The following is a 114,691-nucleotide window of genomic DNA, read 5'->3' as shown; positions in this document are numbered from 1 at the left end:
CCTGTGGGGGGATTACCCGTTTAACGTTTTGGATGCCCGAACAGGATTGGGGGGTCAAAATAAGCAGCTCTTGATTCTCCGGCATTTGCCATTCCTCTGGTACAGCATGATGGGCGTAAATGGCAAAACCTGCTGGCGCCTTGAAATTCCCAAACTGGATCCGCGGAACCATCGTCAAGATCACTATTGAGGCCGCCCTTTGAATCTCGCTTTCAAAATCCAAATCTGGACGCAACTGATTGACTGTTTGTCCATTTTCATAGGGGGAGATTTGTAGTTGTGAAAATGGGGTCAACACTGCAAAAAAGGAATCTCTTGTTTCATTTTTCTGATATAGCAATTTACATGAAGGATCTGTATGCAATTTTGCAAGGGTAAATTGTACGAATTGATAATACTCAATCACCTCAAAATTCCAGCGACTACCTTGAAAAATATTAGGATCTTGCACTAATACTGCCTGATTAATCACCATACTGCTTGGTAAAAAATAATTCGTTCCGGTCCAACGATTTTGCCCAAGGGTTAAGGTCATCCATAAACTACTAATGACGAAGAAATAAAAAGCTACCCTCTTGTATTTTTCTAGCAAGGCATAAAGTGTGACAATACCAACGCTGCTAGCAGTTGCTATCCGAAATATTTCAGCCAAATGTAATGAACCAGAAATCAACAAAAGGGTGGCTAATGACAATTTAGCCAGAATGGCATTAGTGTTCTTAACACGAATCTGAAACAGCGAAACAATAAAGACTGCTAAATTAAGCCCCCAAATAATGCTGATGAAAATCCAACGTATCTCGCCGTGACGCCAACCATGAATGACGGCCTGAAATACGGCACTTAAGATAAAGCCATTGCCAATGTATTGGAAACTCTCTTGTGCATAGATCTTCGGCAAATCAATAGACAACAATACCCAGTAGGAAATTAAATGGTGTTGATATAAATAAGCAAAAAATATTCCTAATGGCAAAACCAAGCCGGCCAGCATGGAGCCATATAGAACCAAAGAATCTTGTCTTGCTTCCCTGCCCGTAACATTGAGATCATAAATAAAAGACAATAGAATCAAGAGCACTATAGCAGGAGCCAGGCCCTCTCTGGATAAAACGGCAAGACCAAAACTTATTCCACCGAGAAGAAATTTTAAGGGGCTAGAGTTTGGAACTATAAGCGCATAAAGGCCTAACACTAAAAATGGAAACGCAATGTAGTTAGACCACGGGTAAATTGCCAGTGGATGAAACAAAAATAAACCCGTAATTACATATAAGGGTGCCACCTTACTTGCCAAGACTTTAACGGAAATTAGATAAACGCCCCATATACCGACTGCATAAAAAATTGAAGTAAGCACAATTAAGGATAGTAAATTTTTTCCAATCCCAAATCCAACTGCTTGAACCAATGTAGTTAGAAAACCATACTGAATAAAGATATCTTTATAGGGGAGCTTTCCACCCCAAAAATCTTTTGCATTTGAAAGCATTAATCCCCAATGATGAGGATCTAGAGTGTAAGCACCCTGAGCAACCGATAAAGAAATGATTGCTATTAAGATGAGTGCAATGTATGACCGACGAAGAATTTCGTTTTGACCCAAAGCACAACCATTCCCTTTATGATACGCAGGATTTGATGGCGTCAATGACAACTCCTTGTTGCTCTGGTGTTAAGTCAGGATAAATCGGTAGGCATAAAATTTTATTGGCGACATCAGTTGATACCGTCAGGTTTTCCGGATTAGCTGATGGGAAATTTTTATACATCGGAAAACTACTGATTAATGGATAAAAATACCTACGAGTAAAAACACCATAGGTTTTCAATTTTTCATAAAGGGCATCTCGTGATAAGGGAAATTGAGGCGTCACTAAAACTGGGAAATAAGAATAATTACCCACAACATGATAGGGGGCATGAATGCACTCAATACCGCTTACTGCGCTTAAACTTTGTCGATAAGTATGATCAATATTTTTTCTGAGTTCTATAGCTTCATTTACGTATTTAAGCTGCAATAATCCAAAAGCAGCATTTACCTCGCTCATCTTGCCATTAATTCCAGCCTCAATCACCGTGATTTCATCTGTAAATCCAAAATTCTTCAGCTGGTCAATTCGAGTCTTGGTCTGAAGATCCGGAGAAATGATTGCACCGCCCTCAAAGGTATTAAAGACTTTAGTAGCATGAAAACTCAGCACAGATAGATCGCCGTAATTTAAGATGCTTTCACCAGACTCAAAGCGCACACCAAATGCATGGGCTGCATCATAGATCACCCTAAGTCCATACTTTTTTGCTAACCCCTCAATTGCAACAACATCACAAGGATAGCCATAACAATGCACGGGCATAATTGCCGTAGTGTTGGGAGTAATAGCGGCTTCAATCTTGGCGGGATCGAGATTAAGCGTGAGTGGATCCACATCAACAAATACTGGGGTAATGCCGTTCCACAACAATGAGTGTGCTGTTGCAACAAAAGAATATGGCGTTGTGATTACCTCCCCCTTAATTCCCAAGGCCTGCAGAGCGGTAATTAGAGCGATTGTGCCATTTGAAAATAAAGATAAGTGCCTTACACCAAGATATTCACAGAGCTTTGCCTCAAGTTCTTGGTGAAAAGCGGCCCCATTTGTCAGAACCCCACTTGCCCAAATTTTTTCCAGGTAAGGATAAAACTCATCCAAGGGGGGTAAATATGGCTTGGTAACGTATATGTTTTGCATCTTGATTATTGAACCTTAGGAATCAACTTTAAGAATCGCATTACATTTGGACGCCCTTCAGAACAGATCAGATACCGATTGTCGTCAGTGAAATCGTTTAACTGAGTAAATTGAGTTAAATCACGGACAGCAGGCTGAACGGCATCAATTAAAAAATATCTACTAGCCATTAATAGTAACTTAAAGTACTTTTCCTCGAATTCATCAACCCAGTTATGAATTTCAATCAAAATATAGGCATGTTGAAAAGTCCTCAGAAATTCTTCATTGAGAACCTCAAATTCACCGCCCTCTATATCTACTAGCACTACAGAATTATCGATAACATCTTGAGATAATTTTTTTGCCAACGTTTCGTCGGCCGCGCCAAAAACATGCACCCTTTCAGAGACAGCATTGAGATCAGCATTTTTTTTGATAGTTTTTTGACCTTTCTCACTAATTTCAAAACAGTAAGAATGTTTATAGAAACCGCTTTTCACCAGGCCAATTCCATAATATCCGTCAGCTGCACCTATATCAATGAAATTAGGCTTTTTAGTAAGGGGCTCAGAAACTAAAACGTCGAGCAATTCCCGCTCATACAAACCAAGAAGCATCGATGCTTTATCGGGAGCACCCCACCAAGCATCATCAGATAACCTCAAATCCTTCAGTGGTCCATAAGCCACTACACCACCCATCATTTCGAATACCTCCCTGGAAACCCTTAACCTTCTTTCATATACGGTCTCCTTTCTCCAGGCCTCTCTTTGCTCCATCGGGGTATTTTTTGATCGCTTTAGAGCGCCAAAGAAAAATTTCTCCTCTTGCTTCAAAAAGTTCGCCAGTTCCGGCGATATATTGCTTTGAGGCTTTATAAATTTATCAAACATTCAAAAATCCATTCTTAAGGGCGTTACATAGACTATTTAATAATCTTTATTTCATAAAAATTAAGCTATCACTCTAATGCAAGCTTAACCTCAAAGGGTCTGAACCCTTGATAATTTGTACAAATTTTCTGTCACTGTTTCCATTGTGCGTCTTGCTAAATGCTCAATGAAAAAAATTCCCGCCCTGTCCATGGGTGCCGCACGCAATAATTCACCTACTTTTTTTATCGGCACATAACTTACTTTTGCATCTTTGATATCGATTTCAGCCGCAGCAAAAATTACATCTGAATTACAACTTAAAGTATGGCGAGAAAAATTTTTATGACTTACTTTAGTTTCCACATCTGGTGAAAGGTTAATAAAAGCACTCACATAGAGAGATGCGTAGTTAATACCGGTTGATTTCTGAATGAGCAGGCTATATAAATCACCTGGACACCTACGGCAACTTTCAACCAAATATACCCGTTTACCATCCGAAATAAATTGGGTATGAAGCAAACCATCCGCCAGATTTAGATCTTTTGCAAAGATTTCAAGCCAGATACGCATTTGCTTTTTAACGCTAACACTAAGCTTAGTAGAGACATATGAGCTATTAACTTGATATGGATGAATAGTGCAGTATTCATTCACAAAAAAATCTGTTGTTATTTTTCCCGCCTTCAAAAAAGCGGAATGGCTATATAGCCGCCCCTCTACAAATTCCTCGAGCAAAAATTCGCCCCCTAGTGCCGAGAACTTCCCGCAATCAATAAATCGCTTTAACTCTACAAATTTATCAAATCTTAGAATCCCTCTGCCACTAAATGAGGCCATTGGCTTCAATAGTGCCGGAAATTTCATTTGTTTGAAATTTGCAATTTCAGTCTCATGATTTGGAATGGGATAACCTTTTTCTTTCCCCAACTTGCGATACTCGTTTTTTTGATTAATCACCTTGACTGCCCGCACATCATCATAGCCCGGCAATCCTAGTTTCTTTGCAACCCAAGCACAGGAAATATAGGAAATGTCTGTGCAACCAGGCACTAAATAATCAAAATTATTTTCTTTAAATTTTTTAAGTAATTTACTTTTATTGGAATAATCAAAAATATAAGATTCATCCGCCAGAGCATGACAAGGATCTGCATCCCTAGATCCACATACCGCTACACGAAGACCTTTTTCCTTTAATGCCTCCAAAAGTGGGATTGCACTAAAGCTGGCATCACATAAGAGTACAGATTTTTTAATTGTTTTCTTGATCATTTTTTCTGCAATCAATCTGACTTTTTAGTGGATTGAGATTTCTCTTGCCTGCTCAGCAGATTGGAATATTGCTTCAATTACTTTCAAGTTCTGCAAACCATCAAAAGCGGTTACTTGAGGCTTCTCAAGCCCCTTAATGACATGGATGAAATGATTTAACTGGCCCGCCAATGGATCTTGGCGTTCGTAATTTATCTGCGCTTCCAGGAGGGGCTTCCACCAGGATCTTTCCCCCTCTTTTTCAAAGTATTTAAGACGCATAGAAGGGATTGCCAAAGAACCATTAGTACCGCTAACCACATAACAATCTTCATCACGATAATTTGGGTAACTTAAATTTTCACCCGCGGTTAGCTCCCAACTTTTTGCAGAGGATGCCGTATCCGATAACGCAAAAGTGCCAAGGGCCCCACTTTCAAAGCGAAAATTAATGACCACGGTATCTTCCACAAGAAATTTACGTCTATTATTTGACGTCATTGCCTGAACGGATGAGATCTCTCCACAAAGGGCTCTCAAGTTTCCTATTTCATGGATTAAGTTGATTAATATTGGCCCCCCGCCAGGCTGCGTTCTCCAGGGTCCATCCAGAAAATATTGATCTGGCTTAAAGAATAAGGCGCTTCCCATAACAACCACAATCTGACCCAGTCGACCCTCCTGGATAATTTTTTGAGCAACTCGAATAATTGGGCTATATGCGCGATGGTGCCCCACAAGAACCGGACATTTATTTTTCTCAATTAGTTCCATCAAAGCCAATCCTTCGATATAAGAATCGGCAATTGGCTTTTCTATCAAAACTGGAACATTTCTAACAATACATTCACGAGCCTGCTCCACATGAAATATATTTGGTGAAGAAATGATAACCCCATCCAAAGTAAGTGATTCGAACATTGAATTTAGAGCATCAAAAAGTGGGACATTTAGCAGTCTACCAATTTCAACATTTTCATCAGTTTTAGGGGCAACGATACAAATAAGTTCGCACTCTGGATTTTGAAGGATAAGTTCAATGTGCTTTTTACCTATTAATCCAGGACCAACGACTGCCAATCTCAATTTATTCATGTCTCCCCTCTCTTAGTCTAGATGCCATGGGAGGAAGTAAAAATTGATCCCAGTCTATACCAGGCGATAACAAATTCACCATACAGTGAGTTGCAAGAGAGGGAATGGGGCTCAATAAAAGACGTTCTTTTTTCGCCAATTCATCAAAGACTTGATGATCCATTCGGTCAGAGCTCAATATTTCTAAGTCTTCATTAAACTTTTCAATAGACACTATAAATGAATAGCATGTACTTGGGATGCTGCGCCAATGCCTATCTCCAGCTACGTAAATTTTAGATTGCAGATTTACATGGGACTCATGAAAACCTTTTGTATAGGGATATTTATCCGGATGATCATATAAAGAAATATAGTCAACCGGAATATCACTGGACAGTAATTGATTCAAATGCCGAACCCAGCTATAGTCATGAAGATAATCATTTTCCAAGATATAAACATAATCGTTTAGAGAGTAATTCATAGTTCTAACTTTATTGAGGAGATGTAGGCCGGCCAATCTTTGTGATCCGCCCTTAAATATCTCCAAATTGAATTTAAAATTATTCCCGCCGAAATTACACGCGCCATCTCGGTAATACCTGCTTATAAAATTTTCCTCGTAAGACTCAGGTGTGCCATCAAATAAAACAGTTAAATCAACATCGAGCTCAAGATTTTTTTGATCGAGAGAACGCAATAAATTGATGAAACAAATTTCATGAGAAAACCAATCGGGTCTATTTTTTCCAACTCCAGAGTGGATGTGCTTATAAAAAATATGCAATTTTTTTCTGGGCCTTAAAAAATTCAGGATATTTTTCATAAGCATAAATTTAAATGTAGCCTGCTAACTGCGACCGTAGGTATCTTCGAATCGCACAATATCGTCTTCACCAAGATAACTCCCCGACTGAACTTCAATAATCTCTAGTGGAGTGTTGCCGGGGTTAGCTAAGCGATGTGTTTGTCCTTGCGGAATATACGTACTCTGGTTTTCAGTGAGTAGGATGACTTGATCGCCATTGGTAATTTGTGCAGTACCTTTGACCACAATCCAATGCTCGGCTCTGTGGTGGTGCATTTGCAATGAAAGACTGGCTCCTGGTTTGACCTGAATGCGCTTGACCTTAAAACGCTCTCCCTCATCTACACTGTCATACCAACCCCAAGGACGCGATACCTTGCGATGCAGATTCTTCTCTTCACGCTTTTGGGACTCTAATTGATTGACGATGTTTTTGACGTCTTGACTGTTTTTACGATCAGCTACAAGCACTGCATCAGCCGTCTCGACAATTATGAGGTTTTCAACACCAACGGCGCTCACTAGGCGGGTGCTGGCGTGGACTAAAGAGTTTTTGGAGTTGGTTACTAAGGTATCGCCACTAGTGACGTTGCCATCTGGATCTTGCTGACCCACTTGCCAGACAGCATCCCAAGCACCCAGGTCATTCCAGCCGGCATCGAGTTCGACCACTTTAACTACGTACTTACTTCCTGGGCATTTTTCTATCACGGCGTAATCGATGGATTCACCGGGAACCGTCTTGAAAATATCTTTGTCGGGTCGAATGAAGGTCGCCTGTCCTGACTGGTCTATTGTCTTAGCAACCCACGCTGTTTCTGTGGCGCTAAAAATATCGGGGCGGAATTCTTTCAAGGCGGCTAGCCAAGTACTGGCACGTAATACGAACATGCCGCCATTCCACAGGTAGTTACTATCCTTCAGATAAGCTTGGGCAGTTGCACTATCTGGCTTTTCGACAAACTGCTCGACAACATATTCTTGATTTGCACCCTGAATCGCGCCACATTTAATGTAACCATAACCAGTTTCAGGCGATGTTGGAGTAATCCCAAGAATGGCAATGGTTTGCTTCTTTTCATCAGCCTGAACCACTGCTACGCAATCTTGCAGGGCTTTGATAAATGCAGCCGTATTCTGAACGGTTTGATCTGCAGGAGTAATCACCAAAATCGGATCATCTTTGCCGGCATTTTGACTACCTTTCGCTTCAAATGCTGCCAAAGTGAGGGCTGGCGCCGTATTTCTGCCAATAGGCTCTAAGAGCAATGTGGCAGAAATATCTTTTAATTCACGTAACTGGTCTAAAGCTAAAAAACGATGCTCTTCATTCGTAACGATTAAAGTGGGGCCCAAATTAATATCAGGCCCTCCAATGGCATTTATCCGCTCAACGGCCTGTTGAAAAAGGCTACTTTGAGAGTCGTCGCCAGACAGAACCAAAAACTGTTTTGGAAACCCCGAACGCGATAAAGGCCAGAGTCGCGTACCCGAACCGCCGCACAAAATGACTGGAATGACTTGACTCATAGACTAAAGAGATCAGTCTTTAAATTCGAGGGAGTTGGGCTTGAAAGCATTTCTTCATTTTATAGGCTTTTCATTTGGCCAAAATTATTTAGAATAGGATTAAGGCACAAGCAGGGTAACAAATTGATGACCTGGCCGTGCCCCAAAAAAAAAGACATTAACAGGAGATCAACATGGCATTACCTACAATTAAATTACGCAATTCAGTGACAGAATGCGCTCAATCAATTCGCAAAGAGAACTTTGGGAAATTCCAAAACTACAGCATCAAAGACTGCATCGCCTCGATTGCAGCCTCAAAAGTGCAGTAATGGTGCAAATCTAGAGCTCCGCAGAAATTGGGGGCTCTATACAAAAAAAGGTCACCCTAGAAAGTGACCTTTGATTTACTACCCAAATGAGGGGTTTGGGTAAAACGTACTTAAGCCTTTTTAGCGTAAGCAGAGCACCAGCCAGCATTAGCAACTTGTTTGCCAGCAAACAAGGCGCAACCACCAGCAGCAGAACTAGCAGCACCTTGATAGAGTGCGCATGAACCACAATGTGAACCCGCAACAAACTTAGGATATTTTGCTTTATCCACTTTGGCTGCATCAGCCACATAACCTAAAGCAACCGCCTGGGGATCAGTAGCAGATACCATGGCTTGGGCTTGAACTTTGCTGTTCAAGGCCAATGTACAGGCACCAGCAGCAGACAAAATCATAAATTGGCGACGACTATTTTTCATATGAACTCCAAGAGATTGTAAGAATGATGTTGTGGAACTAAACGCATCATAGAGCAGATGAAATCAGGGTGCTAGAGCTACCCCAAGTAATTGATTTCATTAGATTAATAGTTGAGAACTGTTCTCAAGAATAAATCTATACCACCAGATTAATGCCAACCCTTTAAGTTCATACAAGCAATACGCTGTTTGACATGCACGCCCCCACCGGCCTCAGGGTAGTCTTTGGCGCAATCCAAGGCATCTTTTTGAAAAGTAGCTTGGTTATTTTTAGCCGGGTCCTCATTGACGGTGGGGTAACTTGCACAAGCCAATAGGCTTGCGCTGATGAGTGCCATACCAATGAGTTTGAATCCCTGTTTCATCAAATTTAGCGCTTATCTAAGAGAGATAAAAACTCTCTACGTAAATTAGAGTCCTTCAAAAACGCACCGCGCATCACGCTATTGACCATCTTGGAGTCACGATCTTTAACACCGCGCCACTGCATACAAAAGTGATCCGCATCCATCACGATCGCTACGCCAATTGGCTTAATTTTTTTCTCCAGCATGTCCGCTAACTCCACTACCGCCTCCTCCTGGATTTGCGGACGGCACATCACCCACTCTGTTAGGCGTGAATACTTTGACAGGCCTATCAGCGCCGACTCCTTACTTGGTAAAACCCCAATCCAAATGCGGCCCATGATGGGGCACAGGTGATGCGAACACGCACTGCGAACCGTAATCGGACCAATAATCATCAACTCATTTAAGCGGCTCACATTGGGGAACTTGGTCAAAACAGGCTGCTCAACATATCGGCCATTAAAGACTTCTTTGACAAACATCTTGGCCACACGGCGACTGGTGTTTTGAGTGTTGTGATCACTTTTTGTATCAATGACCAAGCTTTCTAAAACCGCTTGCATTTTTTGCGCCACTTCATCGACCAAACCATCTAATTCACCAGGCTGGATAAAAGCAGAAATGTTGTCATTAGCATTAAAGCGCGCTTTTTTTGCCTCAATGCGCCTACGAATCACTACCGATAAGGGTGTACCAGCATCGCTTGTTTTAGTGGTGACTTTCGGGGTCGCTTTGCTTGTGACTTTGGCTGTAACTTTGGCGCTGACTTTTTTTACAGATAACTTAGTAGGCGTCTTCTGAGAGGCCGTTTTGGTGGTGGGCATGTAGGCCTTTTGAATTAAATTTGAAAGAACAGTGCGATGACGCAAGCAATGCCAGCTGCCCAGACCAGCGATCTGGCAGTGGGCCAATTAGCCACATAACAAAGCAAATACGTCATGCGCGCAATCACAAAACCAATTGCCAGCAAATCAATGCGCTCCTGCGGTGCATGCGCTACCGAGGCAATGATCACAGCAGCAAAAAAGAGGGGTAGAGATTCAAAAAGATTGGCTTGGGCTGCATTGGCGCGCGCCCGAAAGCCAGTCTGCTTGGCAAGCCACTCCCGCGGAGCACCATTGTCATAGCCCTCAAAGCCTTTTTTAGCGATCCCTGCAGCCACATAGGGAAGTAGCCCCATAACGAGTACACATGCAAATGCGATGGTCATGCTTAACCCTCCTCTGATTGAATAGATTGCACTACTTTTTTTGCACCAATGCGCGACTCTTTACCAGCCAGCAAATTTGTAATATTGTTGCGATGGCGCCAAATCAGCAAAAGACATACGACTACCAGCGCGATACCCATTGGCTGAAAGCCAAACAAAAACACGAAATAGATCGGGCCAAATATCGCTGCCGCTAGCGCTGCTAAAGAAGAGTAGCGCATAAAAAGCGCCACGATCAACCAGGTGCTCAAAGTAGCTAAGCCCAAAATCCAGTTAATGCCAAAGAGAATTCCACAGGCTGTCGCAACGCCTTTGCCACCCTTAAAGCCATGAAAAAGCGGGAAGAGATGCCCTAAAAACACCGCAATGACTACGCTACATAAGATCCAAGAATTCAGGGTGGAGGTGAGGGAATCACTGCCCAAAATCATCCGCGCTAATACGACCGCAACAAACCCTTTGAGGGCATCACCCAAAAAAGTCAGGGCGGCTGCCAGCTTATTACCCGTACGCAGCACATTGGTAGCCCCGGGATTGCCCGAGCCATAGGTATGTGGATCAGGCAAGCACATGCACTTGCTAACCACCACTGCAAAGGAAACCGAACCAATCAAATAACCAATTGGAATGAGCAAGAGATCGAAATTGAAATTCATGAAGCTATCTTAATCATTTATTACCTGCATCGACTTATCTCCGAACAAGATATGCATTCACTTGCTTCTAGACCCAGTTTTCCAGCCTTAAACCAGGTACCCTTGAAAACTCTTTTTGATTATTAGTTACCAAGGGAAAATTTAAGGCAAGGGCTTGCGCTGCAATCATCGCATCCAATGATCCAATCGGATGCCCAGCCTTTTCAAGCTGGGCCCGCAACTTGGCGTAGGCCCAAATGCATGCCTCGTCAAAAGAAAATATAGTCAGTGGAGCCAGAAATAGCTCCAAGGCTTGTTTATTGGGCAAGGAATCTGTCTTTTCAATTCCAAAGGCCAGTTCTGCTGCCACGATACTTGAGATACCAACCTCTCCCGCAGCAAAATCCTTAAAGCGTTCTATCACTGCTGGCGGTTTTTGATTAATGATGTAAATACAAATATTCGCATCAAGCAAGATCAAGGAGCAATCCCCACTCTTTCTTGTTGCTCTGGCTGATCGCGGGTCAATTGCAACCCAGCCTCAAAACCAGCCAATGATGCCGATATTGCGGCAAACAAGCCATTTTTTGGCAAAAGCAAAACACCGCCGCCAAAATGCTGAACTGTTACTTCAGAGTCGGTAAATCGATATTCCTTAGGCAGTCTTACAGCCTGGCTTCTGCCCGTCTTAAAAACCTGTGCTGTATCCATGACTTAGTCCTTTAATATGATACATATCATTGATATATACTTTACAGAAAAGGGCAAAGCTTTACAAGTTAACTTCAGAAATATTTATCACCACCATTGGCTTTAGGTGCCACGTGGATGGTGCTGCTGATGAATCGACTTGAGGCGTTCTCTGGCCACATGGGTGTAAATCTGGGTAGTTGAGATGTCGGCATGCCCCAATAAGAGCTGTACTACCCGCAAATCAGCCCCATGATTGAGCAAATGGGTCGCAAAAGCATGGCGCAAGGTGTGTGGCGATAGTGCCACAGGAATATTAGCTACCGTGGCATAACGCTTAATCAGGGCCCAAAAAGCTTGCCGGGTCAATGCGCCACCAGTGTGACGCCCCACAAATACCGCATCGCTGGTTTTCCCCTCAAGCAAGGGTGTTCTAGCCTCGGCAAAATAACGCCGTAGCCACTGCCCTGCCTCGCCTCCAAAAGGCACCAAACGTTCTTTGCCACCTTTACCATTGACAATGCGCACTACGCCTTCATTAAGACCAATCGCCACGGTTTTTAAAGCAACGATTTCTGAAACACGCAAACCACTGGCATACATAAGCTCTAACATCGTGCGATCACGCAGACCCAAAGGGGTATTAATATCCGGTGCGTTCAATAAAGCGGTGACTTGATCCTCACTCAACGTTTTTGGAAAGCGCAGTGCTTGCTTGGCAGCGCGCAAACCAATACAGGGGTCACGTTTTACCAAGTTCATACGTAAGGCATGGCGATAAAAGCGCTTAAAGACAGTCAGGCGACGATTAGCGGTGGTTGCCTTATCAGAACGACGATGGGCAATATAGGCAGTGAGGTCTTTCTCGGTCACTGCATATAAATCAACCCCACTTTCTTTAAACAACCATTGGGCTAATAGCAATAAATCGCGGCGATAGGCTGACAAGCTATTTTGTGCTAGCCCATCTTCTAACCAACATGCATCACAAAAGCGCTCGATAGCCTCTTGGCTTGCTGGTGCTATTGCAGCTGATTTCTCAACCGCAATCATTTTCTTAGTCACGGAAATTATTAAAACCCAATGGCGCTTCTGTTATTTCTTTGCGCAATAAGGCCATGGTTTCTTGTAGATCATCGCGCTTGGCACCAGTCACTCGTACTGCATCCCCCTGAATACTCGCCTGCACTTTGACCTTACTGTCTTTAATCACGCGTACGACCTTTTTAGCCAATTCGGTTTCAATGCCCTTTTGGACCTTCATGGTCTGTTTGCGCTTATCGCCGCCAATGGTCTCGGTTTTTTCATCCTTGAGGTAGCGCACATCCACATTGCGCTTAGCCATCTTGCCGTAGAGCACATCACGTACTTGACCCAGTTTGAAATCATCGTCACCAAACAAAATGAGGGTTTCGTCTTTTTGCTCTACACGGCTATCAGAGCCTTTGAAGTCAAAACGATTGGTGATTTCTTTATTGGACTGCTCGATGGCATTTTTTAATTCAATCATGTCTGGTTCGCAAACCACGTCAAATGAGGGCATAGCTACTCCTTAATTAAATGCTTTATTAGTGAATGCTTTTCCAAGAATTACCCACTTTTTTTGAGCAAACTTGGAACACGAATAAGATTGTGGCATGAACTGTGCTCAAAATGCGCCCTTGCCAGCAAAATTGCTATCCCATTACGATCTGACGGATCGCAATACCTTTGGCCTTCAATGCCAGGCGCAGTTTGCCTATGAGGTCAGCGCGCCCGAGCAATTACCCGCACTCTTGAGCACTATTAAAGATGCCAATCTAGCCTGGAGAGTATTGGGCGGGGGAAGCAATGTCATCCTTCCTGCCAATTTGCCTGGGGCCACATTACTGATCAATATTCCCGGATGTGAAATCAGTAAAAGTGATGTTTCGTATACAGAGGTAATCGTTGGCGCAGGCATGGGCTGGCACGAATTTGTTAGCTGGACTTTAGATAATGATTTACCTGGCCTAGAAAACTTAGCTTTAATACCCGGAACGGTAGGCGCTGCACCGATTCAAAATATTGGTGCTTATGGTTTAGAAGTGGCGCAATTTATTGACTTTATAGAAGCTTATGATGTGCAGGCTAATGCCTTTGTCACCCTCTCAAAAGACGAGTGCCGCTTTGCTTATCGCGATAGCTACTTCAAGCAAAACCCGGGGCGATTTATTGTGACAAAGGTCGCCTTTAAGATTCCGCAGGCATGGAGCCCTAAGCTGGACTACGCTGAATTGGCTCAGGTGCTAGCGGACATTCAAGATCCTCGCCCACAAGATATTTTTCATACGGTCTGTCAAATTCGTACTAGAAAATTACCAGATCCCAAAGAGATTGGTAATGCAGGCAGTTTTTTCCAAAACCCGCTGGTGCCCCATACTCAATACGAGATGCTGAGTAAGGAATTTCCTGGCCTACCCTCTTACCCAGATCAATCTGGCAATAGAAAGCTAGCAGCTGGTTGGCTTATTGATCAGTGCGGCTTTAAGGGCCAGCGCGTAGGTGCTGTTGGTGTCTACCAGAATCAAGCCTTAGTGTTGGTCAATCATGGTGGCGCTACTGCGCAAGATATTCTCGATCTTGCAAAACATATTCAAGAAACGGTGCTGCAAAAGTTTGGGGTGCCATTGCAGATTGAACCCAATATCATCTGAATAAAGCGCCTATTACCTATTACTAATTACCAGATCGATGAGCAATCTCCTGCATCTGCGGCAATGATCCCCCCAATGCAATTAAGCGCTTAGATGCCTTCATTCGGATAAATGTTTTAATCGCTTCGCTAATGACATCGGAATCATCCATAGCAGGATCGGCAAACTCTAGAGCCTTTTCATACAAGGCATCTTCAATGGTTACTGTTATTTTCATAGGGTCTCCTTGTTCCAAAATAACGTACCGTTATTCGATATTGGCACTTTGGATTTATTGCCCTTGTAATACTTCCGAAAACTGCACCTGCACCTGACCCTCCGCTAACCGAATCTCAAAGCTGGTATCGGTATTGAGCTGCTTGGGATGACGCGCGGCTTGTTTTTGATTGTTCAGAATGACTGCATAACCACGTTCTAGGGTGCGCTGTGGGTTGAGCATTTCTAGTTGAGCAGCAAAGTGGCTTTGATTGCGTTTGAGGTTATCTACACGCACATTCCACGCCTGATTTAAACGTTGTTGCCAATTGGTAATTTGCTCGCGCATACGATCTGGATTGGGCAAAGCGTGATTTAAGCGCAGAGCCAGTTGATCCAAAGTTTGCGCTTCACGTTCGATTCTTTGTGTGGCACGTTGTAAAAGTGCTTGCTCGATTGCGGCTAACTCTTGCAAGAGTTGATCCTTACGGGGAGCGGCTAACTCGGCAGCGCCCGTTGGTGTAGGTGCACGCAAATCTGCAACAAAATCAGCAATCGTGACATCTGTTTCGTGGCCCACCCCACTGACTACTGGAATAGGTGACTGGGCAATGGCATAAGCCAATTGCTCATCATTAAAGGCCCACAAGTCTTCAATGCTACCGCCGCCACGCACCAGCAAAAGCAAATCGACAGCATGTTCTTTTTCTGCCGCCTTGAGCGCAGCCATGATTCCCGCAGGAGCATCTGGGCCTTGGACCAGGGTGGGATAGATCACAATGGGAATATGCGGCGCCCTTCTAGCCAAAGTGCTCAGGACATCCTTTAAAGCGGCTGCTTGTGGCGAGGTAATAATGCCAATGGAGCGCGGGTGACTTGGGATATCACGTTTACGCTCGGCATCAAACAAACCTTCATTCGCTAATTTGGCTTTGAGCCTTAAAAACGCTTCGTACAGTCCGCCCATCCCGGCGCGGCGTAAGGATTGCACTGTCAGCTGAATATCGCCCCTGGGCACATACAAACCCAAATTCGCACTCACCTCAACCAAATCACCGGATTGCGGCATAAAGCCAACTTGACTGTTACGCCCTCGGAACATCACGCAGCGGATCTGGCCTTCTTCGTCTTTCAAAGAGAAATACCAATGCCCACTGTCATAGGCTTTGAAGTTCGAAATCTCCCCGCTCACCCAAACGCTATCAAAACGCTCTTCTAAAGAGCTTGCAATGGCGCGGTTTAGATCGCCGACACTGAGGATTTGCTTAGATATTTCCGACATTTTTTCTTTTCATTCCTGTAATTATCAGGCTTTGCTGGCCATATCTATCCACAGAAGCTGATTGGCTCTAAAAGCATGGATTTGAAGTAAGTAGTTACTGACCCCGATCGTCTCATAAATCCAACACATTATTTTCAAGCCATTGTTTTATATCAACAAATATTCTAGATATTGGAGTCTCAATACACCCTTAAAACCCCAACTCCACCATCAATCAAGGACTTACCTCTCTTTGACTAAAAAGTTTTGCACAGAGTTATCCACAGGCAAGCAATCTGAAAGCGGGTAACTAATTGAGCTAAAGTACTGAGCTTATGTACTCCATTCTACTGTCTGCTGGCTGGCCTATTTGGCCCTTATTGATCATCTCCATCGTGGGGCTCGCCATCGTGATTGAGCGGGCCTGGTATCTACGCCAAATTCATATCCTGCCTAAAAATTGCCTGGAAACCGCTTTTAGCCTCACTGAACAGCTGGCCAAACAAAAAACACTGGCCCCAGCAGAAATTACCACCCTATCCCAATTGTCGCCTGCAAGTTCGCTATTTGCATGTGTCTTGCGTGAAAAGAGTGCTGGTCAAAGCGCTCAATCGGCCCTAGACGAACTGCAAGCAAGCGCTGGGGCTGTTTGGCTCAAATTGGATCGCTATCTCGGTGCATTAGCCACCATTGCTACAGTCGCTCCACTATTAGGCCTATTTGGCACAGTCATTGGCATGATTGATATCTTCGGTAGTAGTGGCGGCGCAGCAGGTAGCCCCCAACAGCTCGCACATGGAATCTCGGTAGCCCTTTACAACACTGCTTTTGGTTTACTCATTGCAGTGCCTGCATTGGCGGCTTGGCGTGGGCTAAGGGCGATGGCCAATCATCGTCAACGTGAGTGTGAAGAGTTCACACGGCAAATGTTTAAAAGACTCTATCCAGCTGCTTTGGAAAGACAATGAGTTGGTTAAGCCACCGCCGGCAAAATAGGTTTTCATTAGGAGCCGTTGAAGTTGCTCCTGAACCTGAGATCAATCTCATTCCATTTATTGATGTGCTCTTGGTGGTCTTGATCTTCTTGATGATCTCCACTACTTTTACACACTATCAAGAATTAGCCATTACCCTACCAACCGCAAATGGCAGCGACAGCCAAACAGAGATCAAGCAAATTCATATTGCTGTTAGCCGAGATGGTCGTTACGCCATCAATGGAAAAATGACTGATCGCCTGCAACTAAGCGAAGCGATCAATAGCATTACAAGCAAAGATGCCAATGGAAACATACAAGTTGAAATTGACGCTGATGCTAGAGCACCCCATCAAGCAGTGATGAGCGCCCTTGAAGCAGCGCGTGATGCCAATGTCACCAATATTGTTTTTAGTAGTCAAACTAAAAAATAATGGGCAAAAGTACAGTTCATGCTCTTTTCTAAAAAACCTATAACCGCGAAAATGCAAAAGGCTTTTTTTAAACATGCGCCACGCTTTTGGGAACGACGTGGACCCATCAGCCTCTTGCTATGGCCCCTTTCTTGGCTGTATGGCTTGGGTCTGCGTGCGCGCCAGCTCATAAGCGATCTTGAACTAGGGCAGAAAAAAGGCTTGCCGGTACCCATCATCATTGTGGGCAATATTCGGGTGGGTGGCACTGGTAAAACACCGATCGTGATTGCCTTAGCCACACAACTTGCACGGCTTGGTTGGAAACCAGGGATTATTAGTAGAGGCTATGGTGCCCAATCCTTATCCTCTCCAATGCAAGTGACCAGGGAGTCTGATCCTGCCATGGTTGGGGATGAACCGGTTCTGATTGCTAAAAAAACGGATGGGCAATTCCCAATGTGGGTTTTTCCAAAACGCAAGGCTGCTATTGAGGCACTACTCAAGCAATTTCCAGCGACCAACGTCATCATTAGTGATGATGGTTTGCAGCATGCCGGTCTTAAACGTTGGCCTGCACGCGAAGGTGGTCGTGATATTGAATTGGTAGTGCGCGATGCACGCGGTGAAGGTAATCGGTTTTTATTACCCGCAGGCCCATTACGCGAACCAAGCACGCGTGATCGTGATGCCACGCTCATGATTGGAATGTCAGCTAACAATGCATCCAGGCACAATCTCAACGATGAGTATTTTATGGGTCGTCGTGCCTTCAATTTAAGCGCCCGTTTGGGACAGCCTTACCAACTCATTCATTCTACTCACACGAATAGCTTGGCAGAAATAGCGCAGGCCTCATTGCAACATAATGTGCTTGCAGTAGCGGCTATTGGTAACCCACAGCGTTTTTTTGATGATCTCCAAAAAGAGGGGATTGCGCTCAAGGGAATTGCACTGGCTGACCATGCGACTTACACAGCCCCATTCTTTGAGAATCTGGCTGCTCAGTACATTCTGATTACCGAAAAGGATGCCGTAAAATGTGCGGGTATACAGGATGAGCGGATTTGGGTGGTGCCGCAGAATTTAGCGCTTCCCGAGGCATTCATTGAATGGGTCACATCCATTTTGCACAGACCAGACCCTCAGGGCTACACTTTATAAAACGGAAACAGCATGGACAAACGTTTACTTGAAATTTTGGTTTGCCCTTTGTGCAAGAGCCCATTGCATTTAGCTTCCTCAAAAGAGGAGCTCATTTGTAAAGCCGATCGCCTGGCATACCCCATCCGCAATGACATCCCCGTCATGCTAGTGGATGAAGCACGTAGCTTGACTGCTGATGAGTTGGTTTAAGCGCTCATTTTGATGAGTCAGTCCCCTCTGGAATTTCTCGTAGTTATACCGGCCCGCTTGGGTTCTACGCGCTTGCCGCGCAAACCTCTTGCTGACATTGGCGGTAAACCCATGGTGATTCGGGTGGCAGAGCGAGCAAAAGCATCGCTGGCCCAAAGCGTCATTGTGGCAACGGATTCACCTGAAATTGCCCAGGCATGTCAGGAACATCGAATTGAGTGCTTGCTCACTAGCGCCGATCACCCTACTGGTACCGATCGCATTGCCGAGGTAGCACGCCTACTCAAACTCCCTCCGCAAACTTTAGTCGTCAATGTGCAAGGTGATGAACCTCTCATTCCACCAGAGCTGATTAATCAAGTAGCCCAAACACTAGCCGATCATCCGGCATGCGCAATTTCTACAGTAGCCGTTCAAATCTGTGACCCAGCAGAAATTGACAATCCCAATGCGGTCAAAGTCGTACTCAATAAGGCGGATGAGGCGCTTTATTTCTCTAGAGCACCCATTCCCTTTGTGCGAGATCCCAATACACCAACAAGACACTTACGCCATTTGGGTATTTACGCCTATCGGGCTGAGTTTTTGCAGGCCTATACGCGCCTAGACCCGGCTCCTCCAGAGCAGGCTGAGGCCTTAGAACAGTTGCGCGCCCTGTGGAATGGCTATCGCATTGCTGTTCATACTGCCTCAGAAGCCCCGCCAGCAGGGGTGGATACCGCCGAAGACCTCGAGCGCGTTCGGCAAATCCTGGGTGATTTTCCGGCTTAAAGGGTCTCTGGCACTTCTCGGGGATAATCCTAAGACTTACGGGGTCAAGATCCCAAAAAAATACGAGACAATCTAAGGTCTTCAAAGGGGAAAACAATGCGGTTAATTCTGCTCGGTGCACCAGGTGCTGGCAAAGGAACACAAGCTCAGTTCATTTGTGAAAAATTTGGCATTCCACAAATCTCAACAGGCGATATGTTGCGTGCCGCAGTAAAAGCAGGCACTGAATTAGGTATTGCTGCCAAGAAAATTATGGATGCAGGCGGACTCGTTTCTGACGACATCATTATTGGCTTGGTAAAAGACCGTCTGACACAACCTGATTGCAGTAAGGGTTACTTGTTTGATGGCTTCCCACGCACCATTCCTCAAGCGCAGGCAATGAAAGATGCAGCCGTGCCCATCGACTATGTCCTAGAAATCGATGTACCGTTTGATGCAATCATTGATCGCATGAGTGGTCGTCGCGTTCATCCAGCCTCAGGTCGCACTTATCACATCAAATTCAATCCACCCAAAGTGGCAGGTCAAGATGATGTCACAGGCGAACCATTGATTCAGCGTGATGACGATAAAGAAGAAACGGTGCGCAAGCGTCTGCAGGTTTATAACGATCAAACCAGACCATTAGTGGAGTACTACTCTACTTGGGCCAACCAAAGTAGTGCAGCTGACACAGTAAAAGCGCCAGCGTATCGCAAGGTTAGCGGTACTGGGAAAGTGGAAGAGATCACAGCTTCGATCTATGCTGCTTTGAAGTAATCAGCATAAAGCCAAAAAAAGCCTGCGGTTGGTTTCGCAGGCTTTTTTATTGGTAGGGCAAGATTCGTAAACGTATTGCTTCATTTATGATTTAGCAAACAACTAGGGTTCCATATGAAATCAAATAAGCTCACCCAATTTATTCTTGGTGCCATGGTGCTCGGTATTATTTTTGGCTACCTCATCAATTGGTATGGCGTTCAATCCGGACTATCCAGCCAGTATGTTTCCTACATTTCGATATTGACAGATGTCTTTTTGCGTTTGATCAAAATGATCATCGCTCCTTTAGTTTTTTCCACCTTAGCTGTTGGTATTGCCCGCATGGGGGATGCCTCCACCATTGGACGCGTTGGCCTTAAAACCTTCTCTTGGTTCATCTCTATGTCAGTAGTTTCACTCTTGCTGGGACTCGTCATGGTGAACTTGCTCCATCCGGGCACAGGGTTAGACTTACCACTGCCCGAAATGACTGCCAGCTCAACGCTGAATAAAAATAGTCTTAATTTGGCAGATTTTGTAAAGCACATCTTTCCCACCAGCATCATCGATGCCATGGGTAAGAATGAAATTTTGCAGATTGTGGTGTTCGCCGTCTTTTTCGGGGTGGCCACTGCCAGCTTTGGCGAGCGTGCGCATGAGTTCTTACGCAATTTGGATATGCTCTCGCACATCATGCTCAAGATCACTACGGCAGTCATGAAATTTGCTCCCGTAGCGGTATTTGCTGCAGTTTCTGCTGCAATCGCTGAGAATGGCCTTGCAATATTGATGACCTATGGCAAATTCATGCTCAGTTTTTATGCCGCCATCCTGACCTTATGGATAGTGCTGATCTTAATCAGCTCAGTCGTCCTTAAGAAAAGAGTGTTTCATTTGGTATCCATGTTGCGCCAACCCATCTTACTGGCATTCACCACTGCTAGCTCTGAAGCAGCCTACCCTAAGACCTTAGAGCAAGTCGAGCGCTTTGGATGCTCGAACAAAATTGCTTCCTTTGTATTGCCGGTCGGCTACTCTTTTAATCTAGATGGCTCGATGATGTATTGCACCTTTGCCGCACTATTTATTGCCCAGGTGTATGGTATTGAGATGCCCCTTACCCAACAGCTTCTGATGCTCTTGGTCCTCATGATTACCTCTAAAGGTATTGCCGGAGTACCCCGCGCCTCACTAGTAGTGATCGCTGCCACACTCTCGCAGTTTCACTTACCTGAAGCAGGAGTGCTACTCATTTTAGGAGTAGATCACTTCTTGGATATGGCTCGTTCTGCTACCAACGTGCTGGGTAATGCTCTCGCTACTGCGGTGGTAAGCAAGTGGGAGGGTGAGCTAAAACAGTAGACTCTTCAAAATACAAATGCCAGCAGATGCTGGCATTTGTATTACGCGTTGGCGAATCAATACCCGGTAGGATTATTTTTTTGCCAATTCCACGTATCGCTACACATGCGATCAATACCTAATTTTGTCTCCCAGCCCAATAGTTTTTTTGCCAAACTAGCGTCCGCATAATATTCGGGCAAATCACCTGGGCGTCGCCCCACTATCTCATAAGGAATTTTCTTTCCAGAGGCTTTCTCAAAGGCGGCAACCATCTCCAAAACGCTGTAGGGCCTACCGGTTCCAAGATTGACTGTAATGAACGAATGACTATCACTTAAGGCATTGAGCGCCGCCAAATGTCCTGCAGCCAAATCATCAACATGAATATAGTCTCTCAAACCCGTTCCATCTGGCGTGGGATAGTCACCACCATAGATCAAGAGTTTTTCCCTCACCCCGACTGCAACTTGTGAAATAAACGGCATCAAATTATTGGGAACTCCAAAGGGATTCTCACCAATCTCGCCAGAAATATGTGCGCCAACTGGATTGAAATAGCGCAGCAAGGCAATGCGCAGTTGGGGATTTGCCTTCTTTAGGTCCCGCAATATATCCTCAACCATCAACTTCGTTCTCCCATACACATTGATGGGTGATAAGGGGGTAGTTTCACTGTAACAAACGGTATCTGGATTGCCGTAAACAGTAGCTGAAGAGGAAAAAATAAACGTATTTATTTTTGCCCGCATCATTTCCTCAAGCAAAACAATAGTGCCTGAAACATTGTTATCAAAATACTTAAGGGGTTCTTGTTCGGATTCTCCAACAGCCTTTAAGCCCGCAAAATGCATGACGGCATTCAATGAATACCGCTCAAACACCCTTCTCAAAAGCACTCTATCGCGAATGTCTCCTTCGATAAATTCAAGGTGTTTGCCCGTCAGCTTTTCAATTCGCGCGATAACCCCTTGATTACTATTCGATAAGTTATCTAAAACGACAACCTCAATCCCGGCATTCATGAGTTGCACCACCGTATGCGATCCGATGTAACCTGTGCCACCGGTAACAATGACTTTATTCATAAATCCCATCTGCGCAATAAATTATTTAATTAAGAAGAGTGTTACTTCAACTCTTTCAGGGCACTCTCAAAAGATTCAATGTCCGCAAAGCTGCGGTAGACAGAAGCAAAGCGGATATACGCCACCTTGTCTAAGCGCTTGAGTTCACGCATCACTAATTCACCGACGCGCTCACTGGGAATTTCTTTTTCACCTAGACTGAGGAGTTTCTCTTCAATCCGCCCAATGGATTCGTCCACTGAATCGGATGAAACCGGGCGCTTGCGTAATGCCAGCTTAATAGAGCTGGCTAATTTCTCGTGGCTGTATTCCACGCGACTGCCATTCTTTTTCACAATTGAAGGTAGTGCTAGCTCTGCGCGCTCATGGGTTGTAAAACGTTTGTCACAGGCAGCGCAACGGCGACGGCGGCGAATGGTATCGCCCTCATCCGATACCCGGGTATCCATCACCTGGGTATCGTCACCATGACAAAATGGGCAGCGCACGTGTGCTTAGCCGTAAACCGGGAAGCGTTTAGTCAGATCAGCAACTTGCGCGCGCACCTTAGCAATATTCTCAGGATCATTTGGATTGTCCAAAATGTCAGCAATGAAATGACCAACCTGTCTTGCCTCAGCTTCTTTGAAACCGCGAGTGGTCATCGCTGGTGAGCCCAAACGAATTCCGCTTGTCACCATCGGTTTTTCCGGATCGTTTGGAATACCGTTTTTGTTACAGGTAATGTGCGCTTCACCCAATACCCGTTCGGCCTCTTTACCTGTCATTTTCTTGGCACGTAAATCTACCAACATCACATGCGAGTCTGTGCCACCTGAAACAATCCGTAAACCACGCTCAATCAAGGTTTCTGCCAAGGCTTTAGCATTAGCTACTACCTGCTTTTGATAATCCTGAAAGCTAGGTTCTTGCGCCTCTTTGAAGGCAACCGCTTTAGCCGCAATCACATGCATTAAAGGGCCGCCTTGCAAGCCAGGGAATACCGCTGAATTAATTGCCTTCTCGTGCTCCGCTTTCATCAAAATGATGCCGCCACGAGGACCGCGCAAACTCTTATGTGTTGTAGAGGTCACAATGTCAGCATGTGGCACAGGATTTGGGTAGACACCAGCAGCAATCAAGCCGGCATAGTGCGCCATATCCACCATGAAAATCGCGCCCACCTCTTTGGCTAATTTGCCAATGCGCTCAAAATCAATTTTTTTTGAATACGCCGATGCGCCAGCAATAATTAATTTAGGCTTGTGCTCACGAGCCAAGCGCTCCATTTGCTCGTAATCAATTTCTTCATTCTTATCCAAGCCATAGGCAATGGGGTTAAACCACTTACCGCTCATGTTCAATGCCATACCGTGGGTTAGGTGACCACCTTCGGCCAAACTCATCCCCATAAAGGTGTCGCCTGGCTTTAAGAAAGCTAAAAATACCGCCTGGTTAGCAGAGGCACCGCAATGGGGCTGTACGTTTGCCGCTTCCGCACCAAACAGCGCTTTCACGCGATCAATCGCCAACTGTTCAGCCACGTCCACAAACTCACAACCACCGTAATAGCGCTTGCCTGGGTAACCTTCTGCGTACTTATTGGTTAGCTGTGAGCCTTGCGCTGTCATGACTGCTGGAGAGGTGTAGTTCTCAGAAGCAATCAGCTCAATATGATCTTCCTGACGGCGATTTTCGTTTTCGATGGCTGCCCATAACTCAGAGTCAGTTTTGGCGAGGGTGTTTTGACGGTCAAACATAGTAATAATCCTGAAGAAGTTGGATTGCTTAAGTAAAATCAACCTACATCATACAAAATCCACACATGAACCCTACTCAAGACCTCTCCTTTCTCTCCCTTGTCCTTAATGCAAGCCTGCTGGTTCAACTGGTAATGCTCTTATTACTGGGCATGTCGATTGCCTCGTGGACCATTATTTTCAAAAAAACAGCTGTTTTGCGGGGTGTGCGGCGCGATACCGAGCGCTTTGAGCGTGATTTTTGGTCTGGCGGCGACCTCAATACCCTTTTAGAAGCCTCGCAGCGCAATACCCGCAGCGATGCCGTCTTGGAGCATATTTTTGAAGCGGGGATGCAAGAGTTCTTAAAAGTACGTGAAATTGATGCCGCACGCCGCGCCATGAAAGCCACTTATCAGCGCGAAATGGATAGCCTGGAAGCCAATCTACCCTTCTTGGCGTCAGTTGGCTCAGTCTCCCCTTATATTGGCCTATTTGGAACCGTCTGGGGCATCATGCACGCTTTCCGTGGCTTGGCAAACGTACAAAACGCTACCCTGTCTGCTGTAGCACCTGGTATTGCTGAAGCTTTAGTAGCTACGGCAATTGGTTTGTTTGCAGCGATTCCAGCCGTGGTTGCCTATAACCGCGCTGCCACTGATGTTGATCGCTTAGCCATTCGCTTTGAAAGTTTTATTGAGGAATTCACCAACATCTTGCAACGCCAAGCTGTAGGTAAATAAGTATGGCCAGCTCCTCACTCAAAAGAAACTCTAAACGTCGGGTCATGTCCGACATTAATGTGGTGCCTTACATCGATGTGATGTTAGTGCTCTTGGTCATCTTTATGGTCACCGCCCCCATGGTTAACCCCGGAGTAGTCAATCTGCCTACCGTTGGTGGCGCGAAGGTACAAGCCCTACCACCTGTATTTTTAACCATTGATGCTGATGAAAATGTGATTGTGCGCAAAGATGGCCAACCCACCCAAACCTTAACTAAATTTGAACTCGGTGCATTTGCACGCAGTCAAGCTGAAAATTCCGCTGAGCAGCCCGTAGTTCTGGCAGCCGATAAATCCATCAAATATGAAGTGGTGATGGAAGTCATGTCCAAATTAAAAGAGAATGGCGTGAAACGGGTTGGCCTAGCGGTAAAGAGCCAATAAGCATCATTATTTCTTTCCCAATCCATTATTCATGAATAGCGTGCCCTTCTCGCCCAAGCCCTTTGAGCGCGGTCGCTTAACGAAGAGCGAAAGTACCAAGCGTGCTTTTACCTTTTCGCTCGTCATTCACTTAGGCTTGCTAGCCTTTTTAATGATTGGCATTCAGTGGAATAACAGCACTCCGGCTGGGGTCGAAGTGGAACTTTGGGATGCCCCTGTCCCAACGGTAGTTACTCCAGAACCAGAACTCAAGACAGAAGTAAAAGAAGAAGCTGCTGAAATTGCTGTCAAGAAAAAGCCGGTTGAAAAAGAGACTCCGAAAAAAGAGGTGGTGAAAGAGGCGCCAAAGCCAGTGCCGCCAGTCAAACCACCTCCTCCAAAAGAGGTAGAAAAACCGAAAAAGGTCGAACCACCTAAAAAAGCTGAGCCTCCCAAAAAAGCAGAAGCCCCCTCACCAGCGCAAACCAAAGCAGATGCTGCTGCTGAAAAAGTACGTGCCGACCAATTGGCCAAGCTACGCGCAGCTGCTGGGGCGGAAGGTGGCAGTGGAGGTACTAGTGGCAGTGGGGTTGGTGGCGGCGGCAATGCCCCACCTGGCTGGACCGATAAAGTAATTAAAAAGGTCAAACCCTTAATTGTGTTTAACCCTGAATCAATCAGTGGCAATCCAGCGGCAGTGATCAAAGTAGATTTGGCTCCGGATGGGGCTATCTTAAGCACCAGCATTCTGACCTCCAGTGGCAATGCGGGCTGGGATCGCGCAGTATTACTTGCCTTAACTCGCGCTGAAAGCTTGCCAAAAGATGACAATGGCAAAATTCCTCAACGACAAGTAAAGCTCACCTTTAAACCCAAGGACTAAAGCATGTTGCATTTGTTTAAGAAACCATTCTCCATCGCTCTTTGTGCTTTTTCCCTCTGTAGCATGGGCTTTATAGCGCCGGCCTTTGCCCAGATGAATATTGAAATTACTGGTGTTGGTCAATCGCTTTATCCGATTGCAGTCATGCGCTTTAAGGATGAGAACAAATTACCTACCAATGTCACCGAGATCATTCGTCAAGATTTAGCGCGCAGTGGCTACTTTAAAAATACCGAAAATGGTAATGCTGTCGAAAGCGATGAAGGCACTCCCAATTACAAGTCCTGGGCGGCGCGCGGCGCAGATGCCCTGGTCGTTGGCTCCGTTGTGCAAACTGGCAATGGTCAATTTGATATCCACTACAAGCTGTTTGACATTCGCAAATCCCAAAGTTTAGGCGGCCTTAATCTGTCATCCAGCGCCGATAATCTGCGTGCCGTTGCTCACAAAATTGCTGATGACATCATCTTCAAATTACTGGGTGAGCGCGGTGTATTTTCGACCCGTCTGTCCTATGTCATTAAAGAAGGCAAGCGTTATCGCTTAGTCATCTCAGATGCGGATGGTCAAAATATTCGCAATGCACTCAATAGTGCTGAGCCTATTATTTCTCCGTCTTGGTCACCCGATGGCAAGAAGGTGGCTTACGTTTCTTTTGAGGATCGCAAACCCGTAATCTACGTCCACGAGCTAGCAACCGGCCGCCGCATTTCCCTTTCCAACCAAAAGGGGAATAACAGTGCACCAGCATGGTCGCCTGATGGCAAAAAGCTCGCAGTATCCCTCTCAAAAGATGGCAATACTCAAATTTATGAAATTAATTCAGATGGTACTGGCCTGCGTCGTTTAACACGCGGCAGCACGATTGATACCGAACCACAGTACTCTCCCGATGGCCGCTCCATCTACTTTACGAGCGATCGCGGTGGCAATCCGCAAATTTATCGTATGAGTGCTGAAGGAGAACAGGTCGAGGGCGCCAAGCGCGTGACATACAAGCAAGGTTTTGTAACTTCGCCACGCATCTCCCCAGACGGCAAGTACCTAGCCTATATCGCCAATATTGGGGGCGCCTTCCGCCTGTATATCCTTAATCTCGCTACCGGTGATGCGCAAGCGCTAACGGATGGCAGCTCCGACGAATCCCCCTCCTTTGCAGCCAATGGTCGTTATGTCCTCTATTCCACCAAGGTCAATGGCAAACGCGTATTAGCGGCAGTCTCAGTGGACGGCAACTCGAAGCAAGTGCTCACCATTCCAGGATCGGATATACGTCAACCATCCTGGGGTCCATTTATGGACTAAGGCTGCAAACTTATTTCACAATGTGGTGAAAGCCCGATTTAGTGCCTAAAAATGGGGCTTTGAGTGAAAAATAAAGTCTCTTGGGAGCATAATATTAAGTATTCAGTTATTTAGTTACTTATTTTGTAAGAAAAAAGGGAAGATCATGACGATTTCTACTGCGCGCCGCGCCGCAACATTAGCAATTTTAGGGGCAAGCGCTCTACTCTTGGCCGCTTGCTCAAGCGTAGCATTAGACGATGTCAATGCTGATGGCTCTAAAGGTGGTTCTGGCAATTTTGCTTCACAGCCTTGGAATGATCCACAAAGCCCACTCTATCAACGCAGCGTGTATTTTGATTTCAATGAATACACTGTGCAGACCAAGTACCAAAAATTATTGTCTGCTCATGCTAGCTACTTAAAGGCTAATCCAAAACAAAAAATCATCATCCAGGGTAATACCGATGATCGTGGTACCGCCGAATACAACTTGGCTTTGGGTCAACGTCGTTCTGATGCCGTACGCAAATCTTTAAACCTGATGGGCGTATCGGATGACCAAATGGAAGCAGTCAGCTTTGGTAAGGAGAAACCAAAAGCTGAAGGTGATAACGAAGCAGCTTGGGCTGAAAACCGTCGTGCTGATATTGTGTACATCACCAACTAAATGAAAAAGTCTCAATACCTTTTTAAACAAACGCTCTCAGGAGCGTTTTGTTTAAGTGCTACCCTCATTTGCTTGACCCTTTCAAGCAACGCATGGGCTCTGTTCTCAGATGATGAAGCTCGTAAAGCCATTCTGGATCTGCGTAAATCTTTAGCGACTACTCAGCTGGAATTGCAGAATCAAATTGAGACGCTCAAGACTGAGAATGCGGAACTGCGCGGCAAGATTGAGAATTTAGAAAAACAAGGTGAAGATCTTGGTAGCAGTCAGAAAACGTACTACCAAGATTTAGATACCCGCCTGGGTAATTTTGAGCCGCGTACTGAAACCATTGAAGGTGTTACCGGCACCGTGCAGCCTGGCGAGAAAAAAGCGTATGACGATGCTTTAAAAGCGTTTCAGGCTGGTAACCTCAAAAAAGCGGAGGATGCCTTCTCTGCTTTTGCCAATAAGTACCCGCAAAGCCCCTATTTGCCACTGGTCCTCTACTGGAGTGGCAATAGCAAATATGCCAATAAAAACTATGCGGGTGCTATTGCTCAGTTGCAAGCACTCATCAAACGTTACCCAAATCACCCGCGCATTCCTGCGGCCATGCTGACCTTGGGTAGTTCACAGCTAGAGAGCGGGAATAAAGCAGCTGCTAAAAAAACATTGAATGAAATTATTGCCAAATATCCAGATAGCGACACCGCAAAGGACGCACATCAACTCTTGGCTACTATCAAGTAAGTCACCATTCATTTATGTCACAGTTGTCCGCTGCATTTGAAAACCTTGCCCCCAGAATACCCAATGCGCCTGCCGTCATTTTGTTTTCTGGTGGACTCGATTCAACCACTATCCTCGCTCTAGCAAAAGATTTAGGTTACGCCCCTTATGTTCTCTCAGTGGGGTATGGCCAACGTCACTCTTCTGAATTAGCAGCGGCTAAACACATTGCGAAAAAAATGGGTGTAGTGCGTCATGAGGTTGTCAATCTTGATCTCACCCGCTTTGGTGGCTCTGCCTTAACTGACTCATCGATTGATGTGCCCATTACACCCGGTAATGATCAAGAAATTCCGGTGACCTATGTACCTGCCCGCAACACCATTTTGCTGTCACTAGCCTTAGGCTGGGCAGAGTCTTTAGGTGGGCTAGATATTTTTTATGGCGCCAATGCAGTGGATTACTCAGGCTATCCTGACTGCCGACCTGAATACGTAGCTTCATTTGAAACAATGGCTAATCTGGCCACTAAAGCCGGTGTAGAAGCTTTAAATAATGAAAATCGTTTCCGCGTGCACGCGCCCATCATTAGCATGAGTAAAGCGCAGATCATCGCTTTAGGAAGCACCTTAGGCGTTGATTACTCGCAAACAGTATCGTGCTATCAAGCAAATGACTTGGGGGAAGCCTGCGGTGAATGTGAATCCTGTCGCTTAAGGCAAGCAGGCTTCTTGCAAGCCAAGCTCAGCGACCCCACTCGCTACCAAAAGAAATAAGTTTTTTTATTTTGCTTGTGTCTCAAGCATGCGAGCCACGTAACGGGCAATAAGGTCAATCTCCAAATTCACTTGATCGCCCTGCTTTAACTTACCTAAGGTAGTACTTTGCAAGGTGTGGGGTATGAGATTGATATCCACCATACAGGCAGTAGCAGTGTCTTCTGTTTTATTCACTGTGAGCGATACACCATTAACTACAATCGAACCCTTGTAGGCTAAAAAAGCAGCAAGTGTTTGCGGTGCCTCAATGCGCAGCAACCAGGAGCCGTAGGCATCTTGGGCCACGGCAGCAAAGTGCGCAACTGTACCAACACCATCCACATGACCGCTGACTAAATGGCCGCCCAAACGGTCATTCAAACGCAAAGCCTTTTCTAAATTGACACCGCCCAGGGCATCCAATCCAACTGTTTTTTGAAGCGACTCAGCAGAGATATCTAACGCGAAAGTATTGCCTTCGATTTGAGTCGCCGTCATACAAGCACCCTGAATCGCAATGCTGTCACCTAAAGCAACGTCACTCAAATAGCCATCGGGCACTTCCACCCGCAAATGCATGCCATCACCCTTCGCTTGGGCTGATGTAATTTTTCCAACTGCAGTGATGATTCCAGTAAACATATGAGGTCTATTTTGATGATTGAAGTAGTCGAATACGTAAGTCTGCGCCAAACAATTGTTGATCGATGATCTGCCAATTTTGGCGCTGCTCTAGGCTGGGCAAAGAGATATTAGCCATACCAATACCCTCTCCCATAAAGAAAGGGGCGTAATACAGCAGCAACTCATCAACACAACCCTCTCTGATTAAAGAGCCATTTAATTTAAAGCCTGCCTCCACATGAATCTCATTTAGCTCCCGCTTTTGTGCCAAATAGGCAAATAAGCTCGGAAGATCGACTTTGCCCTGAGGATTAGGCATGGCGATCACTTCAATGCCACGCGCCTCAAAAATGGCAGCGGTCGCTCGCTTTTCAGGTGTATTGAGTTCGGCACATACCAAAATGACTTTACTTAAATTGGTATCTTGAAATAGCTTGGCATCCAATGGTGTCTCTAATTTGGAATCAATAATGATTTTCCAGGGCTGACGCTCGGTTGCTACCTCTCTGACATTGAGACTGGGGTTATCTTCTTTAACGGTTCCAACACCAGTAACAATGGCACAAGCCTGAGCCCGCCAATGATGTCCATCTGCACGAGCCAAGGCGCCGGTAATCCATTGGCTATGGCCATTAGGTAAGGCCGTTTTACCATCCAAACTAGCAGCAATTTTCATACGCACCCAGGGCAACCCACGAGTCATTCTAGAAATAAATCCCTGATTTAGAAGCCGAGCATCCTTTTCCATGAGGCCACAACGCACCTCAATACCAGCCGCCTTCAAGCGCTCTAGACCTTTGCCCGCCACTAAAGGATTGGGGTCTGACATAGCCACTACCACCTTGGCAGGTTGAGCGGCAATGAAGGCATCTACACAGGGGGGAGTTCTCCCAGTATGGTTACAAGGCTCTAAAGTGACATAAATCGTAGAGCCCGCGACATCGAATCCCTGAGTCCGTGCATCAGCTAATGCACAAACTTCCGCATGAGGTCCACCGACCTTTTGCGTATGTCCACACCCAATGACCAAAGCGTCTTTCACAATCACACAACCCACACGGGGATTGGGGTTAGATAGGTAAAGGGATTTGTTAGCCTCGGCTAATGCCTGGCGCATCCATTGATGGTCAACAGCGGTATACATACGTCTATTAAAACCGATTGTGGGCAATCGCATCAAATTTACCCTGAAAGACTCATCTGCACCCCTTGTTATCAACCCGTGGATCGCAGATGCGCCAGCGTCCTCCACTTGAAAGAATTAAATGTCGCTCCAGTTCTGGCTTTAGCCGATGCCCCAATATCAAGCGATTGGCGACAAAACCGCCAGAGCCTGTTTTAGCAGCGCCAGCGCCATTAAAACGGATGCCCTTCTTTGAAGAATGAGGGTCACTAAATTGCTTGCCGCCATCCTTAAAGTAGATGGGATCAATAGCGCCCTGAGCCAGCCAATGCTTACTAATCTCTGACTTGTTACCAGCACTGATAACTGACCACCCACTATCCCAGTTATTACCCTCCTGTGGCGTCATCTGCACTGACTGACCTAAATACAGAGCCTGTTGACGGGCAAATTGGGCATGACCAATAAAGCGCCTGGCAATGGTTTCAATTTCACGCACTGCTAATTGACCTTGCAATAAAGGCATAGATGACATGGCAAGGATGGCAACAATGAATACAACTGCCATCAACTCCAAGAGGCTCGCGCCAGACTCCTTACTCAAGGCCTTGGCGCCAATTTAGTCTGCTTACGATTCCCGTTTTATCGTCCAAGAGAACCAATACTTCAATGATCGGCTTTTCCTTACTTGAGATGAGCCAGTAATTATTCCCCGCTGATTGGAGATAGCAAGCTTGCAGCTGTGCTGCACTAATAGACGAGAGATTGTTTTGACACTCCATAACCGCATTCTCCGCTGCTACAAAATGATCCTGAGTTTGCTTAAGCGTATGCACACTGATGATTTCCAGTGCCGTGAGGCGCTCTAAATAAGTAATGAGTGTTGACATCATCAAGACGAGTGAGGCTACCCAAGCAATAATCACAACAGGTTACGCGTAGCAAAAACCCGCTCCCATTCACGCTGCAAGAGGCGCCCATCGGTCATTGTGATCCGCACCCTAAATAAGCGTGCTAAGCCCTGTGGCTGGGCTAGTTCATCGATAGAGAGCTGCTGCACACCATTCATTAAGGTAGTTTTTTGAGGGCGCCCCTGGCGATCGAGTGATTTACAAATGAGCGATCCCCCATTGATACGCATTCCCTTTGGTGCAGTGGCTTGGTGCTCAACTGAAAAACCCTGCAGTGCCAAATTATTCTTAGTGCGCTCATTAGTAAGGGTATTGCCAATGCAATCGTAGTCAAGTCCATTAGATAACTCGTGCTTGATTTCAATTGAATCAGAGCGGTGATAACCCTCTCCCTTGGTCACCACAATCCACTGGATATTTTGAGATGATGAATGCATTCCACCCTTGTCATTTTTTCTATTTCGGTAGCCAGCCATCCGAATGGAGCGGCCGATTAACTCTAAAGCTCTTTCTGCCTCAAACGTGAGTGACTGCCTTTTTTCATATTCAATCTGTTTAGATATGAATTCACCGCTGGTTCGAATTAACGGACCGATTAAGATGAGGCTGAGAGACAGCCCTACTAAGCACTCGAGTAGACTCATGAATCACCCCCGTCTTTTGTGTTCTTGGATTGAAGACAGATCGCTCAAATTGATCTGCCTCTCTGTGAATGAGGGCTCTTTTCTCCTGAAGTTGACCCCAGCGTAAAGCTAAGGACTGGTAGCTATTGCCAATCGCCATCCAGCTAGTCATCACCAAAGCCATTGCCATCAGCACCTCAAGCAAAATAAATCCCCCCGATTGCAAATGCTTTATTCGATCTCTTGGGGGCATTTTCTGAGTCACCCCTTATTTTCAAGGGAAGCGGGAGCCCCTTAAACACCCCAGATGGAGGTGTTTTGTCAGAAAGGGGTGATATCACCAGTGAACCTAACTACAAAGCCCCGCTCAGCTTAAAATAGAGAGCTATGCCAAATACACTCGCCCCAACCGAAGAAATCGTTGCTGAGCTGCGCGCCGGCAGGATGGTGATCCTGGTCGACGAGGAAGATCGCGAAAATGAAGGTGATTTAGTTCTTGCAGCCGATCATGTCACTGCAGATGCGGTCAACTTCATGGCCAAGTTCGGTCGTGGCCTGATTTGCCTCACCCTCACCCGTGAGCGTTGCCAACAATTAAATCTACCGTTGATGGTGCGCGACAACGGCACCTCAATGGGTACCAACTTTACAGTTTCGATTGAAGCAGCCAGCGGTGTAACAACTGGCATTTCAGCAGCCGATCGTGCTCATACTATTAAAGCTGCTGTAGCACCTCACGCCAAACCAAACGATCTGGTGCAACCCGGCCATATCTTTCCATTGATGGCACAACCTGGTGGAGTATTAATTCGCTCTGGCCATACTGAGGCAGGTTGTGATCTGGCTGCCATGGCAGGTTGCTCTCCAACGGCAGTCATTTGTGAAATCATGAAGGATGACGGTAGTATGGCGCGCCTCCCCGACTTGCTCGAGTTCGCCCAAGAGCATCAATTAAAGATTGGCAGTATTGCCGACCTCATTCAATATCGCAGTCAACATGAAAGCATTGTCGTTCGCGAAGGTGAGCGTGAATTTGCTACCCCTTGGGGAACGTTCAAGGGGATTGTGTATCGCGATACCCCTAGCTCTTCAATTCACATCGCCTTGGTTCAAGGAACACCCTCTGAAGCCAAAGAAACATTAGTGCGGGTTCATGAGCCGGTAACAGTGCTTGATTTTTTTAGATGCTCAGATCAGCACACACTCATGGCCATTGGGAAGCGCCTTAGAGCAAATTGCAGCCTCTCCTGCAGGTGTAGCGGTATTACTCAATGCTTCAGGCATTGGCGCACCCCATGAGAATGATTGGCTAGCGCAGTTTCAAAAACTCAATCAATCTCAAGATGAGCCCTCTAACAAGCCACTGGCTCGTAAAACTGATTTTCGCAGTTACGGTATCGGCGCTCAAATCTTGAAAGACATTGGCGTTGGAAAAATGCGCTTACTCGCCAACCCCAGCCCTACTCCCAGCCTATCTGGTTACAAGCTCGAAGTAACAGGATATGCCCCTTTTTCTGCTTCTGCCCTTCATCAAGAAACGAATTTATGATCATGACAACAACCAATCTAAACGGTAGCGTCGGTGTTTTAGCGGTCGACTTTAATGGCCAAGATCTACGCATCGGTATTGTGCAAGCCCGCTTCAATGAAGACCACTGCCTTGCGCTGAGAAATGCCTGTATCGAAGAATTAATTGCCTTAGGTGTTTCTCAAGACGACATCAAGCTAGTCACCGTACCAGGCGCCCTAGAAATTCCATTTGCACTACAAAAAATGGTGGAAACTGGCGAATTCGATGGCTTAGTTGCTTTGGGGGCTGTGATTCGTGGCGACACCTATCACTTTGAATTGGTTTCCAATGAGTCAGCCTCAGGCATCACACGTATTTCACTAGATTCCGGCTTGCCTATTGCCAATGGCGTACTTACCTGCGATACCGATGAACAGGCGCAAGTGCGCGTTCAAGTGAAAGGTGCTGAATGCGCTAAAGCCGTTGTTGAGATGGCCAACCTGGCATTAGCCCTCACCCCTGATCTCGATATCGAAATCAACTCTCCAACTGAGTAATTTATTCATGTCTAAGAACAGTACCCATTCAATATCGCCTGATGGCAATAAAGAGAATAAGAGCGCCGCGCCCAAGCGCTCCCTGACTCCACGTCGCCGTGCACGTGAATATGCATTACAAGGCGTGTATCAAAGCCTGGTCATGCGCCGTGCCGGTAGCATTCCTAATGCTGCAGCCATTGCCAAGCAACTTGCAGAAGACCCCGGCTTTCGTCGCTGCCAACACGATTTATTTCAGGGTATTTTTGATGGCGTAGTAGAGCGTACCGATGAATTGGAAGCCCTCATCACGCCCGCATTAGATCGCCCCATCAATGAGCTTTCCCCAGTAGAGCATGCCGCCCTATTAATTGGTACCTACGAATTAGCGATTGATCTAGCGGTTCCTTATAAGGTAGCCATCAACGAGGCGGTTGAGCTGGCTAAGACATTTGGCGGGACAGATGGTCATAAATATGTCAATGGCGTTCTTGACCTCTTGGCTCAAAAACTACGTAGCACTGAAATCCAAGCCGGTTAAGGCCTACAACACTCATATGAGACCCAACCCTTCTGGCAGTTCAGAAGGGTTTTTTCTTATCCGCCCATCTCTCATTTGAGGAATAAAATCAAAAAAGTACTTTGTTTGATCCAAGACGCATACTGAGAAAAGCCATCATGCCAAAAATTGACATTCGCCATCACCTCAAAGACCCCTCTCTCTTCAAAGAAGATGCCTTTATTCATGGTCAATGGACAAAAGCAGCCACGGGTGAGCGATTTGCTGTCAATAACCCCGCCACAAATGAGCATATTGCAGATGTAGCCAATGTAGATATCGCTCAAGCAGAGCGAGCGATTGGCGCTGCAAATGCTGCGCTTCCAGAATGGTGCAGTAAGACCGGCAAAGAGCGCGCCAATATGATGCGTAAGTGGTTTGAGCTCATTACAGAACATGCATCAGACTTGGCAACCCTGATGACGCTTGAACAAGGAAAACCACTCGTTGAGGCAATAGGGGAAGTTAGCTATGGCGCCTCCTTTATTGAATGGTTTGCTGAAGAGGCCAAAAGAGTGGCTGGAGCAATTCCAAGCACCACCTGGAGTGATAAGCGCTTGATGGTACTCAAGCAGCCCATTGGAGTATGCGTTGCTATTACCCCTTGGAATTTTCCAATTGCAATGATCACGCGCAAAATTGCTCCAGCCATGGCGGCTGGTTGCACCATTGTGATTAAGCCTGCTGAATTAACGCCCCTTTCCGCTCTTGCATTAGCAGAACTGTCCATGCGCGCAGGCATCCCTGCTGGCGTCATCAATATTCTGACCGCAGATGAAAAGCAATCGATCGCTATTGGCAAGGTCTTGTGCGCATCACCCACAGTGCGCCACCTCTCCTTTACTGGATCAACTGAAGTGGGTCGAATTTTGATGACCCAATGTGCACCAACAGTCAAAAAGCTAGCCTTAGAGTTAGGTGGCCATGCCCCATTTATTGTTTTTGAAGATGCCGATATTGATGCAGCGGTTGCGGGAGCGGTTGCCTCTAAATTCCGTAACTCAGGACAAACTTGTGTTTGCGCAAATCGCTTCTATGTCCATCAAAAAATTCATGATGTATTTGTGGAAAAATTTGCGAAAGCGATTCAATCCATCAAAGTGGGTAATGGTTTAGATGCCGGAATCACACAAGGCCCATTGATTGAACCTGCTGCATTGACTAAAGTAGAACGCCATGTGGCAGATGCTATTTCTAAAGGGGCAACCCTGGTAGCTGGAGGCAAACGCTCGGTATTGGGCGGCACTTTCTACGAGCCAACCATCTTGGCTAATGTTGATAAAGACATGCTCATCACCCACGAAGAAACATTTGGGCCTGTAGCCCCCATCATTCCATTTGCCAGCGATGATGAAGTCATTGCTTTAGCCAACGATAGTCAGTATGGCTTAGCATCGTATTTCTATAGTCGCGATATCGGTCGTATTTGGAAGGCGGCCGAAGCCCTCGATTACGGTATTGTGGGCGTAAATACAGGAATCATTTCTAATGAGGTTGCGCCTTTTGGAGGCATCAAGCAATCCGGCCTAGGCCGCGAAGGCAGCATCTACGGTATGGACGAATACCTTGAAATGAAATACGTTTGCATCGGACTGTGAGACACTGGTGTGAGATTTATTTTTTTAGGTAAACCAAGTCCCACACGCCATGGCCCAGTTTTAGACCTCGATTTTCAAACTTGGTAATTGGCCGATAGGCTGGTCGCTCGACATAGCCAAGGTGCTGCGACTGGAGTTGCCCCATACTGGGTTTGAATTCATTGCTTACTACCCCTTCTACCGCTACATCATCAACCCCAAAAGTTTCTATCCGCACTTGTTCAGTAGCAGTATTTTGCAAACCATCCTGCGCATTTAAGACCAGCAGCATCTGCTCTGCATAGTTATGCCAATCGGTTGCTAAATGCAAATAAGCGCCGGGCTTTAATCTAGAAATTAATAATTGCACAAATGCCGCCTGAATCAAGCGACGCTTATGATGACGTTTTTTATGCCAAGGATCAGCAAAATAAATATGAATGCCATCCAAAGAGTTAGGGGCAATCATTTTCTCTAGAACCTCTACCGCATCATGACGGATGAGGCGTAAATTACTTAATGCATTCTCCCCAATCAGCTTCAGTAAAGCGCCCACTCCAGGGGGATGAACTTCAATTGCTAGAAAATCATCTTCATTGCGTAGGGCGGCAATTTTCGCTGTTGTTTCACCCATGCCAAAACCAATTTCTAATATCTTAGGTTTAGTAGACCCACCAAATGCTGCCTGTAAATCTAATATGGCATCTTGGAAAGGGATCAAGAATTGCGGTCCCAACTCCTCGATAGCTCGCTGCTGACCTGCAGTAGTTCTGCCCGCCCTTAAAACAAAGGAGCGAATTCGTTCTGTATTCATTGAATTCATTCGGGTTATTTATTTAACTCAGAGCCTGGAATAAACCAACCAGCTGAACGGTAGGCATAGACCACTTCACCCAAAATAATTGAGAGAGAAAGCATAAAGGACAATAAACCCAGTACAAATGTCCAAATCACATAGCTAGTTTGCAAAGATCGCACTGCACCTGCCTGGAAGAAAAAGAGCTCCAGAACGGTTAATGAAATAAAGATGCCGCTTAGTACATCAAAGAAAATAGAGGCTGTGCAAAGCCGTCCACGAATCTTCGCTTCATTTGCCTCGCGATGCATATGCTTGAGCATTTTTTCATCGGTGATGTGTCCATCAGAAATTCTTTTCAGAATCTCTCGCATCCGATCTACTGAGCGCGCTAATCGCGTTGAGATGGCATTGAGTAAAGTAGCCACTGCCGTCAATAGAAATACTGGCGCAAGCGCAAGCTGAATATTATTGGTAATAGCATCAATTGATACATCCATAGCGCTTCCTCGTACAAACTAAATTATTGTGTCCAACTAACTAAGCCACTGTAGGCGCTAATCAATATCAAAAGTCCAAAAACAATGCGATACCAAGCAAACGGAATGAAATTGTGATGAGCCACATAGTGCAATAACCAACGCACGCAGATAAAGGCAGAAATAAAAGCTGCGACAAAACCCACCAGAATTACCAAACTGTAATCTCCAGAAATGGGTACTGGAGATTTCCAAAGTTTTAACAGCTCATAAGCCGTAGCCCCTCCAATGACAGGAATAGCCAAGAAAAAAGAGAACTCTGTAGCGACAACGCGCGGGAGACCAAATAACATCCCACCAATAATGGTGGCGCCAGAGCGAGAGGTTCCCGGTATTAATGCAGCACATTGCGCTATCCCCACCTTCAAGGCATCCAAAGGAGTGAGATCATCAATAGACTGGATGTAAGCCTTATTGGCACCCGTACCAACCCTAGCCTGACGACGCTCAGCCCAAAAGATCACAAGGGCGCCAACAATGAATGCTGTGGCCACTGGTATTGGAGCAAACAGGACTGCTTTGATATGTTTGCTAAACAGATAGCCCAAGCCCATTGCAGGGGCAGCCGCAATCAATAAATTGAGTACAAAACGACGTGCGACTGGGCTGGTTTTAAACGAGCACGCCACCTTTAAAAGCTTTTCACGAAACTCCCAACAGACTGCCAAGATGGCGCCAAATTGAATAATGACCTCAAAGGCTTTACCCCTCTCGTCATTGAAATTCAGTAAATCGCCCACCAAGATGAGATGCCCCGTACTCGACACGGGCAAAAACTCTGTTAAACCTTCAACCACACCCAAAATAAGTGCTTTTAATAACAATATGATTTCCATAGTCTCAATTTTAAAGGTAGAAGCGGTTTCAATAAAAAATGATTAGGCTTGATGCAGCAGCTCCAGAGAAGCATCTATCACCTCACTAGCACTAGGAGACTTACCCATATCGCCAGTATTGCGAATTTGTTTTGACCAATACCCCTCGGTCTTCCATGTCGGTGAATCGCAGTAAATCTCTACTGTGGCCTTACCAAGTACTGCAGCAAGATGAGTCAGGCCAGTATCGACCCCCACCGTGAGAGCAGCACCCGCTATCAAGCCAAAAGCTTGCGCAATAGAAAAACGCTTAGGCACAAGTGCACCCGCGATCTGCAAAGCCAATTCCTCACTTACCTGCTTTTCGGCTGGATTACCCCATGGCAGAACGACTTGATAACCTTCTTTTGCCAATACATTACCTAACGCAACCCAACTCTCATTTGGCCAGCGCTTAGCATCTCTGGCTGTGGAATGAAAAAATAATACATATGGCTTTTGTATTCCTGCAAAGTGAGTATTCGCCAAATTAGCCACAAAGTTTTCTGGATAAAAATGTGGGGTAGTTGATCGATTCATTACAGGCCAATCAAAAGCTGCGCAAGTGAGCCACCGCGAACGATCCACCGCATGGCATTGCTTGGGGACCTGAACTGATTCAGTATAAAAAGCACGCGCCAGGGGCTCATATCCAGAAAATTTAGTGGCATTTGCCAAGCCAATCACCTGCGCATCCTTACTTTTATTTGCTAATGCACAGACTAGCGCTGACTTGAGTAAGCCCTGGGTTTCAATCAGTACATCATAGGTCTTTGCTTGCAACTCTTTTTTGAAAGCAAAGAACTGCTTCCAAGAATTGATTTTGAATATCGATTTTTTCCAGCGTCGCAAGCCCAATGGAATAATGCGATCAATGCCTCTAAAACCATCTTTCGAGAGCAAAGGCTCAAGAAGATGAACATAAGCTTCCTCTACGACCCAATCGATTTGCGCATTGGGCAAGCGAGCACGTAAGTCCCAAACTATTGGCAGATTGTGAAGCACATCCCCCAGAGAGGAGAGCTTGACTAGCAAAATTTTAGGGGCGTTAGCTGATGCGTTGCTCATACGAGCATTATCTTATTTTTTGCCAAGCGCTTTAAAACTTCGGGGCTGCATCCCAAAGAAGGCCCGCGGCATCCTTCGCGTTCATATTAGGAGCAACACCAGCGGCTAAGGGCCATTGGATACCTACCGTGGGATCATTCCAGGCCAAGCAAGCCTCGCTTTGCGGATGGTAGTAATCCGTTGTCTTATAGAGAAATTCTGCGTTTTCAGATAAAACCAAAAAACCATGCGCTAAACCGGCTGGTATCCATAATTGCTTGTGATTTTGGGCGCTGAGCTCCACCCCCACCCACTTTCCATAGGTAGGAGAGTCTTTACGAATATCAACCGCTACATCAAAAACACTGCCTGCAACTACTCTGACCAATTTGCCCTGAGTTTGCTCTAACTGATAGTGCAAACCACGCAAAGTCCATTGACGAGAAAAGGAATGATTATCTTGAACAAATTCCACCTTTAAGCCAGTGGCCTGGGCAAAATCATGTGCATTGAAAGATTCTGTAAACCAACCGCGTTCGTCACCAAATACCTTAGGCTCCACCACAAAGACATCATGGATTGCAGTTGGTATTAAAGCAAGCTTCGGATGCGAAAGATTAGCAGTCATTAAATAGTCTTTCTAGTCGATATCGCAATTGGCTGAGCCGATGTGTTGAGCTCATGCAAAATTTTGCTCAAATATTGGCCGTAGCTATTTTTACTTAATTGTGCCGCCACTTTTTGCACAAGATCGGCGCTGATCCAACCTTGACGGTAAGCAATTTCTTCAGGGCAAGCAACCATCAAACCCTGACGTTTTTGCAGGGTCGCAATAAAGCCTGCCGCATCCAAGAGTGAGTCATGCGTGCCGGTGTCGAGCCATGCAAAACCACGCCCCATGATTTCCACGCTCAATTCATTTTTTTCAAGATAAACACGATTGACATCGGTAATCTCCAACTCGCCACGGGCGCTCGGCTTGATGGCGGCAGCAATATCGCAAACCTGATTATCGTAAAAATATAAACCCGTCACAGCGTAACTACTTCTAGGCTTGGCGGGCTTCTCTTCAATCGAAAGGGCTTTGTAATCTTTGTCAAACTCCACCACGCCATAGCGTTCTGGATCATTTACATGATAAGCAAATACAGTAGCCCCAGAATGCCTGCTATTGGCACTATTGAGCTGCTCGACTAATTCATGGCCGTAGAAAATATTATCCCCAAGAACTAGAGCGCTTGGGTTATTGCCAACAAAGTGTTTGCCTAAGGTAAATGCTTGTGCCAAGCCATCCGGAGAAGGTTGTACACAATATTCAATATTGAGGCCCCATTGAGAGCCATCGCCCAGTAATTCAGAAAAGCGTGGTGTGTCATGCGGGGTAGAAATTAACAAAATATCGCGGATACCGGCAAGCATCAAAGTAGTTAAAGGGTAATAGACCATTGGCTTGTCATAGACAGGCATCAACTGTTTAGATACCGCTTGAGTCACCGGATAAAGACGCGTGCCAGAGCCGCCTGCCAAAATAATGCCCTTACGATTTACCGTCATTACAAACCTACCTTATGGTCGCCGCAATCAAAATTACGGAAATTAAATTAAATTTTTTGCCGCTAATTCGGCTACGTACTTCTGAACCAATAAGTCCCACCGAGGAAAGAGTGAGTTAATTGTTTGATCATTATAAGAGTCAGAACTATCACCCAAAGACATGACTAATGCATGCCTCAATTTAGCCGTCTCCATCCTGGAATTCATGGGTCTTGGTGCTGGCAAAGGATATTCCACCGCCAAGATAGGCTTGATTGCCCTCGGTTTAGCCTTTAACTCAACCCCTGCGTCAAGAGCAGATTGCACCGCCAAGCATGCCAAACCATGCCAGGAGGTTTCCCCAGAGGGGACGGCGTGATAGATCCCTGAAGGAAATTTTTTAAGTCCTAATTGACTGTTCAGAGCTAAATGCAAGCTCACCATAGCCAACCAATCAGCACTAGTTGGTACACCATACTGATCATGAATGATGCCTAATTCCGCCCGCTCTTTTGCTAAACGCAAAATAGTGCGAATGAAATTACCCCCATCACCATATACCCAGCTAGTACGAAAAATGGCATATTGGCCGCCAGTACCCGCAGCAAATGCCCTCACTACGGCCTCCTCACCAGAGGCTTTGCTTTTGCCGTAGACGCCCAGAGGATTACGCATATCACCTTCTAAATAGAAGCCATACTTCTCACCATCAAATACATAATCAGTTGAATAATGTAGAAAAGTAGCGTTATTGTTGGCAGCATAAAGCGCCATACGCTCAGGCGCTTTTGCATTAATCGCAAAGGCTAACTCCGACTCTGTTTCTGCTTTGTCTACTGCCGTATAGGCGGCCGCATTAATAATGAGATGGGGTTGAAATTGACTTAAGAGTTCATCAATACTGGCATCATCACTAAGATCACACTGCGCACGCCCCACATATTGAATCTGTGTGTTTGAGAGCAGATTGACATTAAGACTTGCAAAGTGTTTCTGAAACGCTTTACCGAGCTGCCCATCTTTTCCAAAAAGGAGTATTTTTATCATGGGAGATGATTTAACCAGAGAAGAAAATTTACTGGTATTGTTTAGATAACCAATCACGATAAGAGCCGCTGACAACACCTTCAATCCATTCGGGGTTATCTAGATACCACTGCACTGTTTTGCGAATACCGGTATCAAATGTTTCAGCAGGACGCCAACCTAATTCACGCTCAACCTTGCTAGCATCAATTGCATAGCGACGATCATGACCAGGGCGATCTTTCACAAAAGTAATTTGCTCAGCGTAAGACTTCCCATCGATCCTTGGCTTTAGCTCATTGAGTATGTTGCAAATCGTCTTCACCACATCCAGGTTGGCTTTTTCATTCCAGCCACCAATGTTGTAGGTTTCGCCAAGCCTACCATTTGCAAGTACTTCACGAATCGCCGAACAATGGTCACCCACATATAACCAATCACGGACTTGCTGACCATCACCATAGATTGGCAATGGCTTGCTGTTGAGCGCATTGAGAATCACCAAAGGGATCAGTTTTTCTGGGAAGTGGTAAGGCCCATAATTATTGGAACAATTTGTCGTGACAACAGGGAATCCATAAGTATGAAACCAAGCACGTACCAAATGATCGGATGCAGCCTTAGATGCTGAATAAGGACTATTGGGCTCGTAGGGATGAGATTCTGTAAAAGCTGGATCCTGAGCAGAGAGTGATCCATACACTTCATCAGTAGAAACATGGTGAAAGCGAAACTGGGCTTTTTTATCCACATCTAGGTTATTCCAGTATTCGCGAGCGCACTCAAGCAGATTAAATGTACCAACAATATTAGTTTGCACAAATTCAGCTGGCCCATGTATCGATCGATCCACATGACTTTCTGCAGCAAAGTTCACAATCGCTCTTGGTTTGTGCTCACTCAATAGGCGCTGTACAAGCTCTTTATCGCCAATATCGCCATGTACAAAGATATGTCGTGGATCGTCTTTTAATGACGCCAAAGTAGCTAAATTACCAGCGTAGGTTAATTTATCTAAATTAATAATACCTTCGTTATTTGGTTCTCTTAACCAATCTAAAACAAAATTTCCGCCAATAAAGCCCGCGCCGCCAGTAACCAAAATCATGCTTGCTCCGTAATTAACCAATACCCCAGATGATTAAGCTGATAAGACATTTTGGCACCTTTTATATATTATTTTTTTGATTATATGGGATACCCCAAAATATTGAATCCAAACTCGAAATAACAACCGGGAAATAGAGAGCGCCCAAAATGGCCCAAAAAAAATACAAATATATTTACATTGGGCACTTCTTTAAAGTGCTTTTTTTAAGAGCCATCAGGGCCGAATGGCAAAATCCAATCCTTATATTCTTCATAATTTTTGACAATACTAGATGGAAATTCGGAAGATATATCTTGAGCTTGATAAATAAAGCCGCGATCAAGAAGGTCGCCACCTGAATTTATTTTTTTTAGCATCTCACTAGGATTTTTAAATTTTTCAGTATTAAATTCTTGATGTGAGAAACTTTCTAATTTAGAAATCATGTCATTGACTGACCCCATCCATGTAAAGTGCCACCCCCCATTCATAATTTTCTGAGTAGCTAACTTATTAATATATGTTCTCAGGAATGATCTAAATATGCCTGTAGCTTTGTATTCGCGTAAATTTTCAGGGGTTTTAAAAAAATTACGTAATGCACGATACGTTGTAATCTTTGGTTTATTCCATTGAGATATGGACCCATCGATACCTACATGCAAATTATTCAAATAATAGGAATAGCATTTTTGAATTAAGCTTGCCCTTAAATATCTTTTGGGATTGAATAAGGCTATGGCTTGAGGATGAATGATTTCATCTACATCTGAAATCATTACCCAATCTGAATCCCTTGCATCAAGCAAGCCTTGCAGTAAATAATTTCTCTGATATTCCTCTCTACGCCAAGGATCATCGGTTTCAAATGGGTAATGATCTATTAAAAGATAGCGAATTTTAGATTCAAAATCCTTAAAATCCTCCATCTTAAAATTGATCGGCTTTGGATTGCCTGAAAAAGTATATTTAGATTCGCATATGACAAATAAGTCGACCTCTTCCCAAAGCGTTTCCAGGCGGAGTTTTAATAAGCGGCTTTCATTATAGAAAATAAAACAATCGTAAATCCTTGGTTTCACAAAATGGCCTTATTTAGTACAAATAAAATATTAGTAGGGTTAATTTTTTACAACTCCAGTTGCCCCACCATCCAATTTTCTATACCCGACTACCGCAGTAGAGAAAGCAATGAAAAAGAGCATTGATTCAAAGTATTGCTTCCAGCTCATCTCTGCAAAAATACAAAATACAAATAACGCTCCACATATTGAAACAGCAACCAAATTAAGTTGATCCTTATTTTTAAGTCCAAAGTATATCGTTAACAATAATGCAAAAATTAAGATGCTCAAGCCCGGAACCCCAAAGGCCAACCCGTAATCAACCCAACCGCTATGCGTTTGACCTATATGCTCATGGGCAATACCGGCTACATTCTGCATGCCATTAAATGACCGATTAATCGAACCATAACCCAAGGGATATTGCCCGATAAGACGCAAACCTGCGGTTGCCCACGCAACCCTAGAGTAAGTATTTATTGCGATAGGGTGGCCTAATGCGTTTAGAGGATAGGTTGGCACCCCCTCTGCTTTCATCCACTGCTTATTATTATCAATATCAACTGCCACTTGAATGTCATAGAGCAAATCCTGCCATCCAGGAGATGCATATCTTTTATGGACACTCCAGGAAGTAAATATAAAGAAAATAATTAGGGTAAGTATCGATATTCGAATGAATTGATTCTTCGAGTAGTCTTTCAATACACCAACCCCAAAGATGATGACTAAAGTTAGACATATCACGAGGATGATAATCATCCCATTTTTAGTGCTTGATACGATTGCCGACGCTAGCATCAGCGCTATCCCAAAAACCCAATAAACCATTCTTCTAACTACCTGCCGATTGCCATTCAATGTGAGAAGGTAGATTAAATTTCCACTTGCTACTGCCGTTGCCATGCCACCAAAATAGGCTGTTTCGATTTTAGTAAATAAGAATCGTACAAAATTATTAGGCAACACCAAGCTACCCTGTCGAAAGCAGTCGAATCCATAGGCCCCTAAATTGATTAGGGGCGTTGCAAATATGGATACATAGAAATATCTAGCGAGTTGAGCATATTTACGTAAAGACACTCCCAGTCCAACACCCATTACGCACCCTAAAAAAGTGCGCACCCATAGAGATTGAATTTCGGAGAGCTCAAGCTCTGTATTTAGAGAAAAGAAAGTCCAATGAATGCCAACCCAAATAAAAATGCTAAATAGAATATAAGTGGATAGATTTGATGCTCGAATTGGATAGAGACTTTGAATATTTTTTTTAATGATTAAGCCAGAAACAATAAATCCCAATATCAATAAACAATGTCTGAGGGCAATCGTCTCTGGGATGACCCAGACGACCAAAAGCATGCAAACACTAAATACGCACATGTTCGCTAAGTATTTTTCATTCAAATTCATCTTCATCTTCCGGATTTGAGAAGCCAAAATTTCAGTTTTACATAACGTTTGCGCATCTTCCAGCGAAAATGAACCTTACTTGCAATTTCTTTTGCAATCATAAATCGACCCTGCTTGATGAGATCCTCAATTAAGTCATAGCTATCTAGCTCACTTAAATACCCATCTGGAAGCAAAAAAATAAAGCTCCTCAACTCTTGATCGCTTAATACCTTGCCAAAATTAAAAAAGCCATGAAACCCAAAAGAATCATGCCATTCAGAACGCTCTACAGCAAATTGCTCAGCAATTGCAAATGGTGCAAATTTGATATTTTCACACTTCTCAAGAAAATTCTTATTGTCTGCACAGATGCAATAGTCTTCTGGATGCCTCTTGATAAATCCAGGGCGCTTGATTGCTTGGAGCAATTTAACAGAGCGCAATGAAAATCCACCATTTCCTACAGGTGTATTTGGATGATGCGGCCAAATAGGGCCAATATAGTCATACTTCAGAAACTCTTCACGCCAAAGATCGGCATGCACAACAAAGCTATCCCATTGAATAATTAATACATGTGAACCTACAACATATTGATTTATATCTGACAACAAAAAATTGGAATAATCTTTGGTTGTTTTTATTGGTGGAGCCTGAATATAGTCAATACCAGGCTTTCTATCATGCACAAGATCAATATTAGTTACCAAAGCCACCTTAGCAAAGTGAACTTGACTGGTGCAGCGATCAATGGCCCAATGAGCTAATGCAGGTGACCTGGTTTCAACGCATAACAATGTAATGTTAGACAGTTCAAGCATGGTTGCAGGCAGTATCTTTATTCAAAATTTATTTAAAGCAAACTTATCAGTAAAGATAGCTTAAATTGTATTTTTTTTATAATTCGTTTAACAGAGCGCCAAACTAAAGATAGGAGCGCTTTACTTGAGGGGCCAAAATCACCCCAACTCTCCCAATTTGATTGATAGACAACACCTAAATAATTGCGGGCAAGAATGTGTTCTTTATAGCCCAATACTTGGTCTGCCCAGAGCTGATGCTCATAATGATAGTGTTTAAATAATTGTTCCCGTGGATAAATCGCAATCGCCCTAAAGTTAATTAAAGCCTCGCCGTACCAAGTAAATTCTGAGCCGCATAACAAGATCGCATCTAATAGATTCATCCCATTAGGGCTTAAGTAGTTGAGATCTAGCGACTCCCAAACCTTTTTACTCCATAAAAAAGGAGCATATCCAAAGTCGTATACAACCCCTTTTCGCCCAAGCGCAGCCATGATAGGCATGCGGTCATTTAAAAAATGTTGACGAATTTTCTTGGGGCCGAATCGTTCAGTTGATTGAAGTATATCTCGCCCCTCATGAATAACTGAATAAGGAATATTCTCGATGAAGATAAAGTCACTTTCACCAAAGTCGCGAATAAAAATACAATCTGAATCTAAGACAAGGTAATTTTCTGAAAGACCGAGCCTCCAAAATTCTGATTTAATTACCTGCTGCCTTAACCCACCTCGAATCTCATAAAGCTTTTGTATATCTAGTTTAGGATTGGCTTTGAAGATATCGTTTTCATCAAAAATAGTAGCATCAAATTCCTGAAGATGCTCTCTAAATAATTCCACATCATCAGAAGGAACGGAGACATAAAAAGGAATTTTTTCTTTATTGTATTTTTGAATGCTCTCAGCAAGCTTAATAGTTCTATTAAGATCTTTGCGGAAGGTGCAGCTATAAAGAACAATGTTAAGCATAATTAGCAAGCCAGGTAGATAAGTATTATTGAAATTTTTCTTCTGAAGAATTTTTTTGTGTAACAAAACTAAGAATTTTTCTGACTGCCTGCTCCACTCCAATTGGCATCCATCTTGGCTCAATTAATTGCCGCCTTTGCCAGTCTAACCAAATGCTTTCTAACGCTAACCCGATCTCCCCAGGGTTGCCTTCAGAACTTAAATAACCCCCGCGATCCAAAATTAATTGGTTCAATTGAGGATTGCGATAGGTAATACCCCATATGGGACGACCCGTCCAAAGGTATTCATAGAACTTGGATGGAATGTATTCAGCGCACCACTCATCATTCCCATGCAAAAGAATCAATACATCCGCTTCCTGCATCTTCTCAACAACTCGCTCGCGCCCAGATTTTCCTGAAGCTAGATCCCTCTCTAAGCGCCCATGCGCCAACAATACATCCTCAAACCCATAAGTTTTGATTGCCTCTTCGGTCAATGAATCCAAAGGAGCACCATAAGCATGCACACGAATGCATTCACGAGCCTCTGGGTATTTATTAAATAAGGGTAACAAGGCGTTCAAAATGGTCGATAAAGATCGATCTTTAGCAAGGGAGCCAAAGTGACATAAGTTTAATTTGTCAGAGTATGCGTGAGCTTGATTAGCATTCAGGCCGCCAGGAGGTTCAGCTCCAGGCAGGACCATAAACCCATGTGCGTTATTGAGCGTATTGAGATTGTTGTTGCGGACTTTTGCGTAATGCAAAGCGCCATCCGTAAACCACCAGACATGGTCTGCATACTTACAAATCTGTTTTTCCAAATATTGACGAAATTGCGCATCTCTACTTTTTGGCTTTGTAAATCCCAGATCATTTGCATCTTTACGTATTACCAGCGGATCATGAATTTCCGCAATCCAAGGCAATCCCGTTTTAAGCTTGAGCCATAAACCCGCTAGATGAGCAGACCAGGCTCCCCCGGTTGAATAAATAAAATCAACTTTGCCAGCACGAATAAGTTGATATCCATACACAAAAGCGGGCATCGCCCATGACCATTGACTTGAATATCCCAAAATGAATTTCTCAAGTCCAATGAAAGGAGCTAACAGAATCGAGACAGATCTCGTTAAGAATTTATAAACTAAACCTCTGCCATATTGGTTTGCGATCCAATGTCGAAAATCAAAACGAAATGCAGCAGGTCCCCAAGCCAAAAACTGCTTATGTGGAAAACGTACATCCTTATTGCCGGTAATAGCACTAAACACCACTGGCTCAATACCAGCATCTAGCAAATAAGGGATCTTGTCAGTAATAGTTTGGCTTGCAGCGCGACCATCCATATTGAAGCCGTGTGACAAAATAAGCCACTTTTTTGGGATAGAGGTAGATTGCACTTTCTCTGTCACTAGAAAACTAGTTTCCAGCCACAATTGACATCACGGCCATACGGACTGCAATCCCAAAAGTAACTTGATTCAAGATCACTGACTGGGGCCCATCTGCCACTGCAGAATCTATTTCCACACCACGATTCATAGGGCCCGGATGCATCACGATGGCATCTGGTTTTGCTAAAGCCAAACGGGCTGGGGTCAGGCCATATTGACTAAAGAAAGCAGCGCCCTCTGGAACTTGCCCTGCCTCCATGCGTTCTTTCTGAATACGCAAAGTCATCACAACGTCGACACCCTTGAGTCCCTCTTCCATGCCATGAAATACTTTCACACCCATCATATCCAAATTGCTCGGCAGTAAACTCTCGGGCCCGATTGCGCGAATTTCTTCGCAACCGAGAGTAGTCAGAGCATGGATATTGGATTTAGCGACCCGGCTATGAACAATATCTCCGATGATGGCCACTTTCAAGCCACGAAAATCCCGCTTGAAATGACGCATCGTGTACATATCGAGCAAACCTTGAGTGGGATGCTGGTTGCTACCATCGCCTGCATTGACCACATGCACGTGTGGGGGTACATGGTTGGCAATTTCAATCGGCGCACGCGAAGTGCTATGACGAACCACAAAAATATCAGCCTGCATTGCCACTAAATTATCAATCGTATCTAAAAGACTTTCGCCCTTGGCAGTTGAAGAGGTGGAAATATCTAGATTGATCACGTCGGCAGATAGGCGTTTTGCAGCAATCTCAAATGTAGTGCGCGTCCGCGTGGAATTCTCGAAGAAAAGATTAAATACGCTTTTACCGCGTAATAGAGGAACCTTTTTTACCTCTCTTGAGGGATCAGTCACACTCACAAATTGTTGTGCCGTATCTAAAATATGCACGATCTGATCTTTGGGCAAGCCCTCCAGAGTCAGTAGATGCGTTAATTCACCGGCTGCGTTAAATTGATTGACCATCTTATCCGCCATACTCATGCTGTACGCTCCTCAAGTTGGAAACTGAACTTGCCAGCATCGTCTTTTTCTAAAACTAAAATTTGTCTATCAGGTAGTAGGATTTCTTCACCAGAAAAGTCAGTGCTGATTGGCAACTCGCGCTTGCTACGGTCGGCCAAAACCATTAACTCAACCGCAGCTGGCCTGCCAAAATCAAATAATTCATTTAATGCAGCGCGCACCGTTCTACCAGTAAGCAGCACATCATCAATCAGAATGACAGTAGCGCCATTCACCTCGAATGGCAGATGCGTAGACATGGTGCTTGCGGTACGCAAGGCAGTCATGCCTTTCTCAGCATAATCATCACGATGAAACGCAACATTAATGACGCCATAATGCGCCAGACCAAGATCACCGGCTAAACGCTCTGCAATCCAAGCGCCACCCATTGCCAAACCAACCAGCTCAAATGGCCCACTTTGGGCTCGCTGGCGCAGTTTTTCTAGCAATTTGGTATACAGCAATTCTGCATTCATCATCTATCCAATACTTTTATTCTGTTTAGCCGCCAACTCAGCAAAAAACTGCTCCAAAATAAGCGCAGCACTATGGCTATCTAGATTGTCCTGCATCTTGGCGTCACCCTCTAAAACTGCAGAGGTATAGCGCTCATCCACCCATTGCACAGGCAGATGAAAGCGGCCATGCAATTGATTACCAAAGCGTTTAGCCTTCTGCGTCATCTCATGTTCAGTGCCGTCAGGATGGACTGGAAGACCAACCACCAGCTGATCTGGCTGCCACTCCTTAAGCAGGTCCTCAATCTCCTGAAAGCGCATTTGCGCATTTGCATGGGAAATCGTTTTTAGTGGATGGCCAACCCGACTGATGGAATTTCCGATCGCAACACCAATTCTGCGAGTCCCGTAATCAAAGGCCATGACGCCTTGACCACTAGGCATGCCCAGCCTCTCCTGAGAGATGCGAAACATCAAAGCCTAGATAGTTCATAGTGCGGGAATAACGTTCACCTACAGGGGTATTAAAAATAATCTCCACCATTTGCGCTTGCGATAGTGGCACATTCATCCAGCCATTTAGGCTAATCTCTTCTTCCAATTGACCGGCACCCCAGCCTGAATAGCCCAAAGTCATCAAAAATGGACTTGGTCCAGTGCCGGCGGCAACTGCCTCCAGAACATCTTTAGAAGTCGTCATTGTCAGACCTTCAGGCACAATTAATGAAGATCGATAGCTAGGATTGTCCATGGGCGCATGGAGCACAAAACCACGCTCAACCTGAACAGGACCTCCAAAATAGACTGGTTGCTCTAAAAGTGGAGCAATTTCAAGCTTGAGATCAATCTTGTCAAAAAGAGTTGCCATATTGACCTCAGTGGGTCGATTCACAACCAAGCCCATCGCACCTCTTTCGGTGTGCTCAAAAAGATAGATCACAGTTCCCGCAAAATTAGGATCTTGCATGCCTGGCATGGCAATTAAGAATTGATTAGCCAGATGGTCGGCCGAAAAAGAAATAGCGGGATCTAAATCAGACCTGGGGTCCGAAGCTTCATGGGAGGCTTTTTTGGCCGTAGACATATAGGTAATATTTTACCGAATATCTAGAGTTTTCCGGTAACCCAATAGGCAGCCAAACCAATTAACTCGTGTAGCAGTCGATTCCACAACCTAGACCCCTCGGTAAGATCAAAAACTCCCCAATGAACCGAGGAAACAGAGGTTCCCGTTTGATAATCGACCGGCACAGGAATTACCGCCATCTCTTGTTTCTCAAAAAGCTGAATAGAGCGATACATATGGCTCGCAGAGGTAATCAAGAGCACAGGCTTGATTGCTTCATTTTCACCATGGATTTGCTTCAATATTTGTTTAATAAACAATACATTTTCATAGGTATTACGTGATTGATTTTCATAATAGCCAGGATGCCCTTCCAAGCCTTGCTCATGTACCAAAGCCCTAAAAGCATCTGCCTCAGAAATGCCTCTGGGTACGAGCTTGCCCGAAAAACCACTATAAATAAAAGGGGTGTTTGGGTGTGTGCGCATCAACTCCAAACCCTTAGTGACTCGCTCCGCAGAGCCCTCTAGAGATACCTCGCCACGCTCGGGACCTATGAGTCCGCCTTCGACTGCGCCACCCAAAATAACAATAGCTCCTATCTGCTCCCCTGCAATACTCGTTAAAGGTGATTTTGGAACAAGGTCTTCTAAAACACGGAGGGGGAGCTCAGAAGTAGGTAGGTAACCCACTACCAACAAATCAATCAGCCCGAGTAGTAAAAACCGTTTAACTAAATGGGTTTTTCTAAGAGCCAGGAAAAGAACAGATAACAATATAAATAAGAGAGCCCAATTGAGAGGCTCAATACCAAACTGCACCACTTTAGAAAGAATAAAAAAGATCGTATCCATTGTTAATAGGGATCTTAACCCGCCCATCAAGCAAGACCCCTCAAATAGCCCTAATATAGGGGCTATGCAAAAAGCACTTGTTTGGCTCCGTCGCGATTTACGCCTGTATGACCAGGCAGCCCTGCATCACGCCCTTAAAAATAGCGGCTCAGTTTGGCTGGCATTTATATTTGATCAGGAAATTCTTGAGCCTTTAATCGAAAAGGACAGCGTCAATGAACTCACGCCCGATCGGCGGGTTGATTTCATTTGGCAAGGACTGAAACAATTGGATGCTGAACTGCGACAGCAAGGTGGCGGGCTGATTGTGCAATTTGGTAAACCAGTTGATTGCATTCCTCAAATTGCGCAAGCACTGGGAGTACAAACCGTTTACACCAATCATGACTATGAACCGAGCGCCATTGCCAGAGATACGGCTGTATCTGTCTTACTAAAAAAGCACGGTATTGAATTTGAGACTTTTAAAGATCAAGTCATTTTTGAGAAGAAAGAAATTCTCACTAACTCGAATACGGTCTTTTCTATTTTCACGCCGTATAAAAATAATTGGCTCAAAACATTACAAGATAAAGATTTGGCCGCCTATGACTGCACCCCAAAAAAGGGCCAATTTGCAGCCATCCCAAAACCGCTAGATAAACCGCTCCCCTCACTAGAATCCATGGGCTTTTGTACCACTGGGATTGAAAGCCATCTCCCACCTAGCCCCGAGGGAGGCCAAGCTCTTCTAGAAGATTTTTTAACACGCATTGATCACTATCAAATTGGTAGAGACTTCCCCGCAGTGAAAGGAGTCAGCTATCTCTCAACTCATTTACGCTTTGGCATGCTCTCGATTAGAGGGTTGGTGCGAGAAGCGCACCGCCGGATGCTAGCCGGAAGCATGGGTGCGACGATTTGGCTCAGCGAACTCATTTGGCGTGATTTCTATTTCATGATTTTGTCTAATCATCCACGACTAGCGGATGGTGTGAGCTTTAAACCTGACTACGACAACATTGAATGGGAAAGCAGCTCTCACGCTAAAAAACTATTTACCGCATGGTGTGAGGGTAAAACAGGCTATCCACTGGTAGATGCCGCCATGCATCAACTCAATCAAAGTGGCTATATGCATAATCGTCTGCGGATGGTGGTAGCCAGTTTTCTAACAAAAGATTTGGGAATCGATTGGCGCTGGGGTGAAGCCTACTTTGCTAAGCATCTCAATGATTTTGAGCTATCTTCAAATAATGGTGGATGGCAGTGGGCCTCCTCTTCGGGTTGCGATGCACAGCCGTATTTCCGCATATTTAACCCCATTACCCAATCAGAGAAATTTGATCCAGAAGGTAAATTCATCAAACGTTATTTACCTCAGTTAAGCAAGCTTTCAAAAAAATCCATTCATGCGCCATGGCGCTCAGGGCATATTGAGCTTGAGGCAGCCGACTTACTACTGGGACGAGATTACCCTTTACCAGTTGTCGATCATGATGAGGCGCGCAAAAAGACCTTGGTTCGATATAGCGTTGTCAAAAAAGTTACCCCTGAATAAGTATTGAATTTTGTAGTGTTACGCAATTACCCTTTAAGATAAGACATGAGCAAGATTTATGCTGTTGGGGATGTGCAGGGATGCGCACCTTCCCTGAAGTCCTTAATTAAAAAAGTTCCCGCCAAATCAAATTTGATTTTCTTGGGGGACTTGGTTAATCGCGGCCCAGATTCATTGGGAGCGCTGCGCATACTTAAAAAGTTACAAGAAAGTGGTCGCGCTGAATGCATCTTAGGCAACCATGACCTTCATTTGCTAGCCATTGATGCGGGTCTACGCAAACCCAAGGGGCTCGATACTGTCGATGGCATTCTGAAAGCTCCTGATCGTGCAGAACTGATTGATTGGATCCGCAATAGGCCAATGGCCCTTAGCAACGGCAAAGTACTTGCTGTACATGCCGGCGTTCTCCCGCAATGGAGCCTAGAGCAAACACTTGAATACGCACATGAAGTAGAAAAAGTCTTGCGCAAAAAAACTTATAAAGACTTTCTGGCCAATATGTATGGCAATACCTCCAATAAATGGACAAATTCTCTTAAGGGCTATGAGCGCTTAAGAGTAATTACCAACACACTCACACGTTTACGTTTTTGCACACCATCCGGACAAATGGAGTTTGAGAGTGCCCAGGGATTAGAAAAGGGTCCTAAAGGTTACGTACCGTGGTTCAAGGCACCTAAACGCAAAACCGAGGAGACCCTAATTTATTTTGGCCACTGGTCAACACTAGGACTCCTAAGACAAAACAATGTGATTGGTCTGGACACCGGTTGCGTATGGGGCGGCAAATTGACTGCGATGGAAGTCCCGGATTCCAATCAAGACTCTAAAAAATTAGAGATTATTCAAGTGGCTGGCTATAAGCATCCACTACGCATGTAGGCCGCTTACATCCGTTTAAACGCTTTTTCTGCTGCAGTAATGATTGCTGCTACTACTTCGTTATCGTGGGCAATCGAAGTAAATCCAGCTTCATAGGCTGATGGTGCCAAGTAAACACCTTCATCCAACATTGCATGAAAGAATTTCTTAAAAGCATCGATATTGGTTTTAGTCACTTCCTCAAAAGAGGTGGGGACTTTGGATGCAAAATAAAAGCCAAACATGCCGCCTACGCTATCCACAGCAAACGGAATCTGTGCTTTATCAGCAGCTTGCTTTAAGCCAGCCATCAGTTTTTCGGTTTGCGCAGTAAGACATTCATAAAAGCCCGCACGAGAAATAATCTCTAAAGTCTTTAGCCCAGATGCAACGGCGACTGGATTGCCAGATAAAGTACCTGCCTGATAGACATTACCCAAAGGGGCAAGCTTGGACATAATCTCTTTTTTACCCCCGAAAGCAGCCATGGGCATACCGCCACCCATCACCTTCCCTAGGCAAGTTAAATCGGGAGTAATACCCTGCAATGACTGCGCACCCCCTAATGCCACTCGGAAACCCGTCATGACTTCGTCATAAATCAATACCGCACCATGCTTGGCAGTCAGACTGCGCATTGCACCCAAAAACTCACTCGCAGGCTGAATTAAATTCATATTACCGGCAATGGGCTCTAAGATGACTGCTGCAATGTGATCGCCCTGATTTTTAAATACTTCCTCGAGCGCTGCAACATCGTTATACGGCAATACGAGGGTATGCTTTACTAAATCATGTGGCACGCCACCAGAAGAGGGCGCATTTTGAGTTGAATCAGCAAAAGTTAATAAACCTGAACCCGCTTTTACTAATAAGCTGTCAGCATGCCCGTGATAACAGCCCTCAAATTTAATAATCAAATCACGACCGGTATGACCACGGGCTAAACGCAAGGCACTCATCGTTGCCTCAGTGCCGCTAGAAACCATGCGGACCTGCTCAACGCTGGGCATTAATTCACAAAGGCGCTCGGCCAACTCGATTTCACCTTCGGTAGGCGCGCCGTAACTAAAACTGGTTTCTGCTGCTCTTTGTACGGCCTCTACTACTTCAGGATGGGCATGACCAACAATCATGGGGCCCCAGGACATAATTAAATCTATATAGCGCTTATCCTCTGCATCCCAAAAGTAAGGGCCTTTTGCGCGGGTGACAAAACGCGGTGTTCCGCCAACTTGACGAAATGCACGCACTGGAGAATTCACGCCACCCGGAATGGTCTTTTGTGCTCGCTCAAATAAAACGTCGTTTTGTCCCACAATCTTTTCCTCAGTTTGATACTGATATCGATGACAAATTAAATCGCCATCATTTCAAAATCTTCTTTACGTGCACCGCATTCTGGACATGTCCAATTGATAGGTACGTCTTTCCAAAGGGTCCCGGGCGCGATTCCCTCTTCTGGTAAGCCAGCAGCTTCATCGTAGACCCAACCACAAATGAGACACATATAAGTTTTAAATTCCATGGTGCATTCCTAATAGCTTTGTTAACTAATTTGACTCTATTTGATTTTAAGACGCTTTGGTCTCAGAAGAGGCATTTACAAAATCTCGTTTTGCATGCATCTCGAATTTAAATAGACGGCACTCAAGAGGTCCATTAAATAAAGGAGTGCGTTTGGATTCCTTGATGCGTAATTGGCCAGGTAAAGCCATATCTGCAGTCAGTACAAATACATTCCAACCACCAAATGCATCCTTCAAATGCTGACCAAACTGTCTTAGAAATTCAACAAATTTAGGGTCTTGCTCCTCTTCTGCCTGAAGACGCTTCAACGATTCACGGCTTGAACGCTTCGCACTCTGGCGGCCCGTCTCTAAGTTATGTGCAAAACGATCCTCAGGCTCCTCCTGATCGTAGTCAGACTCTCTGCCGCTCTCGCGATCCTGACCGCGACCACCCTTAATCACCAAACGCTCACCATAGGGAGGGTTCAGCAACATGACACCACCCTGAGTATTTCCAGGTGGCTTGCTCGCTAGAGCATCAATCTGCCTTGTCACTGGTAAACCTGGTAATTGAGCGCGCTGCCAATTACCTTTAAACATCGCAACCAATCTCTCATTGATATCACCGCCACTAATACCCAAAGATTGGGCATCTGGGAATTGCTTACGCTTCTCAAGTACTTCTGCCAGCGATGCCTCTTTAAGGGCTGACCAGCGCTTTTGCTCAGCTGGTGTATTAAAGGGCTTGAGCCTTTGAAAACCAAAACCATGTGCGCTGGTCACCAGTGGTCGATAGGCCAGGCGACTTGGTTTGACATCATCACCATACATTCCTGCACGAATTGCTCCTGGCGGAATAGCCAAGGCCATTTGGGCTGCTTCAATTAAGAAAGTGCCGCTACCGCACATTGGATCAAACAAAGTTTGGGATGGCTTCCAACCGGTAATCGATAGAATGCCAGCGGCTAAATTTTCTTTTAAAGGAGCATCACCTTTTTCATCCCGCCAACCGCGCTTAAATAAGGCTTCACCAGAAGTATCTAAGTAGATCGTGACATGAGTTGCCGTTAAATGCGCCTGGACACGCACATCCGGAAATGCTGTATCAATGCTTGGTCTGTCACCAGTCACATCCCGCAAGCGATCCACAATGGCATCTTTAATCTTCAGCGTTGCAAAATTAAGACTTTTTAAGGGTGAGCGATGGGCAGTGACATCGACTCTCAAGGTTTGGTTAGAGTCAAACCACTCTTCCCAAGCTAAGCCACTGGCTAATTTGTATAAATCTTCTTCTTGTCTATATGGCGCTTGGGCCAATTCAAGTAAAACCCGACTGGCAATACGTGAATGGAGATTAAGAGCCATTGCCCCAGCGAGGGGCGCAGCCAAACCAACACCACCAGTAGGGCTTGTTGGAGTAGGCGCAATCACCCACATACCCAAGGCCTTCGAATCTGGACGAGCGGCAATCGTCGCTAATTCATTAGCAAGTGGAACTTCTAGTCCGCCGGGACAAACAACAAAAAATCTCATGAGACTAGCAATCTAAATAGGATGAAAGAGGATGGTGAGTCAAGCCCTTAAGGCTTGAGCACTACCAAAGCAACAATAATGATGAGCAACAGTACGGGCACTTCATTAAACCAGCGATACCAAACTCCAGTTTTTGTATTTTTCTGTTGACGAAATTTTTTCAACAAACTCCAGCAAGCATGGTGATAACCAATCACCAAAATGATAAAGGCTAGCTTAATGTGCATCCATATCTGTCCCGCGCCAATGCCAAAATAAAGCCAGAGACTAAAGCCAAGTAAAACCGCAGGCACAGCCAAGATAGTCATGAAACGAAACAGGCGATCGGCCATTCCTAAGAGGCGCTCATAAGCAAAGCTATTTTTTTCTTCGGCTAAATTTACAAAAATACGTGGCAGATAAAATAAGCCCGCAAACCAAGAGGCAATAAAGACAATATGAAATGTCTTGACCCACAAATATGCATTACCCATATTGATATCCTAAAAAATTAAGTGCGGATCTCGCCATGACCCATCACAACGTATTTGAGAGATGTCAGTCCATCCAAACCGACAGGGCCACGGGCGTGTAGCTTGTCATTTGAAATACCAATTTCTGCGCCAAGACCATATTCAAAACCATCTGCAAAACGGGTACTCGCGTTGACCATCACACTCGCACTATCCACCTCACGTAAAAAACGATGCGCTTGTGATTGATTGTTAGTGATAATGGCATCCGTGTGCTTGCTGCCATAACGTTCGATATGATTCATCGCCTCATCCATATCGGCTACCGTTTTAATGGACAAAATAGGCGCGAGGTATTCAGTCTGCCAATCCTCCTCCGTGGCATCAACCAAGCCCGAGAATCCAGCAGCCTCTAATGTCTTGCGTGTAGCAGTATCTACACGGAGCTCGACACCTTTATCTTGATAAATTTTGCACAGCAAAGGCAATACAGTTGGACCAATATTTTGATTAACCAATAAAGTTTCCATTGCATTGCAAGGTGCGTAGCGCTGCGTCTTGGCGTTATCGCATACTTTTACCGCCATTGCGACATCAGCATCCGCATCGATATAGGTATGACAAATTCCATCCAAATGCTTAATCATTGGCACGCGAGCTTCAGCCATCAAGCGGGCAATCAAACTCTTACCGCCACGAGGAACAATCACATCGATATATTGGGTCATTGTGATCATTTCACCAACGGCACTGCGATCTGTAGTACTGACGACCTGTACCGCATCCATTGGTAAATGAGCGGCAGCTAAACCTGCTTGAATGATTTTTGCAAGCAAGGTATTGGAATCAATGGCTTCAGAGCCACCACGCAAAATGACAGCATTTCCTGATTTCAAACAAAGAGAGGCTGCATCAATGGTGACATTTGGTCGAGACTCATAAATAATGCCAATCACACCCAAAGGGACACGCATTTGTCCTATCTCGATCCCCGAGGCCTGTTTTTGTAATGCAGAAATTTTGCCGATCGGATCATCTAATGAAACAATTTGCTCTAAACCCAAAGCCATCGTTTCGATGGTCTTAGGTGTCATCGTTAAGCGATCAACAAAAGCTGCGTCTTGGCCATTTTTCCTGGCGCGATCTACATCGATCTGATTAACGACTTGAATCTCGCTTGCTTGCTCACGTATTAATTTGGCGATATGTAATAACGCCTGATTCTTTTGTTCGCTAGATGCCCGCGCCATAGCGCGCGAAGCAGCGCGTGCTTTTTGCCCTATTTCCTGCATCATTTCTTTAATTGAAGCACTCATTTTCTGACTTTATATCTACTCTGTATTAAATGGAAATACTACTAACGCAATAAATTGCCCACCAAACGTAATCCGTCCCAGGGATCAGCCGGTAGTTCTGGCACATGAAGGCCCTTTACTTGTCGATCCAACCCAGCCGCTACCTGCATTGCTCTGCGCAATTTAAGTGGCTGAATCCTTTTTAAGGCTGCAGGATAAAGACGCTCCTTATTGCCCCACACCCGATTGGCGCGCATTAATTGCTGAACTGATTCGCCGGCATCACTTGCGACCTTCAGCTTAGATAGTAGTCGAAGCTCTTCAGTAACGCTCCACAGAATAAGAACAAGTGGCTCACCCTCACCCTTCAACCCATCCAGCATTCGATTTAAGCGCGGCAAGTCACCAGCTAACATCGCCTCAGTCAGCTCAAATACGTTATATCGAGCAACCTTCAGAATGGCAACGCGGATCTGTTCTTCAGTTAAAACCCCTTTAGGGTAAAGCAAGCCCAACTTCAAAATTTCTTGGTGAGCTGCAATTAAATTACCCTCTACTTGATCGGCAATGAATTCCAAAGCACGTCGACCCTCTGGCCCAGAACTTACTTCCTGACCTTGCGTCTTTAGTCGTCCAGCAATCCATTGCGACAATAAGCCACGATCAAGAGAATCAATCTGTATAGCCATGCCAGCATCATCTAGGGCAGTAAACCAAGCAGATGTTTTTGTCTTGCCATCCAATTTGGGCAAAATGATACAAACGATTGTTTCTGGCCCATCAGCACCAGTGGACAGAGACGCAATTTGGGCGGCAAAATGCTTTAAAGCATCTGCCCCATCCCGTCCTGGTTTCCCCGTAGGAATGCGTAGCTCAACCCAGCGCTTATCACCAAATAAAGACATGGTCTGCCCCGCGTTCAATAGCGTACTCCAATCAAAACCACGCTCTTGCAGCATCACTTCGCGCTCAGTAAATCCTAATTTTTTTGCTAGACCACGTAGTTGATCGATTGCCTCCATCATCAGTAGAGGCTCATCTCCAGAAAATATATAAAGCGACTTTAAAGCAGCTGCACAAGTGAGCGACTTCAGATGAATTTGCAGGGCATCGCTTTTAACCATGCGATTAAACAATCACTCTTAAAAACTTTTAGATTGCTGGGATTTAGAGGAAGCAGCTAAGCGACGCAAAATCTGGACGGCCAAATCTTTACGCATCAAAGTTAAGAATTGCTGCTGCTGAGCATCGGTAGCTAACACGGTAGAGTTTGAAAAGTCCATATCACGACTGATATAGATTTCTGTATCCGGAAGAATGTCTGCACCCGCAGTATCAATCGCCCTAAAGCCGACGCGAATTGTTAGGCGATAGGCGGAAATTTGTCCGCTGGAGTTGTAAGTCAAAATCTCGCGCCCATATACTTCGTTAGTAATCTCCAACAAAACATCTGCATCTTTTGGATTAATCGCTACTTTTGCATCAGTTCCAGTGAGAATCACTTGCTGTAAATCATTACGCATGGGCGGTGTTGGGGAACCCGTAATCGCAATCACCCTATAGGGTAGATCGACCATCCCGCGCAAACGATAGCCACAAGCAAGCAAGCCACTTACGGGCGTCAAAACAAGCATCCCAAGCATCATTCGGCGCACAGGCAAAAAGTGTGTGCCCAATGTTGACTGCTTTGACTTGAGTTGATTTGCGCTCATATTTTCAGTTAAAAACTTAGGCCACAATATTGATTAGACGTCCAGGCACCACAATCACTTTCTTGGGCGCATTTCCATTGAGTGCCTTGAGGGCTGGCTCACTTTGCAATGCTAGAGCCTCTACCTGCTCTTTGCTAGCATCGGCTGGCACCCGAATATCCCCACGTAATTTTCCGTTGATTTGCAGCATCAAGGTGATTTCTGTTTGGACCAATGCCGCCTCATCCACCAATGGCCATGGGGCGTCTAATAACAAACCATAGGTTTTCACATAACCCATTTCATTCCACAAAGTATGAGTTAAATGCGGTACGACTGGATACAAAACGCGCAACAAAATACCAATGCACTCACGTAATACGGAAGCGCTAATTTCTGCCTTCTCACCAAGCTTGATAGGCTCAAGGATATTGAGCATCTTCATCGCAGCAGAAACTACCGTGTTGTACTGACGACGTTGATAGTCAAAGTTAGCTTGCTTTAAGATCGAGTGAATCTCGCGACGCAACTCTTTCTCTGACTCATTGAAAGCGGTTGGCAAATCAGGATTGGCATTCTCAATTGCCTCTGCTTGACTGCTTGAATACATCCAAATACGACGCAAGAAACGAGAGGCGCCGTCTACACCAGCGCCAGACCATTCCAATTGTTGTTCTGGTGGCGCAGCAAACATCACAAAGAGTCGCGCTGTATCAGCGCCATGCTGATCAATCAGTGCCTGAGGATCAACCCCGTTATTTTTACTCTTCGACATCTTTTCGACGCCGCCGATAATGACTGGCGTACCTGCAAAATCCCCTTTTAATTTAGCGCCTCGTGGACGGCCTTTTTCATCCAGGTCTAATTCGACATCCAAAGGGTTCAACCAAGTTTTTTTACCGGAAGCCTCTTCTGTGTAATAGGTCTCATTGAGGACCATACCCTGAGTTAATAGGTTTTGAAATGGCTCATCAAAGGTGATGATGTCTAAGTCACGCATCACCTTGGTCCAGAAACGCGCATAGAGTAGATGCAAGATAGCATGCTCAATGCCACCAATGTATTGATCCATTGGCATCCAATATTCATTACGGGCATCTACCATTGTCTTTGCATTAGGACCGGTATAACGCATGAAATACCAAGAAGAATCAACAAAAGTATCCATTGTGTCGGTTTCACGACGAGCGGGCTTACTGCACTTTGGACATTTCACATTCAAGAAGTCGGCACGTTTATTTAATGGATTACCACTTCCATCAGGCACGCAATCTTCAGGTAACACTACTGGCAAATCAGCCTCCGGCACTGGCACTGCTCCACAATCATCACAGTGAATGATTGGGATAGGCGTACCCCAATAGCGTTGACGTGAAATACCCCAGTCACGCAAACGGTAAGTGGTTTTAAGCTCACCAATACCCATTTTCTCTAAATCACTGGCTACTGCGGCTACCGCCTCTTCATGAGACATGCTATCGTATTTCCCGCTATTCAAACAAACTACATTGTCTTTTTGAGCGTACCAAGCTTCCCAATGTGTTGCATTAAATAAAGATGACTCACCCTTCAAGGCGATCACTTGCTTAATGGGGAGTTGATACTTCAATGCAAAAGCAAAGTCACGCTCATCATGGGCAGGAACACCCATCACTGCGCCATCTCCATAGCTCATCAATACATAGTTACCAACCCAGACTGGGACGGATTCGTTCGTGAGGGGATGCGTTACATATAAGCCCGTGAACATACCCTCTTTTTCTTGAGTGGCTAGATCGGCTTCAATGACGCTACCTGTTTTGCATTTCTCTATGAAAGCAGCCAATTGGGGATTGCTTAAAGCCGCTTGTGCCGCCAATGGATGCTCTGCTGCTACCGCACAATAGGTAACACCCATAATCGTGTCTGCGCGTGTAGTAAATACATAAAGTAAACCGTCTTGAATAAAATGACCATGGCTATCTTGAACTTCATGCTTAAAAGCAAAACGTACGCCACGACTTTTTCCAATCCAATTTTGCTGCATGGTCTTCACGCGCTCAGGCCAACCTAAGTTATCTAAGCCAGAGAGCAATTGCTCAGCATATGCGGTGATATTGAAGTAGTAGCCAGGAATCTCACGCTTTTCGACTAAAGCGCCAGAGCGCCAACCACGCCCATCAATCACTTGCTCATTGGCCAATACGGTTTGATCTATTGGATCCCAATTAACAAGTTGAGTCTTGCGATAAGCAATTCCCTTTTCGAGCATTTTCAAAAAGAGCCATTGATTCCAACGATAGTAATCTGGACTGCAGGTAGCTACTTCACGCGACCAATCAATTGCCAACCCCATCGCAGCCATTTGCTTTTTCATGTAAGCGATGTTGTCGTAGGTCCACTTTGCAGGGGGAACTTGATTCTGTATGGCCGCATTTTCAGCTGGCATACCAAATGCATCCCAACCCATCGGCATCAGAACGTTATAACCCTGCATTCTGAGTTGACGTGCCATCACGTCATTGATGGTGTAGTTACGTACGTGACCCATATGCAACTTACCGGAAGGATAAGGCAACATTGAGCAGGCGTAATACTTTGGCTTTGGTTTGCCAGAAGCATCTAAAGCATCTTCCGATACCTTGTATACCCCAGCGTTAATCCAATCAGCTTGTGCTGCCGCTTCAATACTGCGGTAGTCATAGTCCTTACTCATTCAATACAACTCTTTTCTTCTTTTTTAATTGACTAATTATTGACGCAAGCCTAGAACATCTTGCATGTCATACAAGCCCGAGCTTTGTGTTTGAAGGAAACGTGCGGCTCGCAAAGCGCCCTCAGCATAAGACTGGCGACTAGACGACTTATGACTAATCTCGATCCGCTCACCCTCTCCAGCAAATAGCACTGTGTGATCGCCAACAATATCGCCACCGCGAATCGTAGCAAAACCAATTGAGCCTGCTCGACGCTCCCCAGTATGGCCTTCACGCGCATACACCGCCACATCAGCCAGCTTCTCACCTAATGCATCAGCAATCACTTCGCCCATCCTCAGCGCTGTACCAGACGGGGCATCCACCTTATGACGATGATGGGCCTCAATCACTTCGATGTCGTAACCTTGGTTCAACATCTTTGCGGCAATTTCTAATAACTTAAAAGTGGCGTTGACACCAATGCTCATATTTGGGGCAAAGATGATTGCTAAACTTTGGGAAGCAATCTTCAGACTATCAATTTGCTCGGCGGTTAAGCCAGTGGTGCCAATAATCATTTTGGTACCGGTTTTTTTAGCTACTTCCAAATGAGCCATCGTGCCCTCAGGGCGAGTGAAATCAATCAGATATTCGGCACCTTCCAATACTTGCGCGATATTGTCAGAAATAATGATGCCGGTAGTTTGACCCAAGAATGCACCCGCATCTTGCCCGAGATATTCTGATGCAGCATGCTCAAGCGCACCAACCAATTGGGCATCAGGCGTTTTTAAAACGGTCTCGATCAATATTTTTCCCATGCGCCCTGTTGCGCCGGCAATTGCAATCTTCATCATTTGATTCTTCGTTTCTTATTTAAGATATTGAGACTGATTGGCATCACTCAGTAATAAACAGATTTACTTTATTACTGAGGTGTAAGCGGATCGCTAGTAGAGGCAGGCGCTTCTGAGGCTGGCGCTGTTGAAGCGGAGGCTGCTGCCGATATATTATCTGTTGTACTAGGCACCAATTGTTCTGGTTGTTGCAATGGAGGCGTCTCAGGACCTTTTCCAGTGCCAGTAACTACTTGCCAGAATGAACGTTTGGTTTTTGCATAGCCATCAATTTCAGCTACCATTTCCACTTCAGTTGGCAATGCATCGCCATCGAACTTGACTACCTTGTCATCCTCAAAAAAGACGGTTACGCGTCTTTCTTTGCCAATCACTTGACGCGCGCGTTTATATTCAAAAATATAATCCCAACGATTTGCATGGAAATAATCCGCCAACAGAGGTGTGCCTAAAATCTGACGAACTTGCTCGCGACTCATGCCAACCTTTAATTTGGAGTACTGCTCACTGGAGATGAAGTTGCCTTGCACAATGTCTGGAACATAAGGCCTAAAAATTGAATTCATCCAGTTCCGCTGCACTTCATCCACACTGGTAGTGCAACCCCCGATCCCGAGACCCATCAACAAGGTGAGTGTCAAGAATCCAAGGCGCGCAGTTTGGCGCGAGTGCTTCGCACAAGGGGTCAAAAGTCGATTAAATAGTTGAAGGCAATTTTGCATGGCTGGCCGTATCATTAAGACCTTGATTTTAGCTCGCAAAGCCATGAATACGAACCAAAACCCTACTCCAGCCGATTTACGGGATATTGGCCTTAAAGCCACAGGCCCACGCATGAAAATTCTTGATTTTTTTCACCAGAACGGGGGCACACATTTCAGCGCAGAGGATGTCTTTAGAGCGCTAGCAAAAGATGATCAAGACATTGGTTTAGCCACGGTTTACCGGGTCTTGACTCAATTTGAGCAGGCTGGCCTACTCATTCGCAGTCATTTTGAATCCAGTAAAGGTGATAGCCGCGCAATTTATGAGCTCAATGAAGGTCAACACCATGATCATCTTGTATGCCTTGATTGTGGGCATGTTGAAGAGTTTGTTGACGAGGCAATTGAAAAAAGGCAGCAAGATATTGCCAAAAACCTTGGATTTACCCTGCAAGAGCACTCTTTAGCCCTTTATGGGCACTGTCAGAAGAAGAATTGCCCCAATAAATCGAAGACTTAATGAAAAAAGACCTCTAAATGAGGTCTTTTTCAGATAATTACTTAATTTTGACAACTTTTAAGTAATTTTAGATACTTTTAATTACTTTACAGCCATCAAGGCCTCGGCTGCATTGAGCATCTGCACTGAATAACCCCACTCGTTATCGTACCAAGCCAATACTTTGACTAATTTTCCGTCAGTTGATACACGGGTTTGTGAGGCATCGTAAATACTTGGGCGAGGGTCATGGTTAAAGTCAATTGAAACCAAAGGCAGGGTGTTAAAGCCCAAAATACCCTTGAGTTCGCCTTCGCTTGCAGTCTTCAAGATCGTGTTGACCTCATCCACACTGGTCGCACGGCTAGCGGCAAAGGTTAAATCAACGACCGAAACATTAATGACCGGTACGCGCATCGCAAAACCATCGAAACGCCCCGCTAGTTCAGGCAAAACCAAACCAACCGCTTTAGCTGCACCTGTTTTAGTAGGAATCATGCTGGTGACTGCAGAACGTGCGCGGCGCATATCCTTGTGATAAACGTCAGTCAACACTTGGTCATTGGTAAAAGCATGAATGGTTGTCATCAAACCAGACTCAATACCAATCTTTTCTAACAATGGTTTGACCAAGGGAGCCAAACAATTTGTTGTACAACTTGCGTTGGAAACAACAATATCGCTTGGCTTTAAGACATGTTGGTTTACGCCATACACAATCGTAGCGTCCACATCTTTTTCACCAGGCGCAGAAATCAGTACTTTTTTTGGCGCCTTGGTTAATGTGAACCATGGCTTTTTCTTTAGATGTGAATTTTCCAGAACACTCTAATACCAAATCCACACCCAATTCACCCCAAGGCGTCTCCAATGGATTACGGGTGGAGAACATTTTGATGCGATCGCCGTTCACCACCATATGATCACCATCTACTTTTACCTCAGCAGGGAAACGACCATGCGCAGAATCATATTGCGTTAAATGCGCATTGATATCAATGTCGCCCATCGCGTTGATCGCAACAATCTTGATGTCACGTCTTGGCTTGCCGTTCACCTGATCTTCATACAGGGCACGCAAAACCATGCGGCCAATACGTCCATATCCATTAATTGCTACACGAATTGTCATTCCATTCCCCTTACTAATATTCAAATTGGTTGTTTACTCATTAGCCTCAGCATGAGCAATGCATTGCTTCACTGTCTTAGTAATCTGATCCACGGTTAAACCAAAATACTCATAGAGCGCAGGCGCTGGGGCTGATTCACCAAAAGTATCAACGCCATGTACGGCGGCGCATCCATACTTCCACCAACCATCGGTCACACCCGCTTCAATCGCAATGCGCGGAATATTGGCTGGCAACACCTTTGCTTTATATGCAGTATCCTGCTGATCAAATACAGTGGTCGAAGGCATAGACACCACCCGAATACCAACACCTTCCTGCTCCAAACGTTCTGCAGTGTGCAGCGCTAAAGCAATTTCTGAACCAGTAGCAATCATCACCGCCTTGATCTTGAGCTTCTGTGGGTCACGCAATACATAAGCGCCGCGTGCAATATCTTTAATCTGCTGTGCATTACGAGAAACGAATGGGCAATTTTGGCGACTAAAGATCAATGCGCTTGGGCCATTCTTACGGGCCACCGCTGCCCCCCATGCCACCGCACTCTCTGTGGTGTCGCAAGGGCGCCAAACCATTAAGTTTGGAATTAAGCGCAAACTTGCGACATGCTCTACAGATTGGTGTGTTGGTCCGTCCTCACCCAAGCCAATCGAGTCATGCGTGAAAACAAAAATGCTACGCAACTTCATGAGAGCAGCCATACGAATGGCGTTGCGACTATAGTCGGAGAAAGTTAAGAAAGTTCCACCAAATGGAATGTAGCCACCGTGCAGGGCAATACCATTCATGATGGCGCTCATACCAAATTCGCGCACACCATAATTAATGTGGTTTCCCCATTGATCAGCACGCACTGGTTTACATGCAGACCAGTTCGTTAAATTCGATCCAGTTAAGTCTGCAGAACCGCCCATGAACTCAGGTAAAGCAGGTGCCAATGCTTCAATCGCATTTTGACTTGCTTTGCGAGTAGCAATTGTTTCTGCCTTTGCTTGGCAAGTTTTTAAATAGGCTTCTAAGGTAGGGGCGAAGTCTTTCGACAAGTCACCTTGCATACGACGTTGCAATTGAGAAGCCAGCTCTGGAAATTTAGTTTTATACGCTTGGAATTGTTTATTCCACTCATGCTCAGCTGCTTGACCACGCTTCTTAAAATCCCATGCTGCATATATATCATTTGGAATTTCAAATGGGGCGTAGGGCCAGTTCAGTGCTACACGAGTAGCAGCAATTTCAGCAGCGCCCAGTGGTGAGCCATGCACCTTATCACTACCAGCCATATTAGGCGAGCCTTGACCAATCGCAGTCTTACAGCAGATGAGTGTTGGCTTGTCGCTTTTCTTAGCCTGTGCAATCGCTGCAGCTACCGCTTGCGCATCATGGCCATCTACGGCGCGAATGACATTCCACCCATAAGCCTCGAATCGTTTTGGCGTATCTTCATTGAACCAAGAAACCACTTTGCCATCAATAGAAATACCGTTGTCATCCCAGAGTGCAATTAACTTATTTAACTTCAGCGTACCAGCCAATGAACAAACTTCATGACTGATACCCTCCATCAAGCAACCATCTCCTAGAAATACATAGGTATGGTGATCTACGATTTTGTGACCGGGACGATTAAATTCTTCAGCAAGTAATTTTTCTGCAAGCGCCATTCCAACCGCGTTTGAAATACCTTGACCCAATGGTCCTGTGGTTGTCTCTACGCCAGGCGTCATTCCATACTCTGGATGACCTGGGGTTTTGCTGTGCAATTGACGGAAATTTTTTAACTCGCTCATTGGCAAGTCATAGCCAGTCAGATGTAAAAGTGCATAGAGCAACATCGATCCATGTCCGTTTGATAAAACAAAACGATCACGGTTCATCCAATGTGGATCGGTTGGATTGTGCCGTAGGTGCTCATTCCATAGACCAACAGCAATATCAGCCATGCCCATTGGCATGCCAGGATGGCCAGAATTAGCCTGCTGCACTGCATCCATGGATAAGGCGCGAATAGCATTTGCCATTCGTATTTGAAGGTTCGACATTCTAAAAGTGGTCCCTGGGAAAATAAATTAGCTATATTTCAGTAATGCCTCAATTTTATCTTCCCAGCCCATGGCAATCCGAAAAGCCAACCGAGCTCACACCCGAGCTAGCCCATCATCTGCGTGTTCGACGCATTCCACCGGGTGAAAACTTCCCCATATTCGATGGAAAAGGGCAAATAGGCCAAGCTCACCTGCTTTCCTTAACTGGAAAGAGTGGTCTGGCGCAGATTAGTCAAATTCGCAGTGATACCCATCGGGAGTCTCCTTACGCGATTACTTTGGCACAAGGGTTGGCCGGAGGGGACAAAATGGACTGGACAGTCGAAAAAGCTGTAGAAACTGGCGCTCAAGTAATCGCCCCCTTGCAATGCGAGCGTTCAGTACTCAAATTAACCCGCTCAAGCGACCAGGAACGCGCCCAAAAACGTTTACTCCACTGGGTTGGGATTGTGCAAGCTGCATGCGAGCAATGCGACAGAACGGTATTTACCCAAGTTGAGCCCATTCAGAACTTGGCGGATTATCTTAAGGCGCCCCAAAAGCCATCCCTCAAGCTGCTTTTAAGTCCAGATGCCACTCAAAGCATGTATTCCGTACTCTTAGAAAATGGACCGCAAGATATTATTTTAATGATTGGCCCAGAAGGCGGTCACTCTCCAGAAGAAGAGGCTTTGGCAGAACGTGCTGGGTATCAAATTGTTTCCCTAGGCAGCCGAGTCCTAAGAACGGAAACGGCCGGAATCGTTGCGATCACGGCCGTACATAGCGTTTGGGATGCTCAAATACAGAAAGAACTACAAAAAGCTCTAAATAATTCTTAGAGCCTTCTATTTAGGCGAACGAGTAGAAGACGCGATAAGGTGTGCGACGTTCTGCCCAGAAATCGACAGCATCACGGAACACATCTAACAATGTCTCACGAGCCTCTTTGTCAAACTTCTGCGTGCAAGGCAAACCTTCCAACACCACTACAAAACCGGGTTGAGGGCCTGATTTATCGATAGTGGTTGTTAAGGCATCCAATAAAGGATCAAAATTTTTCGCTTGCTGCTTGGTGAAAGTATAGGCAATGGCAATAGCCTCCAACACCTCACCTTTGGTCAGTGCATGAGCGCAATTAGCGTAAATAAAGTGCTGACCAAGCTCCGTAGCCGCTTCCTGCAGATCAGGCGTACGGAAAGCACGAATAGATTGGACGATATTAGGCCGTACACTGCGCAACATAGCAGGCGGTCCGGCATCGCGAACGGCCAAAGCGGCACGCCAAGAAGCTGTCACTTTTTTCCCCGAAACTTGATTTGCTGCATAGGTTTGTAGACGAGATAAACCGCCCTGTGCATACACGTTGGCAGCAGATGATTCGGTTTCAAGACGATCATTACTATCCCAACTTTCAGCGCGGCTATGTTCGTCAAATCCTACCGTATTGTTGTTTTCTGAGCGATTATTCATGATGGGTGCTAGGTTACCCCTAACACGCCATCAAATCAAGCCCAAAAAGAGTGCATTTTATATAAACCTTTGATTTATATAAGAATAATAAATGTTTGTTATCACTAACTTACATTTAAAAAATTGCTTAAGACACCCCTCTTGCATTGCTAGCCGCCTCTACAACCGCCAAAGTAGTCACATTCACAATACGGCGAACCGTTGCTGCCGGAGTAAGAATGTGAATAGGCTTAGCAACACCAAGCAATAGTGGTCCAATTGCAATGCCATTGCCCGCCGCTGTTTTCAGCAAGTTGTATGAAATATTTGCAGCATCCATATTCGGCATCACCAATAAATTGGCATCGCCTTGCAGTGATGATGAAGTCACTGCACCGGCACGAATTGTTGCATCTAATGCGCTATCACCATGCATTTCGCCATCAATCTCGAGCGCAGGATCTGCTTTCTGAATTAAAGCCAATACTTCACGCATTTTGATTGCCGATGGCGCATTGCTTGATCCAAAGTTTGAATGCGACAAGAGCGCTACTTTTGGAACAATACCTAATTTCCGCATTTCACTAGCAGCCATCAAAGTAAGTTCGGCTAATTGCTCTGCAGTTGGATCGAGATTGATGTGAGTATCAACTAAGAACACTTGGCGCCCAGGAAGAATTAAGCCAGACATCGCACCGTAAACATTCGCACCAGGTTCATGGCCAATCACTTCGTCAATATATTTCAGATGGGTAGCAAGATTACCTATCGTTCCCGAAATCATGCCGTCTGCCATACCCTTTTTAACCAACAGGCTACCGATCAAACTATTACGACGACGCGTTTCTAATTTTGCATAGGCCTCTGAAACACCTTTGCGCTCAGTCAAGCTAAGGTAGGTTTGCCAGAAATCACGGAAACGTGCATCGCTTTCAGGATTCACAATCTCAAAGTCTTCACCAGCCTTCATGCGCAAGCCAAACTTGTCGATGCGGTACTCAATGACAGCAGGGCGACCAATCAGAATGGGTGTTGCAAGACGCTCATCAATAATGATTTGGACCGCACGTAAGACGCGCTCATCTTCACCTTCGGAGAACACAATACGCTTCTGATTAGCAGGTACATTTTTAGCAATGCTGAACAAGGGCTTCATCAAAGTACCTGAGTGGTACACAAACTGCTGGAGCTGATTGCGGTAAGCATCGAAGTCTTTAATCGGACGCTGCGCAACACCATCATCCATCGCCGCTTTTGCAACTGCTGGAGCAATCGCTGTAATTAAACGCGGATCAAATGGCTTTGGAATTAAATAATCAGGGCCAAAAGAAAGGTTTTCAATGCCATAGACTGAGGTAACCACCTCACTCTGCTCAGCTTGTGCCAGCTCAGCAACTGCTTTAACCGCGGCTACTTCCATGCCACGAGTGATAGTAGTTGCGCCCACATCTAAGGCACCGCGGAAGATAAATGGGAAGCATAAAACGTTGTTGACCTGATTGGGATAGTCAGTACGACCAGTGGCCATCACTGCATCAGGGCGAACTGCTTTTACTTCCTCAGGCAAAATTTCTGGTGTTGGATTTGCTAATGCATAAACCAAAGGCTTATCAGCCATTTTCTTCACCATATCTTGCTTCAGTACACCACCAGCAGATAAGCCCAAGAAAATGTCAGCCCCTTCAATTGCTTCAGACAGCGTTCTCAATTCTGTCTCTTGGCAGAATGGCTCCTTTTCAGGATCCATTAATTCTTTACGACCCTTGTAGGCAATACCAGCTAAGTCAGTCACCCAGATATTTTTACGTTGGATGCCTAAATCAACCAATAAATCTAAACAGGCCAAAGCTGCAGCGCCAGCACCTGAGGTAACCAGTTTCACGTCACCCACATTCTTACCGACTACTTTTAAGCCATTCAGAATCGCAGCTGCTACCACGATCGCTGTGCCATGTTGATCGTCATGGAAAACCGGGATTTTCATCCGTGCTTGCAATTTACGTTCAACTAGGAAGCAGTCAGGCGCCTTAATATCTTCTAGGTTAATGCCGCCAAAAGTAGGTTCAAGTGCAGCAATAATCTCAACCAACTTCTCGGGATCGGTTTCATTAACCTCAATATCGAATACGTCGATACCAGCAAACTTTTTAAATAGAACAGCCTTACCCTCCATCACCGGCTTACTTGCCAGCGGGCCAATATTTCCAAGGCCCAGTACGGCAGTACCGTTGGTGATCACGCCCACTAAATTTCCTCTAGCGGTATATCGAAACGCATTTGCCGGATCTTTAGCAATCTCTTCGCAAGCAGCAGCTACCCCAGGGGTATAAGCCAGCGCCAAATCGCGTTGATTGGTTAACTGCTTAGTGGGGGCAATCTCAATTTTTCCAGGAACTGGAAACTCATGATAGTGAAGGGCTGCCGCTCTTAAATCGGCAATTTCTTGTTCTTTGTTGCGTTCTTTGCTCATCGATTAACTCATTATTAAGTCATAGTGAAGTTTCTTATTCTAGTCCTCTCGCGTGGCGAAGGTCCAAGAGTCCTAAAATGGGGCATGTCTTCTCAACTTGGCGAATTCGAACTCATAGCCCGTTACTTCAAAATGGAGTCGGATGCAATGCTTGCCCAGGGCAAATCCGACGCTGGTTCACGAGTCCTGCTTGGGATTGGTGATGACTGCGCCATCCTAAAAGAAGCGGTGGGCGAAGAGCTGGCGATTACAAGCGATATGCTGGTTGAAGGCAGGCATTTTTTCAAGAATGTCGACCCTCGGTCCCTAGGATACAAAGCCTTAGCCGTAAACCTCTCAGACCTTGCTGCCATGGGCGCAAAGCCACTAGGTTTCACTTTAGCGTTAGCACTACCGCATGCTGATGGGCACTGGCTAGAGGCCTTTAGCCAAGGTCTATTTGAGATCGCCAATAAATACACATGCCCCCTCATTGGGGGTGACACAACCGCCGGACCTCTAACCATCTCGATCACTGCATTTGGCTCTATTCCCAAGGAAAAAGCCATTCGTAGATCAGGCGCAAAAGTACAGGATGACATCTGGGTTTCAGGAACGCTGGGTGATGCAAGATTGACTCTTGCTGCACTGCGTCATGAATTAACCATCTCTGCGCCCGACCTCCAATCAATTCAAATGCGCATGCACCAACCTGAACCGCGTATCACTCTTGGGCAAAGTCTCCAAGGCGTTGCGAGCGCCGCGCTTGATATTTCAGATGGCTTACTGGGGGATCTGATGCACATCCTTGAGCAGTCTCATGTTGATGCGGAAATATTACTTGGGAAATTACCTAAATCTGGGCTGCTATTGCAGCAAAGTGAAACTATCCAGAATCAGTTTGCTGCCTGTGGTGGAGATGACTATGAATTGTGTTTTACAGCCAAGCAAGAGCAGCGTGATCGCTTAAATCAAATCAGCCAAGAACTATCTCTTCCCCTGGCTCGAATTGGTACTATTAAAGCCATGCGCAATAGCAAGCCCTCCATTGATTTAATAGACTCTACTGGTCAACTGCTCGATAAAGATGCCACGGCCAGTCTGCTGCGATCTTTTGATCACTTTGCATGAATCTGCATATCAACACAACAACTAGTGCGACCCCGACACTAGGCTGGGTCTTCCAAAAGATCAACCGAATCCTGGCATTTGGCTTTGGCAGCGGACTAAGTCAAATCGCACCCGGTACAGCAGGCAGTCTTTGGGCTTGGGCAACATTTCTCATTGGGACTCTATTTTTAGAGCGCTGGCAATGCTGGTGGATTATTGGCATTGGGCTTGTTTTGGGCTGTCTGATTTGTGGCCAGGTGAGTGAAGAATTAGGCAAAAAAGATTTTGGTGGCATTGTTTGGGATGAAATAGTGAGCTTTTGGTTGATCTTGCTGCTTATCTCGCCCAGCTCTATTTACTGGCAGCTATTGGCATTTGCTCTCTTTCGATTTTTCGATGCGGTAAAGCCAGGCCCCATTGGATGGATTGATCGCTATTTCAAAACCCTCGAAGGGAATACCAGCGATACTCCCTCAAGCCATTTTGAAATCTGGTGGCGAGGCTTTGGTATCGTGGTCGATGATTTGGCTGCGGCCTTCTTCACCCTGATAGCCTTTGCTCTCGTTCAAGTTACCCTAAAACAATTCTCATAAATGAATCTAAGCCTGAGTCAAGCGGTTGCGAATGCCTTGATTGCGCGAGGCTGGACTTTGGCGCTTGCCGAATCCTGTACTGGCGGCCTCGTAAGTGCTGCACTTACTGAATTACCAGGCTCTAGCGCTTGGTTTGAGCGCGCTTATATCACCTATAGCAATCAAGCTAAAGTAGAGTGCTTGGGCGTACCAATCGAAATGATTGACTCCTTTGGCGCAGTCAGTGAACCGGTGGCAATCTCGATGGCACAGGGCGCAAGAAAGAATGCTGCGGTCAATGTCGCCATTTCTATTACAGGTATCGCTGGCCCCACTGGTGGCTCACCCGAAAAGCCAGTGGGAACGGTCTGCTTTGCTTGGGCGCTGGGTGATGATACAAAACACACCACCTACAAAACCATGCACTTTGAGGGTGACCGCTCGAGGGTACGCATGCAAGCTTGTGAATACGCCCTCACTGAGCTTATTCACTTACTTGCCAGCCATCCATAAGCAAGGATTATTTCATCCAACCTTTGTGATGGAAGTACCACAGCGGGATAATCGCCGAGATCAACATCAACACCAGCGCTAATGGATAGCCCCACTCTAAATCCAGCTCAGGAATATGTTTGTAATTCATACCCCAGATACTGGCCAATAAAGTTGGTGGCATCAAGGCAACCGATACCACCGAGAAGATCTTAATAATCTTACTTTGGTTCAGATTAATAAAACCTACCGTAGCATCCATCAAGAAGTTGATCTTATCGAACAAAAAAGCAGTATGGTTTTCAAGAGAATCAATGTCGCGCAAAATCTGGCGCGCCTCTTCCTGTTGCTCATCAGAGAGTAATTTACTGCGCATTAAAAAAGATAAGGCGCGGCGCGTATCCATCACATTACGACGAATACGACCATTCGTATCTTCTTCTTTAGCAATGGTTTCCAAAACCTCTTCCGCTTCCGAGTCATTAATGTCATCGGAAAGTACTTTTTTTCCTGCCAGCTCGAGGTTTTCATAAACCTCTTCCAAGGCATCTGCAGAATATTCAGCATCGGTTGAATACAGATCAAGCAACACATCTTTTGCATTACTCACAGAACCAGGACGCAAACGCGCGCGTAAACGCACCAAACGGAAAACGGGTAAATCTTCATCGTGAATGGAGAATAAGACTTGTTTGGTCAATACAAAAGCCACTCGAATATTTCGGGAGGTTTCCTCTTCATCCAATAAGAAATCGGTGCGAATATGCAAGTGACCGTCATCCGCTTCAAAATAGCGGGCTGATGCTTCTAAGTCGCCCAAATCATCCAATTCAGGCAATAAGACACCAAAAGCTTCTTTAATCCAGACAAGCTCTTCCTCTTCTGGATCAACCACGTCGATCCAAATCGGATTTGAATATTGCAACAATTCATTGCGATCTTCGACTTGCTCTTGAGAGAGTCGGCCATTTTGTAGGACGAACAAGTTGATCATGGTGGACTCCTAAGGAATGTGCGCTAGTTTATCCTATAGAGATAGTAGTTTCATTAAACTAAGCGCAAATCAAATGAACTCAAACCCAAAAACCTTTAACGAGCAACTCCAATCCACATGGGCTTCCCAAGGCAGTATGCTGTGTGTTGGGTTTGACCCAGACCCAAAGCGCTTGCCCCCATCGCTTCAGGGGAAATCTGAAGGTATTTTTGAGTTTTGCCGAGAGATCGCTGATGCCACGGCTGATTTAGTCTGCGCCTTTAAGCCCCAGTTTGCCTACTTTGCTTCCCAAGGCGCGGAATCCCAGCTAGAAAAACTCGTCAAGCACCTTAAAAATAAATATCCTCATATTCCAGTCATACTGGACTCAAAACGGGGAGATATCGGCAGTACTGCCGAACACTATGCGCTCGAAGCCTTCGATCGTTATGGGGCTGATGCAGTAACCGTTAACCCTTACATGGGTTTTGATTCAGTAGAGCCCTACCTCAAACACGCCGGTAAAGGTGTCATTGTGTTGTGCCGCACCTCCAATCCCGGTGGATCAGATCTCCAATTTTTAAATATTGCCCCCAGCGGCGAACCGCTTTACTTGCATGTAGCTCGCTTAGCGGCAGAAAAATGGAATAGCTCGGGTCAATTAAGCCTGGTGGTGGGTGCCACATTCCCAGATGAAATTGCCAAAGTACGAGCTATTGTGGGAGAAATGCCTCTTTTAATTCCTGGGATTGGTGCTCAAGGTGGCGATATTGATGCAACCGTCAAAGCCGGCAGCATCGCTCATCGTCCCGGGACAGGCATGATGATCAACTCATCTAGGGCGATTCTGTATGCCAGTTCAGGCGCAGACTTTGCAGCCACCGCTCGAGCGGTGGCTATCAGCACCAGAGATGCACTTCGGGCTGCAGTGAAAATTACCGACTAGCAGCTTTTTTGGGGACTGGCGCCAGGACAACCCGATCCATGTTCTCCAAAATAAAATCTTGCCGTGCAGGAAAATTGAAATTGGCCCGGCGACAATATTGCGTCTTATCAAAGCATTTTGGGGCCGGGAGGGCTGCTGCCAAAATCGCAGCCTGCTCTCTACTGAGATTTTCTGGGCTGACGCCAAAGTAATGTACAGAAGCTGCGCCAATACCAAAAACCCCTTCACCCCACTCGACTGAATTTAGGTAAATCTCAAAAATACGCTGCTTTGTAAGCATGAGCTCTAATAAGCCAGTAATGATTAATTCTTGCGTTTTGCGGAAATAGTTTTGCTCTGAGGATAGAAAAAGATTTTTTGCCAACTGCTGCGTGATAGTTGAACCACCTCTTAAAGCAATCTTAGACTGACTCCCATGTTGGTGAGCTTGCTCTTTATTTTTTTCCCTAGGCTTTTTGCATATCCTCAACACGCACACCCTTGTGCTGAAAAAAGATATCGTCTTCACTCACCAAAATAGCCCGCTTTACATTTGCTGAGATCCGGTTATATGGTGTCCAAGTTTTTTGGATGGGGCACGAAAGGTGCCAAGAACACAAGCGCCATTGCTCGGATCGTTGAAAAGCGGTGCTACTTGGATTGAGCGTACTCCATACGCCAATCTGAATCACAAAGTAGATTTGCATCGCTAGCAAACTACCCAATACACACTTCAGAAAATAACTGAGCCAGCGCATAGGTTTAACTGCGCAGTGCTGCCAGTACTGCACGTGGATCAATTGAATGGGCTAAGTTTGCTCCTCGCCAAATTAAGAAGGCGTCTGCAGCCTGCTCTACCAGCATACCCAAGCCATCACTGACACGGGCTCCATGCCCTATCGCCTGCTGCATAAAGGGGGTTATCTTCCCATAGACCATGTCATAGGCAAATGAACTTGGGACAAAAATAGTAGAGGCCGCACCTGCAGTCAATGGAGACTGATCAGCAAGCCCAGAAGCTGTGGCATTAATGACCAGGTTGAACGGCGCAGGCGTCTTGGTATGAGACTCAAGATCAGATAGCGTGCATGCGCTGAATATGACCTCTTTAGTCTTTGCCAACTGCGCAAACATATTTACCAACTCAAGCGCTTTTTGATCAGTCCGATTGGCAATCGTCAAGCTGGCTGGTAACTGCTCCAAAAGCGGCCCGATCACACCGCGGGTGGCACCACCAGCACCCAATACCAGCACTCTTGCGCCCTGCAGTGAAATACCTTGTGCTAATAGATCTCTTATTAAACCAGCGCCATCGGTGTTGTCTCCATAAAGCTTGCTATCTGACATCCAAAGGGTATTCACAGCTCCTGCTAGTTGTGCACGCGGGGTTAAGACATCAGCAAGTGCATACGCCTCTAACTTGAATGGCACAGTGACATTCATACCCTTACCACCTGCAGAGAAAAACGTACTCACCGCCTGCTCAAATGCATTGAGCTCAGGTTCTAATCTGCCGTAATGAATTGCTTGCTTTGCTTGTTCTGCAAAGCGATGGTGAATACTGGGTGACTTGCTATGAGCGATCGGATTGCCAGCCACAGCATATACATCTACCCCTGGATATTGGGCAGGATCGATATGAATTGAGGATGGGCTTGGTGGGTTCATACTAGTTAGAGGATAAGCTAATTTTTAGAATTTGATTGGTGGCGTAGCTCTAAGTGGTCAACACTATCGCGAGTAAATTCAAAGGTGGAAACCCAATCGAGCACATCAATCTGATTGCGCATTGCAAGCGGAAATGGTCCAAAGGGGGCAGAGGCCCGCACAATGGCAAGAGCTTGACGATCGAGCTCTGGATTACCTGAGCTACGTCCAATACTCACTCCATCTTGCCCTTTTGCATTACTAGTAATCCTTCCTTGAGAGTCAACACTGATCACAATCACCAAGCTGCCATATAAAGGTCGGCCATTAGCCTGTGGAAAAAAGGTGCTGCCATAGACTTCAATCTTTTGACGCATTGCATCGAAATATTGAGCAAAAGAAACCGCTTTTGTACTAGCTCCACTCAGGACCACGCGGCGCGGTTGGCGTCCATTCGCTTGCAAGCGTTTTGCAAGTTCTGCTTCTAGTGAATTCAGTTGGGTCTTAAGTTTCTGCTCTTCGCCACTCTTGCCGCCACTAGTACGTGCTCGTTGTGCATCAAGCTTTGCCAACATTTGTTTTTGCTGCTTCTCCAAAACCTCAATGCGGGCTTGGGCCCCCAAGCGAGCACGATGCAATGCCGTGGCATCTTGCTCATCAGCGCTACCACCACCCTGTAAATCGGCCTGCGCTAATTTATTTGCTTGTTTTGGAGCTTGTTGATGACTTGCATTTACAAGCACCACACTTAAAGGGGTATTGAGACGCCTGTTTTGAATTTCACCTATTCCCCAACGGAAGGATAGAAAAATCATGTGAATTAAAAGTGAAACGACTAAGGCGCAGTACAAGGGATGCTGCTGCCAGGCACTACGAAGGAAGTCTTTAAATGCAATCGCCTTCACTACTACATTGGAGTGCTCTAGCTTAGCTGGGATTGGCATCATCAGTTGAAGCTTCCACAGGTTCTGCGGTATCAGGAGTTTGTTCAGACACTTTTTCAATAGACTCAAGCTCCAATACGCGCACGCTAGCACTCAACTGCAAGAGATCAATGCTATCGATCACCACTTTCGCGCGCGTCATTCTTAGATGGGTTGCCAACTCAGGAATTGGTAAATGCAGGGGAATCGGCTCTACTCTAGACATACCCTCTTTAAGGTGGCGTACATAGACGGTTTTTGCATTAGGCTCTTGCTCAATCCAACGCAAACACCAGTATTTCTCCATACGATCTTGGTACTCTGCATAGGCCTGATAGCAAGATTCAAAATCCGCAGCAATAGCCATGAGCGCAGAATCCTTAGGGGCAAACGGCGCCACCATCTTGGCCGTTACGCCATGTTTAGCTAAAGCAATCAGCTGCCATTGATTTACTAAATCAGCATAGCGCCTTAAGGGAGAGGTACTCCAGGCATAGCAATCCAAACCCAAGCCTTCGTGCGGACCGGGCTGCGTCTGCATCCGAGTACGCAATGGACCCCAACCTTTTTGTGTACGAAACAATCCTGGTAGACCGTGTTCAGCCAATAAGCGCCCAGCAGCGCTATTGCAATAAATCATCCATTCAGAAACGATCGTATCCAAAATCGAGCCACGCTGACGGGGAGTAATTTCTACCCGCTCAATTCCAGCTACTTTTTTAATCTGGAAGTGAAAATCTCGAGCCAAGGCATTGGGATCAATCACACCCAATTGTTCTGCTCGCAAGCCATTCGCAAGACGTCTCTCTTGGCGCCCTGCATGCAATAACTTTGCTGCTCTCCACAAAATAGCAAGCTCATGACGATAGGGAAAATCCACACCTTCATCAGCTAAAGCCTCATCTGTAACTCGGTGCTCCAAATCTTCCAGGCGCAAATTGGCGGCAATGGGCACCATTTCAGCGCGCATGTGCAAAGAGTCGGAAATAAGCCCGCCTTCCCCATTAATCTCGACATAAAGCGATAGGGATGGCCGAGATGCGCCCGCATCCAGAGAAAATTGTTCTATCACAGCAGGAGGCAGCATGGTGATTTTGTCACCCGGAAAATAGACCGTTGACATCCTCTGACGTGCTAGCTGATCCAATACATCATCCCTTGCAATTACCAAACCTGGGGCAGCAATATGCACACCAATTTGATGATTTCCGTTTGGTAATAGGGTCACGGACAAGGCATCATCAATTTCTGTAGTTCCTGAATCATCGATTGAGAAAGCACTTACCTCCGCAATCGGGAGCTCTTGTATTGCTGCCGCGTAAGCGCCTTGATCAATAGTGATACCAGGGTTGTAATGGGCGCCCTTTGGAAAATATGACTTCAGGAACAAGCCCTGGTGATAGTCCAAAGGGGAAGCAATTGCCTTGCAACGAATCATTAATTGCGCCGGTGTTTCTCCGGTCTGCGTGCAAGCCGCACTCAAAGCCTTATAGGCTGAAGTATTTTTATCTGGAGCAAACAATAATTGGTGCGCCTGAGATTTCAAGTCTTCAGGAAAGATGCCCACAATCAACTCTTCTTGCCAAATCGTTTGTTGCTCTAATTCTTTTTTCTTACGCTCTAATGCAGCTAAACCTGCTTGCAATTGCTCTAGTGGCGCCCTTTGGAAACGACCTCTGCCTTTGCGGCGAAAGAAAACGGGAGCGCCTTGCAGTGCAATTGCCAAGGAAGCTTGCTGAGAAATACTCGCGCCAGCACCAAAATATTCTTGTGATACTTCAAGCAAACTAAATTCTTCTTCAGGAGCGCAGTCCCACAGAAACTGCAAATCGATTTCTGTGGATAAAGAGTGTGCTTCATCCATTACCAGTTGGGCTTCTGGTTTTTCAAATCGAAGCCACACTTCTTTGGCTTTCAGTTTGATCTTTTTGCCGGTCAGACTCGTGGCTTGCCATGATTGAGCATCGCCTTCACCAGAGGTAGATTGCACCGTGGCGATTTTGATATCGCCACCTTCTTCGTATAAGAGATGCATATTTAGAGGGAGATTCCGCCGCTGGCCTCAAGCGCTACGCCATTGACGTAGCTTGCTTCATCACTCGCTAAAAATAAATACACATTGGCCATTTCCTCAGGAGTACCCAAGCGTCCTAACCAACTTCGTTTTTCGATATCTTTTAGGATATTTTCTGGCATGGCTTTGACCATTTCAGTGGAAATAAATCCTGGGCAGACAGCATTGACCCGAATTCCCTTGGGGCCCAATTCACGTGCCCACGTTTTGGTAAAGCCAATGACACCAAATTTCGTTGCCGAGTAATTGGTTTGTCCAAAATTACCGTAGATACCCACCACACTGGAGGCATTCACAATCGCACCTTGACCCGCTTCAAGCATATGCGGCACAATCAATTGGGTGCAGTTAAAAACACCTTTGAGATTGACGTCAATGACTGCATCAAATTGCGCCTCAGTCATCTTCACTAGACGCGCATCTTGTGTAATGCCCGCGTTATTAATCAAGATATCAATCCGACCATAGCGTTGCATGATTTGATCTACCGCAGCTTGAATGCTGGCACGCTCAGTCACGTTCATCACATAGCCCTCAGAGCCAGGAATCTGTGCAGCAGCATTTTCAACTGCCACAGGATTTACGTCAGCAATGATTACTTTAGCGCCCTCCTGGGCAAAACGTTGTGCTGTAGCAAAACCGATGCCCTTGGCCGAGCCCGTAACAATCGCCACTTTATCTTCTAAACGTTTACCCATCTTTTTCTTTCTATATCGCGAGTCGACTTATAGTGCGCTCAATATTTTTTGGTGCACGCCACCAAATCCGCCATTACTCATCACCAAGATGTGATCGCCTGGCTTGGCCTCACTAACAACCGCATTGACCAAAGCATCTAAATTATCAAATGCTTTTGCCTTATCAGCCGCCACCGTATTTAAGGGAGAAAACACTTCCGTAAGATCCCAACCCAAGGACTCTTTTCCTGCATTTGCCCCATAGGCAAATACTTTGTCCGCCATACTTAAGCTATCAGGCAACTGGGCTTTCATCACACCGAGTTTCATCGTGTTCGAGCGTGGCTCCAGTACGGCCAAGATGCGCGCCTGCCCAACACGACGACGCAAGCCATCTACCGTAGTGGTAATCGCTGTAGGGTGATGCGCAAAATCATCATAGACAGTGATGTCATTTCGAATGCCAATCGTTTCTAGACGTCGCTTTACATTTTTAAATTGCGCTAATGCTTTAGCACTATCGACTGGTGAGATGCCAATATGATTGGCTGCAGCAATTGCAGCCAATGCGTTGAGTTGGTTATGGCGCCCCATTACCCCAGAGTCTGGAGCCCATGTCACTTGAGCAAGCTCTTTACCCAAATGCAACACACTAAAGCCGTCATGTGCTTGGGATACCAAAGACCATTCATTCTGAGCGGCTTGCCCAAACCGCTCCACAGGCGCCCATGCACCGCGAGCAATGACTCGCTCCAAGGCAGGCTCCTCACCGTTGACTACCAATAAACCATCACCAGGTACAGTTCGAACGAGATGATGAAATTGAGTTTCGATTGCCAAGAGGTCCGCAAAAATGTCGGCATGATCAAATTCCAAGTTATTCAAGAGCGCTGTTCGCGGGCGGTAATGAACAAATTTGCTGCGTTTATCAAAAAAGGCGGTGTCATATTCGTCTGCCTCGATAACAAAGTACTCACTCTCGCCCAAGCGCGCTGATACCGTGAAATTGAGAGGAACGCCCCCAATCAAATAACCAGGCTGATAACCATTAAATTCCAAAATCCAGGTCAGCATGGCCGAGGTGGTTGTTTTCCCATGCGTACCCGCAACTGCTAAGACGTGCCGTCCAAATAAAACTTGTTCACCTAACCACTGAGGGCCAGAGGTGTATGGCAAACCTTGGTTCAGAATAGCTTCCATCAATGGATTGCCGCGAGAAACCACATTCCCAATCACAAATAAATCAGGCATCGTCTCAAACTGCAATAATTGGTCAGGAGAAAACCCCTCGATGAGCTCGATGCCCTGAGACTCAAGCTGAGTGCTCATTGGCGGGTAGACGTTCGCATCGCAGCCGGTAACTCGATGACCGGCTTGTCGTGCGATTGCGGCAATGCCGCCCATGAATGTGCCGCAAATGCCCAAGATATGAATATGCATCATCGAATTTTAGCTAAGGACTCGCTATGAACCGCAGACAATGGATCACCATCATCGGAATTTGTTTTTTAGCCCTCATGGCAGGCGCATTTAGCTCGCATTGGTTTTCTCAAAACAGGGCTGTAAATGAAGAGGCCGTCAAAGCAGTATTTACTAATGAATGGCAGTCACCTGATGGAAAGGCGATCAATACCAGCGCATGGGAAGGAAAAGTGCTGGTTCTCAATTTTTGGGCCTCCTGGTGCCCCCCATGCGTTGAAGAAATGCCACAATTGGATCAGCTGCAAAGGCAATTTTCCGGGAAAAATGTCTTATTTGTAGGCATCGCCGTTGATTCACCCTCTAACGTACGTGATTTTCTTAAAAAGACACCAGTTTCTTATCCGATTGTGATGGGTGGAATGAATGCCAGCAGTATTTATAAGTCGCTTGGCAATACCCAGTCCGCCCTACCTTATACCGTTGTGGTCTCTCCGCAAGGCAAAGTGATCGACACTAAATTGGGTAAGATAGATGAAGATAGCCTTAAAAAGGCAATAAATTCGGCTTTTTAGCAACAATTAATTCAATTTAACCAATTTTCTTAAAACCCCTTCTAGATAACGAGGGGTAATATTTTTCAGCAAAATGCTTTAACTTCGCTCAAAAATATAAAAACTCCCCAGTTTTCAGGGAGTTTTTATGAGCTTGCGAGGTATACTTTATGCATTATTGAAGCACCTGCTTTGATTGAAAAGCGGCTTTGTAGCAAAAAGTGTAATTTCCTTATTAACACCTAACTGCATTTAAAAATATCGATCTATGTCGAAAAAAGCTTCAATTCTTGTAATTCAAGGACCAAATCTCAATCTACTCGGCACCCGTGAACCCGAGGTTTATGGCAAAACTACCTTGGCAGATATTCACGCAAAGCTAGGTGAAATCGCCAAAGCCCATTCTGTCGACCTAGATACTTATCAAAGCAATCATGAGGGCCAGTTAATCGACCGAGTACAAAAAGCCAAACAAGATGGGGTTGATTTCATCATCATCAATCCAGGTGCCTTTACTCATACCAGTGTGGCATTACGCGATGCCTTAGCAGGTGTAGCCATTCCTTTTACCGAAATTCATCTTTCAAATATTCATCAACGCGAAGAGTTCCGTAAGCACTCTTACTTATCTGATATTGCTACTGGGGTGATTTGCGGACTAGGCGCCATTGGCTACGAGCTGGCATTACAAGCTGCCATTGCCCGTTTGCAAAAATAAAGATTAATCAAGCATCAAAAGAGAGGAAGTATTTCCATGGATCTTAGAAAACTCAAAACCCTGATCGACCTCGTTGCTGAATCTGGTATTTCCGAATTGGAAGTCAACGAAGGTGAAGATCGCGTTCGCATTGTGAATGCTGGATCACCCGCCCCTACTGGGCAAGTTGTCTATGCCAACCCTGCACCCCAAGTCATGCAGGCTGCTCCAGTAGCAGCTATTCCAGTAGCAGCCGCTCCCATTGCAGAAACCCCAGCTGAAACTGGATTCGTTGCTCGCTCACCAATGGTTGGTACTTTCTACCGGGCACCAAACCCGGAATCGCCTGATTTTGTCAAAGTGGGTGACAGCGTCAAAGTAGGTCAAACGCTGTGCATCATTGAAGCAATGAAGTTGCTAAACGAAATTGAAGCAGAAAAAGAAGGTGTGATTAAGCAAATTCTGTGTGAAAACGGACAAGGCGTTGAATTCGACCAACCGCTTTTCATCATTGCGTAAAACTCCTTTAAGCAATCCTTCCTACTGTTACCTAACTCAGAGCCGATATGTTCTCTAAGATTCTGATCGCCAATCGGGGGGAAATTGCTCTCCGTATCCAACGCGCATGTCGCGAGTTGGGAATTAAGACTGTTGTTGTTTATTCAACTGCCGATAAAGAAGCTAAATACGTCAAGCTAGCTGATGAAGCAGTCTGTATTGGGCCAGCACCCTCTCCCCTAAGCTACCTGAATATGCCAGCCATTATTTCTGCGGCAGAGGTAACTGATGCAGAAGCCATTCATCCTGGCTATGGATTTCTTTCTGAGAATGCCGACTTTGCCGAACGCGTTGAAAAGTCTGGCTATGCTTTTATTGGTCCCAGAGCCGAATCGATTCGCCTGATGGGCGACAAGGTTTCAGCAAAACACGCCATGATAAAAGCGGGCGTGCCTTGTGTACCAGGATCCGAAGGTGCTTTACCTGAAAACCCTAAGGAAATTATTGCTACGGCAAAACGCGTTGGCTACCCAGTCATTATTAAGGCTGCTGGAGGTGGTGGCGGTCGCGGGATGCGCGTCGTTCATACAGAAGCCGCTCTTATTAATGCGGTCAACATGACCAAAGAAGAAGCTGGTCGTGCTTTTGGCAATCCAGAAGTCTATATGGAGAAATTTCTGGAGAAGCCACGCCATGTAGAGATTCAAATTTTGGCTGATACCCATGGCAATGCGATTTGGTTAGGAGAGCGTGATTGCTCAATGCAACGTCGACACCAAAAAGTAATCGAAGAAGCGCCTGCGCCTGGTATTGATCGCCGCTTAATTGCCAAAATTGGTGAACGTTGCGCAGAAGCATGCAGAAAAATTGGTTATCGTGGCGCTGGCACTTTTGAGTTTCTCTATGAAAACGGTGAATTTTTCTTTATTGAGATGAATACCCGAGTGCAAGTTGAGCACCCAGTCACTGAAATGATCACTGGCGTAGATATTGTGCAGGAGCAGATTCGTATTGCTGCGGGACTGAAGTTGTCCTATCGCCAAAAAGATATTGTCTTTCGCGGTCATGCGATTGAATGCCGCTTAAATGCCGAAGATCCATTTAAGTTCACGCCAAGCCCAGGACGCATCCAATCCTGGCATATGCCTGGTGGCCCTGGTATTCGTGTCGATTCCCATGCTTACAGTGGATATATGGTCCCATCGAACTACGATTCAATGATTGGTAAGTTGATTTCCTATGGCAATACACGCGAACAAGCAATCCGCCGGATGCAAATTGCACTCTCAGAAATGGTGATTGACGGCATAACAACTAACGTACCTCTGCATCGCGAACTCATGCTTGACCCTAATTTCATTGAAGGTGGCACCAATATTCATTATTTAGAGCACCGCCTTGAAGAGCAAGCTGCGAGCCGCGGCAAAGCATAAGCTTTTCTATTTAACCGAGATCCCTGCATGTCTTATCGTGAGTTAATCTTTACCGTAGTAGCCGAGACTGCAGAGCCCCTGGGTGATGCATTACTTGAATTGGGTGCGCTTTCAGTCACCGTCGAAGATGATGCTGCAGGTGGCTACGACGAAAACCCCCTCTATGGAGAGCCTGGCTTATCACCAGAAGTGCAGGCCTGGGATCGATCCTCAGTCACAGCGCTATTCAATCCCGATATTGACGATTCTGGGGCAGAAAACTTCATTCCGCAATTGCTGATTGCCTTGAAAGAAGCTGGATTTGCACTGACAGCCCCACAAGAAAAAATAGTTGAGGAGCAAGACTGGGTTCGCCTTACCCAAAGTCAGTTTGCACCCATTCAAATTGGCGAGCGTATTTGGGTAGTCCCCTCTTGGCATGACACCCCTACTGATCCCAATGCAATCTGTCTTGCAGTCGATCCAGGATTAGCATTTGGTACAGGCAGTCACCCCACCACCCATTTATGCCTATTGTGGCTTGAACAAAATACCAATCTAGAAAAGCAAAGTTTGCTCGATTACGGCTGTGGGTCCGGAATTCTAGCGATTGCAGCAGCAAAACTTGGCTGCAATCCCGTAGTAGGAACCGATATCGATCCCCAAGCTATGGTCGCGGCGCGCAGTAATGCGGAGATTAATCACACCGTGATTCGCTTTGTATTGCCAACCGAAGGTGCTCCAGAGTTGGCTGCAGAAACAAAATACGACATTGTGATGGCCAATATCCTTGCCAACCCATTGCAAGTACTTGCTCCGGCACTAGTCAACAAAATGCGCCCAGGCGGCAGAATCGTTCTATCCGGTGTTCTTGCCAGACAAGCTGAAGAGGTGATTGCAACCTATAGCCAGTGGTTAACACTCTCGGTTTGGAAAGAAAGTGACGGTTGGGTTTGTTTGCATGGCACTTTAGCAATCCAAAGTGACTCTACAAAAACACACTCACTCGCTTCGGCTCAAAAAAAAAGTCTTAAATTAGCTCTGATCGTTCTATGCGCGCTAGTGCTCATCATTTTTGGTGAGCACCTATCACGCAATTTCTTACTACCGAAACTTGCTACGAACATCGATGGCAGTTCAAATCCACTTGCTGTAAAAGCATTTACAGTTTTACTCAGCGCAGATGAAAAAATTTGTCAGGCAGCAAAGTGCGTGAATCGCCCTCTAAGCGATTTTTCAGCATGGAAAATAACTTCTGCCACACTATCACCAGAAAACGCGCGAGAGGGCCTTAAAGGCGGCCCTAATCATTCAATCCTGCAAGTGGAGCTACAAAATAAACTTGCATTGCCCGTTTTGCCTCCTAATTTGGTGTTGGTGATCACCGATGCAGAAGAAAATGAGATCGAGTCTATGCAATTTACGCCTCAAGAATGGCTTACAAATGAATGGCAAGAATCTCATCCAGATTTTTCACAAGTCGGCGTGCGCGCAGGAGAGGCTCTCTCTATCAATCTGCCAATTTCACTGCCTCAAAATGCTGCAGGCTATCGAGTCAGCGTGATTTACCCTTAAGCTATCACCCACTATCAGATCATTATTAGAAGAAAGTAATTTATGGCAAGCCTAATCTGCGGTTCTATTGCATACGACACGATCATGAACTTTGAGGGTAAATTTGTTGATCAAATTCTGCCTGACCAGATTCACAAGCTCAATGTGGCGTTCTTGGTGCCAACTATGCGTCGTGAGTTTGGCGGCTGTGCAGGCAATATTGCCTACAACTTGAACCTGCTTGGTGGTGACCCCATCATCATGGCAACAGTTGGTGGCGATGCTGATCCCTACCTAGAGCACCTTAAAAGACTAGAAATCAATGCCAGTCATATTCGCACCATTCCCCAGGCCTTCACTGCCCAAGCAATGATCACAACCGATCAGGTCAACAACCAAATTACTGCATTTCATCCGGGGGCCATGAATGAATCTCACCTCAACCTTGTTTCCAAGGTAGTGACAGAGCGTACGCAAAATAAAAAAGGGGCTGTTCATTTTGGAATTGTTGCCCCAGATGGTCGTCAAGGCATGTGGGAGCATTGCCATCAGCTTGCGGAAGCAAATATTCCATTTGTTTTTGATCCAGGCCAAGGTTTGCCGATGTTTAACGGCCCAGAATTACTCGAACTCATTGATATTGCCAGCTACCTTGCAGTCAATGACTACGAAGGTGAAATGCTTTCCCAAAGAACTGGCCTAAGCTTGGATAAGATTGCTGAACGCGTAAAAGCCCTGATTGTTACTAAAGGTGCTGAAGGTGCTGATATTTATACGCAAAATAAATGCATTCCTATCCCATCAGTGCCAGCAGAAAAGCTGATCGATCCAACCGGTTGCGGCGATGCCTTTCGTGGTGGACTGCTTTTTGGCCTAGAAAATGCGATGGATTGGGAAACAACTGGCCGCCTGGCCAGTTTGATGGGTTCAATCAAGATTAGCCATCAAGGCCCACAAAATCATCAACCCAGTAAAGATGAGATTGCAGCGCAGTTCAAATCTGCGTTTGGTTTTGCCTTTTAAAGATTTTTACTTTTAGGGCAATAAAAAAGGGGTCTCAAAAGAGACCCCTTTGAACTTCACCCGTCTATAAGCTAAGGCTTATGGACGAGTGCCAGTTGGGAAGGGCCAAGCAGCAGCGGTATTCAAAGAACTAGTCTTTGGCGCGGCTTTTTTAGCCACGGACTTTTTTACAGCTGAGCCCGCTTTCTTCACAGCAGGCTTACTTACTTTTTTTTTGTCTACTTTACGAGCTACTTTTTTAGCAGCAGGCTTCTTAGCAGCTACTTTTTTAGCAGCAGGCTTCTTAGCAGCTACTTTTTTAGCAGCAGGCTTCTTAGCAGCAACTTTCTTAGCAGCAGGCTTCTTAGCAGCTACTTTTTTAGCAGCTGGTTTCTTTGCAGCAACTTTTTTCTTGGCGATTGCCATAGTAATGCTCCTTCACGTGAGGATTAGTACAAACTACCGATTAAGAAGACCCGACCATTCATTTCCGCTTTGCTTTGCAGCAGATTGGATCCGACGAGCGAGCCATTCATCGGCGCGCGGCTTGATGCTAGGTGCTGCACGCTAATGAATCCTGGAAAAAAAGCCGAAGCCCCAAAGGGCAACGGCTTTTTGAATTTGCTTGAAAAAATAGAGATAGTGGACCAAATACCCTTCAATGAAGGGTTTTGGAAGTTCACTTTGGTTTGCTGACTCTTAATACTGTCCAACCGTCTAATCTCCTATTTAGCCGGTCATGCGCTTTTTACTTTTTTATTCCCAACTTAGCGCACCACCGGTTTGATACTCAATAACGCGTGTCTCAAAAAAGTTTCGTTCTTTTTTCAGATCAATCATTTCTGACATCCATGGGAATGGATTCTCTTCATTTGGGAACATCGCGTCAAGTCCTATTTGCAAACATCTGCGATTACAAATGTATCTTAGGTATCCTTTGAACATCGGAGCGTTCAATCCGAGCACCCCACGAGGCATCGTATCTTCGGCATAACGGTACTCTAATTCCACTGCTTTTTCGAAGATAGATTTAATCTCGTCTTTGAACGCAGAAGTCCATAACTGCGGGTTCTCCAGCTTGATTTGATTAATCAAATCGATCCCAAAATTACAGTGCATAGACTCATCGCGAAGGATGTATTGATACTGCTCAGCAGCGCCCGTCATTTTGTTTTGACGACCCATTGCAAGTATTTGCGTAAAACCAACATAAAAGAACAAACCTTCCATCACGCAAGCAAAAACAATGATGGAGCGAAGTAATTTTTGATCGTTTTCTAAAGTGCCTGTTTTGAAATTCGGATCCGTCAGAACATCAATAAACGGAATTAAGAACTCATCTTTGGCACGAATAGACTCCACTTCGTTATACGCATTGAAGATTTCGCTTTGATCTAAACCCAAAGATTCAACAATATATTGATATGCATGGGTATGAATCGCCTCTTCAAATGCTTGGCGCAATAGATATTGACGGCATTCGGGAGCTGTAATGTGGCGATATGTGCCCAAAACGATGTTATTTGCCGCTAATGAATCAGCGGTAGTAAAGAAACCCAAGTTGCGCTTAATAATGCGGCGCTCATCTTCGGTAAGGCCATTTGGATCTTTCCAAAGCGCGATATCGCGATTCATATTGATCTCTTGCGGCATCCAATGATTGGCACAACCAGCTAAATATTTCTCCCAGGCCCATTTATATTTAAATGGCACCAACTGGTTAACGTCGGTTTTTGCATTTATCACACGCTTATCAGCAGCATTGACTCGCAGTGCTGCGCCACCAGTCAAAGATGCTGTCTGCAGTGGTGCAGGTGCAGCATTTTGTGGTGCCATTGCCACTTCGTCTAGTTGTGGACGTGCTGGTTCTACTGCTACCGGCTGCGGTGCAAGACCTGCTTTAGCTAATGCAGGAGCAACTTCCTCTTCCCAATTCAACATCACTTTCTCCTAAATTCTTTCATTTCCGATCAGCAAGCAAATTGCTTACTGACATGCTTCACATTCTTCAAAACCAGCATCGCCTGGACGCATAGTACAAACCGGGCCATCTGCTTCTTGCGCAGCAGCATCAGTTCCATTCACGCCGCCACCGCTAGAAACTGCATTCAATTGGCCGCTAGCAACAGTAGATTTCTCAACGTGGGTTGCGGCCATAGTACGCAGGTAATAAGTTGTCTTCAGGCCGCGCAACCATGCCAACTTATAAGTGTCATCCAATTTCTTGCCTGAAGCACCAGCCATGTAGATATTGAGAGACTGAGCTTGATCAATCCACTTTTGACGACGTGAAGCAGCCTCTACAAGCCAAGTTGGCTCAACTTCAAACGCAGTGGCGTACAGATCACGCAAATCTTGCGGTACGCGGTCAATCTTAGACAAAGTACCGTCAAAGTATTTCAAGTCAGCAATCATGACTTCATCCCACAAGCCACGCTCTTTCAAGTCACGCACCAAATACTCATTAACAACCGTAAATTCACCAGAGAGGTTGGATTTAACAAACAAGTTTTGGAAGGTAGGCTCAATACATGCAGACACGCCAATAATATTTGAAATCGTTGCAGTAGGTGCAATAGCTACGCAATTGGAGTTGCGCATTCCATACTGCTTGATATTGGCACGTAAAGCATCCCAGTTCATGGTTGAAGAACCATCTACCTCAAGATAACCACCGCGCTCTTGAGCCAATAATGCCACTGAATCCTGTGGGAGAATGCCGCGATCCCACAATGAGCCCTTGTAAGTGCTGTAAACACCGCGCTCTTGAGCCAATTGATTAGAGGCCTCATAAGCGTAGTAGCAAACCGCTTCCATTGAAGAATCAGCAAACTTCACAGCCTCTTCACTGGCATAAGGAATGCGTTGCATGTGCAAGCAATCCTGGAAGCCCATGATGCCCATGCCCACTGGCCTGTGCTTCAAATTGGAGTTGCGTGCTTTAGCAACTGCATAGTAGTTGATATCAATCACGTTATCGAGCATGCGCATTGCGGTATGCACTGTTCTTTGGAGCTTCTCGTGATCCAAAACCAATTTTCCATTGGCATCCATCTTCATATGAGCAGTTAAGTTCACAGAGCCCAAGTTACAAACAGCGATCTCATCGTCATTTGTATTGAGGGTGATCTCAGTACACAAGTTAGAAGAATGCACTACGCCAATATGCTGTTGTGGGCTACGAATATTGCAAGGATCTTTAAATGTAATCCATGGGTGGCCAGTTTCAAACAACATACCCAGCATCTTGCGCCACAATTGCTGCGCAGGAATGCGACGGAATGGCTTTAATTCACCGCGATCAGCTTTTTGCTCGTAGGCAACATAAGCCTCTTCGAATGCCTTGCCAAACTTATCGTGCAGATCAGGGGTATTGGATGGTGAGAACAAAGTCCAGTCACCGTTTTCCATGACGCGCTTCATAAACAAATCAGGAATCCAGTTAGAGGTATTCATATCATGCGTACGACGACGATCATCGCCAGTGTTCTTACGCAACTCCAAGAACTCCTCAATATCCAAATGCCATGTCTCTAAGTAGGCACATACTGCACCCTTACGCTTACCACCCTGGTTTACCGCAACAGCAGTGTCGTTAACCACTTTCAAGAATGGCACTACACCTTGTGATTTGCCATTTGTTCCCTTGATATGGCTACCTAATGCGCGCACGTTAGTCCAATCATTACCCAGACCACCGGCAAACTTAGATAACAGGGCGTTTTCTTTCAGGGCCTCGTAAATACCATCCAAATCATCAGCAACAGTAGTTAAGTAGCAGCTAGAGAGCTGCGGACGGGTTGTCGCTGAGTTGAACAAGGTTGGCGTGCTGGACATGAAATCAAATGTAGACAAGATTTCATAAAACTCGATTGCACGACGCTCGCGATCCAATTCATTTAAAGCCAAGCCCATCGCCACGCGCATAAAGAAAGCCTGCGGCATTTCAATGCGACGCTCTTCAATGTGCAAGAAATAACGGTCATACAGCGTTTGTAGACCAAGGTAATTGAACTGCAAATCACGGCTAGCGTTTAGTGCTGCAGCCAGTCTTGGTAAATCGTATTCACGCATGCGTGGATCGAGTAATTCCGCAGAAACGCCTTCATTAATGTACTTAGCAAAGTAATTGCTGTACTCAGACTGCATATCACCTTGCAATACCTCTTTACCCAAGATTTCCTTGCGGATCACGTGCATCAAAATACGCGCAGTTACCTGGCTATAGGCAGGATCTTTTTCGATCAATGTGCGAGAAGCCAAAATAGCAGAGTCATAGACCTGCGCCATTGGTACGCCATCATATAAATTTTTGATTGTTTCGGTAATGATTGGGGTCGCCTCAATATGACTACCCAAACCCTCACAAGCAGCCTGAATGATGGTACGCAAGGCGGCCATATCCAATAACTTCTCAACCCCGTTATCGCTTACTTTGATACCAGGCTCATTCATTTGCAAGGAAGTTTGTGATTCCTGAGCAACCACTTGCTGTGCAGCGCGCTCTTGATTGCGCTTTTCACGATAAAGGACATAAGCACGAGCAACGTTATGTTCACCACTACGCATCAAGGCCAATTCAACCTGATCCTGAATATCTTCAATATGGAAGGTTCCGCCATTAGGGCGGCTACGCAACAAAGCGCGCACTACCGCATGCGTTAATTGCTCCACTTGTTCGCGTACACGCGCAGAAGCGGCACCTTGACCTCCATTTACCGCTAAAAATGCCTTGGTGACTGCAATAGCAATTTTGGATGGCTCAAATGCAACAACAGAACCATTGCGGCGAATAATTTTGTAATCAGACAATTGGGTAGCTTGAGCACCCCCAACCCCCCCTGCAACAAAACCAGCCGATGGGGCCTGATGAAGGCCCTCAACTGAACCCATTCCTGGGTTATTTGCTCCGGCGGGCTGTCCCGCTGCCTGAGGATTAGCGTAAGTCATGTTTCTCCTGCTTATATATAGTTATTTGGTGAAAAAAATCTTTTGAAAACAATGGGGTATTGCGAGTCTAAAACACTACATCTAGTGCTTCAAAGTGCATTGATGACTAAGTATAGGGAAATATTTTCGATTTGGTAAGGTATTTCTGACGATTATTTATAAGTATTTTTACTAATATTTTCGGAAAATTTGCGTCCAATTTGGTGCGAAATTTTGACCCCTTTTTAGGCAAAGGGAGAGAAAGTAAGCGGGCACTTACATACTAATATTGAACTAGCGTTTCGCTAAGCCAAAGGGAAAGTATTTAAGAGAAATACCTGTCTTTTTTTGGAACTTTTCCCAGTCAAACTGAATTCCAGGATCGGTTTTTCGATTTGGAGCAATGTCACTATGTCCAGCAAATTGGATTGAGGGATATTTCTTTCTCAGCTGACCAACCAAGGCCGCCAATGCTTGATATTGCAGCACTTCAAATGGCGTATCTCCATCACCCTCCAACTCAATCCCAATCGAAAAGTCATTGCACTGCTCTCGCCCAAGAAATGAAGAGAGCCCCGCATGCCAAGCCCTCTGATAGATAGAGACAAATTGAATGAGTTCGCCCTTGCGCGATATTAGGAAGTGGCTAGAGACCTTTTGATCGGCAATTTCCACAAAATATGGGTGTAAATTCGGATCCAGCTTATTTTGGAAAAAATCAATGATGTACTTAGTACAGTTTTGCTCTACAAACTGACTAGGTGGCAGACTAATGTGGTGAATGACTACTAAGTCTGGCTCAAGGTCTTGAGGGCGTTCATTCTGATTAGGCGAGAACTGCCAACTGGCAGCACCAACCCAACCCCGCTCATCAACACCATGCACATGCTCATTTGAACAGTAATACCTGCCCTCCTGCGCAATAGCATCACTCAGCGGGAGATAGACCTTGCAATACTGACACTGTGTCATTGGTTTGACAGGCGGTATCTTCATTTGTGGGGCATTCTTTATATCAAAAGCAGCTTGCCTTTGGCGTTTGAGCCAACGGTAAAAAATAGCCCCAACAAAGACCAACAAAAGCCACTTAATCAACTGTTGACGCTCTTTTGAAGAATGACTTCCATGACAAATCGACTGCCAACATAGGCCAACAGTAAGGCTGTATAGGCGCTCAATACCCAGCGCACTGCCATACGGCCACGCAATCCTACCCGCCACCGAGCAATTAAGAGCCCGGCAAAGAGAATCCAGGAGAGGAGCGCAAATACTGTTTTATGATCAAACACCAACGGTCTACCAAACAAGGTTTGAGAGAACAGTAAGCCTGAAAATACAGTCAAACTTAAGAGCACAAAGCCCACGTACAGCAGGTTAAATAACAAACTTTCCATTGTCATCAAGGGGGGTAGATCCTCTAGCCATTGGGCAGGACGGCTGTTTGGAATAATTGCTAACTGGCGATGTAGTGCCCGATCTTGAATACTCATTAACATGGCATGCATCGCCGCTAAACTGAGTAGACCAACAGCCATCGTTGCGACAATAAAATGAGCCTTAAACCAGGGATCCGAAACGGCTTTTGGAGAAATCAAGGCGCCTGGGAATACGGTAGGCAAAAAGGCACAAATCATCGCGAAAATTAAGGCCAGCCAACGCAAGCTGGAAATCGGCAAAAACCAAGACTGAAACCAATAAAAAGCCAAACCAACCCAAGCAATCAAAGATAAATCTTGCGCAAAGCCAAATACAAAGCCTTGATCAGTAAACACGGAGTTATGCAACTGCACCCCATGAATCAGCAAAATGACAAAAATTGCAGCCTGGATGAAGCCAGAAAACAGCTTGGACTCCGTCGAACCCTTTGCTCTTAAGGTCAAAATGACCAAAAGAAGCAAATAAAGTGCGCAGGGCAGCCATCCGTAACTCGAGTAACCTAAAATATCCATCTGGAAAGTCTAATCGATAAATGCTAGAAAACCTCACCGACCGTCTATCTCGCGTTGTAAAAACAATGCGTGGCCAAGCCCGCCTCACCGAAAGCAACACTGCCGACATGTTGCGGGAGATTCGCTTAGCCTTACTGGAGGCGGATGTAGCCCTTCCAGTAGTTAAAACGCTACTTGAGCAAATTAAATTTAAAGCCCTTGGTGAGGAAGTGGTCGGCAGCCTCAGTCCTGGCCAAGCTCTTGTTGGGGTAGTTCAGCGTGAATTAGCCCATATCATGAAGGGTGATGGCCAGCAAAGTGGTGAGCTCAATTTAGCAACCCAACCTCCGGCAGTCATTCTCATGGCCGGCTTACAGGGTGCAGGTAAAACTACCTCTGTCGGCAAATTAGCCAAGTGGCTGCAAGAGAAAAAGAAAAAGAAGGTGCTGACAGTTTCTTGTGACGTATATCGCCCTGCTGCAATTGAACAGCTTCAAACTGTCAGTAAACAAGTAGGCGCCGATTTTTTTCCGAGTGATACCAGCCAAAAACCGAACGACATTGCGCTAGCTGCCCTAGATTGGGCGCGCCGTCATTATTTTGATGTTGTCATTGTCGATACTGCTGGTCGCTTGGGTATTGATGAAGCCCTCATGCAAGAAATTAAAACCTTGCATGCCAGCCTCAATCCAATTGAAACCCTTTTTGTGGTTGATGCGATGTTGGGTCAGGATGCTGTGAATACAGCCAAGGCCTTCCATGAGGCACTTCCACTGACTGGGGTGATTCTCACCAAGCTGGATGGCGATTCACGTGGTGGTGCAGCATTATCCGTTCGTCAAATTACCGGGGTACCACTTAAATTCATCGGTGTTGCTGAAAAGATGGATGGGCTTGAAGTCTTTGATGCGGATCGCATGGCAAACCGCATTCTGGGTATGGGTGATATCCTCGCCCTGGTTGAACAAGCGCAGCAACATGTTGATGTAGCCAAAGCAGAAAAGCTTGTAAGTAAGATTTCTAAAGGTGGGTTTGATCTTGGCGACTTTCGTGATCAACTCTCTCAGATGCAGCAAATGGGTGGCATGGCTAGCTTGATGGAGAAATTACCCAGTCATATGGCGCAAGCAGCATCAAAAACAAATTTAAGTGCCGCCGATAAGCAAACTAAACGTATGCGTGGAATTATTGACAGTATGACGCCGCGTGAACGTGCCAAACCTGAATTACTCAAAGCGAGTCGTAAACGCCGTATTGCTGCCGGCGCTGGCGTTCAAGTGCAAGAAGTCAATCGTCTACTTACTCAGTTCGAGCAAATGCAAACCATGATGAAGCAATTCAAAGGCGGAAAAATGGCGCGTGCCATGGCAGGAATGGCTGCCAAAGGAGCCGCCAAAGGTCTTGGCGGACTCTTCAAAAAATAATTAATGAATTGAGTTTTTTGCTGCCTGAACAGCGGCAATCACCTTGTCTTTAATTTGCCCGAGTGGAATATTTTGGGACTCAGTATCCGTGCGCCCTTTAAATTCAACCTGAGAATCTGCTAAACCACGATCACCAACCACCACGCGGAATGGAGCACCAATTAACTCCCAGTCTGCAAACATTGCACCGGGACGCTCATTTCGGTCATCCAGAATCACATCAATACCAGCGGCTAACAAATCATCATGTAATTGATCACATGCGGCTTTAACTGCCTCTGACTTCTCGTAGCCCATGGGACAAATAACCACTTCAAACGGGGCCATCGAGATTGGCCAAATAATCCCCTTCTCATCATGCCCTTGTTCAATTGCGGCACCAAGTAAGCGAGTAACACCAATACCGTAACAACCCATCACCATCGGCTGGGCTTTCCCTTGTTGATCCAGATACGTACAACCCATCGCCTCTGAGTAACGCGTGCCCAATTGAAATACATGGCCTACTTCAATCCCGCGACAAATTTCCACAACCCCTTTGCCATCGGGTGATGGATCTCCCGCTACTGCATTACGGATATCCATCACTACAGGCTCAGGTAAATCACGACCCCAGTTCACACCAGTCAAGTGATAGCCAGCATCATTGGCACCACATACAAAATCAGACATATTGGCAACAGTGCGATCTGCAATCACGGTCACATTAGCATTGACACCCACAGGGCCCAGGTAGCCGGCAGGTGCATTACATGCTTGCTGAATCTCCGCCTCTGAAGCAAAACGAGACTCCGCCATACCTGGAATCTTGCTTGCTTTAATTTCATTTAATTCATGATCGCCACGCAGCAAGAGCATGAATAATTTAGCTGGACCATTGTCTTGATCAGCAGCAAACAACAAGGATTTGACGGTATTTTGTAGAGGCAGCTTTAAGAACTGCGCCACCTCCGCGCAATTTGTTTTTTCAGGAGTAGCTACTTTTTGCATTAACTCTTTTGCATCAGCACGCGTAGCGATGATTGCTACCGACTCAGCAGCCTCAAGGTTGGCAGCGTAATCCGAATTGGGGCAATAGACGATGGCATCTTCGCCAGTATCTGCGATCACATGGAACTCTTGGCTACCAGAACCGCCAATAGCGCCATTATCAGCAGTAACCGCGCGGAACTTCAAGCCCATCCTCTTGAAAATACGAGTGTAGGCATCAAACATGATTTGATAGGACTTCTTTAACCCCTCGGTATCGCGATCAAAAGAGTAGGCATCTTTCATACTAAATTCGCGCCCACGCATAATGCCAAAACGTGGGCGGCGCTCATCGCGGAACTTGGTTTGAATTTGATAAAAATTCACAGGCAATTGCTTGTAACTCTTAATCTCATTACGAGCTAAATCGGTTACCACCTCTTCAGAAGTCGGCTGAATTAAAAAGTCACGATCATGACGGTCTTTAATACGAAGTAGCTCAGGCCCCATTTTTTCCCAGCGGCCCGTCTCTTGCCATAACTCAGCAGGCTGAATCATTGGCATCAACAATTCAATCGCGCCTGCACGGTTCATTTCTTCGCGGATGATATTCTCAACCTTGCGAATCGACTTCAAGCCTAAGGGCAAATAGTTATAAATACCCGCGCTCAATTTGCGGATAAGACCTGCGCGCACCATCAATTTGTGCGAAACCACCTCAGCGTCAGAGGGGGCTTCTTTAAGCGTGGCGAGAAATGATTGAGATGCTTTCATGAATGGATATAATCAAATCATTGATTTTAAAGGATTTGAGGCACGATCATGCTTGACCGTGAAGGGTATAGAGCCAATGTCGGCATTGTCCTACTCAACAGCCATAACGAGGTTTTCTGGGGAAAACGCGTTGGGCAGCATTCGTGGCAGTTCCCGCAGGGCGGAATTCAGCATGGCGAAAGCCCTGAGCAGGCCATGTATCGCGAATTGCATGAGGAGGTTGGCTTACTGCCAGAGCATGTCCAGATTATTGGACGGACCAGGGATTGGCTTCGTTACGATGTCCCTGAGGAGTATTTGCGCCGTCAACATAGCACACGGGTTCACCGTGCCGCTTATCGTGGCCAAAAACAAATTTGGTTTCTTCTGCGTTTAGTCGGTTTAGATAGCGATATTCATCTAAGGGCTTCAGAACACCCTGAATTTGATGCTTGGCGCTGGGTACCATTTTGGATCCAACTTGATGCCGTAATTGACTTCAAGCGTGAGGTTTATCAGCTAGCCCTTTCTGAATTGGCTCGCTACCTTACCCGTGGATTACGCATGCAACAGCTAACTTGGGGTTCCCCACTAGACTTAATTCAATCCATCTACTCCGATGCCGATGAGTATTCGAAGGCAACCAATCCTAAAAATAAGTCTTCATGACACACTTACAACGTCAAATTACGCTTTACCCTCTGGTTTTAAGTCTTGGAATTAGCCTAATGGCTTGCGCAGGTGATCCAATGGAAAGCGGCGTAGATCCGTTTGCACCTATGGTTTTTAAAGAAGGGGAAACCACCCTTCCCTTAAACCCACCCAACCAAGAAACCCTAGTACCCTTTTATGTTTCTAATAACGCGGTATTTAAGTTTGCAATTGATACTGACTCTATTTCAGCCGATCCCGATGGCGTAACGCGCTATACGGTTGTAATGACCAGCCCCAACGGCAATCAACAGACACAATATGAAGGTATTCGCTGCGACTCATTTCAGTGGCGTTTATATGGAAATTTCGATAACGGTAAGTGGAAAGAAAATACCTTAAGTAGCTGGAAGGATATCAAAGACCACAATCCCAATCGCTACCAAGCTGCTCTGGCTCAGGGTGCTTTTTGCAATATAAGCACCCAAGTTAAGAGCACTAAAGCCATAGTGCAATCTCTCAATCCAAAAGGATTTACGGGTGGCGTAAAGCCTACTAATTCCTACGGGGTTCAATAGCCCAGCTTGAAGAGGGCTTTATTTGGAACGCAGATAAGTCCCGATTGCTTCGCCCTTTAATAGGCGGGTTAAAACGTGGGGCTCACGACCAGAAGCGATCACGGTATCGGTACCACTGAGAGCGGCTACCTTAGCAGCCAGTACTTTAGTGAGCATGCCCCCTTTACTAAGCGCGCTACCTGCGCCGCCGGCCATTTTTTCTAATGCTGGATCTCCAGCAAGCACCTCACTTAATAGGGTTGCGCTCGAGTCATAACGCGGATCGGCTGTAAATAAACCACCCTGATCTGTCAGAATGACTAATAGATCAGCATGAATTAAGTTGCTTACAAGAGCAGCAAGGCTATCGTTATCACCAAACTTAATTTCATCAGTAACAACCGTATCGTTTTCGTTGATGATAGGAACTACGCCCAACTTGAGTAAGGTGTCTAAAGTTGCTTTTGCATTTGCATTGCGTTCAGGATGAGCTAGATCTGCATTGGTCAATAAGACCTGGGCACTACGTAAATTAAATTGTGCAAAACAACTTTCATAAACCTGCACTAGCCCCATTTGACCAACCGCAGCAGCAGCTTGTAATTGATGAATTTCTTGTGGGCGTTTAGTCCAACCCAAGCGCTGCATGCCCTCTGCAATAGCTCCTGAACTCACCATCAAGACTTCATGGCCAGAACGTAAGAGCGCGGCCAGTTGCTCAGCCCACATTGCAATGGCACCATGATCCAAGCCCTCACCATTATTGGTTACCAGGCTAGAGCCCACCTTCACAACGATTCGTTTTGCTTTTTGTACAGTCATATCCATTGAGCGTATCAAATGCGTATTTAATCTGGGGTTTTATCTTCGTTTTGATCTTGATAGCGAGGATCTGCAGCACGTTCATCCGCTTCATCGCGATTACGACGTACTGAATCCAAGTAATCCTGTAAGGAGTAACAAAGCTTGTCACATCCAAGTCCAGTCAAAGCAGATATCTCAAAAACAGGGCCAGTCCATTTGAATTTCTTAATAAAGTCAGCAACCACTTTTTTGCGATCTTCTTCGGGAATCATATCGACTTTATTAAGCACTAACCAACGTGGTTTCTCAACCAAAGCTTCGTCATACTTACGTAGTTCATTGACGATCGCTTTTGCATCAGCAACGGGATCAATATTCTCATCAAAAGGAGCAATATCTACCAAATGCAACAGAACACCCGTGCGCTGAAGATGACGTAAGAAACGATGCCCCAAGCCAGCACCCTCTGCAGCACCTTCAATCAAACCTGGAATATCTGCGATTACGAAGCTGCGCTCACTACCAACTCGTACCACACCCAAATTGGGATGTAACGTGGTGAATGGGTAATCAGCAATTTTTGGACGCGCATTAGAGACCGCAGTAATCAAAGTAGATTTACCAGCATTAGGCATGCCTAGTAAACCTACATCGGCCAATACCTTTAATTCCAACTTCAGCTTGCGTCTTTCCCCCGGCTTACCATTTGTCTTTTGACGTGGTGCGCGGTTCGTACTACTCTTAAAGTGAATATTTCCCCAACCGCCAACACCGCCTTGGGCCAAGCAGAGACGCTCGCCATGGGTTGTTAAATCCGCAATTGGTTCACCAGTTTCATAATCAGCAATGATGGTTCCCACTGGCATACGCAGTTCAATATCGTCACCCGCACGGCCATAGCAATCTGCACCACGTCCAGGCTCACCGTTTTTAGCGGTGTGTGTTTTTGCGTAACGATAGTCCACCAAGGTATTGATATTGCGATCGGCTACAGCCCAAACGCTACCGCCTTTACCGCCGTCCCCACCATCAGGGCCACCGAATTCAATAAACTTTTCGCGACGCATGGAGGCGCTCCCGGCGCCACCTTGGCCAGCTATGACTTCAATACGAGCTTCGTCTATGAATTTCATGAATAAAAAAGGCCTCGCACTAGCGAGGCCTGTTCCTAAGGGTTAAATTCGGAATAAATCTGAATCAAACGTGTCTCAGTCAGGCGCCTTATGAACGCGGCAGAACTGAAACCTGGGCCTTCTTCAAAGCACCCTTAACGCCGAATTCCACTTGTCCGTCAATTAAAGCAAACAAAGTGTGATCCTTACCAATACCAACGTTTGCACCAGGATGAACTCGTGTGCCACGTTGACGAATAATGATGCTGCCAGCATTAATGTGCTCGCCACCAAATACCTTAACGCCTAAGCGTTTCGATTCTGAGTCGCGGCCATTTCGTGTTGAGCCGCCGCCTTTTTTCTGTGCCATATTTCTCTCCTGCTCTTAGGCTTTGATCGTGTTAATCAGAATTTCTGTGTAATTCTGACGATGGCCTTGGTGCTTTTGATAATGCTTGCGACGGCGCATCTTAAAGATTGTCACTTTATCGTGACGTCCCTGGGAGACGACAGTGGCCATCACAGCTGCACCATTAACCAATGGATCACCCAGTTTGAGTGATGCGCCTTCGCCTACGGCGAGGACTTGGTCAAGAGTGATTTCGCTGCCGATTTCCGCTGGTATCTGTTCTATTTTCAATTTTTCGCCTGCAGCAACTTTATACTGTTTGCCACCGGTTTTTATGACCGCGTACATGGTTTGAAACCTCAATTAATATCTACATTTAAGCTAATCCACCCTGGAGAAGCTAAGCCCATTATTATATCTTGCATGACGAGCACTGTCAAAAACAATCAATTAAGTCAGATTTTGGCCCCAATTTCCTTATATTTCAAGGACTTAGACGAGGTTATTCGCCAGCGACTGGCCTCTAAGGTCGCCTTAATTGACCAAATCTCTACATATATCATCCAGGCGGGTGGAAAGCGTATACGACCAGCCCTACTGCTCTTAGTCGCTAAAGCACTAGCCAATGGCCAACCCACCCCTCATGCACTTGAACTGGCCGCGGTGGTCGAATTTATCCACACAGCCACTCTGCTGCACGATGATGTTGTGGATGAATCCACCCTGAGAAGGGGTCGAGAGACCGCAAATGCTGCCTTTGGTAACGCTGCTAGCGTTCTAGTTGGCGACTTTTTGTACTCCCGCGCCTTTCAGATGATGATCGGCCCAAATGACTTAAGGGTCATGCAAATTCTCTCTGATGCAACCAATACGATTGCCGAGGGTGAAGTGTTGCAGTTATTGAACATGAATGACCCAGAAGTGGATGAAGCGAGCTACCTACAAGTCATTCGCTATAAAACTGCCAAGCTATTTGAAGCTTCGAGCGAACTTGGAGCCATCCTGGCCAAATCAAATGTTGCTCAACGAGAGCAAGCTGCCGCTTTTGGCAGACACATAGGCACCGCCTTCCAATTAATGGATGATTTATTGGACTACACCGCCAATGCTGAGCAAATGGGTAAAAATGCAGGCGATGATCTGCGCGAAGGAAAGCCAACCCTACCCCTGATTTATCTTTTAGAAAATGGCAGTACAGAGGAGCGCCTCCTCGTACGCGCTGCGATTGAGCAGAATCAAGACCTACCACAAGATGTCTTTTTACAAATTCTCAAAGCCGTTCAAACTTCTGGCGCACTCGATTACACCCATGCAGCCGCTAAACGAGAGGCTGATCTCGCATTCGAATGCATTAAAGACTTTCCAGAAAATGAGGCTACAAGCGCTTTACATGCCTTGTGTGAATACTCGCTAGCAAGACAAACTTAAAGAAGGAAATACAGATGACTCAATGGCTACGCTTTCAACACCAAGGTAAATCTGGTTTAGGCCAAGTCCAAGGAGATCAGATTGCGGTTTATACGGGAGATCTTTTTAATGGGCCGATTGCTAGCGGTGAGCTCCTCAAATTAAATGAAGTAACCATTGATATTCCATGTACTCCATCAAAGATGGTTGCCATGGTTGATAATTTTTATGCGCTCGTTACCAAGTTAGAGCACGCTGTCCCAGCCGAGCCCCTGTATTTTTTAAAAGGTAATAATTCTTTCTTAGCAGCAAACCAAGTGATTCGCACTCCAAAATCCTATTCAGGAAAAGTAGTCTACGAGGGCGAGCTAGGGATTGTGATTGGCAAGCACTGCCATGAAGTCGATGAGAAGACTGCTGCTGTTGCTATTTTTGGATACACCTGCATTAATGACGTTACTGCGATTGAAATTTTGAATCGAGATCCAGGCTATGCTCAATGGACACGCTCAAAGAGCTTTAACACCTTTGGTGTGTTTGGGCCCTACATCACGACTGATGTAGATCCAAGCAAGCTTTACATTAAAACGATCTTGAATGATCAAGAGCGTCAAAATTATCCGATCGCTGATATGATTTTTCCACCCGCAAAACTAGTCAGCCTCATCTCCCAAGATGTGCCACTAGAGCCTGGGGACATCATTGCATGTGGAACCTCTGTTGGCGTTGGATCGATGAAACCCGGCAGCAATGTCAGCATCATTATTGAAGGTGTGGGACGTTTAGATAATCGATTTGAGTAACGCAAGTCTTCAAAAAGAAAAAGCCCTCAACAATCAGTGAGGGCTTTTTTATTGCCGAATGAATATTAATTCAGAGCGTAACAATCACCTACCGGCGGTAAAGCCAAACTTCCGCCAGTTGCTTGAATATTTTCATCAAGGTATTTAGTCAAAGCAAAAACAGTATTTAAACAAGGTGTCGGGGTATTGGTAATCTTACCTAGCTCAATCACAGAGCCCAATAGAGCATCGACCTCCAAACTGCGTCCCGCCTCCAAGTCTTGCAGCATGGAGGTTTTATGCTTACCAACTTTTTCAGCGCCTGCGATGCGTCGCTCAATATCCACCCGGAAGGTCACACCTAATTTGCCCGCAATGGCTTGGGCTTCGGCCATCATATTGCGCGCCAAGTCACGCGTTAAGGGAAATTGGCAAATGCCTTCTAAAGTTCCATGCGTGAGCGCACTAATTGGATTAAACGTCATATTGCCCCATAGTTTGAGCCAAATCTCGGAACGAATATCCTCAAGCACTGGTGACTTGAAACCTGCCTGGGTCATCATTTCTGACATTTTTTGCACTCGCTCAGTCACTTCACCATTTAACTCACCCAAGGGGAAGCGATTACCTTCGACCAGGCGAATGACACCAGGCGCCTCAGAGAAAGTGGCTGGATAAACTACGCAACCAATAATGTTATCTGGGTTAATTGCCTTTTTAGCAACACCACCAGCATCTACCGTCTCAACAGTGTGATCTTGATACTCGCCTGAGAGTTTTTGGAAATACCACCAAGGAATGCCATTTTGCATTGGAATCAAAATGGTTTCCGGGCCGACTATCGCTGCCAAATCATGAATAATTGGATCTACCTGATGGGCCTTTACGGCCAAAATAACAACATCTGGCGTTTCAACATCAGTTATTTTTTCAACGGCCTTCACTTTTGCAACCAATGGCTCTGGATGTTCATCGTGAATGAGCGTTAAACCGCGCTCCTTAATTGCCGCAAGCGTTGCCCCCCTTGCAACTACCGTGACATCATTTCCTGCGCGCGATAGCATGACTGCTAAGTAACCGCCAATTGCGCCGCCACCTCCAATTACACAGATTTTCATAAGAACCCCATAAGAATAAAAAATAGTTAATTACTTCCATACTAGATGAGAATTTTTTGCATCGCAACAAATTAACACTGCACCTCGGGTTTTCACCAATTCGGTGCTAAAAACAATCCCCATGGATAGGGTCGAATATTTCAATAAATGGGTCTGACATAATTCAGCAGTGAATTACCACGATGAAAACCCCTCTGCCGATCTGGCATATCAAAAGACCATCTTGGGCTCGGTATCGCGTACTTTCGCGTTAACCATCCCACTGCTACCGCCACCAATTGAGAAGGTAGTTGGAAACACCTATTTGCTATGCAGAGTCATTGACACCATTGAGGATGCCGCTGAACTTGCTCCAGAAGCTAAATATCACCTTTCCAAGTTATTTCTAGATGCCGTACTTGGAAAAATTCCTGTTACTAGTTTTGTCAGTCCTTGCTTGGAAGCGCTCAAAAATTATCCGAATCAAGATGAACTTGATCTCATTTCACATACGCCAACTGTTTTAAGAATTTTGCATACTTGCCCTACTAATGATCAGCTTGCGATAGCTCGATGCGTATCGATCATGTCAGAAGGCATGTCACACTTTCACAGCAAGCAATCTCAAAATGGCCTGTCTGATTTAAATGAGTTCGAAAAGTACTGCTATGTTGTTGCAGGGGTTGTAGGGGAGTTGCTCACGACTATTTTTAGCAACTACTGTCCAGAGTTTGCGAAAAATATTAAAGGTCAAGAAGCGTTGGCAATTGCATTTGGTCAAGCGCTGCAAATGACTAATATCTTGAAGGACTCAGAAGCAGACCAAGCACGTGGAGTATCTTGGAAGCCCCGCGATATGAGTGAGTCCGAACTGCTTCAGGTGGCCTATCAAAAGCTTGTAGAGTCTCTAAATTACATATTGCTCATTCCTAAACCAGAATTTGGCATAAGACGCTTTTGCTTCCTCGCTTTTGGGTTAGCTGTGATGACCCTCAATCTCATTACCAAAAGAGATTCATTTTCACAAACTCAAGAAGTGAAATTATCTCGAAAAATGGTGCTCGCTTTTTATAGCTTTACCAGCATCGCAGCCAACAGCAACCTCATCATGAAGCTCTTCTTTAGGCTGGTAGGAGCACGCCTAAAAAGAGCCAGCACCGCTTAAAGTGCCCCCTCATGCTTTAAAAGCCAGATCTTAATTTGGCGATAAAGACCCGGGCTATCTTCTTTCATAAACCCACCAAGGCCAGCACTAGAGACTACGCGATGGCAAGGGGTAATGATGGGATAGGGATTGGCACCGCAAGCACCTCCTACGGCACGTGCTCCACTGCGTATATCGCCTGCAAGCACGCCATAAGTCCTGGTTTTACCCGAAGGGATATCTCGAATGCAATGCCAAACCTGTTGCTGGTAAATAGTGCCTCTAGGCTTCAAAGGCACATCAAATTGGTGAGCAGGATTTTTAAAATACAGCTTGCATTGGCGCGCCAATTCTTTTGCCAAGGCATTTTGGGGTGCACTGAGTGCTTTATCTGCCGGCAAATAATCTACTCTTGAAATCATCAAACTACCATCGACCATGTCCGTGGCAATTCCAAGTCTGCCAAAGGGTGCGCTGATAACACAATATTGCTCAGATTTTGACGAAGAATGACGCATAGGCAGCTTCATGAGGAAGATTCTGACACACTTTATTGAGTAAGTACGAGGCCTTTTTCAGCCAAATATATGGCCTCTGAAATCATGCTTTGCTATATTGAGTCTTCCTCATTCTTTGCAGGTATTCCGAATGGATACGTTTTTTCATGATTGGCCCTTTGCAGCACAGGTAGCCCTTGTGATTTTTTTGCTGGCACTTTCAGGTTTCTTCTCAATGGCCGAAACCAGCATGCTTTCGTCCAATCGTCATCGCTTACGTGCAATGGCTAATAGCGGCAATGCTGGTGCAGCTTTAGCAGCTAGGTTATTAAAAAGAATTGACTCCCTTTTATCAGTCCTTTTAATTTCTAACAATTTAATCAATACCGTTTTACCAATTTTAGTAACAGGTATCGCGCTTCATGTTTTTGGAGATAGCGGTCTCGTTTTATCCGTTGCTACCTTAGTTGTCGCATTGCTCATTATTATTTTTAGTGAAATTACTCCAAAAGTGATTGGCGCTGCATTTCCAGAAAAAATTGCCTCCAATGTTGGTTGGCTGATCCTTCCCCTTACCTATTTCTTAAAACCCTTACTTTGGTTTATTAACAATTTTGTGTCGGGCCTCATGAAGGTATCTGGCCTGCAAGCTAACACCGAAAACAGAACAATGAGTAAGGAAGAGTTACGAAGTTTAGTGCTTGAATCCAATCGCTTCGTCTCTACGCATCACCGTAATATTTTGCTCAATCTATTTAATTTGGAAACGATTTCGGTAGACGATGTAATGACCCCAAGATCGAAGATTGAAATACTCGATCTCTCACGACCGATTAATGAAGTAGTAGAGCAGCTTGAAACCTGTTATCACAATAAGTTACCAGTCTGTGACGGTGATTCTGAGCGCATCATTGGTATTTTGTCAGTTAAGAAAACCCTTTCCCTACTTGGAAACGCTGAGCTAAAACATGAAGACTTTCGCTCTTTAGTGAGCGAGCCTTACTTTATTCCTAGCGGAACACCTGTATTGCAACAAATGCAATTTTTTCAAGACAATCAGCAACGCTTAAGTCTTGTAGTGAATGAGTATGGTGAGGTGCTCGGTCTAGTCACGTTTGAGGATATTGTTGAAGAGCTCATTGGTGAATTCACCACCTCTTTTTCAAACCTGTCTAATGATCCTCGGTGGCTAGCAGATGGTACGTATTTAGCAAATGGTGGGGCTTCATTGCGCGACTTAAATCGCCTACTTAATCTAGACCTTCCATTGGATGGACCTCGCACACTCAATGGTCTGATCCTAGAAAAATTAGAGGCTATTCCGGACCATGATGTCAGCATGCGAATCGCTGGCATCGTCATGGAGATCATTCAATTTGATGAGCATGGCGTGAAAACCGTCAAACTATATCAACCCACACCTAATACTAAAAAAATTCGATTGAGCTATGCACCAGATGACTCACTAATTATTCGGGCCTGGCAAGACATTGCAGCATCCGCACTTTGCTCTCGGGCAACTGATATACATATAGAGGCGCACACTTTAGAGACAGTTGTGCGCGTTCGTATCGATGGCCAATTAGTATTGGGCTCATCTTACTCAATTCATCTTCATGAGCGCTTACTCACACGCATCAAAATGTTGGCGCGGTTAGATATTGCTGAAAAACGGCTTCCGCAAGATGGTCGGCTTTCGATTGGACATGATTTCTCTGCCCCCGATATTGATTGCAGGGTTTCGATACTCCCGACCCTTTATGGTGAAAAAGCGGTAATTCGCATTCTTCCAAACAAGGTAGAGGAATTGGCACTTGATCAACTTGGATTTTTACCTGAGCAACTCCAGCTCTTCAGAAGCGCTATTCATCAGACCAATGGATTGATCTTAGTAACAGGCCCAACAGGAAGCGGCAAAACACGCACACTTTACAGCTGCCTCAGCGAACTTAATCAAATACATCGCAATCTTTGTTCAGTTGAAGATCCTATCGAAATTAGATTGCCCGGAGTCAATCAGGTAGCCTATCACCCTAAAGCTGGCTTGGATTTTCCAACCATTATTCGCGCCCTCTTACGACAAGATCCCGATGTCATCATGATTGGTGAAATTCGCGATAGTGCAACTGCCGAACTAGCGATACAAGCGGCACAAACAGGTCATCTTGTTCTGAGCACTTTACATACCCGCAATGCAATTGGTGCCATTGCACGACTTCACAGCCTAGGGGTACATTCAGAATCGCTGGATTCCTGCTTACAATGCATTAGTTCCCAAAGATTAATTCGCAAGCGTTGCCTCTGTCATGTTCATCCAAAAACCACACCCTGCAAAATCTGCAAAGGGACAGGCTATTTTTCTCGTCTAGGAGTGCATGAGGCGCTTAATTTAAAAACCTTAAAAGATCCACACTCACATTATTTAAAGATGCATGATGCCGGAATGCATTACGTCAAAGCAGGCATCATTGATCAAGCCGAGCTCGAGCTTGAGGTAGGAAGCTGCCATTGAATATTCTTCATTTTCGATCCAAAAAATTAAACCATCATGATCAACTCCAATTTGCACAACAGCTTTTGGCACTCTTACAAGCTGGCCTGCCACTTCTAAACGCCATCAAGCTGCTATCGCGCTCATCTGCCAAGGAGCAGTCTCAATGGATTGATGGTCTCCATCAGAAACTACAACAGGGCAATAGCCTCTCTGATTGCCTAAGGACGCAGGATGTTCAATGTTCTATTGAATTTATCAACCTCATACAAGTTAGCGAGCGATCTGGGCAACTGTCCTTAGCCCTAGAAACAATTTGCGAACAACTAGAATCCCAGATTGAATTACGCAGAAAGATTATCCAATCACTGAGCTATCCTGCCATTACATTAGCTAGCTCCCTACTCTTAATGCTTGTCATGATAGTTTGGGTAGTGCCTGTATTTAAAGAAGTTTTTGAGCACTTTAAAGCAGACCTGCCAGCCCCTACCCGCGCATTAATTGGCATCTCAGGCCTCATTCAAAATACTTTTATAGAGCTATTGATCACTCTATTCATTATCTTGAGTGGATTGATTCTATTTTGGAGAAAATCAAATCGATTACAGAGACAGTGTGATCGCCTCAGCTTTTCTATTCCAGTAATTGGCAAGCTATTTCGCCTGGCTACGCTGACTTACTGGTGCCGCACCCTCGGAAACTTACTCGACACTGGACTCCCCTTACCAGATGCATTGAGAATCACAGCACAATCATCTAATCATTGGCTCAGCCATGACATTAGCGCGGATATCTTTAAACATTTAGCACGCGGGTGGCCTTTTGGTAAAGCCTTGATACGCGCAGACCCGCAACATCTACTTTTTGATATTGAAACCTTACATCTCCTTGAAATTGGCGCAGAAAGCGGTTCCCTTGCACAGATGCTGCGCAAACGCTCCAAGATGCTTGGGGCACAATTGAGTAATCAATTAAATACCTTAAGTCAGAGCTTAGAACCCTTATTAATTATTTTTGTGGGCTCAATAATTGGTGGCCTAGTGATAATCTTATATCTCCCTATTTTTAGTTTAGGGCAGATAGTCTAATGAGGCCTTCAATATGGATGTATTAATTCAGGTATTTCTGGTCTGCATATTGGCGTATCTTGCCTACATAGACTTGAAATCATTTCGCTTGCCTGATGCAATTACCATTCCGCTTCTTTTATCTGGGATTGCTTTTAACAGTTTCACCAATATGGCCTTTGTGAAACCGATTGCAGCTATTGGTGGCGCTCTATTGGGATATTTTTTCCTATGGGCACTCAATTTTCTATATCGCTGCATAAAGAAACGAAATGGCATTGGTATGGGGGATGCCAAGCTGTTAGCAGCCCTGGGAGCATGGTTTGGCTGGCTGGCAATTCCTCAAATTCTCTTCATCGCCTCCGTCTTTGGGTTAATTGGGGGGATGGTATGGTTAGCCTGGAATAGGCAAAGTCATCACCAGCCATTTCCTTTTGGCCCATTTCTTGCTATTGCTGGCATTATTCAATTGTTATGGCCCCAAATCCTCCAGTTACTCCTGCAAATCCAACCGACCTGAAGGCCTTAAAAGGCCAATTGCCATTAATTGGCTTAACAGGAGGTATTGGCTCAGGAAAAACCACGGTAAGCACTCTACTATCTCAATTAGGAGCTGGCATAGTCGATACCGATCTGATTGCCCACCAGATTACAGCCCCTCATGGCAAAGCAATCGCTTTGATTAAAAAGGAATTTGGCCCACATTTTATTGACCCGAACGGTGCTTTGGATAGAGCAAAAATGCGTGCTCTGGTTTTTGAAGATCCTCACTCGAGGGAGATTTTGGAGCGCATTACCCACCCCCTCATTCGAGAAGAAACTATTTCTCAGGCATGGAATCTTGCAAAAGATGGGTGCGCATATATCGTCTTTGTCGTTCCTTTATTAATTGAGTCCAAGGCCTGGCTTGAACTGATTGACCATTTGGTAGTAGTTGACTGTCCCGAAGAGATACAAATTAGCAGAGTGATGCAGCGCAGCAATTTGACGCGCCCGGAAGTTGTACGCATCTTAAATGCTCAAGTTTCCAGAGAAGAGCGTCTATCCCATGCTGATACGATTCTTCAAAATAATGGCAATTTTGAAGAATTAAGCAATCAGGTTCATCTTTTTCACCAAAAAATACTAGATAGTGCGAAGGGTTTACCAACTTCGTCATAAAATATAAAACTGTGATCGTCTACGAATACCCCTTTAACGAACTAGTCCGAAGCATGCTTCGACTCGAGTATCTGTTCGCGCGGTTCAATCACTTTCTGCGATCAGACGACCCAGAGTTGCATCACAATGCCCTTGCTACTTTGTTTGACTTGGGTGACATCGGCTCAAGGGGCGATATTAAGTCCCTGCTCCTTAAAGAATTTGAACGCCAGAAATATGCGCTCAATGGATTAAAGTCATCTCAAAAAGTAGACCAAGAGGCACTGTCTCAAACATTATCAGAAATTGAGTTGGCAGCAATTAACATCAATCAATCGCTCGGCAAACCCAATATGGCGATTACTGAAAGTGAATGGCTCAATGCCATTCGTACTCGCCTAAATATTCCAGGTGGAACCAGTCCGATTGATTTACCGAGCTACCATGCTTGGAAAAATAGTCCGAGCAATCAGCGTCGTGAATTACTAGAATCTTATGTAGCGCCACTTTTGCCGTGGCATGAGGCGTGCCAAATCTTTTTACGTCTTGTGCGTCAGTCAGGTGAAGCTAAAGAAGTGGTGGCGCATCAAGGTGCTTTTCAACAAGCACCCTCCGGAAAAGTCTATCAACTCATGCGTATCGCGGTTGAAGATGACACGCTGTTCTCAGAAATTAGCGCAAACAAATATCTGCTTGCGTATTTCAGGCCAGCGTGACCACCCATTTCAGGCAAATGACCGGTCATTTCAGAGTGAGCGTGACCACCTGTTTCAGAATCAGCGTGACCGCTTTTGCACCTTCCTCTGAAATGCGTTTTGCCTAAATATTAGGCAAAGATAAGTGGGGATTTTAGTATTCGAGGGTAATTTGATGAACCCGATATGGTTGAGCTTTTTAGGCTCCCCATGTCCAGTAAAGCAATTACCATGCGAAAAATTAAAGAAGTTTTGCGGCTGCGTTTTGAATGTGGCCTGTCCTTAAACGCGATTGCCAGAGCCTTAGAGTTATCCAAGGGTGCTGTCGCCAAGTACGATGCCCTAGCCAGAGCGGCGCAATTAGACTGGGCATCCATTGAACCTTTGACTGAAGAGCAGCTAGCAAAGCGTTTGCTGCCACCGCAGGCAATGGTGCCGGGCCAAAACCAATTTGCCCCGAT

General features: G+C 45.5%; 118 protein-coding genes and 7 pseudogenes (1 of these 125 cut by a window edge). 48 read left to right on the top strand and 77 right to left on the bottom strand.

The genetic code is table 11. The features are described 5' to 3' along the window. The 7 genes from BOQ04_RS07160 to BOQ04_RS07130 all read right to left on the bottom strand — a co-directional run. On the bottom strand, positions 1-1,606 hold the 5' portion of the coding sequence (locus BOQ04_RS07160; protein ID WP_143742164.1) for a hypothetical protein. 8 nt of this gene lie to the left of the window's left edge; only the first 1,606 of its 1,614 coding nucleotides appear in the window; it begins with the start codon at positions 1,604-1,606; its stop codon lies beyond the left edge, outside the window. Between the two features lie 16 nt (positions 1,607-1,622). Beyond that, positions 1,623-2,735 carry a DegT/DnrJ/EryC1/StrS family aminotransferase gene (locus tag BOQ04_RS07155; RefSeq protein WP_198929303.1) on the bottom strand — a complete coding sequence of 371 codons (1,113 nt, stop codon included), beginning with the start codon at positions 2,733-2,735 and terminating at the stop codon, positions 1,623-1,625. A 5-nt stretch (positions 2,736-2,740) separates the two neighbouring features. Further along, entirely contained in the window at positions 2,741-3,610 is an 870-nt protein-coding gene (locus tag BOQ04_RS07150; protein ID WP_076024066.1) for a class I SAM-dependent methyltransferase, read from the bottom strand. Between the two features lie 90 nt (positions 3,611-3,700). Further along, positions 3,701-4,882, bottom strand: a complete 1,182-nt coding sequence (locus BOQ04_RS07145; protein WP_076024065.1) for an ATP-grasp domain-containing protein — start codon at positions 4,880-4,882, stop codon at positions 3,701-3,703. 9 nt (positions 4,883-4,891) lie between these two features. Next, on the bottom strand, positions 4,892-5,941 hold the full coding sequence (locus BOQ04_RS07140; protein WP_076024064.1) for a Gfo/Idh/MocA family protein: 1,050 nt from the start codon (positions 5,939-5,941) through the stop codon (positions 4,892-4,894). After that, entirely contained in the window at positions 5,934-6,749 is an 816-nt protein-coding gene (locus tag BOQ04_RS07135) for a hypothetical protein (RefSeq protein ID WP_076024063.1), read from the bottom strand. The genes BOQ04_RS07140 and BOQ04_RS07135 overlap by 8 nt, the downstream gene beginning before the upstream one ends. A gap of 24 nt (positions 6,750-6,773) precedes the next feature. After that, positions 6,774-8,261: a mannose-1-phosphate guanylyltransferase/mannose-6-phosphate isomerase gene (locus BOQ04_RS07130; RefSeq protein WP_076024062.1), complete on the bottom strand. Its 1,488-nt coding sequence runs from the start codon at positions 8,259-8,261 to the stop codon at positions 6,774-6,776. A gap of 173 nt (positions 8,262-8,434) precedes the next feature. Here BOQ04_RS07130 and BOQ04_RS10720 point away from each other — a divergent pair, with 173 nt between their 5' ends. After that, a complete protein-coding gene (locus BOQ04_RS10720) occupies positions 8,435-8,572 on the top strand; it encodes a hypothetical protein (protein WP_158025484.1) in 138 nt (45 codons plus the stop codon). 110 nt (positions 8,573-8,682) lie between these two features. On the opposite strand, the gene BOQ04_RS07125 is transcribed toward BOQ04_RS10720, so the two are convergent. From BOQ04_RS07125 to BOQ04_RS07085, 9 genes are all read right to left on the bottom strand, one after another. Beyond that, entirely contained in the window at positions 8,683-8,991 is a 309-nt protein-coding gene (locus BOQ04_RS07125; protein ID WP_076024061.1) for a high-potential iron-sulfur protein, read from the bottom strand. A gap of 149 nt (positions 8,992-9,140) precedes the next feature. After that, a complete protein-coding gene (locus tag BOQ04_RS07120) occupies positions 9,141-9,356 on the bottom strand; it encodes a hypothetical protein (protein WP_076024060.1) in 216 nt (71 codons plus the stop codon). Between the two features lie 5 nt (positions 9,357-9,361). Beyond that, positions 9,362-10,165 carry a GTP cyclohydrolase I gene (gene folE / locus BOQ04_RS07115; RefSeq protein WP_076024059.1) on the bottom strand — a complete coding sequence of 268 codons (804 nt, stop codon included), beginning with the start codon at positions 10,163-10,165 and terminating at the stop codon, positions 9,362-9,364. Between the two features lie 14 nt (positions 10,166-10,179). Next, positions 10,180-10,551: an MAPEG family protein gene (locus BOQ04_RS07110; RefSeq protein WP_076024058.1), complete on the bottom strand. Its 372-nt coding sequence runs from the start codon at positions 10,549-10,551 to the stop codon at positions 10,180-10,182. A gap of 2 nt (positions 10,552-10,553) precedes the next feature. Then, a complete protein-coding gene (plsY, locus tag BOQ04_RS07105; protein WP_076024057.1) occupies positions 10,554-11,207 on the bottom strand; it encodes a glycerol-3-phosphate 1-O-acyltransferase PlsY in 654 nt (217 codons plus the stop codon). A 67-nt stretch (positions 11,208-11,274) separates the two neighbouring features. Next, positions 11,275-11,667 (bottom strand): type II toxin-antitoxin system tRNA(fMet)-specific endonuclease VapC, encoded by a 393-nt coding sequence (gene vapC / locus BOQ04_RS07100; protein ID WP_076024056.1) that lies wholly within the window; start codon positions 11,665-11,667, stop codon positions 11,275-11,277. After that, on the bottom strand, positions 11,664-11,897 hold the full coding sequence (locus BOQ04_RS07095; protein ID WP_076024055.1) for an antitoxin: 234 nt from the start codon (positions 11,895-11,897) through the stop codon (positions 11,664-11,666). Before BOQ04_RS07095 ends, vapC begins: the two co-directional genes overlap by 4 nt. 102 nt (positions 11,898-11,999) lie before the next feature. Continuing rightward, positions 12,000-12,929, bottom strand: a complete 930-nt coding sequence (gene xerD / locus BOQ04_RS07090) for a site-specific tyrosine recombinase XerD (RefSeq protein WP_076024054.1) — start codon at positions 12,927-12,929, stop codon at positions 12,000-12,002. Between the two features lie 4 nt (positions 12,930-12,933). After that, on the bottom strand, positions 12,934-13,419 hold the full coding sequence (locus BOQ04_RS07085; protein WP_076024053.1) for a YajQ family cyclic di-GMP-binding protein: 486 nt from the start codon (positions 13,417-13,419) through the stop codon (positions 12,934-12,936). Between the two features lie 94 nt (positions 13,420-13,513). Here BOQ04_RS07085 and murB point away from each other — a divergent pair, with 94 nt between their 5' ends. Then, positions 13,514-14,551, top strand: a complete 1,038-nt coding sequence (murB, locus tag BOQ04_RS07080) for a UDP-N-acetylmuramate dehydrogenase (RefSeq protein WP_076024052.1) — start codon at positions 13,514-13,516, stop codon at positions 14,549-14,551. Positions 14,552-14,573: 22 nt separating this feature from the next. Here murB and BOQ04_RS07075 read toward each other — a convergent pair whose 3' ends face one another. Beyond that, positions 14,574-14,768 carry a DUF2191 domain-containing protein gene (locus BOQ04_RS07075; protein WP_076024051.1) on the bottom strand — a complete coding sequence of 65 codons (195 nt, stop codon included), beginning with the start codon at positions 14,766-14,768 and terminating at the stop codon, positions 14,574-14,576. Positions 14,769-14,822: 54 nt separating this feature from the next. Further along, entirely contained in the window at positions 14,823-16,028 is a 1,206-nt protein-coding gene (gene xseA, locus BOQ04_RS07070) for an exodeoxyribonuclease VII large subunit (RefSeq protein ID WP_076024050.1), read from the bottom strand. A gap of 314 nt (positions 16,029-16,342) precedes the next feature. Between xseA and BOQ04_RS07065 the strand changes: the two genes are divergently transcribed. From BOQ04_RS07065 to BOQ04_RS07035, 7 genes are all read left to right on the top strand, one after another. Next, positions 16,343-16,975: a MotA/TolQ/ExbB proton channel family protein gene (locus tag BOQ04_RS07065; protein ID WP_076024049.1), complete on the top strand. Its 633-nt coding sequence runs from the start codon at positions 16,343-16,345 to the stop codon at positions 16,973-16,975. Next, the gene (locus BOQ04_RS07060) at positions 16,972-17,418 is read left to right on the top strand and encodes an ExbD/TolR family protein (RefSeq protein ID WP_083657551.1); all 447 of its coding nucleotides are present in this window, start codon (positions 16,972-16,974) and stop codon (positions 17,416-17,418) included. Before BOQ04_RS07065 ends, BOQ04_RS07060 begins: the two co-directional genes overlap by 4 nt. A gap of 51 nt (positions 17,419-17,469) precedes the next feature. Further along, positions 17,470-18,561, top strand: a complete 1,092-nt coding sequence (gene lpxK, locus BOQ04_RS07055) for a tetraacyldisaccharide 4'-kinase (protein WP_076024086.1) — start codon at positions 17,470-17,472, stop codon at positions 18,559-18,561. Positions 18,562-18,573: 12 nt separating this feature from the next. Next, on the top strand, positions 18,574-18,753 hold the full coding sequence (locus BOQ04_RS07050; RefSeq protein WP_076024048.1) for a Trm112 family protein: 180 nt from the start codon (positions 18,574-18,576) through the stop codon (positions 18,751-18,753). A 12-nt stretch (positions 18,754-18,765) separates the two neighbouring features. Then, positions 18,766-19,524 carry a 3-deoxy-manno-octulosonate cytidylyltransferase gene (kdsB, locus tag BOQ04_RS07045; protein ID WP_076024047.1) on the top strand — a complete coding sequence of 253 codons (759 nt, stop codon included), beginning with the start codon at positions 18,766-18,768 and terminating at the stop codon, positions 19,522-19,524. A 96-nt stretch (positions 19,525-19,620) separates the two neighbouring features. Then, the gene (gene adk, locus BOQ04_RS07040; RefSeq protein ID WP_076024046.1) at positions 19,621-20,286 is read left to right on the top strand and encodes an adenylate kinase; all 666 of its coding nucleotides are present in this window, start codon (positions 19,621-19,623) and stop codon (positions 20,284-20,286) included. A gap of 114 nt (positions 20,287-20,400) precedes the next feature. Then, positions 20,401-21,630, top strand: a complete 1,230-nt coding sequence (locus BOQ04_RS07035) for a dicarboxylate/amino acid:cation symporter (protein ID WP_076024045.1) — start codon at positions 20,401-20,403, stop codon at positions 21,628-21,630. A 56-nt stretch (positions 21,631-21,686) separates the two neighbouring features. Here BOQ04_RS07035 and galE read toward each other — a convergent pair whose 3' ends face one another. Genes galE through glyA form a run of 3 tightly spaced genes read right to left on the bottom strand, consistent with a single transcriptional unit; the run spans position 21,687 to position 24,436 of the window. Further along, positions 21,687-22,697: a UDP-glucose 4-epimerase GalE gene (gene galE / locus BOQ04_RS07030; protein WP_076024044.1), complete on the bottom strand. Its 1,011-nt coding sequence runs from the start codon at positions 22,695-22,697 to the stop codon at positions 21,687-21,689. Between the two features lie 41 nt (positions 22,698-22,738). Then, complete coding sequence (nrdR, locus tag BOQ04_RS07025) at positions 22,739-23,185, bottom strand: transcriptional regulator NrdR (protein ID WP_076024043.1); 447 nt, start codon at positions 23,183-23,185, stop codon at positions 22,739-22,741. Positions 23,186-23,191: 6 nt separating this feature from the next. Beyond that, positions 23,192-24,436 carry a serine hydroxymethyltransferase gene (gene glyA, locus BOQ04_RS07020; RefSeq protein ID WP_076024042.1) on the bottom strand — a complete coding sequence of 415 codons (1,245 nt, stop codon included), beginning with the start codon at positions 24,434-24,436 and terminating at the stop codon, positions 23,192-23,194. 65 nt (positions 24,437-24,501) lie between these two features. On the opposite strand from glyA, the gene tolQ reads away from it, so the two are divergent. The 7 genes from tolQ (at position 24,502) to queC (ending at position 29,886) form a co-directional block, all read left to right on the top strand. After that, complete coding sequence (gene tolQ, locus BOQ04_RS07015) at positions 24,502-25,158, top strand: protein TolQ (RefSeq protein WP_076024041.1); 657 nt, start codon at positions 24,502-24,504, stop codon at positions 25,156-25,158. Between the two features lie 2 nt (positions 25,159-25,160). Beyond that, complete coding sequence (tolR, locus tag BOQ04_RS07010) at positions 25,161-25,583, top strand: protein TolR (protein WP_076024040.1); 423 nt, start codon at positions 25,161-25,163, stop codon at positions 25,581-25,583. Between the two features lie 31 nt (positions 25,584-25,614). Continuing rightward, a complete protein-coding gene (locus BOQ04_RS07005) occupies positions 25,615-26,445 on the top strand; it encodes an energy transducer TonB (RefSeq protein WP_076024039.1) in 831 nt (276 codons plus the stop codon). 3 nt (positions 26,446-26,448) lie between these two features. Beyond that, on the top strand, positions 26,449-27,750 hold the full coding sequence (gene tolB / locus BOQ04_RS07000; protein WP_076024038.1) for a Tol-Pal system beta propeller repeat protein TolB: 1,302 nt from the start codon (positions 26,449-26,451) through the stop codon (positions 27,748-27,750). Between the two features lie 145 nt (positions 27,751-27,895). Continuing rightward, on the top strand, positions 27,896-28,399 hold the full coding sequence (pal, locus tag BOQ04_RS06995) for a peptidoglycan-associated lipoprotein Pal (protein ID WP_076024037.1): 504 nt from the start codon (positions 27,896-27,898) through the stop codon (positions 28,397-28,399). Further along, positions 28,400-29,131: a tol-pal system protein YbgF gene (gene ybgF, locus BOQ04_RS06990; RefSeq protein ID WP_076024036.1), complete on the top strand. Its 732-nt coding sequence runs from the start codon at positions 28,400-28,402 to the stop codon at positions 29,129-29,131. 14 nt (positions 29,132-29,145) lie between these two features. Beyond that, positions 29,146-29,886: a 7-cyano-7-deazaguanine synthase QueC gene (queC, locus tag BOQ04_RS06985; protein WP_076024035.1), complete on the top strand. Its 741-nt coding sequence runs from the start codon at positions 29,146-29,148 to the stop codon at positions 29,884-29,886. A gap of 6 nt (positions 29,887-29,892) precedes the next feature. On the opposite strand, the gene BOQ04_RS06980 is transcribed toward queC, so the two are convergent. From BOQ04_RS06980 to BOQ04_RS06960, 5 genes are read right to left on the bottom strand one after another with little or no spacing between them, the layout of a single operon-like run. Continuing rightward, the gene (locus BOQ04_RS06980) at positions 29,893-30,510 is read right to left on the bottom strand and encodes a riboflavin synthase (RefSeq protein ID WP_076024034.1); all 618 of its coding nucleotides are present in this window, start codon (positions 30,508-30,510) and stop codon (positions 29,893-29,895) included. Positions 30,511-30,517: 7 nt separating this feature from the next. Beyond that, complete coding sequence (gene ribD / locus BOQ04_RS06975; protein ID WP_076024085.1) at positions 30,518-31,636, bottom strand: bifunctional diaminohydroxyphosphoribosylaminopyrimidine deaminase/5-amino-6-(5-phosphoribosylamino)uracil reductase RibD; 1,119 nt, start codon at positions 31,634-31,636, stop codon at positions 30,518-30,520. A gap of 52 nt (positions 31,637-31,688) precedes the next feature. Further along, positions 31,689-32,219, bottom strand: a complete 531-nt coding sequence (locus BOQ04_RS06970; protein WP_233126703.1) for a GspH/FimT family pseudopilin — start codon at positions 32,217-32,219, stop codon at positions 31,689-31,691. Further along, positions 32,212-32,505 (bottom strand): hypothetical protein, encoded by a 294-nt coding sequence (locus BOQ04_RS06965; protein ID WP_233126701.1) that lies wholly within the window; start codon positions 32,503-32,505, stop codon positions 32,212-32,214. The genes BOQ04_RS06970 and BOQ04_RS06965 overlap by 8 nt, the downstream gene beginning before the upstream one ends. A gap of 32 nt (positions 32,506-32,537) precedes the next feature. Further along, positions 32,538-33,170: a PilW family protein gene (locus tag BOQ04_RS06960; protein ID WP_076024032.1), complete on the bottom strand. Its 633-nt coding sequence runs from the start codon at positions 33,168-33,170 to the stop codon at positions 32,538-32,540. Positions 33,171-33,536: 366 nt separating this feature from the next. Between BOQ04_RS06960 and ribBA the strand changes: the two are divergent. The 4 genes and pseudogenes from ribBA to BOQ04_RS06940 all read left to right on the top strand — a co-directional run bounded on the left by ribBA (position 33,537) and on the right by BOQ04_RS06940 (position 37,352). Then, a pseudogene (gene ribBA / locus BOQ04_RS06955) lies at positions 33,537-34,698 on the top strand (bifunctional 3,4-dihydroxy-2-butanone-4-phosphate synthase/GTP cyclohydrolase II). A 2-nt stretch (positions 34,699-34,700) separates the two neighbouring features. Then, a complete protein-coding gene (gene ribH / locus BOQ04_RS06950) occupies positions 34,701-35,216 on the top strand; it encodes a 6,7-dimethyl-8-ribityllumazine synthase (RefSeq protein ID WP_076024083.1) in 516 nt (171 codons plus the stop codon). A 7-nt stretch (positions 35,217-35,223) separates the two neighbouring features. After that, positions 35,224-35,736: a transcription antitermination factor NusB gene (gene nusB / locus BOQ04_RS06945; protein WP_076024031.1), complete on the top strand. Its 513-nt coding sequence runs from the start codon at positions 35,224-35,226 to the stop codon at positions 35,734-35,736. 137 nt (positions 35,737-35,873) lie between these two features. Further along, positions 35,874-37,352: an NAD-dependent succinate-semialdehyde dehydrogenase gene (locus BOQ04_RS06940; RefSeq protein WP_076024030.1), complete on the top strand. Its 1,479-nt coding sequence runs from the start codon at positions 35,874-35,876 to the stop codon at positions 37,350-37,352. A gap of 16 nt (positions 37,353-37,368) precedes the next feature. Here the strand turns inward: BOQ04_RS06940 and trmB are convergent, their stop codons facing one another. From trmB to BOQ04_RS06850, 18 genes are all read right to left on the bottom strand, one after another. Then, a complete protein-coding gene (gene trmB, locus BOQ04_RS06935; protein ID WP_083657550.1) occupies positions 37,369-38,154 on the bottom strand; it encodes a tRNA (guanosine(46)-N7)-methyltransferase TrmB in 786 nt (261 codons plus the stop codon). Positions 38,155-38,159: 5 nt separating this feature from the next. Then, on the bottom strand, positions 38,160-38,627 hold the full coding sequence (locus BOQ04_RS06930; RefSeq protein ID WP_076024028.1) for a DUF2721 domain-containing protein: 468 nt from the start codon (positions 38,625-38,627) through the stop codon (positions 38,160-38,162). A gap of 23 nt (positions 38,628-38,650) precedes the next feature. Then, positions 38,651-39,502, bottom strand: a complete 852-nt coding sequence (locus tag BOQ04_RS06925; protein ID WP_076024027.1) for an undecaprenyl-diphosphate phosphatase — start codon at positions 39,500-39,502, stop codon at positions 38,651-38,653. A gap of 42 nt (positions 39,503-39,544) precedes the next feature. Beyond that, positions 39,545-40,588 (bottom strand): lipopolysaccharide heptosyltransferase I, encoded by a 1,044-nt coding sequence (gene waaC / locus BOQ04_RS06920; protein WP_076024026.1) that lies wholly within the window; start codon positions 40,586-40,588, stop codon positions 39,545-39,547. Between the two features lie 31 nt (positions 40,589-40,619). Continuing rightward, a complete protein-coding gene (gene rfbC, locus BOQ04_RS06915; protein ID WP_076024025.1) occupies positions 40,620-41,195 on the bottom strand; it encodes a dTDP-4-dehydrorhamnose 3,5-epimerase in 576 nt (191 codons plus the stop codon). Further along, the gene (gene rfbA / locus BOQ04_RS06910) at positions 41,195-42,121 is read right to left on the bottom strand and encodes a glucose-1-phosphate thymidylyltransferase RfbA (RefSeq protein ID WP_076024024.1); all 927 of its coding nucleotides are present in this window, start codon (positions 42,119-42,121) and stop codon (positions 41,195-41,197) included. Before rfbA ends, rfbC begins: the two co-directional genes overlap by 1 nt. Positions 42,122-42,163: 42 nt before the next feature. After that, positions 42,164-43,147, bottom strand: a complete 984-nt coding sequence (gene rfbD / locus BOQ04_RS06905; RefSeq protein WP_233126699.1) for a dTDP-4-dehydrorhamnose reductase — start codon at positions 43,145-43,147, stop codon at positions 42,164-42,166. A 28-nt stretch (positions 43,148-43,175) separates the two neighbouring features. After that, positions 43,176-44,234: a dTDP-glucose 4,6-dehydratase gene (gene rfbB / locus BOQ04_RS06900; protein ID WP_076024023.1), complete on the bottom strand. Its 1,059-nt coding sequence runs from the start codon at positions 44,232-44,234 to the stop codon at positions 43,176-43,178. 206 nt (positions 44,235-44,440) lie between these two features. Next, a complete protein-coding gene (locus tag BOQ04_RS06895; RefSeq protein ID WP_076024022.1) occupies positions 44,441-45,298 on the bottom strand; it encodes a glycosyltransferase family 17 protein in 858 nt (285 codons plus the stop codon). A gap of 39 nt (positions 45,299-45,337) precedes the next feature. Next, a complete protein-coding gene (locus BOQ04_RS06890) occupies positions 45,338-46,693 on the bottom strand; it encodes an O-antigen ligase family protein (RefSeq protein ID WP_158025483.1) in 1,356 nt (451 codons plus the stop codon). A 2-nt stretch (positions 46,694-46,695) separates the two neighbouring features. After that, positions 46,696-47,496: a DUF5672 family protein gene (locus BOQ04_RS06885; RefSeq protein WP_076024020.1), complete on the bottom strand. Its 801-nt coding sequence runs from the start codon at positions 47,494-47,496 to the stop codon at positions 46,696-46,698. Positions 47,497-47,528: 32 nt separating this feature from the next. Then, a complete protein-coding gene (locus tag BOQ04_RS06880) occupies positions 47,529-48,449 on the bottom strand; it encodes a DUF6492 family protein (protein ID WP_076024081.1) in 921 nt (306 codons plus the stop codon). Positions 48,450-48,474: 25 nt separating this feature from the next. Beyond that, entirely contained in the window at positions 48,475-49,848 is a 1,374-nt protein-coding gene (locus BOQ04_RS06875) for a glycosyltransferase family protein (protein ID WP_233126697.1), read from the bottom strand. 7 nt (positions 49,849-49,855) lie between these two features. Further along, positions 49,856-50,818: an aspartate carbamoyltransferase catalytic subunit gene (locus BOQ04_RS06870; protein ID WP_076024019.1), complete on the bottom strand. Its 963-nt coding sequence runs from the start codon at positions 50,816-50,818 to the stop codon at positions 49,856-49,858. A 2-nt stretch (positions 50,819-50,820) separates the two neighbouring features. After that, positions 50,821-51,324: a bifunctional pyr operon transcriptional regulator/uracil phosphoribosyltransferase PyrR gene (pyrR, locus tag BOQ04_RS06865; protein WP_143742162.1), complete on the bottom strand. Its 504-nt coding sequence runs from the start codon at positions 51,322-51,324 to the stop codon at positions 50,821-50,823. A gap of 3 nt (positions 51,325-51,327) precedes the next feature. Continuing rightward, positions 51,328-51,750 carry a Holliday junction resolvase RuvX gene (ruvX, locus tag BOQ04_RS06860; RefSeq protein WP_076024017.1) on the bottom strand — a complete coding sequence of 141 codons (423 nt, stop codon included), beginning with the start codon at positions 51,748-51,750 and terminating at the stop codon, positions 51,328-51,330. Beyond that, complete coding sequence (locus tag BOQ04_RS06855) at positions 51,743-52,282, bottom strand: YqgE/AlgH family protein (RefSeq protein ID WP_233126710.1); 540 nt, start codon at positions 52,280-52,282, stop codon at positions 51,743-51,745. The genes ruvX and BOQ04_RS06855 overlap by 8 nt, the downstream gene beginning before the upstream one ends. A gap of 131 nt (positions 52,283-52,413) precedes the next feature. After that, positions 52,414-53,226 (bottom strand): YdcF family protein, encoded by an 813-nt coding sequence (locus BOQ04_RS06850; RefSeq protein WP_076024015.1) that lies wholly within the window; start codon positions 53,224-53,226, stop codon positions 52,414-52,416. A gap of 64 nt (positions 53,227-53,290) precedes the next feature. Here BOQ04_RS06850 and BOQ04_RS06845 point away from each other — a divergent pair, with 64 nt between their 5' ends. Next, positions 53,291-54,766: a cryptochrome/photolyase family protein gene (locus tag BOQ04_RS06845; protein WP_076024014.1), complete on the top strand. Its 1,476-nt coding sequence runs from the start codon at positions 53,291-53,293 to the stop codon at positions 54,764-54,766. Between the two features lie 45 nt (positions 54,767-54,811). Then, a complete protein-coding gene (locus BOQ04_RS06840; protein ID WP_076024013.1) occupies positions 54,812-55,651 on the top strand; it encodes a symmetrical bis(5'-nucleosyl)-tetraphosphatase in 840 nt (279 codons plus the stop codon). Positions 55,652-55,656: 5 nt separating this feature from the next. On the opposite strand, the gene hemL is transcribed toward BOQ04_RS06840, so the two are convergent. The 10 genes from hemL to BOQ04_RS06790 all read right to left on the bottom strand — a co-directional run bounded on the left by hemL (position 55,657) and on the right by BOQ04_RS06790 (position 66,369). Further along, a complete protein-coding gene (hemL, locus tag BOQ04_RS06835) occupies positions 55,657-56,949 on the bottom strand; it encodes a glutamate-1-semialdehyde 2,1-aminomutase (protein WP_076024012.1) in 1,293 nt (430 codons plus the stop codon). 38 nt (positions 56,950-56,987) lie between these two features. After that, the gene (locus BOQ04_RS06830; RefSeq protein ID WP_076024011.1) at positions 56,988-57,158 is read right to left on the bottom strand and encodes a rubredoxin; all 171 of its coding nucleotides are present in this window, start codon (positions 57,156-57,158) and stop codon (positions 56,988-56,990) included. Between the two features lie 46 nt (positions 57,159-57,204). Then, positions 57,205-58,674, bottom strand: a complete 1,470-nt coding sequence (locus BOQ04_RS06825) for a THUMP domain-containing class I SAM-dependent RNA methyltransferase (RefSeq protein WP_076024010.1) — start codon at positions 58,672-58,674, stop codon at positions 57,205-57,207. Between the two features lie 47 nt (positions 58,675-58,721). After that, positions 58,722-59,147, bottom strand: coding sequence for a CopD family protein (locus BOQ04_RS06820; RefSeq protein WP_076024009.1), 426 nt, complete (start codon positions 59,145-59,147; stop codon positions 58,722-58,724). Between the two features lie 17 nt (positions 59,148-59,164). Next, positions 59,165-60,442, bottom strand: a complete 1,278-nt coding sequence (locus tag BOQ04_RS06815; protein WP_076024008.1) for a glutamate-5-semialdehyde dehydrogenase — start codon at positions 60,440-60,442, stop codon at positions 59,165-59,167. A gap of 41 nt (positions 60,443-60,483) precedes the next feature. Next, positions 60,484-61,545, bottom strand: coding sequence for a DNA polymerase III subunit delta (gene holA / locus BOQ04_RS06810; RefSeq protein WP_076024007.1), 1,062 nt, complete (start codon positions 61,543-61,545; stop codon positions 60,484-60,486). A gap of 18 nt (positions 61,546-61,563) precedes the next feature. Beyond that, a complete protein-coding gene (locus BOQ04_RS06805; RefSeq protein ID WP_198929301.1) occupies positions 61,564-62,133 on the bottom strand; it encodes an LPS-assembly lipoprotein LptE in 570 nt (189 codons plus the stop codon). Between the two features lie 16 nt (positions 62,134-62,149). Beyond that, positions 62,150-64,807: a leucine--tRNA ligase gene (leuS, locus tag BOQ04_RS06800; protein ID WP_076024006.1), complete on the bottom strand. Its 2,658-nt coding sequence runs from the start codon at positions 64,805-64,807 to the stop codon at positions 62,150-62,152. Between the two features lie 36 nt (positions 64,808-64,843). Beyond that, positions 64,844-65,644, bottom strand: a complete 801-nt coding sequence (gene dapB / locus BOQ04_RS06795) for a 4-hydroxy-tetrahydrodipicolinate reductase (RefSeq protein ID WP_076024005.1) — start codon at positions 65,642-65,644, stop codon at positions 64,844-64,846. 74 nt (positions 65,645-65,718) lie between these two features. After that, positions 65,719-66,369 (bottom strand): outer membrane protein assembly factor BamE, encoded by a 651-nt coding sequence (locus BOQ04_RS06790; RefSeq protein ID WP_076024004.1) that lies wholly within the window; start codon positions 66,367-66,369, stop codon positions 65,719-65,721. A gap of 43 nt (positions 66,370-66,412) precedes the next feature. Between BOQ04_RS06790 and fur the strand changes: the two genes are divergently transcribed. Next, complete coding sequence (gene fur, locus BOQ04_RS06785; protein WP_076024078.1) at positions 66,413-66,871, top strand: ferric iron uptake transcriptional regulator; 459 nt, start codon at positions 66,413-66,415, stop codon at positions 66,869-66,871. An 81-nt stretch (positions 66,872-66,952) separates the two neighbouring features. Here fur and gap read toward each other — a convergent pair. Both gap and tkt read right to left on the bottom strand, forming a co-directional pair. Continuing rightward, positions 66,953-67,982, bottom strand: a pseudogene (gene gap, locus BOQ04_RS06780) (type I glyceraldehyde-3-phosphate dehydrogenase). A 33-nt stretch (positions 67,983-68,015) separates the two neighbouring features. Beyond that, positions 68,016-70,022, bottom strand: coding sequence for a transketolase (tkt, locus tag BOQ04_RS06775; protein WP_076024003.1), 2,007 nt, complete (start codon positions 70,020-70,022; stop codon positions 68,016-68,018). Between the two features lie 44 nt (positions 70,023-70,066). Between tkt and BOQ04_RS06770 the strand changes: the two genes are divergently transcribed. Continuing rightward, positions 70,067-70,846, top strand: coding sequence for a 16S rRNA (uracil(1498)-N(3))-methyltransferase (locus tag BOQ04_RS06770; RefSeq protein WP_076024002.1), 780 nt, complete (start codon positions 70,067-70,069; stop codon positions 70,844-70,846). A 10-nt stretch (positions 70,847-70,856) separates the two neighbouring features. Here BOQ04_RS06770 and BOQ04_RS06765 read toward each other — a convergent pair whose 3' ends face one another. Next, positions 70,857-71,477: a barstar family protein gene (locus tag BOQ04_RS06765; RefSeq protein ID WP_076024001.1), complete on the bottom strand. Its 621-nt coding sequence runs from the start codon at positions 71,475-71,477 to the stop codon at positions 70,857-70,859. A gap of 127 nt (positions 71,478-71,604) precedes the next feature. After that, positions 71,605-73,926 (bottom strand): NADP-dependent malic enzyme, encoded by a 2,322-nt coding sequence (locus tag BOQ04_RS06760; protein WP_076024000.1) that lies wholly within the window; start codon positions 73,924-73,926, stop codon positions 71,605-71,607. Between the two features lie 84 nt (positions 73,927-74,010). Between BOQ04_RS06760 and thiL the strand changes: the two genes are divergently transcribed. From thiL to BOQ04_RS06745, 3 genes are read left to right on the top strand one after another with little or no spacing between them, the layout of a single operon-like run. Then, entirely contained in the window at positions 74,011-75,036 is a 1,026-nt protein-coding gene (gene thiL / locus BOQ04_RS06755) for a thiamine-phosphate kinase (RefSeq protein WP_076023999.1), read from the top strand. Beyond that, a complete protein-coding gene (locus BOQ04_RS06750; protein ID WP_076023998.1) occupies positions 75,033-75,608 on the top strand; it encodes a phosphatidylglycerophosphatase A family protein in 576 nt (191 codons plus the stop codon). The genes thiL and BOQ04_RS06750 overlap by 4 nt, the downstream gene beginning before the upstream one ends. Beyond that, positions 75,609-76,100 (top strand): CinA family protein, encoded by a 492-nt coding sequence (locus BOQ04_RS06745; RefSeq protein ID WP_076023997.1) that lies wholly within the window; start codon positions 75,609-75,611, stop codon positions 76,098-76,100. It abuts the gene before it with no gap. Positions 76,101-76,107: 7 nt separating this feature from the next. On the opposite strand, the gene corA is transcribed toward BOQ04_RS06745, so the two are convergent. Then, entirely contained in the window at positions 76,108-77,073 is a 966-nt protein-coding gene (gene corA / locus BOQ04_RS06740) for a magnesium/cobalt transporter CorA (RefSeq protein ID WP_076023996.1), read from the bottom strand. A 73-nt stretch (positions 77,074-77,146) separates the two neighbouring features. Here corA and pyrF point away from each other — a divergent pair, with 73 nt between their 5' ends. Next, positions 77,147-77,998, top strand: a complete 852-nt coding sequence (gene pyrF / locus BOQ04_RS06735) for an orotidine-5'-phosphate decarboxylase (protein ID WP_076024077.1) — start codon at positions 77,147-77,149, stop codon at positions 77,996-77,998. On the opposite strand, the pseudogene mtgA reads toward pyrF, so the two are convergent. The 6 genes and pseudogenes from mtgA to mpl form a co-directional block, all read right to left on the bottom strand. Further along, positions 77,988-78,735: pseudogene (gene mtgA, locus BOQ04_RS11025) on the bottom strand (monofunctional biosynthetic peptidoglycan transglycosylase). The gene pyrF and the pseudogene mtgA sit on opposite strands and share 11 nt — an antisense overlap. Positions 78,736-78,739: 4 nt before the next feature. Continuing rightward, positions 78,740-79,645: a shikimate dehydrogenase gene (aroE, locus tag BOQ04_RS06725; RefSeq protein ID WP_076023995.1), complete on the bottom strand. Its 906-nt coding sequence runs from the start codon at positions 79,643-79,645 to the stop codon at positions 78,740-78,742. Positions 79,646-79,662: 17 nt separating this feature from the next. Continuing rightward, positions 79,663-80,571, bottom strand: a complete 909-nt coding sequence (locus tag BOQ04_RS06720; protein WP_233126693.1) for a TonB family protein — start codon at positions 80,569-80,571, stop codon at positions 79,663-79,665. Continuing rightward, on the bottom strand, positions 80,552-82,582 hold the full coding sequence (locus BOQ04_RS06715; protein WP_076023994.1) for a ribonuclease catalytic domain-containing protein: 2,031 nt from the start codon (positions 82,580-82,582) through the stop codon (positions 80,552-80,554). The genes BOQ04_RS06720 and BOQ04_RS06715 overlap by 20 nt, the downstream gene beginning before the upstream one ends. A 2-nt stretch (positions 82,583-82,584) precedes the next feature. Next, positions 82,585-83,319 (bottom strand): 3-oxoacyl-ACP reductase FabG, encoded by a 735-nt coding sequence (gene fabG / locus BOQ04_RS06710; RefSeq protein ID WP_076023993.1) that lies wholly within the window; start codon positions 83,317-83,319, stop codon positions 82,585-82,587. A 27-nt stretch (positions 83,320-83,346) separates the two neighbouring features. Next, positions 83,347-84,738: a UDP-N-acetylmuramate:L-alanyl-gamma-D-glutamyl-meso-diaminopimelate ligase gene (gene mpl, locus BOQ04_RS06705; protein WP_076024075.1), complete on the bottom strand. Its 1,392-nt coding sequence runs from the start codon at positions 84,736-84,738 to the stop codon at positions 83,347-83,349. Positions 84,739-84,764: 26 nt separating this feature from the next. On the opposite strand from mpl, the gene BOQ04_RS06700 reads away from it, so the two are divergent. The 7 genes and pseudogenes from BOQ04_RS06700 to BOQ04_RS06675 all read left to right on the top strand — a co-directional run bounded on the left by BOQ04_RS06700 (position 84,765) and on the right by BOQ04_RS06675 (position 90,455). Further along, positions 84,765-85,292: a TlpA family protein disulfide reductase gene (locus BOQ04_RS06700; protein WP_076023992.1), complete on the top strand. Its 528-nt coding sequence runs from the start codon at positions 84,765-84,767 to the stop codon at positions 85,290-85,292. A 247-nt stretch (positions 85,293-85,539) separates the two neighbouring features. After that, the gene (gene aroQ / locus BOQ04_RS06695; RefSeq protein ID WP_076023991.1) at positions 85,540-85,989 is read left to right on the top strand and encodes a type II 3-dehydroquinate dehydratase; all 450 of its coding nucleotides are present in this window, start codon (positions 85,540-85,542) and stop codon (positions 85,987-85,989) included. 36 nt (positions 85,990-86,025) lie between these two features. After that, a complete protein-coding gene (accB, locus tag BOQ04_RS06690) occupies positions 86,026-86,487 on the top strand; it encodes an acetyl-CoA carboxylase biotin carboxyl carrier protein (protein WP_076023990.1) in 462 nt (153 codons plus the stop codon). A gap of 47 nt (positions 86,488-86,534) precedes the next feature. Beyond that, positions 86,535-87,899: an acetyl-CoA carboxylase biotin carboxylase subunit gene (gene accC / locus BOQ04_RS06685; RefSeq protein WP_076023989.1), complete on the top strand. Its 1,365-nt coding sequence runs from the start codon at positions 86,535-86,537 to the stop codon at positions 87,897-87,899. Positions 87,900-87,926: 27 nt separating this feature from the next. Further along, a pseudogene (gene prmA / locus BOQ04_RS10940) lies at positions 87,927-88,847 on the top strand (50S ribosomal protein L11 methyltransferase); the annotation flags it as partial. Then, on the top strand, positions 88,836-89,453 hold the full coding sequence (locus tag BOQ04_RS10935; RefSeq protein ID WP_269844391.1) for a DUF3426 domain-containing protein: 618 nt from the start codon (positions 88,836-88,838) through the stop codon (positions 89,451-89,453). The pseudogene prmA and the gene BOQ04_RS10935, both read left to right, overlap by 12 nt. Positions 89,454-89,495: 42 nt before the next feature. Continuing rightward, a complete protein-coding gene (locus tag BOQ04_RS06675) occupies positions 89,496-90,455 on the top strand; it encodes a carbohydrate kinase family protein (protein ID WP_076023987.1) in 960 nt (319 codons plus the stop codon). Positions 90,456-90,533: 78 nt separating this feature from the next. Here the strand turns inward: BOQ04_RS06675 and BOQ04_RS06670 are convergent, their stop codons facing one another. The 5 genes from BOQ04_RS06670 to BOQ04_RS06645 all read right to left on the bottom strand — a co-directional run bounded on the left by BOQ04_RS06670 (position 90,534) and on the right by BOQ04_RS06645 (position 97,312). Continuing rightward, positions 90,534-90,860 carry a hypothetical protein gene (locus BOQ04_RS06670; protein WP_076023986.1) on the bottom strand — a complete coding sequence of 109 codons (327 nt, stop codon included), beginning with the start codon at positions 90,858-90,860 and terminating at the stop codon, positions 90,534-90,536. A 330-nt stretch (positions 90,861-91,190) separates the two neighbouring features. Continuing rightward, positions 91,191-92,375, bottom strand: coding sequence for a ribonucleotide-diphosphate reductase subunit beta (locus BOQ04_RS06660; RefSeq protein WP_076023984.1), 1,185 nt, complete (start codon positions 92,373-92,375; stop codon positions 91,191-91,193). Between the two features lie 45 nt (positions 92,376-92,420). After that, positions 92,421-95,327 (bottom strand): ribonucleoside-diphosphate reductase subunit alpha, encoded by a 2,907-nt coding sequence (locus tag BOQ04_RS06655; protein ID WP_425334184.1) that lies wholly within the window; start codon positions 95,325-95,327, stop codon positions 92,421-92,423. A gap of 330 nt (positions 95,328-95,657) precedes the next feature. Further along, on the bottom strand, positions 95,658-96,443 hold the full coding sequence (gene ampD, locus BOQ04_RS06650; RefSeq protein ID WP_269844390.1) for a 1,6-anhydro-N-acetylmuramyl-L-alanine amidase AmpD: 786 nt from the start codon (positions 96,441-96,443) through the stop codon (positions 95,658-95,660). Positions 96,444-96,454: 11 nt separating this feature from the next. After that, entirely contained in the window at positions 96,455-97,312 is an 858-nt protein-coding gene (locus tag BOQ04_RS06645; protein WP_076023982.1) for a cytochrome C assembly family protein, read from the bottom strand. Positions 97,313-97,332: 20 nt separating this feature from the next. Here BOQ04_RS06645 and ffh point away from each other — a divergent pair, with 20 nt between their 5' ends. After that, positions 97,333-98,715 carry a signal recognition particle protein gene (gene ffh / locus BOQ04_RS06640; protein ID WP_076023981.1) on the top strand — a complete coding sequence of 461 codons (1,383 nt, stop codon included), beginning with the start codon at positions 97,333-97,335 and terminating at the stop codon, positions 98,713-98,715. Here the strand turns inward: ffh and BOQ04_RS06635 are convergent, their stop codons facing one another. Next, positions 98,716-100,458 (bottom strand): proline--tRNA ligase, encoded by a 1,743-nt coding sequence (locus tag BOQ04_RS06635; RefSeq protein WP_076023980.1) that lies wholly within the window; start codon positions 100,456-100,458, stop codon positions 98,716-98,718. It lies immediately after the preceding gene. Positions 100,459-100,506: 48 nt separating this feature from the next. Here BOQ04_RS06635 and BOQ04_RS06630 point away from each other — a divergent pair, with 48 nt between their 5' ends. Together BOQ04_RS06630 and BOQ04_RS06625 are read left to right on the top strand one after the other, a co-directional pair. Continuing rightward, positions 100,507-101,106 (top strand): RNA pyrophosphohydrolase, encoded by a 600-nt coding sequence (locus BOQ04_RS06630; RefSeq protein WP_076023979.1) that lies wholly within the window; start codon positions 100,507-100,509, stop codon positions 101,104-101,106. Beyond that, positions 101,103-101,666 carry a CNP1-like family protein gene (locus BOQ04_RS06625; protein WP_076023978.1) on the top strand — a complete coding sequence of 188 codons (564 nt, stop codon included), beginning with the start codon at positions 101,103-101,105 and terminating at the stop codon, positions 101,664-101,666. The genes BOQ04_RS06630 and BOQ04_RS06625 overlap by 4 nt, the downstream gene beginning before the upstream one ends. Before the next feature lie 30 nt (positions 101,667-101,696). On the opposite strand, the pseudogene proB reads toward BOQ04_RS06625, so the two are convergent. From proB to rplU, 4 genes and pseudogenes are all read right to left on the bottom strand, one after another. Then, positions 101,697-102,473 (bottom strand): annotated as a pseudogene (gene proB / locus BOQ04_RS06620) (glutamate 5-kinase); the annotation flags it as partial. Between the two features lie 20 nt (positions 102,474-102,493). Continuing rightward, positions 102,494-103,582: an Obg family GTPase CgtA gene (gene cgtA / locus BOQ04_RS06615; protein WP_076023977.1), complete on the bottom strand. Its 1,089-nt coding sequence runs from the start codon at positions 103,580-103,582 to the stop codon at positions 102,494-102,496. Between the two features lie 88 nt (positions 103,583-103,670). After that, the gene (gene rpmA, locus BOQ04_RS06610; protein ID WP_011902041.1) at positions 103,671-103,931 is read right to left on the bottom strand and encodes a 50S ribosomal protein L27; all 261 of its coding nucleotides are present in this window, start codon (positions 103,929-103,931) and stop codon (positions 103,671-103,673) included. A gap of 15 nt (positions 103,932-103,946) precedes the next feature. Next, entirely contained in the window at positions 103,947-104,258 is a 312-nt protein-coding gene (gene rplU / locus BOQ04_RS06605) for a 50S ribosomal protein L21 (protein WP_041484800.1), read from the bottom strand. Between the two features lie 75 nt (positions 104,259-104,333). On the opposite strand from rplU, the gene BOQ04_RS06600 reads away from it, so the two are divergent. After that, positions 104,334-105,338 carry a polyprenyl synthetase family protein gene (locus BOQ04_RS06600; RefSeq protein ID WP_076023976.1) on the top strand — a complete coding sequence of 335 codons (1,005 nt, stop codon included), beginning with the start codon at positions 104,334-104,336 and terminating at the stop codon, positions 105,336-105,338. 14 nt (positions 105,339-105,352) lie between these two features. Next, the gene (locus tag BOQ04_RS06595) at positions 105,353-106,120 is read left to right on the top strand and encodes a fumarylacetoacetate hydrolase family protein (RefSeq protein ID WP_076023975.1); all 768 of its coding nucleotides are present in this window, start codon (positions 105,353-105,355) and stop codon (positions 106,118-106,120) included. Positions 106,121-106,185: 65 nt separating this feature from the next. On the opposite strand, the gene BOQ04_RS06590 is transcribed toward BOQ04_RS06595, so the two are convergent. Next, positions 106,186-107,217: a 2-dehydropantoate 2-reductase gene (locus tag BOQ04_RS06590; RefSeq protein WP_076023974.1), complete on the bottom strand. Its 1,032-nt coding sequence runs from the start codon at positions 107,215-107,217 to the stop codon at positions 106,186-106,188. A gap of 169 nt (positions 107,218-107,386) precedes the next feature. On the opposite strand from BOQ04_RS06590, the gene BOQ04_RS06585 reads away from it, so the two are divergent. Beyond that, positions 107,387-108,361 (top strand): squalene/phytoene synthase family protein, encoded by a 975-nt coding sequence (locus tag BOQ04_RS06585; protein WP_076023973.1) that lies wholly within the window; start codon positions 107,387-107,389, stop codon positions 108,359-108,361. On the opposite strand, the gene BOQ04_RS06580 is transcribed toward BOQ04_RS06585, so the two are convergent. Continuing rightward, entirely contained in the window at positions 108,358-108,858 is a 501-nt protein-coding gene (locus tag BOQ04_RS06580) for a methylated-DNA--[protein]-cysteine S-methyltransferase (protein ID WP_233126690.1), read from the bottom strand. The genes BOQ04_RS06585 and BOQ04_RS06580 overlap by 4 nt on opposite strands. 130 nt (positions 108,859-108,988) lie before the next feature. Between BOQ04_RS06580 and BOQ04_RS10665 the strand changes: the two are divergent. The 7 genes and pseudogenes from BOQ04_RS10665 to BOQ04_RS06545 all read left to right on the top strand — a co-directional run. After that, positions 108,989-110,269: pseudogene (locus tag BOQ04_RS10665) on the top strand (HlyC/CorC family transporter); the annotation flags it as partial. Positions 110,270-110,278: 9 nt separating this feature from the next. Further along, positions 110,279-111,349 carry a GspE/PulE family protein gene (locus BOQ04_RS10845; RefSeq protein ID WP_076024072.1) on the top strand — a complete coding sequence of 357 codons (1,071 nt, stop codon included), beginning with the start codon at positions 110,279-110,281 and terminating at the stop codon, positions 111,347-111,349. After that, the gene (locus BOQ04_RS06565) at positions 111,346-112,416 is read left to right on the top strand and encodes a type II secretion system F family protein (RefSeq protein WP_233126689.1); all 1,071 of its coding nucleotides are present in this window, start codon (positions 111,346-111,348) and stop codon (positions 112,414-112,416) included. The genes BOQ04_RS10845 and BOQ04_RS06565 overlap by 4 nt, the downstream gene beginning before the upstream one ends. A 13-nt stretch (positions 112,417-112,429) precedes the next feature. Next, positions 112,430-112,915, top strand: coding sequence for a prepilin peptidase (locus BOQ04_RS06560; protein ID WP_076023971.1), 486 nt, complete (start codon positions 112,430-112,432; stop codon positions 112,913-112,915). Next, positions 112,870-113,556, top strand: coding sequence for a dephospho-CoA kinase (gene coaE / locus BOQ04_RS06555; RefSeq protein WP_083657547.1), 687 nt, complete (start codon positions 112,870-112,872; stop codon positions 113,554-113,556). The genes BOQ04_RS06560 and coaE overlap by 46 nt, the downstream gene beginning before the upstream one ends. An 11-nt stretch (positions 113,557-113,567) precedes the next feature. Further along, positions 113,568-114,251, top strand: coding sequence for a cell division protein ZapD (gene zapD, locus BOQ04_RS06550; RefSeq protein ID WP_198929300.1), 684 nt, complete (start codon positions 113,568-113,570; stop codon positions 114,249-114,251). 210 nt (positions 114,252-114,461) lie between these two features. Further along, positions 114,462-114,691: pseudogene (locus BOQ04_RS06545) on the top strand (sigma-70 family RNA polymerase sigma factor); the annotation flags it as partial.

It is taken from the genome of Polynucleobacter sphagniphilus, from assembly GCF_001953355.1.
GTDB lineage: Bacteria > Pseudomonadota > Gammaproteobacteria > Burkholderiales > Burkholderiaceae > Polynucleobacter > Polynucleobacter sphagniphilus.
This window is presented reverse-complemented; position numbering and strand designations above follow the sequence as displayed.

Bases quoted from the DNA above. Each gene is read 5' to 3' on its own strand.
- BOQ04_RS07155 (WP_198929303.1), bottom strand. From the start codon at position 2,735: ATGCAAAACATATACGTTACCAAGCCATATTTACCCCCCTTGGATGAG.
- BOQ04_RS07150 (WP_076024066.1), bottom strand. From the start codon at position 3,610: ATGTTTGATAAATTTATAAAGCCTCAAAGCAATATATCGCCGGAACTG.
- BOQ04_RS07140 (WP_076024064.1), bottom strand. From the start codon at position 5,941: ATGAATAAATTGAGATTGGCAGTCGTTGGTCCTGGATTAATAGGTAAA.
- BOQ04_RS07135 (WP_076024063.1), bottom strand. From the start codon at position 6,749: ATGAAAAATATCCTGAATTTTTTAAGGCCCAGAAAAAAATTGCATATT.
- BOQ04_RS07130 (WP_076024062.1), bottom strand. From the start codon at position 8,261: ATGAGTCAAGTCATTCCAGTCATTTTGTGCGGCGGTTCGGGTACGCGA.
- BOQ04_RS10720 (WP_158025484.1), top strand. From the start codon at position 8,435: ATGGCATTACCTACAATTAAATTACGCAATTCAGTGACAGAATGCGCT.
- BOQ04_RS07125 (WP_076024061.1), bottom strand. From the start codon at position 8,991: ATGAAAAATAGTCGTCGCCAATTTATGATTTTGTCTGCTGCTGGTGCC.
- BOQ04_RS07120 (WP_076024060.1), bottom strand. From the start codon at position 9,356: ATGAAACAGGGATTCAAACTCATTGGTATGGCACTCATCAGCGCAAGC.
- folE (WP_076024059.1), bottom strand. From the start codon at position 10,165: ATGCCCACCACCAAAACGGCCTCTCAGAAGACGCCTACTAAGTTATCT.
- BOQ04_RS07110 (WP_076024058.1), bottom strand. From the start codon at position 10,551: ATGACCATCGCATTTGCATGTGTACTCGTTATGGGGCTACTTCCCTAT.
- plsY (WP_076024057.1), bottom strand. From the start codon at position 11,207: ATGAATTTCAATTTCGATCTCTTGCTCATTCCAATTGGTTATTTGATT.
- BOQ04_RS07095 (WP_076024055.1), bottom strand. From the start codon at position 11,897: ATGGATACAGCACAGGTTTTTAAGACGGGCAGAAGCCAGGCTGTAAGA.
- xerD (WP_076024054.1), bottom strand. From the start codon at position 12,929: ATGATTGCGGTTGAGAAATCAGCTGCAATAGCACCAGCAAGCCAAGAG.
- BOQ04_RS07085 (WP_076024053.1), bottom strand. From the start codon at position 13,419: ATGCCCTCATTTGACGTGGTTTGCGAACCAGACATGATTGAATTAAAA.
- murB (WP_076024052.1), top strand. From the start codon at position 13,514: ATGAACTGTGCTCAAAATGCGCCCTTGCCAGCAAAATTGCTATCCCAT.
- BOQ04_RS07075 (WP_076024051.1), bottom strand. From the start codon at position 14,768: ATGAAAATAACAGTAACCATTGAAGATGCCTTGTATGAAAAGGCTCTA.
- xseA (WP_076024050.1), bottom strand. From the start codon at position 16,028: ATGTCGGAAATATCTAAGCAAATCCTCAGTGTCGGCGATCTAAACCGC.
- BOQ04_RS07065 (WP_076024049.1), top strand. From the start codon at position 16,343: ATGTACTCCATTCTACTGTCTGCTGGCTGGCCTATTTGGCCCTTATTG.
- BOQ04_RS07060 (WP_083657551.1), top strand. From the start codon at position 16,972: ATGAGTTGGTTAAGCCACCGCCGGCAAAATAGGTTTTCATTAGGAGCC.
- lpxK (WP_076024086.1), top strand. From the start codon at position 17,470: ATGCAAAAGGCTTTTTTTAAACATGCGCCACGCTTTTGGGAACGACGT.
- BOQ04_RS07050 (WP_076024048.1), top strand. From the start codon at position 18,574: ATGGACAAACGTTTACTTGAAATTTTGGTTTGCCCTTTGTGCAAGAGC.
- kdsB (WP_076024047.1), top strand. From the start codon at position 18,766: ATGAGTCAGTCCCCTCTGGAATTTCTCGTAGTTATACCGGCCCGCTTG.
- adk (WP_076024046.1), top strand. From the start codon at position 19,621: ATGCGGTTAATTCTGCTCGGTGCACCAGGTGCTGGCAAAGGAACACAA.
- BOQ04_RS07035 (WP_076024045.1), top strand. From the start codon at position 20,401: ATGAAATCAAATAAGCTCACCCAATTTATTCTTGGTGCCATGGTGCTC.
- galE (WP_076024044.1), bottom strand. From the start codon at position 22,697: ATGAATAAAGTCATTGTTACCGGTGGCACAGGTTACATCGGATCGCAT.
- glyA (WP_076024042.1), bottom strand. From the start codon at position 24,436: ATGTTTGACCGTCAAAACACCCTCGCCAAAACTGACTCTGAGTTATGG.
- tolQ (WP_076024041.1), top strand. From the start codon at position 24,502: ATGAACCCTACTCAAGACCTCTCCTTTCTCTCCCTTGTCCTTAATGCA.
- tolR (WP_076024040.1), top strand. From the start codon at position 25,161: ATGGCCAGCTCCTCACTCAAAAGAAACTCTAAACGTCGGGTCATGTCC.
- BOQ04_RS07005 (WP_076024039.1), top strand. From the start codon at position 25,615: ATGAATAGCGTGCCCTTCTCGCCCAAGCCCTTTGAGCGCGGTCGCTTA.
- tolB (WP_076024038.1), top strand. From the start codon at position 26,449: ATGTTGCATTTGTTTAAGAAACCATTCTCCATCGCTCTTTGTGCTTTT.
- pal (WP_076024037.1), top strand. From the start codon at position 27,896: ATGACGATTTCTACTGCGCGCCGCGCCGCAACATTAGCAATTTTAGGG.
- ybgF (WP_076024036.1), top strand. From the start codon at position 28,400: ATGAAAAAGTCTCAATACCTTTTTAAACAAACGCTCTCAGGAGCGTTT.
- queC (WP_076024035.1), top strand. From the start codon at position 29,146: ATGTCACAGTTGTCCGCTGCATTTGAAAACCTTGCCCCCAGAATACCC.
- BOQ04_RS06980 (WP_076024034.1), bottom strand. From the start codon at position 30,510: ATGTTTACTGGAATCATCACTGCAGTTGGAAAAATTACATCAGCCCAA.
- ribD (WP_076024085.1), bottom strand. From the start codon at position 31,636: ATGTATACCGCTGTTGACCATCAATGGATGCGCCAGGCATTAGCCGAG.
- BOQ04_RS06965 (WP_233126701.1), bottom strand. From the start codon at position 32,505: ATGTCAACACTCATTACTTATTTAGAGCGCCTCACGGCACTGGAAATC.
- BOQ04_RS06960 (WP_076024032.1), bottom strand. From the start codon at position 33,170: ATGAGTCTACTCGAGTGCTTAGTAGGGCTGTCTCTCAGCCTCATCTTA.
- ribH (WP_076024083.1), top strand. From the start codon at position 34,701: ATGACAACAACCAATCTAAACGGTAGCGTCGGTGTTTTAGCGGTCGAC.
- nusB (WP_076024031.1), top strand. From the start codon at position 35,224: ATGTCTAAGAACAGTACCCATTCAATATCGCCTGATGGCAATAAAGAG.
- BOQ04_RS06940 (WP_076024030.1), top strand. From the start codon at position 35,874: ATGCCAAAAATTGACATTCGCCATCACCTCAAAGACCCCTCTCTCTTC.
- trmB (WP_083657550.1), bottom strand. From the start codon at position 38,154: ATGAATTCAATGAATACAGAACGAATTCGCTCCTTTGTTTTAAGGGCG.
- BOQ04_RS06930 (WP_076024028.1), bottom strand. From the start codon at position 38,627: ATGGATGTATCAATTGATGCTATTACCAATAATATTCAGCTTGCGCTT.
- BOQ04_RS06925 (WP_076024027.1), bottom strand. From the start codon at position 39,502: ATGGAAATCATATTGTTATTAAAAGCACTTATTTTGGGTGTGGTTGAA.
- waaC (WP_076024026.1), bottom strand. From the start codon at position 40,588: ATGAGCAACGCATCAGCTAACGCCCCTAAAATTTTGCTAGTCAAGCTC.
- rfbC (WP_076024025.1), bottom strand. From the start codon at position 41,195: ATGACTGCTAATCTTTCGCATCCGAAGCTTGCTTTAATACCAACTGCA.
- rfbA (WP_076024024.1), bottom strand. From the start codon at position 42,121: ATGACGGTAAATCGTAAGGGCATTATTTTGGCAGGCGGCTCTGGCACG.
- rfbD (WP_233126699.1), bottom strand. From the start codon at position 43,147: ATGATAAAAATACTCCTTTTTGGAAAAGATGGGCAGCTCGGTAAAGCG.
- rfbB (WP_076024023.1), bottom strand. From the start codon at position 44,234: ATGATTTTGGTTACTGGCGGCGCGGGCTTTATTGGCGGAAATTTTGTT.
- BOQ04_RS06890 (WP_158025483.1), bottom strand. From the start codon at position 46,693: ATGAATTTGAATGAAAAATACTTAGCGAACATGTGCGTATTTAGTGTT.
- BOQ04_RS06885 (WP_076024020.1), bottom strand. From the start codon at position 47,496: ATGCTTGAACTGTCTAACATTACATTGTTATGCGTTGAAACCAGGTCA.
- BOQ04_RS06880 (WP_076024081.1), bottom strand. From the start codon at position 48,449: ATGCTTAACATTGTTCTTTATAGCTGCACCTTCCGCAAAGATCTTAAT.
- BOQ04_RS06870 (WP_076024019.1), bottom strand. From the start codon at position 50,818: ATGGCGGATAAGATGGTCAATCAATTTAACGCAGCCGGTGAATTAACG.
- pyrR (WP_143742162.1), bottom strand. From the start codon at position 51,324: ATGAATGCAGAATTGCTGTATACCAAATTGCTAGAAAAACTGCGCCAG.
- ruvX (WP_076024017.1), bottom strand. From the start codon at position 51,750: ATGCCTAGTGGTCAAGGCGTCATGGCCTTTGATTACGGGACTCGCAGA.
- BOQ04_RS06855 (WP_233126710.1), bottom strand. From the start codon at position 52,282: ATGCCAGGCATGCAAGATCCTAATTTTGCGGGAACTGTGATCTATCTT.
- BOQ04_RS06850 (WP_076024015.1), bottom strand. From the start codon at position 53,226: ATGGATACGATCTTTTTTATTCTTTCTAAAGTGGTGCAGTTTGGTATT.
- BOQ04_RS06845 (WP_076024014.1), top strand. From the start codon at position 53,291: ATGCAAAAAGCACTTGTTTGGCTCCGTCGCGATTTACGCCTGTATGAC.
- BOQ04_RS06840 (WP_076024013.1), top strand. From the start codon at position 54,812: ATGAGCAAGATTTATGCTGTTGGGGATGTGCAGGGATGCGCACCTTCC.
- BOQ04_RS06830 (WP_076024011.1), bottom strand. From the start codon at position 57,158: ATGGAATTTAAAACTTATATGTGTCTCATTTGTGGTTGGGTCTACGAT.
- BOQ04_RS06825 (WP_076024010.1), bottom strand. From the start codon at position 58,674: ATGAGATTTTTTGTTGTTTGTCCCGGCGGACTAGAAGTTCCACTTGCT.
- BOQ04_RS06820 (WP_076024009.1), bottom strand. From the start codon at position 59,147: ATGGGTAATGCATATTTGTGGGTCAAGACATTTCATATTGTCTTTATT.
- BOQ04_RS06815 (WP_076024008.1), bottom strand. From the start codon at position 60,442: ATGAGTGCTTCAATTAAAGAAATGATGCAGGAAATAGGGCAAAAAGCA.
- holA (WP_076024007.1), bottom strand. From the start codon at position 61,545: ATGGTTAAAAGCGATGCCCTGCAAATTCATCTGAAGTCGCTCACTTGT.
- BOQ04_RS06805 (WP_198929301.1), bottom strand. From the start codon at position 62,133: ATGAGCGCAAATCAACTCAAGTCAAAGCAGTCAACATTGGGCACACAC.
- leuS (WP_076024006.1), bottom strand. From the start codon at position 64,807: ATGAGTAAGGACTATGACTACCGCAGTATTGAAGCGGCAGCACAAGCT.
- dapB (WP_076024005.1), bottom strand. From the start codon at position 65,644: ATGAAGATTGCAATTGCCGGCGCAACAGGGCGCATGGGAAAAATATTG.
- BOQ04_RS06790 (WP_076024004.1), bottom strand. From the start codon at position 66,369: ATGCAAAATTGCCTTCAACTATTTAATCGACTTTTGACCCCTTGTGCG.
- fur (WP_076024078.1), top strand. From the start codon at position 66,413: ATGAATACGAACCAAAACCCTACTCCAGCCGATTTACGGGATATTGGC.
- tkt (WP_076024003.1), bottom strand. From the start codon at position 70,022: ATGTCGAACCTTCAAATACGAATGGCAAATGCTATTCGCGCCTTATCC.
- BOQ04_RS06770 (WP_076024002.1), top strand. From the start codon at position 70,067: ATGCCTCAATTTTATCTTCCCAGCCCATGGCAATCCGAAAAGCCAACC.
- BOQ04_RS06765 (WP_076024001.1), bottom strand. From the start codon at position 71,477: ATGAATAATCGCTCAGAAAACAACAATACGGTAGGATTTGACGAACAT.
- BOQ04_RS06760 (WP_076024000.1), bottom strand. From the start codon at position 73,926: ATGAGCAAAGAACGCAACAAAGAACAAGAAATTGCCGATTTAAGAGCG.
- thiL (WP_076023999.1), top strand. From the start codon at position 74,011: ATGTCTTCTCAACTTGGCGAATTCGAACTCATAGCCCGTTACTTCAAA.
- BOQ04_RS06750 (WP_076023998.1), top strand. From the start codon at position 75,033: ATGAATCTGCATATCAACACAACAACTAGTGCGACCCCGACACTAGGC.
- BOQ04_RS06745 (WP_076023997.1), top strand. From the start codon at position 75,609: ATGAATCTAAGCCTGAGTCAAGCGGTTGCGAATGCCTTGATTGCGCGA.
- corA (WP_076023996.1), bottom strand. From the start codon at position 77,073: ATGATCAACTTGTTCGTCCTACAAAATGGCCGACTCTCTCAAGAGCAA.
- pyrF (WP_076024077.1), top strand. From the start codon at position 77,147: ATGAACTCAAACCCAAAAACCTTTAACGAGCAACTCCAATCCACATGG.
- aroE (WP_076023995.1), bottom strand. From the start codon at position 79,645: ATGAACCCACCAAGCCCATCCTCAATTCATATCGATCCTGCCCAATAT.
- BOQ04_RS06720 (WP_233126693.1), bottom strand. From the start codon at position 80,571: ATGATGCCAATCCCAGCTAAGCTAGAGCACTCCAATGTAGTAGTGAAG.
- BOQ04_RS06715 (WP_076023994.1), bottom strand. From the start codon at position 82,582: ATGCATCTCTTATACGAAGAAGGTGGCGATATCAAAATCGCCACGGTG.
- fabG (WP_076023993.1), bottom strand. From the start codon at position 83,319: ATGGGTAAACGTTTAGAAGATAAAGTGGCGATTGTTACGGGCTCGGCC.
- mpl (WP_076024075.1), bottom strand. From the start codon at position 84,738: ATGCATATTCATATCTTGGGCATTTGCGGCACATTCATGGGCGGCATT.
- BOQ04_RS06700 (WP_076023992.1), top strand. From the start codon at position 84,765: ATGAACCGCAGACAATGGATCACCATCATCGGAATTTGTTTTTTAGCC.
- aroQ (WP_076023991.1), top strand. From the start codon at position 85,540: ATGTCGAAAAAAGCTTCAATTCTTGTAATTCAAGGACCAAATCTCAAT.
- accB (WP_076023990.1), top strand. From the start codon at position 86,026: ATGGATCTTAGAAAACTCAAAACCCTGATCGACCTCGTTGCTGAATCT.
- accC (WP_076023989.1), top strand. From the start codon at position 86,535: ATGTTCTCTAAGATTCTGATCGCCAATCGGGGGGAAATTGCTCTCCGT.
- BOQ04_RS06675 (WP_076023987.1), top strand. From the start codon at position 89,496: ATGGCAAGCCTAATCTGCGGTTCTATTGCATACGACACGATCATGAAC.
- BOQ04_RS06670 (WP_076023986.1), bottom strand. From the start codon at position 90,860: ATGGCAATCGCCAAGAAAAAAGTTGCTGCAAAGAAACCAGCTGCTAAA.
- BOQ04_RS06660 (WP_076023984.1), bottom strand. From the start codon at position 92,375: ATGTTGAATTGGGAAGAGGAAGTTGCTCCTGCATTAGCTAAAGCAGGT.
- BOQ04_RS06655 (WP_425334184.1), bottom strand. From the start codon at position 95,327: ATGGGTTCAGTTGAGGGCCTTCATCAGGCCCCATCGGCTGGTTTTGTT.
- BOQ04_RS06645 (WP_076023982.1), bottom strand. From the start codon at position 97,312: ATGGATATTTTAGGTTACTCGAGTTACGGATGGCTGCCCTGCGCACTT.
- ffh (WP_076023981.1), top strand. From the start codon at position 97,333: ATGCTAGAAAACCTCACCGACCGTCTATCTCGCGTTGTAAAAACAATG.
- BOQ04_RS06635 (WP_076023980.1), bottom strand. From the start codon at position 100,458: ATGAAAGCATCTCAATCATTTCTCGCCACGCTTAAAGAAGCCCCCTCT.
- BOQ04_RS06630 (WP_076023979.1), top strand. From the start codon at position 100,507: ATGCTTGACCGTGAAGGGTATAGAGCCAATGTCGGCATTGTCCTACTC.
- BOQ04_RS06625 (WP_076023978.1), top strand. From the start codon at position 101,103: ATGACACACTTACAACGTCAAATTACGCTTTACCCTCTGGTTTTAAGT.
- cgtA (WP_076023977.1), bottom strand. From the start codon at position 103,582: ATGAAATTCATAGACGAAGCTCGTATTGAAGTCATAGCTGGCCAAGGT.
- rpmA (WP_011902041.1), bottom strand. From the start codon at position 103,931: ATGGCACAGAAAAAAGGCGGCGGCTCAACACGAAATGGCCGCGACTCA.
- rplU (WP_041484800.1), bottom strand. From the start codon at position 104,258: ATGTACGCGGTCATAAAAACCGGTGGCAAACAGTATAAAGTTGCTGCA.
- BOQ04_RS06600 (WP_076023976.1), top strand. From the start codon at position 104,334: ATGACGAGCACTGTCAAAAACAATCAATTAAGTCAGATTTTGGCCCCA.
- BOQ04_RS06595 (WP_076023975.1), top strand. From the start codon at position 105,353: ATGACTCAATGGCTACGCTTTCAACACCAAGGTAAATCTGGTTTAGGC.
- BOQ04_RS06590 (WP_076023974.1), bottom strand. From the start codon at position 107,217: ATGAAAATCTGTGTAATTGGAGGTGGCGGCGCAATTGGCGGTTACTTA.
- BOQ04_RS06580 (WP_233126690.1), bottom strand. From the start codon at position 108,858: ATGCGTCATTCTTCGTCAAAATCTGAGCAATATTGTGTTATCAGCGCA.
- BOQ04_RS06560 (WP_076023971.1), top strand. From the start codon at position 112,430: ATGGATGTATTAATTCAGGTATTTCTGGTCTGCATATTGGCGTATCTT.
- coaE (WP_083657547.1), top strand. From the start codon at position 112,870: ATGGCCCCAAATCCTCCAGTTACTCCTGCAAATCCAACCGACCTGAAG.